Raw genomic sequence first — 109,631 nt, forward strand, 5'->3', positions numbered from 1 at the left:
GAAGGATCGCAAGTGATCCAGGCTTGGCGGGACGATACTAACCATTCAACTTTTCCGATAATCTCGGTCGATTTTATCGCAATTATCCGATTGTCACGCAATCGCTATTACGGCTCTCAACAGACCTTTCCAGGTCGCCCATCTTCTGGAGAGCATCATGATTGAACTGCGTACTTTCGATAGCCTAGGCGCGGCCAACCACGGCTGGCTCGATGCCCATCACCACTTTTCGTTCGCCGATTATCACGATCCTGCGCGCACCAACTGGGGACGCCTGCGGGTCTGGAATGACGACACCATCGCCGCGCAAAAAGGATTTCCGCCGCACTCGCACCGGGACATGGAGATCATCACCTACGTCCGCACCGGCGCGATCACGCACCGCGACAGCCTGGGCAACACCGGGCGGACCGAAGCCGGTGACGTTCAGGTCATGAGCGCCGGGACAGGGGTCCAGCACTCCGAATACAATCTGGAGGACGAGGACACGACCCTGTTCCAGATCTGGATCATCCCGGACCAGCGCGGCGGTGAGCCGAACTGGGGAGCACGCCCTTTTCCCAAGGGCGATCGCAACGGCCGGTTCGTCACCCTCGCCAGCGGAATGGCCGGTGACGACGATGCGCTGCCGATCAACGCCGATGCCCGCGTCCTTGGGGCGACGGTCAAGGCTGGGGATACGGTGACGTACCAGACCGAAGCATCGCGTCATGCCTATCTGGTCGCGGCGAAGGGTCGGATCCGGGTGGATGATGTTGAAGCCAATGCGCGAGACGGTCTGGCGATCACCGGCCTCTCCGCCATTTCGGTGACCGCGCTTGAAGATGCCGAACTTGTGTTGGTAGACGCCGCCTGAACCGAGCGCTGCCGAAATATGCTGTGATCTAAACAAAGGAACGATGAAATGACCGGACGGATTGCCCACCCCAAGATCGAAAAGCTGATCATCGATCGCTGGAGCCCCCGCGCGTTCGATGGCAGCGACATCCCGCAGGATGATCTGGATGCCATTCTGGAAGCCGCCGGGTGGGCGCCGTCCGCCTATAACGTCCAGCCCTGGACGTTCCTCTACGCCCGGAAGGGTGACGCCAACTGGGACCTGTTCCTGGATCAGCTGGTGGACTTCAACAAGGGCTGGGCAAAGGAAGCGTCGGCGCTGGTGTTCGTCGTGTCCGACAAGTTCATGCGCTCCGACAAGGGCAATTCGGACAATCACAGCCACAGCTTCGATTCGGGCGCAGCCTGGGCCTTGGCCGCGCTGCAGGCACAGGCCCTTGGCTATCACACCCATGGGATGACCGGCCTGAAGTTCGGTGAAGCCGAAACGGCCCTGGGCATTCCCGACGACTATCGCCTGGAAGCCGCTTTCGTGATCGGCAAGCAGGGCGACAAGGCTTCCCTGCCTGACTTCCTTCAGGAACGCGAAGTCGCTGCCGGTCGCAAGCCGCTGGGCGAGTTCGCCAAGGCTGGCAAGTTCGCCTGAGCAACCAGAAACGAGGTATGGCGGCCCGGCAGTTCCCCAAAGGAACTGTCGGGTTTCCGTTTCCGATGCGTCCGCGCTTGCGATTGGTGACTGCCGCGGTCCTACAAACCCGAAATTCCGGCCTCGTCGCGATCGGGAAATTGCGCCATAGGGCGCCCGATTCCGTAAGACATGAGGACGGACAGGTTTGCCGCAGGTTTCCCGGATAGCGACGCTGCACGGTCACTGGCGAACGCACGCCATGGGCCATCTGGGCTGGGCGCGCGGTGCTTTGGGGGCAGGACTGGGAATCGCCTTTGCGGGGATACTCACTCTCCTTTCGCTCAAGCTGCTGCCGCCGGGCGGGGCGACGGGATTGCCCTTTCTGGTGGCCCCGCTCGGCGCATCCGCCGTTCTGGTTTTCTGCGTTCCCGCCAGTCCCCTGGCGCAGCCCTGGTCGGTGATCGGCGGCGATCTTCTTTCGGCGGCGGTCGGCCTGGCCTTTGGGCACCTGACGGGTGATCCCTGGATCGCGGGGAGCCTTGCCGTGGGCGGCGCGATCGCGGTCATGTCGCTTGCGCGCTGTTTGCATCCGCCTGGCGGCGCCTGCGCGCTCCTCTGCGCGCTGGGTGCTACCGGGGATGTGCCCTGGAGTTGGGTCTGGATGGCGCCGATCGCCGTCAATGTCCTGCTGCTGTGCGCCTTTGGCTGGCTGTACAATAACCTTACCGGCCATCCATGGCCGCACCGGCCCCCTCGCGTGCCTCCGGCGCCAGTTGTTCAGGATCAGCCCCGCTATACGCGCGAAGACATCGCCGCCGTGCTGGACGAGTGGAACGAGGTTCTCGACGTCGACATCGATGATCTGGACGCCTTCGTTCAGGCGCTCTTGCGTCGTGGCGAACGGGGCGGTGAGCGGGTCCGCTGACCTTGCAAGCGGGGGCGGTGACGACTAGGTCGGCCTGATGGCGCTGGCATGGTGCCCTCTGGATCAACGGCAGCAGGAACCCTTTCGCGATGAGCGCACTTGCCCCCGAACTCGTCCTTTCCGGTGGAACCATACATACGCCGAACGGACCCGTGGTCGCCGATGTCGCCGTGCGCGCGGGCAAGATCATCGGCGTCGGGTCCTATCCCGATGCCGCAAAGCGCGTTGACTGCACCGGTCTGGACGTGCTGCCGGGCGTGATCGACAGCCAGGTGCACTTTCGCGAACCGGGTCTGGAGCACAAGGAAGACCTCGAAACCGGAAGCCGCGCGGCAGTCATGGGCGGTATCACCGCCGTGTTCGAAATGCCCAACACCAACCCGAATACCGACACTGTCGATCGGGTGACCGACAAACTGAACCGCGCCCATCATCGCATGCACTGCGACCATGCGTTCTATGTGGGGGCGACGGCGGCCAACGCAGTCGAGCTTGCCGAACTGGAACGGATGCCTGGAACGGCCGGGGTCAAGATTTTCATGGGCGCGTCAACCGGCAGCCTGTTGGTGGCCGAAGACGAACAGCTTGCCCGGGTACTGGCCCACGGACGTCGGCGAGTGGCGATTCATGCCGAAGACGAAGAGCGGATGAACGCCCGCAAGGATTTCCGCGTCGAAGGCGATCCGTCCAGCCATCCGGTGTGGCGTGATGACGAAAGCGCTCTCATGGCGACCAAGCGCATCCTTCGCCTTGCCCGCGAAGCCCGTCGTCCGATTCACATCCTCCACATCACCACGCCTGCGGAACTCGAACTGATATCCCAGCATCGCGACATCGCGACGTGCGAGGTGACGCCGCAGCACCTGACGCTCGCTGGAGAGGACGCCTATCCCCGCATCGGCACGTTCGCGCAGATGAATCCGCCGATCCGCTCCGCTGCCCATCGCGATGGCCTGTGGCAGTGGTTGCGCGCCGGTGTGCCCGACGTTCTGGGGTCCGATCACGCGCCGCATACGCGCGAAGAAAAGGCCAAGCCTTACCCCGCCAGCCCTTCCGGCATGCCGGGCGTGCAGACGCTGTTGCCGTTGATGCTGGACCATGTGGCCAAGGGCAGGCTGACGCTGGAACGCTTGATCGACATGACGTCCAGCGGCGTGCAGCGCGTGTTCGGCCTGGTCGGCAAGGGCCGCATCGCCGCCGGATACGACGCGGATTTCACTGTCGTCGATCGCAAGGGGCGGTTCACCATCACCGAGGATTGGGTCGAAAGCCGCTGCGGCTGGTCGCCTTTCACAGGAATGGAACTGGAAGGCCGAGTCATCGGCACGATCGTCCGGGGCCATACAGCGATGTGGGAAGGTCAATTGGCGAACGAGGCGGTCGGTGAACCATTGCGTTTTGCCGGCGCGCTCTGATCGGAGAGGAAGGCGATCAAAATCGGCGTTCGGGCTCGTTTTGTCTCCGCTGAATATTCGGCTCGTCGCATAATTGAAATCTGACAAGCGCGTTGCGGTCTGTTCAGGTTGGTTGCCATAAAGATGAATGCATACAGCGGATGGAGTCGGATGGCTTTTCCGCCCTCAACTCGGAGGAGTAACGACATGCATTCATTTTTCAAAGCTTCGGCCATCGTTGCCGCCGCCGCCAGCCTGACCACCGCTCTCCCCGCGACCGCTGCGGTCGCGACCCATGCGCCCACCGCCTTCACCGCCCCCGGTGAGCAGGTCAACGACTACGGCCGCTATCATTATTCACGCGAAGACTATCGTCGCGGCTATGGCAACCGGTACGATCGCTATGACCGCTACGATCGCAGGGACCGTGGTGACTACCGCAACGCCCGCTCGTGGCGCGGCAATGACGGCCGTTACTACTGCCGTCGCTCGAATGGCACGACCGGACTGTTGATCGGCGGTGCCGCCGGTGCCCTCCTGGGCCGTGAAATCGACGGCGGGCGTGACCGCACTGCCGGTACGGTCCTCGGCGCGGCAGCAGGTGCTCTGCTCGGCCGGTCGGTCGATCGCGGCGGATCCTGCCGCTAACCCTCACGAACAACCGGTTTCCCTAAGCGAACGGCGACGCAAGGGGGAACCGTCCGGCTGACCGCTCCTTACGGACGGTACGCCAGGCGGAAGGGCGCCCGCGTTCTGCGGGCGCCCTTGAGCCGCATGTACTTCATCAACTTTCACCACCAATACTTCCCGAAATGGCACGCGCCCGAACACATGGCTGGCCCTTCGGCGCGTTTTCGCGTTTCCTGAAAACACAGTCGATGTCTTTGGCTGTTCGAAGGAACGTGCAATGAAAACCCCCGCCCGCTTCGTCATGATCGGTCTCGCCGGTACTCTTCTGCTCGCAGGCTGCGGCAAGAGTGAAAAGCAGCCCACACCCGGGGAAACGGATCCCGCTTTGACGGGGGCGCTGGGCGATCAGATAATGGTCGACCCGAACAAGGCCGGAGGGCAGGGATCGGCGGTTGCACCGGAAGGACGACAGATCACGTTGCCTCCCCAGGATGTGACACCAGAGGCGATTGCGGCGGCCAAAAAGCAGGCAGCAGCAGCGGTAGGGGGAAGTTTGAAGCGGGCGCCTAACCCTTCGCAAGGGAAAGCCAATCCGTTGGCTCAAAATGCAGCAACCGCGGCGCAGATAGCCCAAGGAGCAAAGGCCGCAAGTGCCGATTGCGCGGCCAAAGTCCAATATTCAAATATCTGGGCAGCCAAACTTCCGCCAGAACTCCCTGTCTATCCGCGCGGCGCGGTGCAGGAGGCGGCAGGCGTTGCAAGCCAGGATTGTGCGTTGCGCGTGGTCAACTTCGCTACGCCGGTCGGCATCGATGATGTGATGAGCTTCTACTACACCAAGGTCGCCGGAGCCGGATACAGCACGCAGCATAAGGTCGATGGAAATGACCATATCCTCGGCGGCAAAAAAGATGGCAAAGCCTATGTCGTCTATGCTCGCAAGCAGGCAAACGGACTGACGGAGGTCGATCTTGTCGCAAGCGGCACATAGGCGGTCCGGAGATTAGCGCGCCTTATGTAAGGCCGACCCCAATGACGGCGCGGGGCTGATCCATCTCTCCTGACGCGACAGGGTACGCACAATAATCAGCGGCGTAGTAGCCAGTTGGTCGATGATTGCCGGATAGGCCCACCCCGCCCATTGGTGCCGCGTGGCTCGGGCCAATCGTGGGGCGGTTCCAATTGACGATGCCAGCACGGACGTTGGCCCAGAAACGATTGTATTCCTGAGGCGACCCGCCGACGAGAGAGGCGGCAAGTCCAAATCGCGTAGCGTTGGCTTCGGCGATTGCCTGATCGAAGTCGGACACGCGAATCACCTGCAGCACGGGGCCGAACAATTCCACGTCCGGGCGATCCTTCATCGCGGTCACATCGATAATTGCCGGGCTGAGAAAGGGCAGCGCGTCGTGAAGGCGCACCAAGTGCTTGATCGCCCTGCCACCATGACTGAGCAGATACAGGAAACTTTCAGTCAGGCCGTCCGCCGCAGCATTATCGATCACCGGTCCCATGAACGGAGTTGGTTCATCGAAGGGCCCACCGACGATCACCCGATCAGCCAACGCCTTCACCTCGGCCATCACAGCATCGTACATCGTGTCGCGCACGATCAATCGTCGAGTGGCGGTACAGCGTTGGCCGGCCGTGGCAAAAGCCGATTGCACGATGATGGCGGCGGCATCGGTCAGCTTGGGGGTGTCCCAAACGACCATCGGATTGTTGCCGCCCATCTCCAGGGCGACCATCTTGTCCGGACGCGCGGCGAGACGTCTGTTGATCGAAATGCCGGTATTGGCGGAGCCGGTGAAAAGCACCGCATCAACGCCATCGTGCGCCACCAGCGCTGCCCCCTCAGCCGGTCCGCCGACAGCGCACTGCACTACCGCCGCCGAGATTCCGGCTCGATGAAAGCAGCGCGTCAGCATGTCAGCCGTAGCAGGCGCGCGTTCGCTTGGTTTGAAAATGACAGCGTTCCCGGCAATCAACGCCGGGACGATATGCGCGTTGGGCAAATGCGCCGGGTAGTTATAAGGCCCAAGCACAAGCACAACGCCGTGCGGTTTGTGGCGCACAGCCATCGCCCCTTGCAGCGCCGAATCAAGCTTACGCTGGCTTGTCCGTTCTGCGTAAGAACGGATCGACACTTCCACCTTGGCAATGACGCTGTCTACTTCGGCGCGCGCTTCCCACAATGGCTTGCCCACTTCCCGCGCAATCGTGGCAACAAGTTTTTCCGCGTCTTTTCGTACTTCGTTGGCGAACCGCCGGAGCAGCTCCATTCGTGTAGACAGAGGCTGGGCAGCCCACGACGGCCAAGCCCGTCTGGCCCGCGCGACAATATCCTCGATATCGGCGACCGGACCACGCCAGAGTTCCTTGCCGGTTGCGGGCTCATAAGAGACAATTTCGACCCTGCTCGACCGCTCGTCAGCCGCGACGAACCTGGCAGGTCCGCTGGCTGGCGGGATATGGGTGGCGTCAGCGCCTTCCATCGCGTTCAAGGTTCCGTTCGCATTGCAACTCTCAGAAGAAACTGTCCTTGCACAAGTATCCCTAAGAGTAGCCTAACGTCGAGGTGGGGATCATGCTCCCACCCTTGGACTATCCGGGCAATGTGGGGCGGCACCAAGCGCGACGCCCAGCGAGCGGATGTCAGCTATTTTGCGGTACAAAGCCGACCAATCGTCATGGTCCGCAATCGCACCCCAGATGCGCTCAACTTCTTCGATAAGCAGGTCTGGTGGTGACGGGGCTTGCCAGAAAGGATCGCTGCAATCTGCGACCGACGTGTAGGTCGCCAGCATTGCCCCAAACTCGCTCCCGTCTTTGTGGTTTGCACAACGACGCTCGAAGAAGAAACGGTCAGGGCCAATCTCCTGGTCCACCATCGTCTTTTCCGCAAGCTGGATCAGTTTTGTGTCCGCTTCGAGCCCTTGTGACAGGATGCCAAGCCTCCAGGTAAAGCGTCGGCACATCGCCTGGCCATATAGCGACCCAAAGCGGTCTAGCGCGGCCACGAGCGGGGCGGTTTCGGCCAGCATTCGTAGTGACGATGCAAGCTGTCCACAATTCCACAACACCGCTTCGGGTTGCCGCCCGAAGGAATAGAGGCCCTGATGATCGAAATAGGCGGCGGTGAATCGCGGGTCCCATTTTGGCAACCATCGCCATGGTCCGTAATCGAAGCTTTCGCCCGAAATATTCATGTTATCGGTATTGAGCACGCCGTGAACGAAACCGGCGACCATCCAGGAAGCCGCCAAGTCTGCCATCCGTTCGACAACTTGATGCAGTAACATGACTGCGGGCTCGTCTCGCCCAGGGGCGTCATCGGGGAGCAGGTTGCCGGGATAATTCTCCAGGCAATAATCGACGAGAGCTGCCATGTGCTCACGCTCTTCAAGAGCATACAGGCGTTGAAAGGTTCCTATCCGGATATGGCCGTGCGAGAGGCGAACCATGACCGCTGATCGCGTGGGGGATGGCTCATCACCGCGCCACAGCGATTCTCCGGTTTCGATGACTGAAAATGTCTTGCTGGTGTTGACGCCCAACGCTTCGAGCATCTCGGTGGCAAGAATTTCACGCACCGCGCCTTTCAGCGTCAATCGACCATCACCGCTACGGCTCCAAGGCGTCTGCCCGGATCCTTTGGTGCCCAGATCCAGCAAACGCCCATTGACGTCCCGCATCTGCGCATACAGAAATCCGCGGCCATCGCCCAGTTCTGGATTGTAGGTGCGGAACTGATGCCCGTGATAGCGTAAAGCCAGTGGCTGCGGCAGATTGCCAGGAAGCGGTTCAAACTGACCGAAGTGATTGATCCACTGGACATCATCCAGATGATGCAATCCTACCGTCGCCGCAGCGCGATCGTTGCGCCAGCGAATGATGTGATCCGGAAACCCCGCCGCCTGCACTGGATCGCCGATCCACGAAGCAATTGCCTCGATGCGCGGGTCGGGCCGATAGGAGCCAGCTTGCGGTTCGTTATTCATCAAGCGATAGTGGGGCTGGCAGGTCCGCCGATCAAGGCAAGTCAATTTCTTTGTTTTCCGCCGTTTTAAGGGTAGCTGCCCCAGCATGAAGGTATTCGAAGATCGCTTCTGGTCCAGCAAGGACGGACTGAAGCTGCATTTCCGTGACTATGGCGCTTCACGCCCGGACGACGCTTCGGTCCCGGTGATCTGCTTGCACGGCCTGACGCGCAATGCCCGGGATTTTGATTTTCTGGCCCCTTTGCTCGCTCGGTCACGCCGGGTGATATGTCCGGACCTACGCGGGCGGGGCGATAGCGAATATGCCCGCGATTCCTCCACCTATACCCCCACGCAATACTGCGAAGATATCGTTGCGCTGCTGGATCAGGAGGGGATCGATCGCTTCGTCGCCATCGGCACGTCCTTGGGCGGGCTGATGATAATGGGCTTGGCGACGGTGATGGCCGATCGGATCGCGGGCGCTGTCATAAACGATGTGGGTCCATGGCTAGAGCCTGCAGGGCTCGCGCGTATCAAGGAATATGTTGGCCAGGGGCGGTCTTTCCCCACATGGGTTCATGCCGCTCGCGGACTTGAGGATGTTCAGGGACATGCGCATCCGGGGCACACTTTGGATTTCTGGATCGGTCGGGCGAAGCGCCTCATGACCATCTCGGGAAGCGGGCGTGTGGTATTCGATTACGATATGAAGATCGCCGAACCCTTTCTTGCTCTCGACGTTGATGATCAGATTGACCTGTGGCCAGCATGGGAGGCTCTCAACACCGTGCCGCTGACAGTCTTGCGCGGCGAGTTGTCGGACCTGCTGTCGGAGGAAACGCTGGTCGAAATGGTGCGCCGGATCTCAAGCACCGAGACGGTAACGCTTGCGGATGTCGGGCACGCCCCGACACTGGACGAACCGGAGGCGGTCGCTGCTATCGAGCGGCTGCTGGCCCGCGTGCGCTGACCGGCACGTTGCGGTTTCTCCATCTTCATTCCAGCTTTTCGGCTGGCGGCAAGGAATTGCGCGCAGTTCGGCTGATGAACGTCTTTGGCCCAGCGATCACGCATACCGTCGTTTCCGCTCAGCCCGATGCCTACGGCGCAAGAGTGGCGCTCGAATCAACGATCAACGTCGAATTCACTGCAGATTTTCCTGCGCTTCAAGGCCGACCCACCCCTCTCAGGCTATGGCGCATTGCGAGGGCGATGCGCCACTTCGATCTTATACTTTCGTATAATTGGGGTGCGCTTGATGCTGTTTTCGCCCATCGGCTTTACGCGACCGTTCTTGGTCTGCCTCCTCTCATCCACCACGAGGATGGTTTCAACGAGGACGAGGCAAACGGTCTCAAGACGTCTCGTAACGTCTTTCGCCGAATGGCGCTGACCAGCACAAAAGGTCTTGTGGTGCCGTCTCGCCGGTTGGCAACGATCGCGTTGAAGACATGGCGCCAGCCCCCGACCAAGGTCCATCTGATCGGCAACGGTATCGATACCGAGGCCTATCACCAGCGGCCACCGGTTGACGCCTTGCCCGGCCTTATCAAAGCGCCGGGTGACAAATGGGTCGGAACCCTGGCCGGCCTGCGTGCCGTAAAGAACTTGCCGAGGCTGGTGCGAGCATTTGCAGCGCTTCCTTCGGACTGGCGCTTGGTCATATTGGGAGAAGGGCCAGACCGGTCGGCGATCGAAGCGGAAGCACTTCGATGCGGCATTGCGGATCGTGTCCATCTGCCCGGCTTTGTGCGTGACCCGTCCCGTGCTATCGGCCTGTTCGATCTTTTTGCCTTGTCGTCCGACAGCGAGCAGTTTCCGATCTCCGTCGTTGAAGCGATGGCGACAGGTCTGGCCATCGCTTCACCTGCAGTTGGCGACGTCGCGGACATGGTAGCGATCGAGAACCGAAGCTATGTGACGCCGCCGGGGGACGAGGCTGCACTCGCGTGGGCTATAGCCGAACTGGCTCGTGATCCCGCACTTCGCGAGAGGATCGGCATTGCCAATCGCACTCGTGCGCAAGCAGAATACGACGAGGAAACGATGATTCGATCCTATCGAAAGATTTATGGCGAAGCGATGGGCATCGGGTTTCTCGCGTAAAACCGTGTTCAGCCCCGCTTCACGGCGGGACGCCCACTGATATCCCCGTTGAAAAGCCCCATGCATTCGCTAAACAGCGCCGCATCCGTCCCGATTTTCCGCAGAAAGCGCCCCATCTTGGCTCTGCCTCCCGACACAAATCCGCGCACCGCCGCACAGAACGAAGTCTTCATGCGTGAGGTGGATGACGCCGTCCGGCAGGATCAGATGGAAAGCTTCATGGCCCGCTATGGCAAGCTGGTCATTGGCCTGATCGTTATCGCTCTGCTCGCATTCGGAGGCTGGATCTACTGGGACCACCGGCAGACCAAGGAGCGTGAAGAGCGAGCCGAGGCTTATGTGCAAGCGCTGGATAGTCTTCAAGCGGACAATCTCGATGCGGCCAAGGCCAAACTCACGCCCATCGCGGCCGCCGGATCATCCGATGCCAACGTGACATCGGCCAGACTTCTGCTTGCGGGCATAGCGCTGCGGCAAGAGCGCAAGGCTGATGCATTGAAGCTCTACGACCAAGTCGCCGCCGATACCGGCGCGCCGCAGCCGATGCGCGATCTGGCATTGGTACGAGGGGTCGCCGCCAATTTCGATGCGATGAAACCGCAGGACGTCGTTGATCGTCTCAAGCCTTTGGCAGCACCCGGAAATGCGTGGTTCGGCGTCGCGGGTGAACTGGTTGGCATGGCTTACCTGAAGCAGGACAAGCCAGACCAAGCCGGCCCGTTGTTCGCTGCTATCGCCAAGGATGAGAACATCGACGAGGGACTTCGCAGTCGCGCCCGTCAGCTAGCCGCCGTGTTGGGCGTGGATGCGGTCGAAGATGTCGTGGATGACAAAGGCCAGCCTCTGGGCAAACCAGTCGCGAGTACGGCAAATCAGAATGCCGACGCTTCGGAATGAGCATACCTGTTGAGGATAGTCGCATGAACGCAGTTGCTCGCAAAACCAGCCCCGAAGGCACCCTGCGCGCCCGGAAAGTAGTGCCGCTGATCGCACTCGCCCTGGTTATGGGATTGTCGGGTTGCAAGTTGTTTGGCGGAAAAGGCCCGGCCAAAACACCAACCGTCGGCAATCGCGTACCGATCCTCTCTCGGATCGAAAGCGGCGCGAAGACTGATCCGACGCTTGGCGCGGTATCCGTCATCTTGCCTCCGGCGGAGGTGAATGCGACCTGGGCGCAGGGGGGCGGAACGCCTAGCAAGGCGTACGGCCATCTTGCCCTTGCGGACAATCCGACCCGAGCATGGTCAGTTGAGATCGCGGGGTCCACCAATCGCCGCCGTTTGGCCGCCTCCCCGGTGATCGGAGACGGCAAGCTGTTCGTGATGGACACGAACGGAATGGTCCATGCTTTTGATGCGCAAAGCGGCGCGGCTGTTTGGACAAAAGGCTTTGCCGTTGACGGCAAGAACGAAAGTTCGGTCTTTGGCGGCGGCGTTACATTCGATGCGGATCGCGTTTATGTGACGACCGGCCTTGGGGAAGTCGCTGCACTGAACGCTCGCGACGGCACGCCAGTTTGGACAAAGAAGCCAGCAGGCCCGCTTCGTGGTTCTCCGACGGTTGCCTTCAATTCCGTGTTCGTGATGACACAGGATAACCAGATCGTGGCTCTCAACGCTGCGGACGGAGCATCCATCTGGAACGAATCGGCTTCGCTGACTCAATCCGGCGTCTTTGGTGTGGCTGCCCCAGCGGCAGGCCAAGGCACGGTCATCGCCGGATATTCCTCAGGCGAACTGGTCGCCTATCGCTATGAAAATGGCCGTCAGCTGTGGTCTGACGCATTGGCACGCACGTCGATCTCGACAGAGGTTGGCAGCCTTACTGACGTGGACGCAGATCCGATTATCGATCGGGGCCGGGTCTACGCGTTGGGTCAGGGCGGGCGTATGGCCGCTTACGAACTGGTGACAGGTCAGCGAATCTGGGAACTCAACCTGGCTGGCATATCCACCCCCGCCGTGGCGGGAGACTGGGTCTTCACCTTGGACGACCATGCCGAGATTCTGGCAATAGCTCGATCGACCGGCAAAGTCCGCTGGCTCACCCAACTTGCGCGCTATGACAATCCTAAGAAACGGAAAGGTCCGATTTTCTGGGTTGGGCCGGTGCTGGCTGGTGGCAAGCTTTGGATTGGTAACTCTGACGGCATGGTTGCCACGGTCGATCCGGCCAGCGGTACGATGGCGCAGTTTACCGAGTTGAAGGCGCCGCTTTCTCTGGCGCCTGTCGTGGCCAATCAAACGCTATATATCCTCGACGACTCAGGCCGCATCACTGCCTATCGCTGATCCTTGGTTGCGCCCGGCTCAAAAGGGGAGGGGCGCAACTGGCGATTGGGTTTGTGCGCTCTTAACCAATTGCGGGTAGGCGATCGGTCATGACCACTGCGCGCCCTTCGATTGTCCAACGACCGGCCAGCGATGTTTCGGCCGGCGTAGGCTTATCCGGCGTCGTCGCTCTGGCGGTGTGGCTTGTCATCTGCCGGAATTGGGCGAGTGTCGCTGATCTTCTGTCGATGCCGGGGCCGCGTGCGCCGTTGAGTGGGCCTTATGCGGCGGTGCTGACTCTGCTGATTACCGGCGGAGTGATGACGTGTTGGTCGGTGTTTGTTGATAAAGTGCATGCGCGGCCATCTACTGGGATAGACTGGTCGCGGCGGAGGGCGTTGTCGCACACGCTGGACTATTCGATCACGAAACTGGCCGGGTTGTGGGTGACGTGGGCTTTAATAGCCTGTTTTTATTGCATTTTTAGATGGTATTGGGACGGGCAATACGTTTTTGCGATGCAAGTGCTGGGGGCGGCGGCGGTTCCTTTGTTCGTGCTGTCCGTACCTTATGTGCTGTGGCTCGACCGGGTGATGATCGAGCCGCGTGACGCGTCATGGCACTTCGGTGTATTGGTGACCGGACGAGAAGGCTGGAACCCGGCCGACGTCAGGAAGCATTGGCGCGCGTGGGCGATCAAGGGGTTCTTCGGCGCCTTCATGATCTCCATCCTGCCCGGCGGTTTCAGCCGCATCGTGGAGGCGGATTTCGGCGCCATCGCGCATGATCCCGTGCAACTGGGGTCGCTGCTGATCGAGGGGCTGTTCCTGATCGACGTCCAGATCGGCACCGTGGGATACCTGTTCACGTTCCGCCCGCTCGACGCGCATATCCGCAGCGGCAATCCGTTTCTGGCGGGCTGGGTGGCGGCGCTGATCTGCTATCCGCCGTTCGTCTGGGGAACGATGGGACGGGCGGACGTTCTGGGCTATGAAGTCCACACCGGCGGCTGGGCGTACTGGCTGGCCGGGCACGCCTGGCTGCTGTGGGGCTGGGCCGCGATGATGGTGGTGCTGACCGCCATCTACGCCTGGGCGACGTTTGCGTTCGGGCTGCGCTTTTCCAATCTCACCTATCGCGGCGTGCTGACGAACGGTCCGTATCGGTTCACCCGGCACCCGGCGTACCTGTCGAAGAACCTGTTCTGGTGGACGTCCACGCTGCCGTTCCTGGTCACCAATGCCTCGATCACCGACGCGGTGCGCAACACGGTGCTGCTCGCGGTGGTGAGCGGCGTCTATTACTGGCGCGCGCGTACCGAGGAAGCGCACCTGCTGAGCGAGGACGCGAAGTATCGCGAATACTATGCCTGGATGGCCGAAAATGCGCTGATTACCCGCAGCTTCACGCGCCTTGGCGAGAAGTTGCGCCCGCGCGGCGGTGTGGCCCAACCCGCGGACTGATCAGAGCGCTTCGCTGCCGATCGTTTCATGGGCCGTGACCTGACGGTCGGTAAGGCCGAGCGCGGCGCGCTGCTCGATCCAGCGCTTCATGTGCGGCTGGGCGAAATGGGCCTCGAGAGCGGCGCGGTCGGTCCAGGATTCGACCACCCGGAACAGGCCTGGTTCTAACAAATCTTCCGCGTAGCAGTACGACAGGCAGCCCGGTTCGGCGCGCGAGTGCATGATCACCTCGGCCATCGCCACGCGCGCAGCGTCCAGCGACGGCAGCGGCATGCGAAATTCGCCAGTGACGACGATCACGTCAGAACGTCTTCACCGCGTAGATCCGCGACAGATCGCCGCCCCATTCGCCATTGTAGAGGTCGAGCAGCTTCTGCGCCGGGACTTTGCCCGATGCCACGATCTCCGCCAGCGGTTCGAGGAAGCCGGTTTCGTTTTCACCGCTGGAGTTGAGCCTGCCACGCGCGGCGAGGCCGGAGCGCGAAATCTCGACCACCTGCGCGGCGATGTCCCGCAAGGTGCCGCCCCCCGGAATCGGCGCATCGAGGCCTAGTTTCGGAGCGGCCGAGCGCAGCGTTTCGCGCCCTTCCATGTCCCAGTCCTTGACCAGATCCCACGCCGCATCGAGCGCGCCTTGATCGTACAGCAAGCCGACCCAGAACGCCGGGAGAGCACAGATACGGCTCCAGGGGCCGCCGTCCGCGCCGCGCATTTCGAGGAAGGATTTGAGGCGCACTTCCGGGAAGGCGGTGGACAGGTGGTCCTGCCAGTCCGAAAGCCGCGGCCGCTCGCCCGGAAGGACGGACAGTTCGCCTTTCAGGAAATCACGGAACGACAGTCCGGCGGCATCGATGTACTTCCCGTCGCGGAAGACGAAGTACATCGGCACGTCCAGCATGTACTGGACGTAGCGTTCGTAGCCGAAGCCATCCTCGAACACGAAAGGCAGCATGCCGGTGCGCTGCGGATCGGTGTCCGACCAGATATGGCTGCGATAGGAAAGGTAGCCGTTGGGCTTGCCCTCGGTGAAGGGGGAGTTCGCGAACAGCGCCGTCGCCAAGGGCTGCAGGGCAAGGCTGGTGCGGAACTTCTTCACCATGTCCGCCTCGCTCGAATAGTCGAGGTTCACCTGAATCGTACAAGTGCGCAGCATCATGTCGAGGCCCATCGTGCCGACGCGCGGCATGTGGCGCAGCATGATGGCATAACGGCCCTTGGGCATGATCGGCAGGACGTCCCGCGTCTTGTCGGGCCACATGCCGAGGCCGAGATAGGACTTGCCGATGCGTTCGCCGATGGCCTTGACCTGAGCGAGGTGGCGCCCGGTTTCGGCGCACGTTTCGTGCAGGTCTTCCAGCGGCGCGCCGGACAGTTCAAGCTGGCCCGCAGGCTCGAGGCTGACGTTGCCGTCGGCCCCTTTCATCGCGATGACGTTGCCGCCTTCGATGATGGGTTCCCAGCCAAACTCGGTCAGGTTCATCAGCAGGTCGCGGATGCCGCCGTTTTCCTCGTACGAAGGGGCGTGGTGATCGGCCCTGTCGTAGACGAATTTCTCGTGCTCGGTACCGATCCGCCACGCCTCACGCGGCTTTTCGCCCGCTGCCATCGGCGCGGCCAGTTGATCCAGGTTTTCGATCACCGGATCTTCGCGATCCGATACCTCACGAGTGCTCATGGCGGCGGAATTAGTGCGCGACCGGGGCGGACGCTAGAACTTTTTGTACCGCGCGGTTCAAGAACTGGATTTTGACCAGTCGCCCGCCATCGCCATCCACAGTCCGGTGGCGGAAATGCAGGCGGTTTCGGCCCTCAGAATACGCGGCCCAAGGGTGATGGCGCGTGCCTGGGGGTGAGCGCGAACGAGCGCGCGCTCGTCTTCATCGAACCCGCCTTCCGGGCCGACCAGCAAGGCGGCTGGGCCGGTCTGCGCGGCAAAAGCAGCTGCTGCCGGTTCGCCGCCCTGCTCGTCCGCGAAGAACAGCGTGCGGTCAGCCGGCCAGTCGCGCAGCAGGGTCTGCAGTTTCTGCACCGGTTCGATTCGCGGCAGGGCGGTGCGGGCGCATTGTTCGGCGGCTTCGGTGACGATGGTCGCCGCGCGCTCGGGATTGAGCTTGTCCGCCACGCAGCGGTGAGTGACGATCGGCTGGATCACGGCCACGCCAAGCTCGGTCGCCTTTTCGAGAACGAGATCGAAATTGGGTTTCTTGAGCAGGGCGGTGCACAGTACAAAGTCGGGCACGTCTTCACGCTCGCGCATATGGCGGGTCACGGTGAGCGTTACGTCGCGCTTGCCAGCGGCGATCACTTCGCAGGCCCACTCCCCGGTGGCATCGTCGCACAGGATCACCGCATCGCCGATCGCGACGCGCATCACTTTGCCAAGGTAATGCCCCTGCGGCCCGTCCAGCGTGACCTCGGTGTTTGGCGCCAATGGACCGGGCACGAAAAGACGCGGGGCGGAGCGGGGCGGCCAGGCGGGGGTGGCGGGCATTATCGAGACATATCCTTGCTGACGGACCGCCTTTTCGCGTGCCCGCGTGGCCGATGCAATGCCTGTCGCATACGTTGTGTTCACCAGGCACGTTCACGCATGACAGACGCGGCGGGAGCGACTATTCAGCGTGGCGTGAACCAATCTTCGCTCGTTCCTGACAGCCAGTTGAGTGGCATCATGGCGCTGCTGCCGCCGCGCCTGCGCGACTATGCCATGCTGGCGCGTTTCGACCGGCCGATCGGGTGGTGGCTGCTGTTCTGGCCCTGCGCGTGGGGCGTGATGCTGGCGGGCGGCGAAGAGCGCTGGCCGCTGGTGCTGTGGATGCTCGTCGGCTCGATTGCGATGCGCGGCGCCGGGTGCGTCTACAACGACATCGTCGATGCCGATCTGGATCGCCGGGTGGAACGCACGGCGCTGCGTCCCGTCGCCAGTCGTCGCGTAAGTCGGCGCTCGGCGTGGTCGTGGTTGCTGGTCTTGTGCCTCGTCGGCCTGCTGGTGTTGTTGCAGTTGCGGTTCGAAGCTCAACTGGTGGCGCTCGGCAGCCTGGCGCTGGTGGCCGCCTATCCGTTCATGAAGCGGATTACCTGGTGGCCGCAGGCGTGGCTGGGGCTTGTGTTCACTTGGGGCGCGCTGGTCGGCTGGATCGAGATTCGCGGGGATCAGCTGGGCGCCCTGGCGGCGCTCTATGCGGGATCGATCGCATGGTGCATCGGCTACGACACGATCTACGCGCTGCAGGACCGGGAAGATGACGCGCTTGTCGGCATTCGGTCCTCGGCCTTGCGGCTGGGATCGCATGTCCGGGCGGGGGTCGGCGGATTCTATGCGTTCGCGCTGGCGATGTGGGGGCTGGCGTTCTGGCTGGTGCGGCCCGATTGGGTCGCGCTGATCGCGCTGGGGCCGATGGCGCTTCACTTGGGCTTTCAGGTGCTGACGCTGGACGCGGATGACGGCGGCAATGCGCTCGCCCGGTTCCGCGCCAATCGCGACGCGGGGCTGGTCATGGCGCTGGCGTGCTGGGTCGTGGGGAATGCCGGCATCGTCTGAGGTGCGACGCTTGGCTATTGCGCGGCCAGCAGTTCCTCGGCCGCGCCCAGATCGACGCTGACGAGGCGCGATATTCCCTTTTCCACCATCGTCACGCCGAACAGGCGGTGCATGCGGCTCATGGTGACGGCGTTGTGAGTGACCACCAGATAGCGAGTCTCCGTCTCGCGGGTCATGGCTTCGAGCAGATCGCAGAACCGCTCAATATTGGCGTCGTCCAGCGGGGCGTCCACTTCGTCCAGCACGCAGATCGGGGCCGGATTGGTCAGGAACAGCCCGAAAATAAGGGCCACCGCCGTCAGCGCCTGTTCGCCGCCCGATAGCAGCGTCAGTGACTGAAGCCGTTTGCCCGGCGGCTGCGCGTAGATTTCGAGGCCCGCCTCCAGCGGATCGTCCGAATCGACCAGCGCCAGATGCGCCTGGCCACCCTGGAACAGCTGCTGGAACAGGCGGCGAAAATGGCCGTCCACCGCTTCGAACGCGGCGCGCAGGCGCTCTCTTCCTTCGCGATTGAGGTTGCCGATCGAGCCGCGCAGGCGGTTGACCGCCTCGATAAGGTCCGCCTTTTCCGTGGCGCTGACGCCCAGCTGGCCCTCGGCCTGTGCCAGCTCTTCTGCCGCGACGAGGTTTACCGGGCCGATGCGATCGCGTTCGGCAATGAGGTTGTCCATCGCTGCCGATTCGGTGGGAGTCGTGCCGACGCTGGCGGAGGCGAAGGCGAATCGTTCCGGCAGGACGGGCGGGGGGCACTGGAAGCGATCGCCCGAATGGCGCGCCATCTCCACCCGCCGCGCGTCCTCATTCTCGGCGCGGGCCACTGCTCCCGCTCGTGCCTCCCGCGCGGCGGCAAGGGTTTCCTGCGCTGCGGAAAGCGCGGCGTCCGATTCCTCTGCCCGAGCGGCGGCGGCGTTCACCGCCTCGTCCGCTTTTCGAAGTTCGTTGCCAAGGCGCGCGCGGACGGTTTCCGCCTCGTCGATCTGGCGCGCCAGGGCAGGGGGTTTGGCGGCAACGATGGCGCGTTCGGTTTCGATCTCCTCAACCCGCCCCGCCATCTGCGACAGGCGGACGGAGGCATCGCCCGAGCGTGCCTGCCAGCTCCTGATGTCGGCGCGCTGGGCGATCGTGCGCTCGCGGGCGACCGCCAACCCCTGATCGTGAGACGCAAGCGTCGCCATCGCCGCCTGCAAGGCAACCCGCGCGTCGGTATTATGCCCGCGCGCCTTGTCCACGTCGGCCCGGCCGCTACCCGGATCGGGCAAGGCACTCAACCGCTCGGTGGCCTTTTGCAAATCACCCTGAGCCTGTTCGCGCTGACCGGTCAATTCGGCAAGCGCGGCATCCAGCTCGTCGCGACGGGCGCGTTGGCGGTTGCGCGCGTCCTCTGCCTTGTCCACGGCGCGAAGGGCAGCGCGCTCCGCTTCGGCGGCAGTGGCGATAGCCCGCTCGGCCGCCACCAGACGGGTCGCGAGCGCGCTCAATTCCGCCTGCACATCGTCTTTCCGGGTCTGCGCCCTAGCGACCGCATCGCGCAAGGGTGGCAGCCGCAATGCCAGATCGGCGAACCGGTTCTCCGCTTCCAGCCGCGCCGCCTCGGCAGCGCCTTCACCGCGCGCAACGAAGCCGTCCCAACGCCGCAGCACGCCGTCCCGAGTCACCAGCCATTCGCCCGGTGCCAGCACGCGACCGTCGTCCGCTTCGACGACGTGGACCAGCGCCAGGCGAGCGGCGAGCTGTGGCGGGCATTCCAGCACATGCGCAGCCAAGGTGTCGGCCACGGTGGACGGAGCAGGCGCGCCGGTCCAGTAGCGGCCATCGGCCCCGGCAATTGCGCCCAAACGCGCCTTGGCATCGCGCCCCAGAACGGCGGCAAGCGCGCGTTCGTATCCCGGCGCGGCCCGCACCGCGTCGATAGCCTCGGGCAGACCATGAGCCGCCTTGGCGCCTTTGGTCCGTGCTTCCCGATCCCGCAGCAGGGCGGCATGTTCGCGATCCACCCCGGTCAGGTCGGCCCGCGCGGTCGCCAGTTCGGAGGCGACGGTGTCCCGCTCCCCCTGCAGCGCCGATTTTTTGGCCTGCATGTCATCCAGCCCGCGCCGGCTCTCGCTCAGGCGAATGGTCGCGATCTCGACTTCGGATCGGGCGGCGTCGATCGCCGTGTCGAGGTCCTGGGCGAGAGCCAGAGCGGCGATCTGCTGGCTGATCCGGGCGGCCTCCGCCTCCAGTCTGGCGGCGCGGTCACGGGCCTGGGCGACTTCCGCTTCGGCGATCCGCCACTCGGCCTCCACCCCGGCCTGCCGGGCCGTCGCCTGCGCCAGATCGAGTTCAGCCCTGCGTGATGCCTGCTCGGACGCATCGACCTGATTGGCAAGGCGGGGACGAGCGGCTTCGTCGGCTGCCAGCTGTCGTTCGCCGTCAGCCAGATCGCGTTCGAGCCGGGTCAACGCTTCTGCCGCATCGCGCGTCAGCCGATCGGCGTCGCGGCGATCCTCGTCCAGGCGAGTGCGCTGGCGGTCAAGATCGGCCAGGCGCTGCTCCGCCGCTTCCAGCTGGCTCGTCAACGTCGCCATCCGGTGACCCTGCGCATTCGCATCGTCGCGCCGGTCCGCCAGTTGTTCTCTTGCGCTCGCCAGTGTCTGCGCCGCCTGGGCCTGTTGATTCTGGGCCTCGCTTGTCAGACGCTGGGCAATCGCGACGCGCTGCTCCGCCGCTTCGGCCTGCTTGCGCGCACTGTCCGCCGCCGCTGCCGCATCGCGCCAGCGGGCGAAGACGACCCGCGCCTCGGCCAGCCGGATCTGGTCGGACAGGACGGTGTAGCGTTCCGCCGCGCGGGCCTGCCGGCGCAAGGTGACGACCTGCTTGTCGAGGCTGGCCATGATATCATCCAGCCGGGCAAGGTTCAGTTCGGTGGCGCGAAGGCGCTGTTCTGCGTCCTTGCGGCGGACGTGAAGCCCCGCGATCCCCGCCGCCTCTTCCAGCATCGCGCGGCGTTCGGCGGGTTTGGCGGCAATCACTGCGGCGATGCGGCCCTGGCTGACAAGGGCGGGGCTGTGCGCGCCGGTGGCGGCATCGGCGAAGATCAGCGCCACGTCGCGCGCGCGGACGTCACGGCCATTGATGCGATAGGCGCTACCCGCGCCGCGCTCGATCCGGCGGACGACCTCAAGATCCTCGCGCGATCCGTCCGGGCGGACGGCGGTTTCCGCTTTCAGGATGACTTCGGCGAAAGCGCGTGGGGGGCGCCGGTCGGTGCCGGCAAAGATCACGTCCTCCATCCCGCCGCCGCGCATGGATTTGGGCGAACTTTCGCCCATCACCCAGCGGATGGCTTCCAGAAGGTTGGACTTGCCGCAACCGTTGGGGCCGACCACGCCGGTCAGCCCCGGTTCGATCCGCAGTTCAGCCGGCTCTACAAAGCTCTTGAATCCACTGAGCTTCAGCCGGTGTATGCGCATCGGGTCAGAATATCAGCGCGCGCCGGCCTGTTGCAGCTTGGGCTCGACATCCTTCCACGCGCCCGACCCGATCGAATTGCCGTTGATCATGAAGCTGGGCGTGCCGGTGATGTTGTATTCCTCGGACGCTTTCTGCGTCTGGTCGGCCAACGCCTTGGCCTTCGCCGTATCGGCAAGGCAGGCGTTGGCCTGATCCTTGGCGATCCCGCGCGAGGCGAAGAAATCGACCATGCCGGAAATCTGGGCGATGGCGGCGATCTGCTTTTCCTTGGGCAGGGATTCAATCGCGGCCAGCTTGTCCTGTCCTACAGCCTGGATGTTCTGGAACATCGTCGGTTGCCAGGCCCAGAATTGCTCGCTCAGGGGGATGACCGCCTCGGTTGCGCCGCACGTCGTCAGCAACGATGCCGGAACGTCGAACGGGTTGAGCATGAAGTACCGCAGTTCGTAGCTGACCCGACCGCTGGCGACGTAATCGTCCCGCAGCTTCGGGAAGCCTTCCTTCGCGAAATCCGCGCAGTGCGAGCAGCTGAGCGCGCCGTATTCCACCAGCTTGATCGGCGCTTCCGGGTTGCCCATGCGATAGCCGCCTTCGGCGGTCTTCTCAATCATGTCAGACCAGGATTTGCCTGCCGGGGCTGCGATCTTGCCGATCGGGGTGGCGGACGTAGCAGCCCCCGTGGGCGCTGCCGCGTCATCCTTTTTGCCGCAAGCGGCCAGACCAAGCGCCAGCGGCATGGCGACGATGCCAAGGGCGGCAAGACGAAAACGGATCATCAGGCAAATCCTTTGAGAATGATGGTGATGGCTAGCGCATGAAACGGCCGAAGACAAAGCGCTTGCGCGGCCAGTCTCCACAGCGAAGTCAGTCTCCACAGCGAAGTCAGCCTCCACAGTGAAGGCAGTCTCCACAGCGAAGGCGCGAGGTCGGGAGCGTGCCGGCTCAGATGTTGCCGGCGCGTTCCTTGGCCAGGGTTTCGGTTATGGCCTTGGACACGCCATCCCAGTCGTGCGCGTCAATCGCCTTACCGTTGACGGCGAAGCTGGGCGTGCCCTGGAAGCCGAACCCTTGCGCATCGACCTGTTGCGCTTTCAGCATATCGAGCATGGGCTTGCTGGCGAGGCAGGCATCGGCCTGGGCGCGGCTGATGCCCCAGCTTTCCATCTTGGGGTAGAAGCCCAGATCGTTGGCGATGGCGCGCTTGCGATCGATGTCAGGCCCTTGATACCAGCGGCGCTGCTGGTCCTGGCCGATTTTCTCGATCTTGCCGAGCCAGACACTCTGCGACGCGAAGAACGCGTTGTGCCTCACGAAGAACCGCTTCGGATCGCCGCAGTTGGCCAGCAGCGCCACCGTCAGATCGACCGGGTTACGCAGCAGGTTGGTGATCGTCACCGAAACCTGCCCCTTGGCCACCAGGGTCAGCCGCAGGGCAGGGTCGGACTCCTTGTGGAATTCCGCGCAATGGGGGCAGGTATAGCTGACGTATTCGGTCAGCTTCACCTGAGCGTTGGGGTTGCCGAAGCGATGGCTGCCGTTCGCGGTGACGGCGGTATCGCTCGTCCAGTTCCGGGTTGCCGGGGGAGTGGCGGGTTTCTTGGACGGGGCGGCGGCCACGCTCACTGCGGCGCAGACGGCGATTGCTGCCACGCGCGCGACGGTGTTTCGGATGGTAGAGGATGTGAAGAAACGCATCACTGGTCTTCCTGATTCTTGGCCTCGATACTGCGGGCCAGCGACTCAAGCACGGCTCGAAGCTCCGGGTCCCCGATATCCCTTAGCGATTCACCCAGTTCGAAGGGAACCGGTTTCAGCGAGGGCGGCGCGGCGCGCGGTTGTGCGGGGGGCGGGGATTTAACCTCTCCCTGCCGGATTTTGACGCGAGCGACGGCGTTGTACCCGAAGAAGCGGTTTACCCGATCGATGATTTCGGGGATCACGTGCTGGATCATCGGCGCATGAGCGGCGACGACGACGAGTTGCAGGATGCCCTCGCTCTTTTCACCGGGCGGGAAGCGGATCGATTCGGGCGAGCACACGCGTGCATGGCGCGGCCCGACGATTTCCGGCCAGCGCGACACCACGCTGGACTGCACGAAGCCAAAGCGACGAAAGGCGGTGCGGCCCACTTCGGGCATCAGTTCAGAGATCGGACGCACGCCGCTGCCGCGCGGGCGTTCGAACACTTTGGCCCCAACGCCCTTGCCGGTGCCCCCTTTTCCGCCACCGGACCTGGACGGCTTGCCGGATTGCCCGGTTTTATCAGATTGTTTGGGTGGGTCCCGTTCCATTGTCGGGCCTCCAATGCCATAGCACGCGGATGGACGCCAGTTCGGATACCGCCGGAATCGAGGCGGCCGCGCAAGATCTGCTCCGCTGGTATGATGCCCATGCCCGCGATCTGCCCTGGCGGGCACGGCCGGGTGCGCCAGCCACGGACCCTTATCGCGTGTGGCTGTCCGAAGTCATGCTGCAGCAGACGACGGTCGCCACGGTCAAATCGTACTTTGCCGCGTTCACCGCCCGCTGGCCGACCGTCGAGGCGCTGGCCGCCGCGCCGGAGGGCGATGTCATGGCCGCCTGGGCGGGGCTGGGCTATTACGCCCGCGCCCGCAACCTGCTGGCCTGCGCTCGTGAAGTGGCGGGACGTGGCGGCGCATTTCCCGATAGCGAAGACGCATTGCGCGCGCTGCCGGGGCTGGGGGCCTACACCGCCGCCGCCGTCGCCGCGATCGCGTTCGGACGCCGGGCGGTCGTCGTCGACGCCAATGTCGAGCGCGTCATCTCTCGCCTGTTCCAAATCGAAGAGCCGCTTCCGGGTGCCCGCATCGCGATCCGGGCCAGCGCTGACCGTATCACACCGGACCGGCGAGCAGGGGATTTCGCGCAGGCGATGATGGACCTTGGCGCGACGATCTGCACCCCCAAGGCCCCCCGCTGCCTGCTGTGCCCGCTGTCCCGCCACTGCATCGCCAGGGCAAAGGGGGAGCCGGAGCGCTTGCCGGTCAAGGCGGCGAAGAAGGCCAAGGGCACACGTCAGGGAACCGCCTTCTGGATCGAGCGAGCGAGCGGCGACCAAGCCGAGGTGTGGCTGGTGCGTCGCCCCGGCAAAGGCATGCTGGGCGGAATGCGCGCGCTCCCCGACGATGGCTGGGCCGCCCGTCAGGATGGATCGGGCGAGGCGCCATTGCCGGGGCCATGGGATCTGGCCGGCAAAGTGGACCATGTGTTCAGCCACTTCGCTCTCGAACTGAAACTCGCGGTTTATCGCGGCTCGGCGATACCCGTGCTGGACAGCGATAATGGGGAGTGGTGGCCCGTGGATCGCATCGAGGAGGCCGGATTGCCGACTTTGTTTGCAAAGGCCGCCCGCCTGGCGCTCGCAACCCGACAGGAGCTGGCATGACCGAACACCTGCGCGCGGACCTTGATCGCCGTGCCTTTCTGAGCATGGCCGCCGCCGCTGGGATCGGCGCGGCGATGTGGCCAAGGATCGCCTGGGCTGCGGCCCAGCCGGAACTGATCCCGAACGTCCGCGCGGTCGTTGAGCGGTGGGTCGGCCCCGGCAAGTTACCCGGCATGATCGCCTCGCTGGGCCTGCCGGGCCGCGATCCCAACTATGTCGCGCGCGGGACGGAGGGCTTCAACGATCCCGATGTCATCACGCCCGACAGCCTGTTTCGCATCTATTCGATGACAAAACCAGTCACGGCGATGGCGGCGATGCAGCTGATCGCGCAGGGGCGGATGCAGCTTGACCAGCCGGTGTCCGACGTTCTGCCCCGGTTCCGGGATCTCTCGGTGCAGGATACCTATGACGGTTCGATCACCGCGCTGCACCCGTCACCGCGCCCGATTACCATGCGCCACGTGATGACGCATACGTCCGGCATCGGCTATTCCATCGTCCAGACCGGCCCGATCAAGAAGCTGATGCAGGACAAAGGTCTGGTGCCCGGACAGGTCAGCCGACTGATCCCGGTGGGGCTGGACTGGGGCACCCCGGTTCAGGGGCTGGATCGCTTTGCCGATCGCCTTGCCGATGTGCCGCTGGTGGCCGATCCGGGCACGCGGTGGAGCTATTCGATGGGTCTGGACCTGATGGGCCGCGTGATCGAGGTAGTGACCGGCAAACCGTTCGACCGCTATCTGCAGGAAACGATTTTTGGCCCTGCAGGAATGACCAGCACCTGGTTTCAGGTTCCTGCGTCAGAGGCCCATCGGCTGACGACGAACTACGCCGCCATCGGCTCTATCCTGGCGCCGATCGATGAAGGGGCGAATTCCATTTATCTCGACAAGCCCGCCTTCCCGTTCGGCGGGGCTGGGCTTGTCAGTTCACCCCGCGATTACGACCGTTTCCTTCGGATGCTGGCGCAGAAGGGTACGATCGACGGGGTTCGGGTGCTGGACGAAAGCGCGGTGCGCATCGGCACGTCGGACCTGCTCCCGCCCGGCGTCACCATGCCCGCGATGTTCGGCGGCCCTTCCGGTTTCGGCGCGGGCGGGCGCGTCGGTCGCGGGGCAGAGGCGGGAATCTATGGCTGGTCCGGCGCGGCGGGCACGGTGGGCATGGTCGACATGATCCATGGTCTGCGCTCGCAGATATTCGTGCAGTTCATGCCGCCCAATGCCCTTGACCTGCTGCCCGAATTTCAGAAGGCGCTGAAAGCGGACGTGCTTTCGATCCTGGAGAACCGCTGACGTGCTGCTTGTGACAGATACCCCCATCGCGTTTGCCGGATCGCGGATCGATCGCGCCGATCATATTCGCGGCGACGCCGATGCCATCGCCGCGCTGATGACGGCCACGGCGCGATTGCTGAAGCTGGACGGCCTCGATCCGGTGATGACTGCCGATGGTGCTCTCGATTGGGGCAATCTTGGCGAAGCCGCGCCGGATGCAGAGCTGGTCTTTTTGGGTATCGACGAAGGGCAACGTGGCTGTTTCGCGCAAGTCCCGCACGTCGATCCCGGAGCCAGCCCGCATGCCGGTCCGGCCAGCTGGAACGCGATGTCGATCCTGGAAGCGGGCGAACTGGCGGCCTATGGCGGCGCCCGCGCGCTGGTCGGCTGGCATGCGCGGCACCGCTTCTGCGCGGTTTGCGGCGGACCGACCGTGCTGGCCAAGGGCGGCTGGCAGCGGTCCTGCACCCGCTGCGGGGCCGACCACTTCCCGCGCGTCGATCCGGTGACGATCATGACCGTGGAGCATGAGGGACGCCTGCTGCTCGGCCGTCAGCCACGTTTTCCGGCGGGCCGCTACTCGGCGCTGGCCGGGTTCGTCGAGCCGGGCGAGACGATCGAGGAAGCCGTGGCGCGCGAAGTGTTCGAGGAAGCGGGCGTGCGTGTGCGGGACGTGGCCTACGTCGCCAGCCAGCCATGGCCGTTCCCGTCATCGATCATGATCGGCTGCCACGCCTTCGCGGACGACGGTTCGATCACGATCGACGTGACCGAACTGGAAGACGCGCGCTGGTTCAGCCGGGAGGAAGTTGTCCAGGCCATGGACGCCAACGACCGCGGTGAACACGGCCGCGCCTTTATCGCGCCGCCGAAATATGCAGTAGCGCATGCATTGCTGCGGCATTGGGTCAATTCGGCTGTATAGGCGGACGAATCCGCGCGGTCAGACCAGCCCCAGCTTCATCAGTTCGCGCGCCAGCTTCGGAGGCATGATGTCGCCTGCGTTCTCGCCCTCCGCCAGATCGCGGGGGGCGTCCTCGTCCTTGAGGTAGCGCCAGCCCTGGTGCGCGCGCTTGGGTTTGGTGACGACGGGGATCAGCCGGGGTTCGAGCCGGATGTGCCAGCGCCCGTCGGATTCGCGCTGCTCGAAGCCGATGATGGGCGAACGCCCGATCAGCGCATGCTCGAAGATCCAGTAGAGCGACCCGCCGACCATTTCCGCATGCCGGGTGGGCAGATACCGGGTGGTCATCAGCGCCTCGCCGGTAGCCGCATGGCTTTCCAGCCAGTCGCGAAGGTCGGCGGGGCTGGTGGCGGAATAGGCGATCTTGGTCATGTTGAGCGGCATGACCGGGAGATAGTGCTTCGGTGAGCGCGGTGAAAGGCGTCAGCCCATCAGGCCAGCCCTGTCAGCACCGCCAGGCCGAGGAACGTGAAAAAGCCCATTGTGTCGGTCGCGGTGGTCACGAAGACGGCGGAGGATACCGCAGGGTCGACGTTGAACCGGTCCAGCGTCACCGGCACGAGGATACCCATCAGTCCGGCCACCAGGTTGTTGATCAGCATGGCGGAGGCGATCACCGCGCCCAGCAGCGGGTTGCTGAACAGGATCGCGGTGCCGGTTCCGATCAGGATTCCCAATGCCGTGCCGTTCGCCAGCGCGATGCGGAATTCGCGCCAGATCATCCGCACGGTGTTCGAATCGGTCAGCTGGTTGGTCGCGATCGCGCGCACCACCACCGCCAGCGTCTGCGTGCCCGCGTTGCCGCCCATGCCGGAGACAATCGGCATCAACACCGCCAGCAGCGCGAAGCGGGCGATCGCGCCCTGGAACAGGCCGACCACGGACGATGCGATCATCGCCGTGCCAAGATTTACTACCAGCCAGGTCAGGCGGGCGCGCACGGTCAGCAGGATCGGCTCGTTGATATCGCCGTCGCCCGCACCGGACAGAAGCAGGGCGTCCTCGCCCGCTTCCTCGGAGATGATGTGCACGATGTCGTCCACCGTGACCTGACCGATCAGGCGGCCCGACGTATCGACCACCGCCGCCGAGATCAGCGCGTATTTCTGGAAGCGCAGCGCGACTTCCTCCTGGTCCATGTCGGCCGGGATCAGCGTCTGGTCACGGGCCATCACGTCGTACAGCGGGATATTGCGCGGGCAGCGCAGGATCCACGACAGCGCGCAGGTGCCCACCGGGCGGTGCATCGGATCGACGCAGAACACTTCCCAGAACTCGGTGGGAAGATCGGGGTGTTCGCGCAGATAATCGATGAGGTCGCCTACCGTCATCGTGTCGGGCACCGCGACATGGTCGCGGCTCATCAGACGACCGGCGGATTCTTCCGGGTAGGACAGCGCCGACTCGATGGCCGCGCGGTCTTCCGGCTCCATCTCGGCAAGGACGGCCTGCTGGTCCGCCTCGTCGAGGTCTTCCAGCATGGCGACGGCATCGTCGGTATCCAGATCGCCCGCGATGTCGGCCACGACGTCGGCGGGCAGCGCCTCCATCAGGGTCTCGCGGACCCAGTCGTTCATCTCGGCGATGACTTCCGAACCCATGAGGTCGCGGATGGAGCGCGCGAGCGTCAGGCGTTCGCGTTCGTCGACCAGTTCGAAAAGGTCGGCGATGTCGGCCGGGTGCAGCGGTTCGACCAGATCGTAGACACAGTCGGAATCCTCGGCATCGAGGGCTTCCTTGACCTTGCGTACGAACTCGGGCTTGAGGCGGTTGTCCTCGTCCAGCGAACCGGTATCGGCCACGGCTTCAGGTGCGTCGGCCACGGCGTTCTCGTCCGTTTCGCCGCGCAGGTCGTCCTTGAGATCCGCATCGCTCATAAGGGCCGGTCTACGCAGCTATTTCGCAATTGCAACAGGGGTGGGGCGATGGCTTGCCATGGAATGGTGGATCGGGCGGACGCAGGTCTGGTGCACTCCCGACGCTGCCGGGGTGACATTACCGTTGCAGCCTTTATATCGAGCGCCAAGCCGACCGGGGCCCGATCGTTCATATCCGGGCGCCGGCTTAATGGAGACAGGCAATGGCTGACGAATTCCTCACTCTCACGCTCGACACCGGCAACGGCGAAGGCGGCGACGTCAAGATCAAGCTGCGCCCCGATCTGGCCCCCGGCCACGTCGAGCGGATCAAGGAACTGACCGGCGAGGGTTTTTACGATGGCGTGAAGTTCCATCGCGTGATTCCCGGCTTCATGGCGCAGGGCGGCTGCCCCAACGGCACCGGCATGGGCGGTTCGGACAAGCCCGACCTTCAGGCTGAGTTCAATGCCGAGCCGCATAAGCGCGGCGTCTGCTCGATGGCGCGCACCAGCTATCCGCACTCGGCGAACAGCCAGTTCTTCATCTGCTTTGACGATGCGTCGTTCCTCGACAAGCAGTACACCGTATGGGGCCAGGTCGTCGAAGGCATGGACCATGTGGACGCGCTGCCCAAGGGCGAGCCGCCGCGCGAGCCGGGCAAGATCGTCAAGGCGACCATCAGCGAAGGCTGATCGTCATCCGACGTGACGAAAACGAGGGCGGCCTTTGCGGGTCGCCCTTTTTCGTGGGTCCATCTTGCTTTCGCTACGCCCTTGCGCTCGCTAAAGGCAGCTGATGAACCTGGAACTGGACATCGAACAGCCGTGGGATGCCTCGGTGGACTGGGCGGATCTTGCTGAGCGCGCGCTGGAGGCGCTGGCGGAGGTCGCTCCCGAACTTGATAATCCGCGCCTCATTGCCAGCGTGCTGTTCACCAGCGACGCCGAAGTCCACGTCCTTAATCGAGAATGGCGCGCCAAGGACAAGCCGACCAACGTGCTGTCCTTCCCGATGCTGGATCGCGAGGATCTGCTCGATCTGGACGAGGATGGACCGCCGGAAATGCTGGGCGATCTCGCCCTTGCGTGCGAGACCTGCACGCGGGAGGCCGCTGAAAAGGGCGTGTCGGTGGAAGACCACGCCACACACCTGATCATGCACGGTTTGCTCCATCTGGCCGGCCACGATCACGAAATCGGAGAGGCCGAAGCCGTGGCGATGGAGGCCCTGGAAACAAAGGCTCTTGCGAAGCTCGGCATTCCCGACCCATATGGGGACCGAATTTAGGCAGCAGGGATAGTACCACACGATGGCCGACAATGGCCGCCACACCGAACAGGGTTCGGGAGAAGGCGACAGTAGCGGCACGCTTTGGCGTGCTTTTCGTCGACTGTTCCAGGGGGAGGGCGATCAGTCGCTCCGGGCGCAGATCGAGGAAGTCATCAACGATCACGAAGGCGACGGCGATGGCGAAAGCGCATCGAAGGGCGACCTTTCCCCGATTGAGCGGCAGATGCTGCGCAATCTCCTCCATTTCAGCGAGCACGATGCCGATGACGTGGCGATCCCGCGCAGCGAGATCATCGCCATTCCCGCGTCCGCCAGCTGGGCCGAAGTGGTCGAGGCCTTCGCCGAGCACGGGCACAGCCGCATGCCGGTCTACGGCGAAACGCTGGATGAAGTGCGGGGCATGATCCACATCAAGGACGTGTTTCCGTTGCTCGCGCGGGGCACTCCCCCGCCGGAGGACTGGACCACGCTGATGCGCCAGCCGCTCTACGTGCCGCAATCGCGCGGCGCGCTGGACGTTCTGGCGGACATGCGTGCCCAACGCATTCATCTGGCTGTCGTGATCGATGAATACACCGGCACCGATGGCATCATCACGATCGAGGATTTGGTCGAGGAGATCGTCGGCAATATCGAGGATGAGCATGACGATGCGCCCGAGGAATTGCTGATTGCCATCGATGAAGGTATGTGGGAGGCCGACGCCCGCGTGGAACTGGACGAAGTGGCCCGGCGGATCGACCCCCGGCTGGCCGAGGTCGAGGAAGCGGTGGACACGCTGGGCGGCCTTGCCTTCGTGCTGGCCGAACAGGTTCCGCAGGTCGGCACTATCCTTCAGCACGACAGCGGCTGGCGGATCGAGGTGACGGACGGCAACGAACGCCACGTCACCCGGCTCCGCCTGCATCCGCCGGTGGAAGCGGTGGAGCAAGAGCCAGTTTAACCCCGGGTTGCCGATTGCGCGCGGCAGCCCACTACGAGTGAAAAGACACGATATTGCCGGTACGCCGTCTTCCCCCCCTGCGCGCGCTCGAAGCGTTCGTGCGTGTCGTTCGCCTCGGTTCCGCCAAGGCGGCGGCGAACGAGCTTGCGCTCAGCCCCTCGGCCCTGTCGCGCCGGGTCGCCGCGCTTGAGGATTTTACCGGCAAGCGGCTGTTCACGCGCCAGCATCAGGCGATGAAGCTGACCGAGGAAGGGCAGGCGTTCTACAATGCGATCGGCCCCAAGCTGGAAGAACTGGCCGAAGCGGTGGAAGCGCAGATCGATCGCGGGCAGGTGCTGCGTCTGCACCTTGGCGTGCCCTCCCTCTTCGGCGGCCAGCGCTTGTTCCCGCGCCTTCCCGAACTGCGCAAGCTACATCCGCGCCTGCATATCGACATCGATACCGGCGCGCATCTGGAAGACCGCGTGGGCGATTCGCTCGACGCCGCGATCATCCTCGCCAAAGAACCGGACCCGCAGTTTTACCGCGTGCAGCTGGACCACAACAAGGTCTTTGCGATCACCTCCGCCGACCTGGCCGCCGAGCTTGGCTCAAAACCGGACAAGGAGAAACTCACTCGCCAGACGTTCCTGATCCATCAGGACTTGCCCGAAAGCCTGGAGGCGTGGAAATACGCCATCGACCTGCCGGACCTGGACCCCGCATCGGTGGACCGCTTCGATTCCGGCCAGTTGGTGCTGGAAGCCGCCGCGCAGGGGCTGGGCATCGCCATCATGCACGACGACCACTTCCGCCGGTCCCACGACCCGAGACTGGCCCGGCTCTACGACATCGACGTCGAAAGTCCCTACCGCTATTGGTTCGTGTGTCGGCCCAAGTCCCTGGAATCCCGCCCGGTGCGCATCTTCCACGAATGGCTGCTGCAAGCCGCCCTTTGATGAGGGGAGTGACCGTCGATCGAGCGGTCGCACTTGGACCTTCGAAGCGTCCCCACGACGGTAAAATGTCCTAATGAGCGAGCGCTTCCATATCATCACGGGCGGTCCCGGCTCTGGCAAAAGCAGCGTGATCGACGCGTTGGCGGCTGAGGGCTTCCAGCGCATGCCCGAAGCAGGCCGCGCGATCATCCAGTATCAGGTTGAAATGGGCGGCAATGCGGTGCCTTGGGGTGATCGAAGCGCGTTTGCCGATCATATGATGGCTTGGGAATTGCGATCCTATCAGGACGCGGCGCGGTTACCCGGTCCGGTCTTTTTTGATCGCGGGGTTCCCGATGTTATCGGTTACCTGCGGCTATGCGGATTGCCGGTGCCCGATTACATTATACGGGCCGCCCAACTGCGACGCTACAACAAGCGCATCTTTGTCGCCCCGCACTGGCCCGCGATCTTTGTGCAGGATACCGAGCGCAGGCAGACGATCGAGGAAGCGGAGGCGACGTATCGCGCCATGATGGAAACCTACGCAGGGCTTGGTTATGAGCCTGTTGAGCTACCCCTCGCATCCGTATCGGAGCGTGTCACGTTCATTCAAGAGCGCATCATCTAGGTCTTCATCGCGGCGTGGGGCTTCCAAGCCCTGGCTCTATGATGTTGGCGGCCAGCAGCAAGGTGTGTCATTTTTCCTTTCACCTGAGGCGGATATGCGGGATGACGCCGTTCACGTCAGGACAGGGGAAATCGATATGCGCACCATCCTAGCCGCCGTCAGCGTGGCTCTCACCGCCATCAGTTTGCCCGCTCTTGCGGCCGAGCCGGCGCAGACTCCTGCCGCTCGGGCATCTGACCCCGCGCGGTTGATGGCAGCGCGGCAGACGGTGGATTACGTGTTCCCGACCGGCACCTATGCGCGGATGATGAACGAAACGATGGACAAGATGATGGATTCCATCCTTGATTCCACCATGCGCCTGCCGGTCAAGGATCTGGCGGGGATCAGCGGCGTCGATACGGACACCTTGGGCACCGCCTCGCTGGCCGAGATCATGGAAATCTACGATCCGGCCTACGAGGAGCGGATGCGGGTTTCGACGCGCACGATGATGGCCGAAATGTCGACGCTGATGACCGAGTTCGAACCTGAGATCCGGGATGGTCTGGCGCGGGCTTATGCCTCGCGCTTCGATGCCCGGCAGCTTGGCGAACTCAACACCTTCTTCGCAACGCCAACCGGCAAGGCCTATGCAGCCGATGCCTACGTCCTCATGACGGCGCCCGAGGTGCTTGAAAAAATGCAGGCGTTCATGCCCAAGCTGATGCAGGGTATGCCTGCGATCGTCGAAAAGGTGAAGGCGTCCACCGCGACACTGCCGAAGCCACGCGGCTATACCGAGCTATCGGACGCCGAAAAGACGAAACTGGCCAAAATCCTCGGCATTTCGCGCAAGGAGCTGGACCAGAGTGAAGCAGCCAAAGCGCAGGCCGCCGTCGAGGAGTGACCAGATCGCCGGCGCGCTATGAAGGCGCGCCGGCGGTAGGAGCCTATGCGTTAGGGCCTTCGTACGCCTCGACGATGCGGCCCACGATCGGGTGGCGCACCACGTCGGCGGCGGTGAAGCGGGTGACGGCGATGCCTTCCACGCCTTCCAGCCGGTTCACGGCATCGGCAAGCCCGCTCATCCGCTCACCGCCGGGAATGTCGATCTGGCGGGGGTCGCCGCAAATCACCATCCGGCTGTTCTGGCCAAAACGGGTGAGGAACATCTTCATCTGTTCACGAGTGGTGTTCTGCGCTTCGTCGAGGATGACGAAAGCATCCGCCAGCGTCCGGCCACGCATGAAAGCGATGGGCGCAATCTCGATCTCCCCGCTGGCAAGGCGGCGTTCCACCTGTTCGGGAGGCATGCAATCGTACAGCGCATCGTACAGCGGGCGCAGGTACGGATCGACCTTGTCCTTCATGTCGCCGGGCAGGAAGCCGAGCTTCTCCCCCGCTTCGACAGCCGGGCGCGAAAGGATCAGCCGCTGCACGGAACCGGTCATCAACTGGCTGACGGCCTGGGCCACCGCGACGTAGGTCTTGCCGGTGCCCGCCGGACCTAGCGCGAATATCACGTCGGTACGGGCGAGCGCGCGCATATAGTCGATCTGCGTGGCGGAGCGCGGCACGATCGTCTTCTTGCGCGTACGGATCATGATCGGCGGATCGCCGCCAGCATCGCCGGAGATGATGCCTTCGAGAGTGGGTTCGGATGACATGGTGATAAGCGATTCTATGGCACCGGCATCGAGGTCCTGCCCCATTTCCAGCCGGTGGTACATTCCCTTGAGTGTGTCGCGAGCGCGGGCAACCGAATCGTCAGGCCCTTCGATCAGGACTTTGTTGCCGCGTGCGGAGACATAGACGCCAAGCCGGTTTTCCAGCTGTACAAGGTTGGCATCGAACTGGCCAAACACGGCCCCCAGCAGCGTCTGCTCGTCGAATTCTATTTCGACACGCGCCCGGCGGTGAGCTTCGGGGCGGAACTGCGCCGGATCAACGGCACGTGCTGCTTTGCGGGCCATGCGCTCCTTTCGAACATATCATTTCGTTCTATCGTGAAGATGGCTCCACACGCCTCGTCGCACAAGGAGCGCGACCGCGCATTTTTCACGTTTCGTGGTGGATAATCGCCCGGTTCGGCGCGAAGCCCGGCAATGAAGCGGAAACTGTCGCAGGGGTGCGACACTTATGACCGCACGCTGCATGCAATGTTCGCAAGTCATTCAGGCGGTTGTGTGCAGTTTCATACCAGAAGGCCGCCCTTGAGGGCCTCGCTACATGAAGGAGAATGATAGAATGAGAAAATTCTTCATAGCCGCTATCGCTGCCAGTGTCGCGCTTCCCACGCTGACCGTGCCGACGATGGCTTCGGCCCAGAGCGCCCGCGAAGTCCGCGAAAGTGCCCGTGATGTCCGCCGCGACCAGCGCGACGTACGTCAGGCCCAGCGTTATGGCGACCGCCATGATGTTCGCGAGGCCCGCCGCGATCTGCGCGACTCTCGCCGCGAATTGCGCGAGGACTGGCGCGACTATCGCCGCAGCAACCGCGATGCGTTCCGCCGTCCGGCCTATGTCGGGCCTCGCGGGTATGCTTATCGTCCGGTAGCAGCCGGCCATCGTTTCGACCGCGCATACTACGGCGATCGTTACTGGGTGCGTGACTATGCCCGCTATCGCCTGCCCGCCCCGCGCGCTGGCCATCGCTGGGTTCGTTATGGCAACGACGTGGTGATGGTGAACATGCGTACCGGTCGGGTGGTGAACTCGTACAACAGCTTCTTCTGGTAAGCTGAACGACTAAGCTTCCTGATTAAACGACACGGCCCCGGAGCAAGAACTTCCGGGGCCGTTTCCGTATGGGAGCCGCGCGCTACGCTGCCAACGCGGTCAGGGGAACGGCAGCCAGGCTGTTCGGCCCGCCGCTGGTGATCTGCACCCGCACGATCTGGCCGATCTCCGCCTCGCCAAAGAAGTGGACCGATTGCAGCCAGGGCGACTTGCCCAGCCACTGGCCGGGGCGCTTGCCTTTGCGTTCGACGAGGACGTCACAGACTTTGCCTTCGCTGGCGGCATTGAACGCGTGCTGGTGGCGGTTGAGGGCGGCCTGCAGGCGTTGCAAACGATCCGTCATCACGTCTTCAGGCACATGATCCGCCATGGTCGCCGCCGGGGTCCCGGGGCGCGGGCTGTACTTGAAGCTAAAGCACTGCGAATAGCCGACGGCATCGACCAGCTTGACCGTGTCTTCGAACTCGGCCTCGGTCTCGCCCGGGAAGCCGACGATGAAATCTCCTGACAGCGCGATGTCCGGCCGCATCGCGCGCACCCGATCCAGTATCCGCAGATAGCTTTCGACCGTGTGGCTGCGGTTCATTGCCTTGAGCACCCGGTCGTTCCCGGCCTGCACCGGCAGGTGCAGGAACGGCATCAGCTTATCGATGCTGCCATGCGCATCGATCAGGGCCTGCGTCATGTCGTTCGGGTGGCTGGTGGTGTAGCGGATGCGGGCGAGGTCGGGGATCGCGGCAAGCTCGCCGATCAGGCCTTCCAGCCCGACCGTGTGGCCCACCGCGTTCTCTCCGGTCCAAGCGTTGACGTTCTGGCCCAGCAGCGTGATCTCGCGAGCGCCGCTTTCGACCAGTCGATGCGCCTCGTCCACCAGCGCGGCGTGGGGGCGCGAAACTTCGGCACCACGGGTATAGGGCACGACGCAATAGGTGCAGAACTTGTCGCACCCTTCCTGCACCGTCAGAAACGCCGTGGGGCCGGAGCGGCGACGGCGGGGCAGGGCGTCGAACTTGGTTTCCGCCGGCATGTCCGTATCGGTCACGCTGCGGCCCTCGCTGGCGGCGTGGATCATCGCAGGCAGGCGGTGATAGGCCTGCGGGCCGACGACGACCTTCACCGACGGCGCGCGTGCCATGATTTCCTCGCCCTCTGCCTGGGCGACGCATCCGGCCACCGCGATCAGCGGGCTGGTGCCATCGTCACGCTTCAGTCGGCCAATGTCGGAATAGACCTTTTCCGCCGCCTTTTCACGAATGTGGCAGGTGTTGAGCACGACCAGATCGGCGTCCTGCCCTTCGGCGGCAGGAGCTATGCCCTGCTCGGCCAGCAGCTCGGCCATGCGATCACCGTCATAGACGTTCATCTGGCAGCCGAAGCTCTTGACCCGGTAGGTCTTCGGGGAAGTGATAGACATGGTCGGCCCGTTAGCCGAAATCTCACGGATTTGACAGGGGTCGCGACGATGCGTGCAAGACGGGGCGTGCAATAGGATGAGGTAGGAAACTTCCCATTGCCCGCTTTCCCCGCTAATCGCGCGGGCATGAGCAACACGCAGACCCTGTACGCCGCCTTTACCGGCCATCTTTCCACCGCGCTCGATGCGCTGGAAGCAGCGGGTACATTACCTGCCGGTCTGAAGCGCGCGGCGATCACGGTGGAGCCGCCGCGTGATGCCTCGCACGGCGATCTGTCCACCAACGCGGCGATGGTCTTGTCCAAGCCCGCGGGGATGAAGCCGCGCGATCTGGCCCAGGCGCTGATCGCTGAACTGTCCAAGCTCGATTCGGTGACCTCCGCCGAAATCGCTGGTCCTGGCTTCATCAACTTGCGTCTGTCGAGCGCGGCGTGGCTGGCGGAACTGCGCACGATCGCGGATCTGGGCGCCGATTACGGCCGCTCGACGATGGGTGGCGGCGCGGTCGTCAACATCGAATACGTGTCCGCCAACCCGACCGGGCCGATGCACATGGGGCACTGCCGGGGCGCGGTGGTGGGCGATGCGCTGGCCACGCTGCTGCAATTTGCCGGGCACAAGGTCATCAAGGAATACTACGTCAACGATGCGGGCGCTCAGGTGCAGGTGCTCGCCCGCTCGGCGCATGTCCGCTATCGTGAGGCGCTGGGCCACGAAGTCGGTGCCATTCCCGAGGGGCTTTATCCGGGCGAGTACCTAATCCCCGTGGGCCAGCAACTCGCTGCCGAATTCGGTGACCGATATGCCGACGCGCCCGAGGCTGAATGGCTGGCGCTGTTCCGCGAAAAGGCTGTCGCCGCCATGCTGGTGATGATCAAGGACGACCTTGCGCTGCTGGGTATCCATCACGACCTGTTCAGTTCCGAAGCGGAATTGCAGGCATCCGGCAAGCCGGACGAAGCCGAAGCATGGCTGCGGTCTAAGGGCCTGGTGTACGACGGCGTGCTGGAAGCGCCCAAGGGCAAGACGCTGGAAGACTGGGAAGCGGTGGAACTGCCACTTTTCCGCTCCACCCAGTTTGGCGACGATCAGGATCGCCCGATCAAGAAGTCGGACGGCACCTGGACCTATTTCGGGGCCGACCTTGCCTATCATTTCCAGAAGGCACAGGGCGCCGACGCGCTGGTGGACATCTGGGGCGCGGACCACGCGGGCACCGTCAAGCGCATCAAGGCCGCTGTCGCCGCGTTGACCAGCAAGGACGGCACTGGCGAAGCGACGCCGTTCGAAGTCAAGCTGGTCCAGATGGTTCAGCTGCTGCGCAACGGCGAGCCGGTGAAGATGTCCAAGCGGTCGGGCAATTTCGTCACCTTGGCCGAAGTCGTGACCGAAGTGGGCAAGGACGTGGTGCGTTTCACTATGCTGACCCGCAAACCCGAAGCGCAGATGGACTTCGACTTCGCCAAAGTGGTGGAAGCATCGAAGGACAACCCGGTGTTTTACGTCCAATACGCCAATGCCCGCGTCCATTCGACCCTGCGCAAGGGACTGGCGGAAGGCGGCTTCACCCCGTCCGGCGACCATGTCGAGCTGCTGGGCGAGGAAGAACTGGAACTGGTCAAACTGGCCGCGCAATTCCCGCGCATCATCGAAGCTGCCGCCGCCGCGCGCGAACCGCACCGCATCGCCTTTTTCCTGGGTGACCTTGCTGCCGCGTTCCACGGATACTGGAATCTGGGCAACGAGCGTGTCGAAAAGCGGTTTGTTAACGCAGCTGATGCTAACCTTACATCGGCGCGGCTTTTCCTTGCCGCGCAGATGGGGCAGATTGTCCGCAATGGCCTTGCGCTGCTGGGCGTAGAGGCGGTGGAGGAAATGTAGTTTATGGCTGGCGCTGACGAAGGCTATTTCCCTCGGCCGGAAAACAGAAATCCGGTTTTCGGTTCCGGCACTCGGGACGATCCCTTTTTCGAGCAGCCTGGCCGCGTCGATAGCGGGCAACTGCCGCTGGGCGAGGAGGAGGTACGCCTCCCCTGGCTTGAAGGCGACGATGATGATTTCGAGGAAGAAAAAGGCGGGATCAACCAAGGCCTGGTGTTGGGCGCCCTCGGGGTGGTCGCGCTCGCCCTGATCGCAGCGGCCGTATTCTGGGTCGTGAATAGCCGCCCCGAACAGACGCTGGTGGCGGACGGTGGCGTAATCGCAGCGCCCAAGGAACCGTATAAGGTCAGGCCCGACAATCCGGGCGGCGAAGTCGTCGCCGGAACCGGAGACACCAGCTTCGCCGTGGCGGAAGGCCAGTCCCGCAGCCCGCAGATGGGCGGCCGGACGACGGCAGACGGCCCCGCTGCAGCCCCCACGACCGCGCCGGCATCGGCCTCGGTGCAGGCAACCCCATCACCGGCGCCAGCAGGCGGCGTCGGCGTTCAGGTCGGCGCCTACGCCTCGCGTGAGCAGGCCGAAGCGGGCTGGAATACGCTGAAATCACAGCACGAACCCTTGGGCGCCATCAGCCACCGCATCGTGCAGGGACAAGCCGATATCGGCACCGTCTATCGCCTGCAGGCCGTAGTTGGGGACATAGCTGCAGCGCGTGCGCTGTGCAGCGGCATGAAGGCCGCCGGCATGAGCTGCCAGATCAAGAATTGATGGTAGGAACAGGCGGGTGACCATGGCAGGACGCACGGGGGCACGAACCGGACGTCCGATTGTGGCGGGTAGCGACTCTCCTTTTAATGAGCCGAGACATTTGAAAATACGTTCATAACCACAACACCAGCGACGATCAGCCCCATTCCGATCACCGCAGCAGCGTCAAGCTTTTGCCCCTGAAGCACCCAAGCAGCGGCTGAAATAAGCACGATGCCGACACCCGACCAAATGGCATAGGCCACTCCGGTCGGGATGGTTCGGAGGGTTAGCGATAGGAAGTAGAACGCAATGCCGTAGCCGATGAGGGAGACGGCTGTCCAAGGCAGGCGAGTGAAGCCGTTTGACTGCTTCATCGCTGTAGTGGCGCACACTTCCGCGACGATCGCGATTGCGAGCATGACATATTTCATGCGCAGTCCAGTAGCATGGCGACTCCGCCAGCATAAGGTGACTCCGCTTCTCCGTGCAACGTCTGCTCCGAGGTGAAAGCGGACATTGTCCGAGAACTTGAAGCAGGGCAACTAGGCGGAATGAAGCATCCAGAAGCCCCATTCGTTGTCGAGGTCACCTCAGATGACGAGATACTCTGCCGAGTGCCCAGGCAAGCGGAGAAATCCGGGTCTCTAAAGCAGTTTCCTCATGGACCAGTTGATAGATGCCGCGCTGGGCATACTCCCATTGCCTCAGAAGAAGACCCTAATCATACCCACCGGGGTCAGCCCTGGCCGGCCCCGGTGTGCTCCTCAAACGTCGAGGTTGGCGACGTTCAGGGCGTTTTCCTGGATGAAGTCGCGGCGGGGTTCGACGATGTCGCCCATCAGGCGGGTGAAGATCTCGTCGGTGACGTCGGCGTCCTCGACCTTTACCTGCAGCAGGATGCGGTTGTCCGGGTCGAGCGTGGTTTCCCACAACTGATCGGCGTTCATTTCACCCAGGCCCTTGTAGCGCGCGATGGACAGGCCCTTGCGGCCGGCTGCTAGCACCAGTTCCAGCAACTGGCTGGGGCGGGTGATCGCTTCGTCCGCCTTGTTCAGACGTACAGGTGCGGCCTCGGTCGTGTCGTCTTCACCGGCATCGACGGTTTCTGGCTCGCTGGTTTCGGCTGCGGCGGTGGCGCGCACGAAGCGGGCGCTGCCGGAATAGACGTCGGCATGTTCGGCGGTAAGGCGGGCCAGCTTGCGCGCTTCGGCACTGGTAAGGAACGCCGCTTCGATCTTGTGATGATCGGTCACTCCGCGCCACAAGCGCTCAATCTCTACATTGCCTTCGTCGGTGAGCGCCGCGCTCCAGCGCGCTTCGGTATCACCGCGCTGCAGCCATGCGGCGGTTTCTGCCAGCGCGGTGCGGCGGGCTGCTGGCTCGATCTCGGGTTCCAGCGCGCCGGACAGGGCCAGCGCCTCGATCAGCACCGGATCGTAGCGGCGCGGGACAAAGGCCATCAGGTTGCGCATACGGATGGCATGTTCGACCAGGCTGACGAGGTCCGGCCCGGAGCGCGCGCCGCCCGACGTTTCGAGCACGCGCCCGGATATGCCCGCTTCCACCAGATAGCGATCCAGCGCCGCGCCGTCTTTCAGGTAAACCTCTGACCGGCCCTTGGCGACCTTGTACAGCGGCGGCTGGGCGATGAAGAGGTGCCCGGCGCGGATGATGTCGGGCATCTGGCGATGGAAGAACGTCAGCAGCAGGGTGCGGATGTGCGCGCCGTCGACGTCGGCGTCGGTCATGATGACGATCTTGTGATAGCGCAGCTTGTCGAGGTTGAAATCGTCGCGGATGCCGGTGCCCATCGCCTGGATCAGCGTGCCGACTTCCTTGGACGAGATGATGCGATCGAACCGCGCGCGCTCGACGTTCAGGATCTTGCCCTTGAGCGGCAGGATAGCCTGCGTCTTGCGATCGCGGCCCTGCTTGGCGGAGCCGCCTGCCGAGTCACCCTCGACCAGGAACAGTTCGCACTTCGACGGATCGCGTTCCTGGCAGTCGGCCAGCTTGCCGGGCAGGCTGGCGATGTCCATGGCGCCCTTGCGGCGAGTGAGTTCTCGGGCACGCTTGGCAGCTTCGCGAGCGGCGGCGGCATCGATGATCTTCTGGACGATCGACTTGGCGTGCGCGGGGTTTTCTTCCAGCCACTCGGTCATGCGGTCAGCCATCAAGCTTTCCAGCGGCTGGCGCACTTCGGAGCTGACCAGTTTGTCCTTGGTCTGTGACGAGAACTTGGGATCCGGCAGCTTGACCGAGACGATCGCAGTCAGCCCTTCGCGCATATCGTCGCCGGTCAGCGTCACCTTTTCCTTGCGGAGCAGGCCGGACTTGTCGGCGTAGCCGTTGAGCGTGCGGGTCAACGCCGCGCGGAATGCGGCCAAGTGCGTGCCGCCGTCACGCTGCGGGATGTTGTTGGTGAAGCACAGGACGTTCTCGTAATACGAATCGTTCCATTCCAGCGCCACGTCGATGCCGACCCCGTCCCGCTCGGACGAAATGGCGATCGGTTCCGCGAGCAGCGCGGTCTTGTTGCGATCGAGGTACTTCACGAAGGCCGCGATGCCGCCTTCGTAGAACAGATCGTGCTCCTTCACTTCCTCGTGCCGCTTGTCACGCAAGAGGATGCGTACGCCGGAATTGAGGAAGGCGAGTTCGCGGTACCGGTGCTCCAGCTTATCGAAGTCGAACTCGGTGACGTTCTTGAACGTGTCGGTCGAGGCCAGGAAGGTGACGCGCGTGCCTTTCTTGAACCCGTCATCGTCCGGGTTCTGTTCCACCTTGGGGGCGGGGCCCTTGACCTCAAGCGGCGCCACGGCATCGCCGAGCGCGAACTTCATCCAGTGTTCCTTGCCTTCACGCCAGATGGTGAGTTCCAGCCATTCCGACAACGCGTTGACCACCGATACGCCGACGCCGTGCAAACCGCCCGACACCTTGTAGGCGTTGTCGTCACTCGTATTCTCGAACTTACCGCCCGCGTGCAGCTGGGTCATGATGACTTCGGCGGCGGAAACACCCTCTTCGGCGTGGATGCCGGTGGGGATTCCGCGACCGTTGTCCTCCACCGATACCGAGCCGTCGGGATTCAGTTCGATGAGGACCAGGTCGCAATGCCCGGCCAGCGCCTCGTCGATGGCGTTGTCCGATACTTCGAACACCATGTGGTGCAGGCCAGACCCATCGTCGGTATCGCCAATGTACATGCCGGGACGTTTGCGGACGGCGTCGAGACCTTTCAGGACCTTGATCGAGTCCGCGCCATAGGCGTTCTGGTTCTTGCCGCTGTCGGGGCGTGTTTCATCGGTGCTAGACATGGCGAGCGTATAGGGTTTGCGCGCCCCAAACCCAAGCGAAACCCGCATGCTCCCGCCGCTTTTCCACAAGGTCGACCCCCAGCTTGCGACCGCTGTTCGACAATCGGCCAGGGAGTGTGAAGCAGCGCGCAGTTGCCGGACTCGGCTTGCCCCGCTGACAGGTCGCATGATCGGATCCCGCGTCTCCAACGGGGGCTTATTAGCGCTTGGCGCATTGGCTCGTGGTACCAAGGCAGAGCGAGATATTGTTTGATTACTGCACAACAGGCCCACCTGTGGGGCATGAAGGCCGCTCGAGAAGGCATCCCGATAACGTCCAATCCCTATCGTAACTCCATTGCCCGCGCCGCCTGGGCAGACGGCCATCGCCAGGACATCTTCACCAGGAGCATGCGTCGCCCGATCTGGAAGCTGGAATAGACCCGGAAGGGATGATGCCCTGTTGAAACGCAAAAGGGCGGCTTTTCAGCCGCCCTTCTCGTGGGTGTCGGTCTACCAGCCCGATGGCAGGGCCAGGCACATGGCCTTGCCGATATGGGCGCCTGAAATCAGGCCAGGGTAAGCGCGAAGGCCAGGGCGCTGGCGCCCAGGGCTGCGGCAAAACCGAACGTCCGGTGGACGATGGTCATTTGGTATGCTCCTGCAAACATTCTTGTCGTTTTATCGCAAGCAAGCCTCGTTTCATCGAGCCATGTTGCAGAGCGGCAAATAGGGCTGATCAAAAATTACGCAAACTCGATTCACTCAAGTCAAGTTGCATATTTTGCAACAGTCTATGCCTAACGATTCCCATGGGGTCTGTCGAAATCGCGGAAATCTGCCGATTTGACGGTGCGAATTGATTTCGATAGTTTGCAACCGGTCGCAAACATGACCTTGATGTGACTGTTCGGTCACGCGGCAAAGAGGTCGAGTGACCAAAAATTGAGCGCGAAAATCGAAAGATCATGCTGCAAATGCGAAATAGGCTTTTTGCGATCGTTTCGGCAAACAACTCTTGATCGCCCATAATATGGCTTTGACGCCCCGCGGGGGTGGACAGAAAACGCGCGCGAGACTAGTGGCTCGCCATGACGAACCAGTCCTCAGAATCCATCCTGATCGTTGATTTCGGCAGCCAAGTGACGCAGCTTATCGCCCGTCGCGTGCGCGAAGCCGGTGTCTATTCCGAGATCGCTCCGTTCAATGCCGCTGAAGAAGCCTTCAAGCGGATGAACCCGGTCGGCGTTATCCTTTCAGGATCGCCCGCGTCGGTGATCGATGCAAATGGCCCGCGCATCCCTGACGTCATTTTAGACAGCGGCCGTCCAATGCTCGGCATTTGCTATGGCCAGCAGTCGCTGATGCATCAGCTTGGCGGCGAAGTCCTGTCGGGCGATTCGGGTGAGTTCGGGCGCGCCTTTATCGAGATCGAAGACGAATGCGCCTTATTCAATGGCCTGTGGAAGGTCGGGGAAACGCATCAAGTCTGGATGAGCCATGGCGACAAGGTGACCAGCCTTGCTCCCGGCTTCCGCCCGGTGGCGTCCAGCCCCGGCGCGCCGTTCGCCGTCATCGCCAACGATGAGAAGCGCATCTACGCGATGCAGTTCCACCCCGAGGTCGTGCACACGCCCGACGGTGGCAAGCTGCTGAAGAACTTCGTGCGCCACGTCTGCGGCCTGTCCGGCGATTGGACGATGGCTGAGTTCCGCAAGACGAAGGTCGCCGAAATCCGTGAGCAGGTCGGTGACCAGCGCGTGATCTGCGGGCTGTCCGGCGGTGTCGATTCGGCGGTGGCGGCGGTTCTGATCCATGAAGCGATCGGCGATCAGCTTACGTGCGTGTTCGTCGATCACGGCCTGATGCGCATGGGCGAGGCGGAGCAGGTAGTGTCGCTGTTCCGTGGCCACTATCACATTCCGCTGGTCCACGTTGACGCCTCGACCCTGTTCCTCAAGGGCCTGGAAGGCGTCACCGATCCGGAAGCCAAGCGCAAGTTCATCGGCAAGACCTTCATCGACGTTTTCGAGGACGAGGCCAAGAAGATCGGCGGTGCGCAATTCCTGGCCCAAGGGACGCTCTACCCCGACGTGATCGAATCGGTCAGCTTCACCGGTGGCCCGTCAGTGACGATCAAGAGCCATCACAACGTCGGCGGCCTGCCCGAACGCATGGACATGAAGCTGGTCGAGCCGCTGCGCGAATTGTTCAAGGACGAAGTGCGCGAACTGGGACGCGAACTGGGCCTGCCCGACATTTTCGTCGGCCGCCATCCGTTTCCCGGACCCGGCCTCGCCATCCGCATTCCTGGCGAAGTCAGTCGCGACCGCTGCGACATTCTGCGCAAGGCGGACGCGATCTATTTGGAAGAAATCCGCAACGCCGGGCTTTACGATGCCATTTGGCAAGCTTTCGCCGTGCTGCTGCCGGTCAAGACCGTAGGCGTCATGGGGGACAGCCGGACGTACGATTCCGTCTGCGGTCTGCGCGCGGTAACTTCGACCGACGGCATGACGGCGGACATCTACCCCTTCGACGCCGCGTTCCTGAGCCGGGTGGCGACCCGCATCATCAACGAGGTCAAGGGCATCAACCGCGTCGTCTACGACTATACGAGCAAGCCGCCCGGCACGATCGAGTGGGAATAATTTCTTCGCCGCCGATCACCGCCGAATCTACGATATTCTCCGACGTAACCCTCTGAAAATTAAATAATTTCCTATCACCATCTATCGCGGTCGATCACTGGGCAAGCGTTCCGGTTTGCAGACTGGATGACGGTAGGTGGAAGTATTGCACAACGCGATTTTCGCAAATACCGTCACGGCAATTGAGGTCGTGACGGTACTTTTTTCGCCGTAAGCATTTGTAATGTTTATGGAATGACCCTCGGCGACCTCTGAAATATGCCTGACGGTATTTTTTGCTCGGAGGCCCTCGTGCTCACAGACACTGCTATTCGATCGCTCAAACCAAAAGAAAAGCCGTACAAGGTGACGGACAGGGATGGGATGTACGTCCTAGTGACTGTAAAGGGCGGAATCTCCTTCCGCTTAGACTACCGATTAAACGGGAGGCGCGAGACTCTTACTCTCGGGAAGTACGGCCCAGATGGGCTTTCATTGGCAAGGGCGCGCGAGAAATGCATAGATGCTCGACGCCTTGTTGCTGAGGGCCAGTCCCCTGCGATCGAGAAGCAACGAGAGAAGCGACGCATCAAGGAAGCCAAGAGCTTTGGCGAGTTTGGCGAAAAGTGGCTCACGGCGGCTCCCATGGCTGATAGCACTAGAGCCATGCGCCGTTCGATCTGGGAGCGGGAACTGCTCCCTGTATGGCGCAACCGCCTGCTGACTGAGATCAGCCCGAACGACCTGCGCGCTCACTGCGGCAAGATCGTCGATCGAGGCGCCCCCGCTACGGCTATCCACGTTCGAGACATCCTGAAGCAGATTTACGGATTTGCGATTCTGCACGGTGAAAAGGTCGCGAACCCCGCTGACGAGGTGGGTCCAGCTTCGATCGCAACCTTCGTTCCGAAGGATCGCTCGCTGTCGCCGAGTGAGATCCGCGTGATGCTCAAGCAATTAGAGCACGTTCCGACGCTGCCGACGATCCGGCTAGGCATGCGGCTGTTTTTGATGACGATGGTCCGCAAGAGTGAGTTGCAGGATGCGGTCTGGGATGAGGTCGATTTCGAAAACGCCGTATGGACGATCCCGAAGGAACGCATGAAGCGGTCCAAGGCCCACAACGTCTATCTGTCGACCCAGGTGCTCGACATCATGGTCGCGTTGAAGACCTGCGCCGGGAACTCAAAGTACCTGCTGCCGTCGCGGTACGACGCCGACGCGCCGATGTCGCGCGCAACTTTTAACCGCGTGACGTATTCGGTCGTTGAGAGGGCGAAGAGCGAGGGGCTTCCGCTCGATCCGTTTACCGTGCACGACTTACGACGCACGGGGTTCACGCTCCTCAATGAGCTGGGATTCAACCGCGACTGGATCGAGAAGTGCCTGGCGCATGAGGATGGCCGGTCATCTCGCGGCGTCTATAACAAGGCGGAGTACGAGCATCAGCGCCGCCATATGATGCAGGAATGGTCGAACCTTATCGAAGCGTGGATAGCGGGCCAGAAGTACACCCCCACGCTCATGCCCAAGGCGATGGGCATGCTCGAACTCGATCCTACTGTTTGACGGGCTTCGCGCGACGCAAGCGAACATCAGGTGTCGGCGCGAGTTTGATGGCCTTGGCGCGGGATGCTGCGCGTCGCGTGTCAAGCCATTGCTCTACCTCGCCGAGATCCCAGACCACGCATCGAGAAGTGAGATAGAAGCGCTGAGGGAACTCACCGCGCTGCTCCATCTCGAAAATGGTGCTGTCGGCCAGAGGTACGATTTCGCGAAGCTGCTGCCGACGAATTGTCCGCCGCGACACGGCAGCGGCAGTGTTCATGCCCATTCAAACCTCCACGTTTCGTGACACGTGGCGACAGAAGGCGATAGATGGCCGGGACGGAACCCCCTGACCATGATGGGGCGGCAATTTCGCATATTCGGCGGCAAATAGGCGGCTGCTCGAGTCATGCCATGGAGCGCGATATGGCTTCGCGCTCCATGTTCCTCGTCGAGGCTCAGCGTTTTATGTAAGCCAACATATCCGCGTTCAGTTCGGCGGCGTGGATGGTGAGCATACCGTGCGGATAGCCCGGATACACCTTCAGCTCGCCATGGCTGAGCAACTTTACCGAAAGCTCTGCCGCGTCCGCGATCGGTACCACCCGATCGTCATCGCCATGCATGACGAGAACCGGCGCCTCGATCCGCTTCAGATCTTCGGTGAAATCGGTCTCGGAGAAGACCGCGATACAGTCGTAGTGCTGCTTGGCCGCACCCTCCATGCCCTGGCGCCACCAGTTGCGAACAATCGCCTCGACCTTGTTCGCGCCGGGACGATTGAAGCCGTAGAAGGGCCCGCTCGCCACATCGAGGTAGAACTGTGCGCGGTTGGCGGCGAGCGCGCGGCGGAAGCCATCGAATACGCCGATCGGCAGACCGCCGGGGTTGGCCTCCGATTGCAACATCACCGGCGGGATCGCTGCCACGATGATCGCCTTTGCGACCCGGCCCGGCTTCGCCCGTGCCACATATCGCGCGGTTTCACCGCCGCCAGTCGAGTGACGGATATGGATCGCATCCTTGAGATCGAGATGATCGGTCAGAGCGGCAACGTCCGCGGCATAGGTGTCCATATTGGCGCCGAGATCGGTCTGCGACGAGCGACCATGGCCTCTGCGGTCGTGCGCGATGACGCGGAATCCCTTCTCGAGGAAGAATAGCATCTGAGCGTCCCACTCGTCCGAGCTGAGCGGCCAGCCATGGTGGAAGACGATAGGCTGGGCGTCGCGCGGCCCCCAATCCTTGTAAAAGATGACGGTGCCATCGGCGACGGTGATCGTGTTCATGGGTCTATTCCTTCGGCTTCTGGGATGTTGAAGATGGGGCAGCTCGGCAGGGTCAGGCCTGTCGCGCCACAATGAACTGGAAGGCACGGTGCGCCGCGACGGCACTCGCCTGAACGCCGGTGAGGATCATCCGAAACTCTTCAGGCGTCATGCGGAGCAAGTGCGGCGCGACGGCGATCGCGAGCGGACCAAGCCTGCGCATACGCTGGGCCACGGTCGAGAGCGGGCGCGACGACCAGACCGGCGATGCGGTAAGGGGAAAGGCCAAAGCGCTCATGGCCGACGTTCCGTGCTCAGCAACACCGGTAAAGCGCCGACAAGAGCGACCCCAAGCAAGATCACCGCGATCATGCCGTCGCCGGTTGCGTCCGCGACCATCGGAAAAAGCAACAGGCCGACCGCGAATAGTAAGTTGATCGCGAAAAGCTGGCGGATGCCCTTACGGCCATCCGTCTTCGTCCGCCATGGATCGACAAGTTCGCGAACCCTCGCGAGTGTGGAAGCGGCAAGATCGGCCGCAAGCGCTCGATCGTGCTCCAGGATGTTCATGCCGTCGCCGTGAATGCGGCGAAGCACTGCATAACGCCGGAGAGCTTCAAGGCGCTCATTCGCTAGTCCCCGCACGGGTTCAATACCGAACATCTTGTGGAGTATCGGATCCAGCTTCCGTTTCGGCCGCACCGAGCTTAGCTTTTCGTTGCGGGATAGGAACACGACTTGTTTTTCAAGCTGCGCCAGCTCCGCCGGCGTTGCACGGGTCGGCGCGATGGTGGCGCCCAAGCCATATTCCAAATCTAGATACGCCACAGTCGGCCTCCTTCGCGAACCTGATCGCGAGGGGCGATCTCGTTCTTGTTGAAAGGAATTTGGCGCAGGCTCGGGGAGGCCACTAGACAGCGAGATTGCGTTCCGGTGTCTCTGAAAATGGAACACCCAGCGAGCCTACATTGCCGATCGAGGGCTCGTACTGGCGCTGAAGGCAAAACGAACGACGACGGACCCGATGCCGAGACATTGCCGGCGTCGGGTACGTCGCTGGTAGATCGGCAGGCGCCTGAAGGTGGCGATCATTAACAGGAAAAAGCGGTCGGGGACGTGCGGCTCGCAGGAGCGCGCGCGGAACCGCCGACCGCCTAGTTGGGCGTTATTCCGCCATGCGGAGGAAGGGCGTGTAGAAGGTCACGTCATAACCCTCGACAGACGCGCGCAGCGCCGGATCGGCGTGGGTCCACACATCGGCCCGCATGTCGCCGATCGCGAGCATCGCGGCAACATTGTCGCCCATGTTGTGGAGATGCTCGAGTCGTCCTTCCGCGCTGGTGAACTCCTCGTAGAAAACCGCCTCGGATCCATCGTCGTTCACGAAGATGTCGAGGCGGACGGTGTTCGTATCCTTCTCGCGCGTCAGCCGGATCATGTCCTCGGCGATGCCCTTGAACGCGTCGCCTTTGCCGGGGTGAATGGCAAAGCGAACCACGGCCTGGAAGCGGTTCATGCCTGAACTCCTTCCTGGCTCTCCTTCAGGGTCGGGAAGTCGGTATATCCCGCTTCTGGCCCCTCCGGCTGATGTCCGAAAAAGACTTTATGGTCGGCCGTGTTAAGCGGCGCATCCAACACTATCCGTTCGATGAAATCCGGGTTAGCGAGGATGTGTGCGCCATAGGATTCAAGGTCGGCGAGCCCTGAGGCGATATCCTTCCCGATGTCCTCGCGGGGCCGCGCAGAGCGGTTGAGAATGATCGCCTGATGCCAGATCCTGCGGAAGTCGTGCAGGATGTCATCTTCGCCGTGATGGTTGATGTGAATGTATCCGAGGCCGAGCTTGTCCAGCTCGCCGACCAGATAGCGGAACAGGTCCGGGCCTTCCGGGCCCACGTCGAGGCCAAAGCCGGTGAAACCCGGCGAGAGCCGGATGCCGGTCCGCTCGGGGCCGATTTCGGTGATGATCGCCTGCGCGACCTCGATCGCGAAGCGGGCGCGGTTCTCGATCGATCCGCCATATCGGTCGGTGCGCTGGTTTGCACTCGCCGCAAGGAACTGGTGGACCAGATAGGCGATGCCGTGGATCTCGACGCCATCGGCGCCGGACTCGATCGCCTTGCGCGCCGAATAGGCATAATCCTTGACCGTCGCTGCCACCTCATCGGTAGTGAGGGCGCGAGGGACCGGGATGTCTTTCATGCCGTCCAACGTGTAGATCTGCTCACTCGGCGCGATCGCGGACGGGGCGACGCCCTGCCGATGGTGCGGCGTGTTGTCGGGATGCGACATGCGGCCCGCGTGCATGAGCTGGTAAAAGACGTGACCGCCCTTCGCGTGGATCGCGTCATTGACCTCGCGCCAGCCAGCGACATGGGCATCGGTGTAGATGCCAGGCGTCAGGGGGTAGCCCTGCCCATCGTCGGACGGTTGCGTTCCCTCGGTGATGGTAAGGCCGACGCTTGCCCGCTGCCCGTAATATTCGGCCGCCAGCGGGCCGGGCGTGCCGTCTTCGTTCGCACGAGCGCGGGTCATCGGCGCCATCACGAAGCGGTTCTGCAGCTCGATCTTCCCGAGCGTAAAGGGTGAATGGATATCGGTCATTGGGCGGCTCCGTCATGCTGTTGTCGTGAGTGAACCAAAGGCTCAGCGTCTCCTCCAAGGGAGGGAGGGGTCTGGGTGTGCCGCGCCGCAGCTACGATCACGGCACACCGGCCCTGGGTGCGACCCGAAGGGCCAGAAGCCCGCGCAGATGACCTAGCCGTCTGCGCGGGCTCCTTCAGAAGGGTAGAGCGCCGTCGATCTTCACGAGATCATGGGCGATGAGCGGACCGCCGGGGGACTGAAACAGGCGGCTGCCATGCTCGACATCGCCCAGGTCGAGACCGAAGAAACCGAGCTGATCGATCAGATCCGCTACCTCTGCCTTCGCGCCCTCGTCATCGCCTGCGTAGAAGAGCACCCGCCGTCCGCCATCGGCATCGGGGGCCTTCTCCAGATTCATGAAATAATGGTGGTTGAACGCCTTTACCACGCGGGCGCCGGGTGCCCACTCTTGGACAATCGAAGTAGATGCCCGGCCGGCGATGTCGATCGGCGGCAGCGGCGGCTTTTGCATGTTGTTGTTGGTGTCGATCAGGATGCGGCCGTTCCAGTCGAGCCCGGCAAGCGCGCCCTGCACCTTGGGCCAGTTCACAGACACGAATACGATGTCCTTGGCGGCCGCTTCCTCACGGGTGCCGGCAGTGATGGACGGACCAGCTTTCTCGACCAGCTCGGTGAGTGTTTCCGGGCCACGGCTGTTGGCGATGGTTGCGGCGATACCCTTGGCGCCGAGCCGCTTAGCGATGGCGCCGCCGATCATTCCGGTGCCAATGATTCCGATGGAAGGCATGTGTCGTCTCCAATTCATTTGCGACAGGGGGGCAGCCAGGACCGGGGGCGGGCCCTGGCTGCGGGTGTGGCTGAGTCGGGGGAAACCTAGCGACGGGGAGGTCGTTGGGTTCAGCCGCGATAGATCGGGGTCGAGCCGGACGAGCGCTGGCGATTGCCGAGCGAGAAAAGCTGTTCCTTAAGCATCTGAATGTTGCGCTCGCCCGTCACCAGCCCTTCGGCCGATGCGTGGACCGAGTAATATCCAAGGTGCAGGTCGTGGGGGGAGGGAATGGCCGAGCCGAGCACGAAGGTCGCGCCGTCCGGACCGCCATGGAGCGCGATCGTGCCATCGTCTTCGGAGAAGATGAGCAACTCGCCGTTGGAGGCCGAAGCGGGGCCGGTAAGGCTGCCCTTGGACAGCGCGAGCCAGCCGACGGTGTGGCGAGCGGGCGGGGTGTAGTCCCAGCGCTGGCCGGGTGCGAGGGTGACGAGCAGGTAGTTGACGCCTGCCGGAGCCCTGACGGGGCTGGTGACGCCGCCATGCGTGCCGACGATGACATAGGCCGGCCCGACCTGGTGCATGTCGGACGCCTCGACATATTGACTGTCAACCGAAGCAAGCTCCAGCTCGGCCGGCAGCGACAACCAGAGCTGGAAGCCGTGGATGCTGTCGGACTTGCCGGACGACAGTTCCTTGCCGTGCCACACGCCGCCGCCAGCGCGCATCCATTCAACGCCGCCATAGCCGATATAGCCCGAGCCGGCCTCGGGATCGTCGAAATGCACGTCGCCGCGCGTGAAGACGGTGACGGTGCCAATCCCGGAGTGCGGGTGCATCCCGCCTGCGGCCGCAAATTCGCTCATGACGCCGCCGAAGCTGTCGAGGAAGACGAACGGCTTGAGCTGTTCGCCGAGATCGCTCGGGCTCATGAGGCGGAACACCTCGCCGTGGCCCCGGCCACGGGTGCGGTAGATGACATCGCGGCCAGCGGCGGCGGGGGTGGCGGTGCTCTTTGCGGCGCGGGTGATGCTGATGGTGGACACAAGTTTTCTCCTTCGGGGAGCCGCTGTCGGCTACCCGTCACGATGTTGCGGTGAGGATCGCGATGGGGCGGTTAGGCCACTTCGCTACGGGCGGCCGTCTCGGCGCGTGCCGCCATGAGGGCCTTGGACCACCAGACCAGCTCGTCGAGCGCGGTCGTCGCGGACGGGATCAGATTCTGTTCGATCGTCTCGATCGGCTGATTGCCGGCGGCCGGGAAGATCGTGAAGAAGTCGCGGCCGCCGATGTGGACGGCCGCATGGGTCGAGACCATGTGCATCTCGATGCCGATCAGGCGCAGATGCTCGATGGCGCGGGCAGCGCCGACACCGCCATAGCCGATCGCAGTGAAGGGCTTGTGGCTCCACTCCTTGTAGGCGTGGTCGAGCGCGTTCTTGAGCGCGCCGGTGAGCGAGTGGTTATATTCGGCGACGACGAAGATGAAGCCATCGAAGCGAGCAAGCGTCTCCTGCCAACGGACCGCTTGCTGGCTCTGGCTCGGGACCCAAGCGCTCGACGCAACCTCGTCGAAGAAAGGCAGGTTGAAGTCGCGCAGGTCGAGCAGCTCCACGTCCAGATCCTCGCGGTCCTGAGCCTGCTTGAGCATCCATTGGGCGGGCACGTCGGCGAAGCGCGCGGCGCGCGTCGAACCGATGATGAGGGCGATCTTGGGCTTGGCGGTGGTCGACATAGGATTTTCCTTCGCTTCGTGGGGAGAGTGCCGGGGCAATCTCAGTCTTGCTGAAGCCAATCTGGCGCAGCCAAAGGGCCTCCACTAGCCAGCCAGATTGTTCTGCGGGGTCGCATTTCGAGGAACACTTCGTTGCGGTGGCGGGCGTCTGAACGAAGCAAAGCCGGGCGCACCGTTTGGTGTGCCCGGCTTGAAGCGCCGTTCGGGGGAGCTAATTACTAGGCGGTGGCGAGCCGGCCGGTGGGAATGCGGCGGTTGCTCAGATACTCGTCCAAGCTGTACGCGCCGGCGCCGAAACCGGCGATCTGGAGCAGGCCACCCGTCATCATCACGTTCTTGAAGAAGTGGACGAAGGTGTTCTGGTCGGCGAGATTGCTGTGGAAATAGAAGGCCGTGACCATCGAGAAGACGGCGAGCAGGGAGGCGACCGGGCGAACTTTGTAGCCGGCGACCAGCAGAGCACCACCGACGATTTCGAGCGTCACCGCGCCGAGAAACGAAAGTGGCGGAAGAGGCAGGCCGACCGCTTTTATCATGGCGACAGTCGCGCCGTAGGTCGTGGCCTTGCCGAGACCAAATAGAATGAACGGAAGACCGATCAGAAGCCGACCGGCGAACGGGGCGTAACGAGCGTTATTCATGGGACATCTCCAGTGTTGCAGCAGGATGACGGGCCATCCGCTTGGGTTGGAAATGATCCAATCCAGCGCTCGCCACTAGACATCGAAGATGCTACCCGGTGTCGCGGATTAAGGAACACCCGGCGATGGAAAGTGTACCGTTACCGCCGGCGGGGAGTAGGGCGTGGAAATTGAGGATCTAAGGATGTTCGTCGAGGTAGCCGACGCCGGCGGGATCAACTCCGCGGCGCGCCGGCTCGGGCTGGCAAAATCCATCGTGAGCCGTCGGCTGCTACGGCTAGAACAGGAGTTGGGTGCCGAGCTTCTCGCCCGCACGACGCGCGGCGCGGTCCTGACCGAAGCGGGTATCGCGTTCCGCGATCAGGCGGCGGACATCTGCTCCAAGATCGACGCGGCGCGCGAGGAAATGTCGCCCAACGGCGACATCCGAGGCTTGCTCCGGATCGCGGGGCCGGCGTCCGTCGGCACGTTCTTCGCGCCGGCCCTGGCCGACTTTGCGCGCAGGCATCCTGCGCTCAATGTTCACACCCGTTTCTCTGACCAATATGTCGACCTCGCTGCCGAAGGCTTCGATTGCGCGATCCGCGTCGGCTACATGCCGGATTCCAATCTCATCGCCCGCAAGATCGGCTCGCTGCCGATGCGGCTCTATGCGAGCCCTGAATATATCGCGGAGCATGGCGCGCCCGAATATCCCGGCGATATTTTGAAGCACTCGGCTGTAACGGCCGGCACCGCCAGTTGGGTGTTCAGCGATGGCGACCAGAGTTTTACGGTGCATCCGCAGGGACGCTTTAAGGCGGACAACGCGTATGTCCTCGCCGAAGCGGCTGCAGCCGGCCTCGGTGTCATGGCGATGGGTGAGATGATCGCCGGTCCTTATGTCGACGCGGGCAAGCTCGTACCCATCATGACGGGATTCACGCTGCCCGACGTCGGCATATTCGTCGTGCGGCCGCCAAGCCAGCACGTACCTCGGAAGGTTCGGGTACTGATCGATCTCCTGACGGAGAAGTTTTCCGGCGTCCGTTGCTGAGCGGACGCCGCGAGCCCGGCCTTCTCAATCAAAGTCGGTCGAGCTGCTCAAATCAAGCCATTTCGCCAATTCGGCGAGCCTAGCGCGGTCAGATGCCTCGATCGCGCCTACAGCGTCCGTTCCGAGCGGCAATCGTAGGGGCGGTTCGTCCATCGCAGCCAACTTCATGATCGCGGCAGCGCCCTTGCGGGGGTCGCCCGGCTGCTTGCCGTCATAGGCTCGCTGCATACGGGCCGTATTGCCGACAACGGCGTCATACTCCGGGCGGCCTTCGTCGATCCGCGTCGACGCCCCGGCAAAGTCCGTGCGAAACCCGCCTGGCTCGACGATCGTCACGCGCACGCCGATCAGCGCCATCTCTTTCGCGAGCGCTTCAGAGAAGCCCTCCACGCCCCATTTCGCGGCGGAATATGGCGCACGACCAGGTGCGCCAAGTCGGCCGCCGACCGACGAGAATTGGATGATGTGGCCCCGGGCCTGCTTGCGCATCACCGGTATGGCGGCCTTGGTCACGATGATCGTGCCGAACAGATTGGTCTCGATCTGCTGACGAAACGCGCGGAGCGGTGTGTCTTCGACCGACCCGACATCGCCATAGCCGGCGTTGTTGACCAGGATATCGAGTCCGCCGAACTGATCGACGGCCAAGGCAATGGCAGCTTCCGCCTGAGCCTCATCCGTTACGTCGAGAGGGACGGTCACGAGGGCGCCGGGGCGGCCTTCGCCGATTCCCTGCAGCGATGCCGGATCTCGCGTGGTCGCGACAAGGTTGTGGCCGGCGTCCAGCACGGTTTCGGCCAGCGCGCGGCCGAAGCCCCGTGAGCTGCCTGTGATGAGCCAGGTGTTCTTACGCATAGACAATCCTAAGGTAGGCGCCGTCCCACGCGGGTCGGACGCTATTGGTTTCGAATGTAGGCGGCGCGGCGCTGCGCTAATTCAGCAGCCGGTTTTCGCGCAGCCGGGAGACAGCCAGATCGACGAACGCGCGAACCTTGGCTGGGGCGTGACGACCTTCCGGGTAGAGGACATGGATGGGGAGCGGAGGCTCCTCAAAGTCCGCCAAAACGATCTGAAGATCGCCAGCGATGAGCGCCGGGCCGATTTGATAATGAACGACCCGAGTCAGCCCCCAGCCTTCAGTCGCAGTGGCGATCGCGGCCTCGTTGGTGTTGCATTGAAGGGTCGCGTCGATCGTCACCCGCTGGTCGCCTGCAAATCGCCATTCGGGCGACGCCCAAGCGCTGGTTGAGGCTGCAACGCGGTGACCTTTCAGGTCTGCGGGCGTGGAAGGGACCCCATGTTTCTCGAAATAGGCGGGCGAGCCGCAGATCACCCGTCGCACCGAACCGACCTTGATCGCAGTGAAGCCGGAATCCGGTAGGTGCCCGATGCGGACCGCCACATCGACCCCTTCCTCAACGATGTTGACGGGGCGGTCGACGAAAAACGTCCTGCCGCTCATCGTGGGATAGGTATCGAGATATTCAGTCATGACCGGGAGCACATACATTTGGCCGAACATCGCCGACGCGGTGACGGCGAGCGTGCCTGCGGGCGTCGCATAGGAACCGCCTGCGGCGGCCTCGGCCTCGGCAATATCGGCGAGGATACGCCGGCAGTCGTCGAAGTAGCGTGTGCCAGCCTCGGTCATCTTTACCGATCGGGTGGTGCGGACGAACAGGCGTGCGCCGATCAGCTCCTCGAGCGATGCCACGGCGCGGGTCACGGCCGGCGCGCTCATGTGCATGAGACGCGCCGTTTCAGCGAAGCTCTCCGTTTCTGCGACCTTCGCGAAGATCCGCATCGCCTGCCATCGATCCATCCGTAACCTCTTCTCGCACTGTATCTCAGATCATCCGCATCAGGGTCGCCGCATCATCGGCCAGTCCTTCCCGCAGAATGTGACCGTAATAATCGGAATCCTGACCGTTCAACCGCAGCCTGTCGAGCAGTCCTGCAAAGGTAGGCGGAATGGACCGCAGTAAAGGGAACGGAGCCGATTGGGGCGGGAGCGTCATCGCAGCACTAGCCATGACCGTTCGCCTTCCTATCGGAAGCATGAGCTGCCGCGATGCCTTCTATTTCCCGACAAGCCTCGTCATCGAAGCCGGCACGGATCGCGCGTGCTCGGACGTCGCGGTAGTCGTTGCTCTGGACGGCAAGGGCCAGCTCAAGGGCTCTGGCACCGCGCACATCGAAGCTCCGCCCGGCGCGCGCGGCGTCGATCTCCGCCCCGCACATGCCGATCCGTGCGGCCGCGTCGTCCTGCTGGCGGATCAGGGCGGGAGCGCCCCGATCCCCTACCAGGGCCATCTCGATCGACAGGCGCGTTCGCGGGTCGAGCTTAGAGATTTGCATGGTCAAATCCTCGGGGTTGGTGCGCCCGATGGCGCGGCCGGCTAAAAGCCGAAATCGCTGAGACCGGGATGGTCGTCGGGGCGCCGGCCGAGCGGCCAGCGGAACTTGCGATCTTCCTCGCGGATCGGATGCTCGTTGATGCTGGCGTGGCGGTGCGCCATCAGGCCGTCTTCGGCGAACTCCCAATTCTCGTTGCCATACGCACGGAACCACTGGCCGCTGTCGTCGCGATACTCATAGGCATAGCGGACAGCGATCCGATTGCCGGTGAAGGCCCACAGCTCCTTGATGAGCCGGTATTCCAGCTCCTTGTTCCACTTGCGGGTAAGAAACGCCTGCGCTTCCTCGCGGTTGGTCGCAAACTCCGCACGGTTACGCCAGCGCGTATCGACGGTGTAGGCGAGCGCGACCTTGGCCGGATCGCGGCTGTTCCAGCCATCCTCGGCCAGGCGCACCTTCTCGATTGCGCTCTCACGGGTGAAGGGGGGAAGGGGCGGACGGCTCATGCGGATCTCCTGTGACGTGATGGCGAGGAAAGGGGTGGGCGGGCGGCCGGGGAGGGGCTGTTGGCCGCCCGCCGCTACGTCAGGCTGCCAGGCGATCGACCCGGGGGAAGTCGATCTCGGTGCCAAGCGCCTCGTTGACGTAGTTGGTGAAGGTGTTGAGCGCGACATGCGCGATGATTTCGAGAATTTCGGCGTCGGAGTAGCCGGCGGCACGGACCTTCTCGACCTCGGCCGGGGCGACCGAACCGCGTGCAGCGGTGAGCGCCTGGGCAAAGGCGACGGCTACGGCGGCCTTGGGATCGCTCGATGTGCCGGCACGGGCGGCAGCGATTTCGGCGTCGTCGAGCTTGGCGAAGCGCGCGCCGGTGTAGGTGTGGGCCGACAGGCAATAATCGCAGCCATTCGCTTGCGCCATCGTCAGCGCCAGACGCTCGCGCGTCGCGACGGACAGCTTGCCCTTCCCTAGTGCCCCCTGGAGCCCGGCGAGGGCATTGAGCGCGACCGGGCTTGTGGAGACGAGCCGGAAGATATTGGGCACGGTGCCGAGCTGCTTCTGGATAGCTTCGAGGATCGGGCGCGATGCCTCGGGAGCGTCGTCGATCGTGGCGGGGGTGGGGATTACGGACATGGTATTCAACTCCTTGTGGGCTTGCACCGTGCAAGCCTGATGAGAGGAAGATGGCGGGTCACGGGGCGCGACTGAATGTCGAAAAGCCGGAAGGGATTGTTCCACTTGATGGAGGCAAAAGCCCGTCTCGGCGGCGGTTCACAGCTCCAGTTGGATGCGGTCCTCGTCGGCCGATTCCTGTTCGGCGGGCACCGCACTGCAGATCAGCACCTCATCATCCGCAAGGCTCACGCCGGGCTGGCGGATGTGGGTGACGGCACCGCGCAGGAGCTTGGTCTTGCAGGTTCCACAGGTGCCTTCGCGGCAGCTAAATTCGGGTGACAGTCCCCGCGCCTCGGCAAGATCCAGAAGCGTTCCGGATGCCGGCGTCCAGCGCCCCTCCTTGGCCGACGCCATGAAGGCGACGGGCACCGTCTTCGTGGAGGCTGGCCGCATTGGCGCTTGAGCGGACGCCGCGACGTCGGGCGTGCGGACCAGGGAGGACGGCCCGAAGGCTTCCGCATGGATGCGCGCGTCAGCGATATTCAGCGTGCGCAGGCCGTCATAGAGCGCCTGGGTGAAGGCTGCGGGGCCGCACAGATAGAAATCATAGTCGTTGAACGGTAGGAAGCGGGTGAGCAAGGGCATGTCGATCCGGCCTGCGGCCTCGTAATCGGTGCCTTCAGCGGCATCCGTGGGGTCGCTGAGCACCCGGATGACCTTCACGGCGCTGAAGGAGTTTTCGACCAGCGTCGCCAGCTCAGAGCCGAATGGGCGCTCCGCCTTCGTTCGGGCAGCGTTGAACAGATAGGTGGGGCGCACCCGCTGTTTGCGGACGCCCTCATAGACGACGTGGCGCAGCATCGCGAGCATGGGCGTGATGCCGACACCGCCCGCCAACAGGACAGCGGGGCGCGTCTCGCGCGCGTCGATCGTGAAGTCGCCGGCGGGCGCACGCGCCTCGATCACATCTCCGACGCGGATGCTATCATGAAGATGGCTCGAGACCGCGCCCTCGCGCTTGATGCTGAGGCGATAGACTCCATCGGAGGGGGCGGCGGACAGCGTGTAGTTCCGGATGACGGGCTTGTCGTCGCCGGGCAGCGTCACGCGGATCGGGAGATGCTGGCCCGCCTGGTGGGGCAGCAGTCCGGCACCGTCGTCGGGCTGGAGGTGAAAGGAACGGATCGAGCTGCTCTCGTCGACGATCTTCGTCACCTTGAGCGGACGCCAGCGGGTCGAAAGCTCGGCCGCGCGAAGACGGTTGGCGGCCTCGTCCCAATCGCCGGTCATCAGCGAACTCGGCGACAATGGCTCCTCCTGCATAGCCCAGCGCAAAGCGAGCGCGCCACGTCTGCGCACGATTGTCTGCGCGGTGAACGTCCAGAGTCGCTCCGTGCCCTGAAAGGCGGCGATTTCGGGGCTGTCGAAGATGACTTCGGCGGTGCCGGTCATCTGGAGCACGTCGCCGCTCGCATAATCGATGAACAGCAATCCGGCTTTGCCGTTGAGGAGGATGTTGCCGAGGGTGTTGAAGAACAGGTTGCCGTCGAAGTCGGGAATGGTGAGCGTGCCCTCGTCGGCGATACGGACGAATCCGGCCTTGCCGCCGCGATGGGAGACATCGACCTGCCGACGATCGTCGCGATCGGCGTAGGAGGCCACAAAGAAGCTGTCCGCGCCTGCGATCATGGCCCGGGCCGCGGCGTCGAGCGCGCTCAGGGCCTCGACGTCGCCGGCGTGGGGCGTGCCCGGATCGCGGGCGTAGCTGAAATCGCGAAGCTGGATGTAGCGCGGGCAGTTGCCGAAACTCTGGTCGACATCGATCCGGAAACCGTGTGCCGCCTCGCCGACCACTCCGTTCATACGGTTCCTTCGGCGCGTGTGCATCTCGATGCCGAGCAGTCCGACAGGCTTGCGCGGTGCAAGCCCTGAGGCGGCGGGATCGGTCGGGTCCGCAGTGGCGTCGACCTGAAGCGTGGTCGCGTCGGGAGAGGTGATGAACCCGGAGCGTCCTTCCAAAAACGTCGCCCAGGGCGCGCCGGCCTCGTCGACGCTGCCGAGCACGATGAAAGGGAGCTTCGCGTAAAACTCGCGATGCTGATCGGGCATATAGTCGCGGATCACCCGCTGACCGACCGACGCCATGCGCTCTGCGACGCCGACCTTCTCCTGAATGAAGCGCTCGCCTTGATGCCAGACGGGGAGCTTGGTGAAGTTCGACGTCATCGTTCTCGTGCCTCTGCTGGGGTCTGGCGGGCGCACCATGGTGGAGCGCCCGCTGTCGGCGGCATGGTTATGCCGCCAAGCCGACTGGGGTCTTCACGAAGGGCACGAAGCCCGGCAGCCCTTCGACGCGGCGAAGGAAGGCGTTCACGTTCGGGTAGCTGGAAAGACCGACATTGCCCTCCGGCGCCCGTGCGACATAGCTGTAGATGGCGATGTCGGCGATTGTGGGCTGCGAACCGACCAGCCAGTCAGCGCCCTCCAGATGGGCTTCGAGACGGCTGAGCAGGGTATGAGCGCGGCCGATCACTTCGTCCGCGTCGAACTTGGCGCCGAACACCGTGATGAGCCGGGCTGCAGCCGGGCCATAGGCAACCTCGCCGGCAGCGACCGACAACCAGCGCTGGACGGAGGCTGCGCCGCGCGGATCTTCGGGCAGCCAGTCTGCGCGACTAGCCTTCTTGGCGAGGTAGACGAGGATCGCGTTTGAGTCCGCGACCACTACGCCGTCATCTTCCAGCACCGGCACCTGGCCGAACGGATTGAGGGCGAGAAATTCGGGCTGCTTGTGTGCGCCAGCCTTGAGATCGACTTCGACCAGCTCGTGGGCGACGTTGAGGAGAGACGCAGCCAGCACGGCGCGGTGCGAGTGGCCCGACAGGGGATGATGATGAAGCTTCATGGCGAAATCCTATGTGATGGTCGGGTCCATTCCCGATCCGCAGCGCCATTGTGCTTCGATACCGGACCGGCGAGAATGACCCGTATCGGCACTTCATTATTCCGGTCAGTGTAATGGTGAGCGCCAACTGCCCCCGTCAGTCAGGTCGCGGCGTCAGCGGTCGGTGTTCCTTAAATGGGTACATCGGGTCGCGAATCCGGAGGCTAGCGGCAGACGCATGTCTAGGTGAGCTTGCCCGCACATCTTTGACGCTCGCAAGACCACTGGAGAACACTATGACGATCGGGATCATTGGAGCCGGCAACATCGGCAGCACTATCGCAATGCGGCTTGGAGCGAAGGGCGTTCCGGCGACGATCGCCAACAGCCGCGGCCCAGAAACACTCGCCGATCTTATTGCGAAAGCCGGACCATCCGTCACCGCTGGCACCCGTGAGGAGGCGGCATCCAAGGATATCGTATTTGTTGCCGTGAAGTGGCTGCGGCTCCAAGACGCGCTTGCTGGCCTCGACTGGAACGGCCGTGTCCTCATCGACGCCAACAATCCGATCGTCACGATGGACGTCCTCATGATCGACGTGGCTGGCCGTGCCACTACCTCAGTCGTGCAGGATTGGGCGCCGGGCGCACGCGTGGTAAAAGCCTTCAACCACCTCGCCGCACCGGTACTGGCGAAAGACCCCCAAGCCGAAGGTGGCCGCCGCGTGTTGTTCTACGCGGGTGACGACGCGGAGGCCAAGGCGAAGGTGGCCGACCTAATCGACCACCTCGGCTTTTTCGGGCTCGATCTCGGCGAGGTCGAAATTGGAAGTCGCCTGTTCCAGACGCCCGATGGACCACTCATCAGTCACGATCTGGTCAAGATTTGCTGAGGCACACCCGCTGCGTCTCATATCACAGGCGGTGACTGCTTCTCCCTAAGCTTTGAGCGACAGCCTCCGCGGCGTCGCGGGTGACACCGAACTAGCGCGTGACCCTCCACGGTGGCGGCTCCACAGATGGCGAACTCTACGATGCCAGATTTATCCCTAGATTTGCGATACCTCCGCTACGCTCTGGTATCCGCTGAGTTAGGCAGTTTCCGAAGGGCGGCGGCGGCGCTTGGCGTACCCCAGTCGACGGTCAGCCGGCGGGTGGCGCAGCTCGAACACCGCCTGCAGTTCGCAATCTTCGAGCGGGATTCCCGAGGTGTTCGACTGACTGCAGCCGGAACCAATTTCTTGAACGAGGCGGCAGCGGGGGTCGATCAACTCGCCCACGCCGTCAACGCGGCGCGATCCGCGCACCGCGGGGACCGTGGTGAAATTCACATCGGGATTCTCGCCTCCCTCAGCGTCGGCTTCCTGCAACTTCTCCTGAAAGAGTTTCGCGAGAAGCATCCGCTCGTTCGAATCCAATTGCACGAGGGCTCGCCGCAATCGAACGTACACCGCCTCACGACGGGTGCTCTGGATGTTTGCTTCGTCACAGGGGAGCCAACACTCCCGGGCTATCAGGCCGAAGCTCTATGGGGCGAGCGGGTCAATGTGGTACTCCCGACCGACCATGAGCTTGCAGAGCGCGCCTCAATCTCATGGGACGATCTACGGCGAGAGGCCTTTATAGTCAGCCAGACTGGCGCAGGCCCGGAAATCCACGACTATCTGACGCGGCGACTTTCGGGCCTTGGTTCGCGCGTGAATGTAACGACCCACGACGTCGGCCGTGAAAGTCTGCTTGGCCTCGTGGCGATCGGCTACGGCCTGACTCTGGTCAGCACCTCCTCTACCGGGAGTGACGTGCAAGGGATTACCTTCCGGTCGATCGCCGGCGATGATGATGTTCTTGCGTCGAGCGCCGTATGGTCATCGGAAAATAAGAATCCGGCGCTCAAGAGGCTGCTGACGCTCGCGAGGAATGTAGCGCATAGATGCTCGTCGTGCGGATCATGGTTGGCGCCGACAGCGGAAACCCGAGTGCGCAAAGCCGAATAACTCATCGCTGGGCATGATACCTGCGCCCTGTCAGTGCCGAGGTTATCCGCCGGAACGCTCCCGGCGCGAGCGGGCAAACTCGCGATCGGTGGCCATGAAGCGCTCCAGCATCGGAGCGATAAGGCGGGAGGGATCGGAGATCGCCTGACCGGATTGCGAAGCGAGCAATTCGGCATAGACGGTGAGGTCGCGATGCAAGCCGGCGGGAAGGTCGATAGTCAATTTTACCGGCTTCTCGTCCTCGATCGCGCTCAGCTTCAGTTTGCCCATCATGAATCTCCATAGGGTTCAAGCACGAGGTCGCGGGTGACGATCAGGCGGACCGGAAATCCGGGGCGGATCGTCAGCGTGGGTGCGACATTGAGCTGCCGCCGGACAATCTGCTGACCGGCATCGTTGAAGGTGTCTTGGCCGCCATTTCGCAGCGCGCGCAGCAGACGATCATCGTCGTTTACGGCCAACTCGGATCCAACGCTGAGCAGCGTCGAAAGGCCTGCTGCTTTCGCGAGGTCCCACCAATGGAAATTCACGCCGTCCTGCAGACCGGCGAAGCCTTCAGCGTCCGCGCCTGGTGCCCGCTCGAGAACGATCGACCGTCCATTTGGAAAGAGGAGCCGATTCCACACGAGCAGGACTCGGGTTTGCCCGAACTGGACGCTGTTGTCGTACTGACCGATGACGCGCGTGCCTTGCGGGACCAGCAGGATGCGACCTGTCGGGCTGTCATAGATGTTCTCTGTGACCTGTGCGGTAATCTGGGCCGGCAGATCCGAACGGATGCCGGTGATGAGAGCTGCCGATATGACCGCACCGGCTTGGAGGATGTTTCGGGAAGTCGGCGACGTCAGCCGCTCGGCCGACACCGTGCGACGCTCGGGCGCAGCGTTGAGAAATGCGGACTGGCGGTCTTGCGCCGTCGGCGTTGTGCCCGTCTGCGATGCTGCCGCTACGCCACCCGGCTCCGCCAAAGTGGGCAATGAGGGGGGCGATGTGGTTCCACCGGCGTCTGATGTCGCGAACAACCCGGCGGTTCGCGCGGATTCGACCTCCTGGATGCGCCTCTGCCGCTCGGGGCTGACCTGCTTCGTCGCGGCGCCGGGACTGACTGCCATGCCGGGAGGTTGGACGGCCTGACCGCGCTCCTGGGCGCTCAGGATCGGTTTACCGAGATCGCCGGGCAGCGGCGGACCGAGTTTGGGGACCGCGCCATAATCGCGGGGAAGCGAGGCGACCCCATCGGCCGTAGGGCGATTTTCAGTTGAGTAGAGTTCCTCGGGAGCGTGAACCGAGCGGTTCGCCTGCAGGGCGTAGATCAGGGCGCCGCCGATGCCGAGGCTGGCGACTAGCCCCATTGTCGCCAGCACCTTGCGCGATAGTCGGGTGACGCGAGGTGATTCAGCGCGCAGGCGCATCGCTGCGGGATTGACGGGTTCGCCCGTCAGGGCCTCGCCCTCATCGTCAGGCGCCGTGTCGTTGGAAATTGCTGTGTCGCTCACTTTGCAGGCTTCCCATCGGTTCGGACGATCTGCACCCGCTGCTGTCGGTGCGCGGACCCGAACCGCAGCTCGGCGGCGGCAAACAGGCGATCAACAATCATGTGATGTCCGCGGACACGGTAGTTGACCAGTTCGGAGGATTTCCCATCGGCGCCGACGACAAAGAGAGGCGGCATTTCGCCTTGGGCGATTCCCGTCGGAAACTCGATAAAGACCTGCCTCCCATCGTCGAACGCGCGCGTCGGCCGCCAAGGCGGGCGGTCGCCCTCGATGGCATAACGGAAGTTGATGTTTTCAAGATCGACCCCGGTCGCAACCGTTGGCGATGCAGCCGCTGCCGCGCTTTGGCTGCGAAGGGCGAAGAGCTGGTCTTGCGGATACTGCCATGAGACCGACGCCATGTAGGTCCGCTCGGTCGAGCGCAGCTCCATGTGATAGGTACGAGCGCTGGTGTTGATGACGAGATTGGTCGTGAGGTCGGCCCGGGTCGGCTTCACGAGGATGTGGACCTGCTGTAGTGCGCCTGTCCCGCTCATGGTGTCGCCGATGATCCATCGAACGGTGTCGCCAGCGGCGACGGGGCCTGCACCGACGAGCTGCTCGCCCGGCTGAAGCGCGATGTCGGTGATCTGCCCGATCGCGGTGTAGACTTGGTAGAGCGCACCGGGGGTAAAGGGATAGACCTGCATCGAGTTGATGAAGCCGTCCCGTACAGGCTGCATGCGCGCTGCGGCATTCGCGAGATTAACCCTGGCAGCGGGATCCGACGGCTCCGGAGGGCGCGCACCGCTCTCGACGGGTTTTAGCTGCCCCGGAAGCGGCAAGGGCTTGGGCACCTCGACAACCGTAACCGGCGCGGGCGGTTCGGCGACGACAGCCGCCGGGATTGCGGCATCGTATGAAATCTTCGGGGGCGGCGTGGTGGAGGCGCATCCGGCGAGGACACCTGGCGCGATGATCGCGACTATGCGTGCGCAGGGCGATACGGAAATGTGGGAAGCCGGTAATCCGGCTTTACGGAAAGTCGGCTTCATTGTCCTAGCTCCCGAGACCAATTGATGGCGTTGACGTAGATTCCGAGGGGGTTATTTCGTAGCGTGTCGGCGTCGCGAGGAACCTGCACGACGATCGTGAGGATCGCGCACTGCGAGGAGAATGCGCGCCTTGGTGACGCGGCCGAGATAGTTGCCGACGGTCGGCCGCCAGCCTGCCTCGACCATGTCGAGTCCGGTCGCGCGTGCGAGCCGATCGGCTTGGGCGAGACGGTGGTCCAGCCCGTGCTGGGAGACGCCATGGCCTCCATAGGGGTTGGGCCTCTCGTAGAGCGCGTTGACGCCGTAGCTCACGCAGTGCGCGAGGAGCGCATTGCGATCAAAGTCGTCGAGCTGGTCCAGCCAGTCCCAACGAGCGTCCTCATCCGCCGGGATCGTGTCGCCCCAAAGCTCATGCCGCTGCTCGACCTCGCGGGCGACAGGGCTATCGCCGAGGGCGTCGTCCTGAGCGGGGAAGAAGACGTGCCGGACGGATGCCTCCAGCGCGCCGCCATAGGACCGATGGTCGAAGGTGTCGGCGACGAGCTTGTGGAGGAGCGCCGTCAGGGCAACGCGCGGGCTGTTGGCGACGGCGTTGCGCAGGGCGAGCGTGCGGTGCGCAGTGAGTTCGCCTAGCAGGCGGTCGGGGAGCGGCTTGATGCCATCCTGCTCCTCGATGGCCTCGACAGGCTCCCCGCCGATCGCGATGACGGTCCGCTGCACGACGGGCATGTCCGCCTCATCGTCGCCCTGATCGCCGACATGCCGGTCGGTCTCCTGCGGCTCGATCGGGGCCTCGTCGACCGGGCGAACATAGCCGCGCTCGATGTCGAGGTTGCCCTCATGGTCGATGCTGATGAAGACGCCGGCGCGGGCCACCTCTTCGGGCTCGTAGCGGGACGGCCGGCTCTCGAAGGCCGCCAGCGCGTTCTCGATCTCGCCCAGGCGCGCATCGATCTCGTCGGGCAACTCATCGACGCCGTCATATTGGGCCTCGATCTGCTCATATTCGCCCTTCAGCCCAGCGATCGTCGCTTCTTCCTCGGCGGTGAGGTCGGTCGGCTCGCCGGCGAGTTCGCGCAGGCCGTAGGTCGCATCATAGGGGAAGCTGACGCCCACCTCGATCCATTTCCAGCCCTCGGACGCGATGCCGTTCGCGACCTCGTGGAGCTTCTCGGTCACGAGCAGATCGAGGAGGCCCGGATCCTGCAGCCAACCGCCATCGTCATCCTCGAACAGGTCGCGCAGAACGTGACCCCCAGCCTCCTGATAGGCCTCGACGCCGACGAAGAGGGCGCGCTTGTCCTAGGCGCGGACGGCGGTCTCGGTCAGCATGCGACGGATCTGATAGGGCTGCTTGTTCCAACCATCCTTGATCGCGTCCCAGACCTGTTCCTGCCGCGCGTGGTCGTCCGACACGGTGAAGGCCATCACATGCTCGAGCTGCATGCCGTCCTCGGCGTAGATTTCGAGCAGCGCGGGGGAGACGGCGGCCAGGCGCAGGCGCTGCTTCACGATAGCGACGGACACGAAGAAGGCTGCGGCGATCTCCTCTTCGCTAATGCCCTTGGCGCGCATGTCCTGGAAGGCGCGATACTGGTCGAGGGGATGAAGGCCGGCGCGCTCGACATTCTCGGAGAGCGAAATCTCCTCGGCGCTGATGCTGTCATCGCGCTCGCGCACGACGCAGGGAATGGGCGCGATCTTGGCGAGGCGCTTCTGTTTGACCAGCAGTTCGAGGGCGCGAAACCGGCGTCCGCCTGCGGGAACCTCGAACATGCCAGTCTCGACGCCGTCGGCATCGACAACGGGGATGACACTGAGGCTCTGGATGAGGCCGCGCCGCGCGATCGACGCTGCCAGCTCCTCGACCGAGACGCCGGCCTTGATGCGCCGGACGTTCGACTGGCTGAGGATGAGCTTGTTGAAGGGGATGTCGCGCGAGGAGGCGAGCGTGATCTTCTGTACCGCAGTAGCCATGGTAGGTCTCCGCGACGGGCGCCGAGAGCCTCTCTCTCTCTCGACTTAAACCCGTCACGAAGACCCCCTCAATCCCCTAACTCTCTATCGGCGGCGGGGACCGCCGGGCCGAGGCCGCGAGAGGATTTTCCGCGCATCCCGGAGATAGTCGCGCCAGGTCACTTCCCGGCTTTGCGAGATGGTCGCGCCGTTGCTGAATCCTACGGCGATCAGGCCGGGGCGCGCCTTGAGCGTCCCGCTGGCCAGGGCATCGACATAGAGGCGCTGCGCGAGCGCCTTTTCCTCGTCCGTGTAGGGTTCTTCTTCATGGTGATCGCATTCTCCAATGGGTTTTAACCGACCCTCGGAGAGCGACGCGCCCCCCAAGGGGCTGCGCCGGCTAACTCCGATCTGGAGCGCGGGACCCCGATCCGGATCGGGGTTGGCGGTCGTGAAACGCCGCCATGCGAAGCTCACGGGAGATAGGCCGACGTGGCGCCCGTTCAAGGGCGCGGCGTAGAGCCGGAAATACGCAAAGGCGTAATCCCGGCTCTGTGGCTATCAGGCGACACGATCGAGGAGCCGTTTCGCCTTGCTCTCAAGATCGAGCCGGGCATCCTGATTGGTCTTGTCGCGGGCTATCGCGGTGATGCCCTGGACGAAATCGAAGACGCTTTCGGGTGGGCGGCCCTCCTCGGCCAGGACGGTCTCGATGATGCGGCCGGTTTCGGCCTTGGAGAAACCACGGCCGCGCAGGAAGTCGCCGCGTTCCTCGTCGTTGCGGGCGACGATTCGCTCCCGCGCAGCCCGGATGCCGTTGACGAAGGGCAGTGGCGATGAGTTCGCGAAGTTGAGCAACGCCGGTGCCGCCTCATGGGCGAAGCGTGACACTGCATATTTGGAGTGGCGGATCGAGATTTCCTCGAAGTCCTCGACGCCCCAGAGATTCCGGTTCTGGCAGACGGCGCGGAGATAGAAGCTCGCCATGCCGAGGGTCTTCGCCCCGACCTCCGAGTTCCAGCAGTAGAAGCCGCGGAAGTAGAGATCGGGCGATCCATCGGGCAGGCGGCCCGCCTCGATGGGATTGAGATCGTCGACGAGGAACAGGAAAACGTCGCGATCGGAGGCGTAGAGCGTGGTGGTGTCCTTGGTGATGTCGACCCGGGGATTGTAGACGCCGGTCGACCAGTCGAGCACGCCGGGCACCTTCCAGCGGGTGTCGCCCGTGCCGTTGCCCGCGATGCGTTGGACGGCATCGACCAGCTCGTGATCGAAGATGCGGCCATAATCGGGGCCGGTGACGGCGCGTAGCTCAAGCCGTCCCTCCTCGGTTTCGAGCGTCTTGATCTGCTCGGCACGGTGGGAGGTCAGTCCATATTGGAGGTTTATTGCAGCAAGCGGCGCGGGAAGCTGGCGCAGGTAGGCGGCCGGCGCGCCGACCAGGCTGGCGAGCTGGCCGAAGCTCCAATGGGTCGGCGCGACGGGTCGATCGGCGCCGGGCAGAATGAGGGCCAGGCGTTCGGCGTTCGATCGGTCGGCCTCGACGCGGACTGCGGCGGTTTCGAGGACGCGGGTATGGCTCCGCTCGGACCGGCTGCGCACGGCGTGGCCGAGGGCATCGAGCGAGAGGAAGCGTTCATCGTCGGGGCGGGAGAACCACTCCGACGAAACCCGGCCGTTCCGTTCGCCGCGCGAGACATCGACTTTGTATCCGCCGCTCACATCACGGCGCGCGTCTAGGGTCTGGGTCGTCATGGCACTGGTCTTTCGCGACGGGCGCCGGGAGCCTCTCTCCCAGCCCTTAACCCGTCACGGCCATCGGCTCGGCACTCTTACTCTCTGGGGGCGTTGCGGGGTCTCCCCGCAGAAGGGGTCGGCCGAGACGTCCGGCTCGGCCACAGGGGAAGGCCATCCCCTCAAATGCGCGTTTCCGTGAACTCGCAAAGGCACAATTGAGAGTTTCCCCGCAAAGCCGGCAATGCGGTTTTCAGGCTTCCAGCAAAATCGTGCGCCGCTCACGGTCGTCGTCGCCACCCGCGACCGCCTTCGACGCGTTCGCGGAGAAGCTGACCCAGCGGACGGCGGCCGAATGTGCAGGCGGCGATGACCCGATCGTAACTGCGACGGCCCGCACGGCAGGCGATCGTCTTTCGCCGAACATACTCGAAGACGTCATCCCGCCAACGTCTGAACTATTCTGTCACGTCTGACGCCTGATAGTTTTCGGCCGCTTTCCGATGCTGTTAACGCCCATCTCCCGATGTGTTATGCGGTGGCAGTTTGCGCAAAGACAGGAAAGGTCTTCCAGCCGGGTTCGGGTATCGGTCTGCGCCTATGACAGGGGCCACTTATGGTGGACCTCGATGACCGCTTCGCCATTCGGTCCAAGCGTCTCGCTTGGGATAAGGCCACATCGCTCGCACGCTAGCTTGCCATTTCTTTCGATGAAGTCAGACTTTTTCCGCGCAGCGAGTCCACTTGCGCGCTCGCGTCGGAGATGTGCCACCTTTTTCTCGTCACCCTCCGCCCACGAGCGATCGTTGTCGCTTGGCGGGATGCTGGTCTCACCCTCGCCAGATGGCCCATTCTCGTCGTCGCGCCCATCGAGGCCCTGTCCGACGAGAGCCTCGGTCGCGGATAGCCGTAAGGCTAACTCGGGTAATTCGACGCTCACATCAAAACGGAGCTGCTTTGTCGAATTACCTTGGTTTGGGGTCGCACCCTTAGCCCGCCCAAAGGCTCTCGCGGATCGTCGGATGAGACGCTTGACCTCGTCAAGCGGGAGATTTTCGAAGTCCTCGGCGGTGGCTAGCACGACCTCGGCCCCTGAGGCGTGCGCGCGACGGCTGTCCAGCAAAACACGCGAGATCACGCGCGCCTGTGGGCTTAGGCGATCTATGATCGCATCGAACGCAGCGGAATACTCTGGGTTACGCTCTGGGCGTCCGCCTGTTGCGCCGCCGCGGCTATGCAAGGTGACCCGACGGTCGGCAAGTTCGACTGTGGCGGCGATGAGGCCGCCATTGGGATGCCGCAATTGGTAGGTCATGAAGACGGTCTCGGATCCGCCGCTGCGGCGCGAAAACATGGTGCGGCCCGCCTACGCGGAATGTTCTTTATTTGTTCTAGCGTCCATGATATTCCTTGTGTGGTCCGGCATATTGAGGCAAAGATCGAAGCGCCGCGGAAAGCCGCGGATCGCCGCGGAGGTCTGATTGGGCAAGGATGGTCGTGACGCCGAGCGGGTGACCACCACGCTCAGTCGCCGACAAAAGGCCGAGCTTGATCGGCTCGCCGAGGCTGAGGGCGTCAAAGTGGCGTGGCTCGTCCGACGAGCGGTGGAGCAATATCTTGAGCAGAAGGCCGGCGGCCCGATGCTCCCCTTGGATTAGGAGAAGCGAGGATGCGCAGCGCTGAACTCTTCGCTGGATGTGGCGGGCTGGCGATGGGAACGTCCCTCGCGGGCTTTCGTCACGAGCTGATGGCGGAGTTCGACCATGACGCGGTCGAGACTGTGCGTCACAATCGCTCAAACGGCGTCGAGCATGTCGCGCATTGGCCGATGGAGCGACTCGATGTCCGTGACATCGACTGGTTTGCGCACCCCGGCCTCGACCTGATCTCCGGGGGGCCGCCGTGCCAGCCGTTCGGTATTGGCGGCAAGAAGATGGGGCAATCGGACGCGCGCGACATGTGGCCGGAGGCCATCCGAGCGGTACGCGAAGGCCATCCCCGAGCGTTCATGTTCGAGAATGTGCGTAACCTCGCCGGGCCGCGCTTCCGTCCTTACCTCGAGTGGATCGTCGCGCATCTTGAGCGCCCCTCGATCACACGCCGCCCTGGCGAATCGCTGGTCGATCACACGATCCGCCTACGATCGAGCGATAGCGCGCCAGAATATCGCACCTGTTGGCAGGTCGTGAACGCAGCCGATCTTGGAGCCGCGCAGATTCGCCACCGCGTGATCATCTTCGGGATCCGGGTGGATGTGGGGGAGGCGCCTGTTCCAATGCCCCCAACGCATTCCCGCGATCGCCTGTTATGGGAGCAATATGTCACCGGGACCTATTGGGATCGGCATGGCTTGAAGCGGCGCGCCAATCCAACGCGGCGGGATGACGCGCGTCGCGTCGCCATGTTGCGAGCGGCAGGCGTGGAGCCGAAAGGCGCGCCTTGGACGACCGTGCGCGACGCTTTGTTAGATCTGGGTGAACCCAATGGCGAGAGGGACCATGTCGCGCAGCACGGCGCGCGGGTCTATCCCGGGCATACAGGCAGCCCACTGGATCTACCGGCGAAGGCGCTCAAGGCGGGCGATCACGGCGTTCCTGGCGGAGAGAACATGATGGTTCGCGACGATGGGTCGGTGCGCTATTTTACCAAGCGCGAGGCGGCGCGTCTGGTCGGACTGCCTGACACGTTCTCCTTTCCTCGCTCGTGGAGTGAAAGCATGCGGCAGATGGGAAACGCGGTGCCGGTCCAACTGGCGCTTGCGGCGGGAAGGAACGTCATCGCCCATCTCGGCTTGCCAAGAGCGCTGGCGCCACGGCGCCGTGCGGCTTAGCTAGAAGCTTAATGAAAGCGGCGGTGTGATTCGGCCTTCCGCTCTTCACCGGAGCGGGAGAAACGATGGCATTGTCACCCGATCGCGCGGCGATCAAAGCGCTAAATGAAGCGCTGGAAGCGGTCCTCGCGGCAGCCGGTGAGACGCCACCGCAAGCTGTGGTCAAACGCATCCGTGAAGGGCTCGCGGCGCACGCTGACGCGGTCGAGACCGCCCGCTCATCGAGCGACCCTATCCGGATGCCCAAGGGGACGTTCGATCCGTCCGATCCCAAGGTTGTTGGTCGGATGGTCTCGCTCGCCTTGCTGGCGCAGCCCCTGATCCGCTTGGCCGACATCCGGCCATCCTATGGCTCGGGGGTATACGCGATATATTACACCGGGGATCATCCGCTTTACGCGGGGATTACCGGTTCCGAGACTCCGATCTATGTCGGCAAGGCCGATCCCGCCAAAGATGACGCCAGCACCACGCGCGAGCAGGGCGCGAAGCTCACCGCGCGTTTGCTGGAGCATGCTGGGACAATCGCCACGGCAGCGGGATACGCCGACCAGCTTCCGGAGGGGCTAAGTCCGATCCGCCTAGAGGATTTCGTTTCCCGCCGACTGGTTTGCGCGACGAACGCGCAGCTGGTGGCGGAGAAGCATCTGATCCGCACCTTCTGGCCCGTATGGAACGCCGAGACCAAGGCTTGCTGGGGCATGAGCAAGCATGGGGACGCGGCGAAGACCCGCGCGAACAAGCGCTCGCCTTGGGACGTCGTACATCCCGGCCGACAATGGGCGCTTGACGCTAGCCTCGTGAACTCCATCGAGCCTGACGAGATCGCGACTAGAATCACTGCCACTTTGGACCGGGTTCCGGCGCGTCGCGATCATGCCGAGCTGCTTGAGGAGATGCTGCGCGGCTTCCGTCAGGATGGTGACGCTGAGCTCGACGAGACGTCGGCGCCGATGGCCGAAGCGACTGGCCCCACTGAGGGCGAGGCGGGCGGTCCAGACGACGCGTGAGACGCTTCCACCGCTTCGAACCTTTGTATTGGGGCCGCATATAGCCCGGCGGAAATCCAAGGAGCGGCGAAAATCCGCTTTAACCCGATCCGAGGTTATGCGCCGGGTGAAGGGCGCGGATACCGCGCCCGAACGGCTCGTACGCTCAGCGCTTCACGCTCAGGGCCACCGCTTCCGGCTACACGCGCGGGATCTGCCCGGCCGTCCCGACATCGTCTTTCGCGGCGATCGGCTCGCGATTTTTGTCCATGGCTGCTTTTGGCACCGCCACCCCGGCTGTCCGCATTGCCGGATGCCCAAGTCGCGCGTCGACTTCTGGAAGGAGAAGTTTGCCGCGAACGTCGCGCGCGACGCCGCGGTCGCCACCCGCCTCATCGCCGACGGTTGGCGGGTCGCGACGATCTGGGAATGCGAGGCGCGCGACGCGGCGCGACTCGGCGCCTTTGTCGAGGAGGTCACGCGACTACGCGATCGCTCAGGTGAGAAGCCTGGCGATCGCGACGAAGGGCCGCCTTGATAGCTCGAAACTGTCGATCCACCTCGTCTCGGCGCCGAACGTCCGGCGCGCTTGTTCGACAACTAAGGGCGAAGCGCCGGCCGTGTCTCGCCATAGCGGATGGCGCACCGCGATGACGCGCCGGCCCCCGGGATGATCGACCGCGATCGCGGGCAGCGAGCCGTTCGCGATCAGGTTGATCCTGGCGCTGCTATGGGCGACCCGACTCAGCGCCTCCTCAGCGACCGCACGCCAGTCGGCCAGTTCGGGCGCGCTAAAATCGCCATCTCCGCCAATTTGCGCGCTGGGATCGAGAAATGCGCGCGCATAGGAGATGCCCAGCCGCCAGTCCAACAGGCCGTGATAGTTGCGGTTGCCGTAGCGCTGCAGGCACTCATAGCAGGCCTGATCGCAGCTCGCGCGGTGCGCCGCTCCAAGGAAGTCCCGCATTGGCCATGCCTCTTCGTTGCTAACGATGTCGCGCAAAAGGTCGAGCGCCCAAGGGCGATTGGCGGGCAGTGACAAGTGCCGCGACAGCCCTGACCCGTTGACGAGCGTGTCGGCGATTTGAATCACCGGCCATTCGCGATCGGCGACGCGCGTGACGCGCGGCGGCAGAATCTCGAACTCGCCCGGGTCGACGTCGAGGTCGAGCGCTGCGCGATCGACCAACAGGAACGCCATCGTCAGCGCCGCCGCGCGAATGGCGGTCTCCATCTCGAAGATCGTGCTGTCGGCCAAGGGCACGATCAACCGAAGCTCATGCCGCCTAATCATCCGCAGCAGACCCGTCAGCACCGCGGTTGGGCCAGCGTAGGCCTGTGGTCGATCATCATCGTGACCCTGCTGGGCGCCATGAGGATATGGCGGTCAACCGCGCGATGGGCTTGCCGCGGCGTGTGATGCCGATCGTATCGCCCGTTTCGATCCGGTCGACCAATTCGCTTAGACGGGCTTTGGCATACGTCAGACTGATCGACTCCATCTCATGCTCCTGGCAATGGCGCTCGCGGCGATCGACCGGAAAGCTCATGCTCGCGTTTCTCGAGAATCTTCTGTAGAGCGATGAAGGTAGTTTTTCGATCTTCGCTGCGAAGCGAACTGCGTTCGGGCACGGCGCCATGGAGGCGGTTGACAGCGATAGATGGCGAAGCCTCGCAAAAAAATTTCTTCAGGAAAATCGTTTGAAATCAAAAGCGTAGATTTTTGACGGTTTGTGTGTCGGGCACGAACTCGAAGAAGGCAAAATCTTCTATGTATATCAATGATTTATCTATCATTGAGGCAATCGAGTGGGAATAAGCGCCGCATAGCAAGCTTCCATTGGCATTAGATGGCAGCGGTTTGTCCGCCATTTAATGCCAATCAGGAGCTTTATCGGGTTTGCCTCTTTTCCAACGGATGTAGCTCGGGACTCGGCGAGTGTATTGCCGTCTCGCACCGGGAAGCAGGCTGTCGCGACACATGCCGGTATACGGCCAAGCACCGCGGCAGCGACGCGATGAATAAGCGAACATCGACAAACCGGACCGCATTCTGCTCGGCAAGCATCCCGATGCTCGATTGAATCGTGTCAAAGGCAGGTAGTCCTCACCCGTGGAGCGGGGCGGCCGGTGTCGAGCGCCAGTTCTGACGATCGCACCCGCGGATATTCATCGCCGCCGCCAAGGCCAGCCGGTCACGCCTGCTGCCCACAGCGGCAGCCAGATCAGCACCGGCTGAAGCATCAGGCGCGGAATGTGGTAGCCCAGACCCAGGCCATGATCGGGCCGGGCCATGTCGATCAGCATATGCTGAAAGTTCGCGGGCCATACGCACAGCGCATAAGCCGCCAAGCCCCATGCGGCCACCTTGCGCAGGCCAAGCGAGAACGGCTGCAACAGACCCGCTGCCCCGGCCAATTCCGCAACGCCCGTCAGCATCACCGTGGTCGCCGGGAATGGCACCCATTCCGGCACGATTTCAACGAATGGGTGCGGTTTTGCCAGATGCAGGATCCCCGCTGCGGCATAGATCACCGCCAGCGCGGTTCGGGTGAGGGTGCGGCGGTTGATGCTCATGGGACATCATGGGCGGGGATGACTGCCCTGCGAAGGGACATTCGTGCGCGCCACTAACAAAAAAGACGGCCGACAGCCATTGCTGCCGACCGTCTGTCGCGACCCGTCCGCTCAGTTCGTTGAGCTGACCTTGCGATACGGTACGAAGTCCTGAAGACCCACGAAGCCGTTCCACATGAAGCCCGGCGAACGATCCCGCAGCTGAACCGTATCGAGGTTGCACAACTGCGATGTCGAAAGGCGAGTCACCAGAATGTCATTGTCGTCCAACTGGTCCGCGTTCGTCGGCCGGTTGACGTACAGGGTTGAGCCCACCCTGTAGACGATCGCGGTCTTGTCGATCACGGTCGAGTTGTGGGTTTGTGAGTAAGGGATGCAGTTGACTGGCTTGCCGGCTTCGCGTCCTGCCAGCATTTTGGAAAGCTTCTGCTCCCCGGTCATGCTGGTTCGGGCATCGACGGTTGGGACGGCAAGCAGCGAAGCACCGACAGCGAGTGTCGCCGCGATCGCAAACTTCTTCATCGTGTTCGTCCTTTTCAACGCGCCCCGCGTTATCGCTTGTATGGCACGAGTCGCCTTAACTGATGCTGACCCTTGCCCTCCGGTCCATCAAGCTGTGCCGCCCACCGTCAGCCCATCAATCAGAAGCGAAGGCTGGCCGACGCCAGCAGGCACGCTTTGCCCGCCTTTGCCGCAGACGCCGACGCCCCGATCCAACTCCATGTCATTGCCGATGGCTTTGACGCGGGTCAGCACGGACGGGCCATCGCCGATCAGCGTCGCGCCCTTGATCGGAGCGCCCAGCTTGCCGTTTTCGACCATGTAGGCCTCGGTGCAGGAGAACACGAACTTGCCGGATACGATGTCCACTTGGCCACCGCCAAAGTTCTTGGCGAAGATGCCTTTCTTCATGCCCGCGAGCATTTCGGCCGGATCGTCGTTCCCGCCCTTCATGAACGTGTTGGTCATGCGCACTTGCGGAGCGTGGGCGTAGTTTTCGCGGCGACCGTTGCCTGTGGGATCGACACCCATCAGGCGGGCATTCAGGCGATCCTGCATGTAGCCCTTGAGGATGCCGTCCTCGATCAGCACCGTTTCGCGGGTCGGCGTGCCTTCGTCGTCGATGGTCAGCGATCCGCGACGGCCGGGAATGGAGCCATCGTCCACGATCGTCACGCCGGGGGCGGCAACCCGCTCGCCAATGCGGCCCGAAAAGGCCGAGGTGCCCTTGCGGTTGAAATCGCCTTCCAGTCCGTGGCCGATCGCCTCATGCAGCAGGACGCCGGGCCAACCGGCGCCGCACAGTACTGGGAATTCGCCTGCGGGTGCATCTATGCTTTCCAGATTGGTGAGCGCCTGCGCCAGCGCGGTGTCGATCGCCTCGTTCCAGTTTTCCGGCCTGAACAGATCGTCGTAGAGGTAGCGCCCGCCCATGCCGAACGATCCGGTTTCACGCCGACCGTTGCTTTCGGCGACGATCGAGACGTTCAGGCGGACCAGCGGCCTGATATCGGTTGCGATGTAGCCATCCGGGCGAACGATCTCGACTACCGACCATGACCCTGAGAGGCTGGCGCTGACTTGCGACACGCGCGGATCGCGGGCGCGGGCGGCGGCGTCGATCGTTTCGAGCAGTCGAACCTTTTCCGCAAAGTCCACAAGATCGAGCGGGGAGACATCAGTGTAGAGCTTGGCGTTGGTCTTGACTGGTGGGGCCGATCGCACGCCGGTTGCGGGATCGAGCAACTGCAGGGTCTCACCGGCGCGGCGAATGGCTGCGGGTGAAATGTCGTTGGCATGGGCAAAGCCGGTCATCTCACCGGAAATGCCGCGAAGCCCGAACCCGGCATCGCGCGAATAGTCCGCCGTCTTGAGGCGGCCATCGTCGAACCCGAACGCCTCGCTTGCGACGAACTGCATGAACAGTTCTCCGTCGTCGCAGGATTTCAGGGTTTCCGCAGCAAGCGCCTGCGCCTCTTCAGGCGATAGCTGGCTATAGAGGAGCGATCTGGGGTCCGTCATGGTCATGCCGCCGATATAGGGCGCATGACCGCTGGCGCAAAGGCCGTATCAGGCGGCCTGTTGATCCGCCGGTCCGCCCTTCAGTACGAAGCGACGGTCGCAGTACCCGCATTCGACGAAACCCTTTTCGTCGATTTCGAGCCAGACGCGGGGATGGCCTAGCGCCGCACCGGCGCGGATGTCGGTCGCGCCGTCGCAGGAGACGCGGTGGGAATCGGTGAAGACGGTTTCGGGCGAGTTCATGGAATGGCCGATTACCAAGGGCATGACGGAATTTCCAGCCGCCAAATGACGGCGGCCATGATTCGCTACGTTGCGCCCTTTACGCGCGCGCCGAGGAAGCCCAAATGCTCCACCATGAGCATTTCTTCCGCCACCGCCACAGATTCCACCCCCGCGATCTCCATCCGCGATCTGGTGAAGCGATACGCCCCTGCTGGACTGGGCGAAGGGAAACTCGCCTTGAAAGGCGTTTCCTTCGATGTTCCCGAAGGCGAGATTTTCGGGCTGCTGGGCCCGAACGGTGCGGGAAAATCCACCCTGATCAATATCCTTGCCGGCATGGTGATGAAGACGTCCGGCTCGGCGGAGATCTGGGGTTTCGATATTGATCGCGACACCCGCAACGCCAAGCGGTCTATCGGCATCGTCCCGCAGGAAATCGTGTTCGATCCCTTCTTTACCCCGTTTGAAGTGCTGGAGATACAGGCCGGTCTCTATGGCATCGCCAAGACATTGCGCCGCTCGGAAGAACTACTGCGTGCTGTCCATCTGGCCGACAAACGCGACGCCTATGCCCGCACGCTATCGGGCGGAATGAAGCGCCGCCTACTTATCGCCAAGGCGTTGGTCCATCAGCCCCCGGTGCTGATTCTGGACGAGCCGACGGCGGGCGTGGACGTGGAACTGCGCCGCCAGCTTTGGGAACTCGTCACCGAACTCAACCGCGAAGGCGCGACCGTGGTGCTGACGACGCACTACCTCGAAGAAGCCGAGGAGCTGTGCGACCGGATCGCGATCATCAATCACGGCGAACTGATCACCAACAAGCCCACGCGCGAACTTGTCGGCATGGCGCGGGAGAAAATCATCGTTCTGACGCTCGATCGGGACGTCACGTCGTTGCCGACGCACCCCGGCTTCGTAAAATGCGTGAAGACCGGCGACCGCGCGATCGAGATCACGTACGACAAGGATCACAGCAATGCAGGCGAAATCCTGGCGGCGATGCAGGCGCAGGGTTTCTCGATCATCGACGTGACGACGCGCGAAGCCGATCTGGAAGACGTCTTCGTCACCCTTACGACGGAAGCGCGGTCGAAATCCTGATCGTCAGGAAATTGCAAGCCTGACAGCGCAAACAGTTGCAGGCCGAACAATCGGGCGGCTAGGTGGCGTCATGGAAACGCCATCTCCCTCTGCCGACCCCATTGCCACTCATGAATATGACGTCGTGGTCGTCGGTTCGGGCGCGGCGGGGCTGACGGCGGCCCTTGCGCTGGCCGATAACGTGAAAGTGGCGGTCCTCGCCAAGGGAGGCCTCGCCACCGGGTCCACCGCGTGGGCGCAAGGCGGCATCGCGGCGGTGCTCGACGCAGGCGATACCTTCGAAGAGCATGTGCGCGACACGATGATCGCCGGCGCTGGCCTCAACCGCCGCGAGACGGTGGAATTCGTGATCGAGCGTGCGCCCCACGCCATCGATCGGCTGACTGAACTGGGCGTTCCGTTCAACACCGAAGGCAACGCGCTCCACCTGACGCGCGAAGGGGGCCACTCGCATCGCCGCATCGTTCATGTGGCGGACGCGACCGGCTGGGCGGTGCAGCAGGCTCTGCTCTCGGCGGCGGAAGCCCATCCCAATATCACCCTATTCCCGGGGCGCTCGTGCATTGACCTGATCACCGGGCGGCACGAAATGCGCTATTCGGGGTCCGGCCGGGTCTGGGGCGTCTACGCGCTGGATGAGGAAACCGGACAGGTGGAGGCGTTCACCGGCCGCGCCACCGTGCTGGCCACCGGCGGGGCCGGTCGCGTGTACCAGTTCAGCACTGCCCCGCGCGGCGCGACGGGTGACGGAATCGCCATGGCCTGGCGTGCGGGCGCGCGAGTCTCCAACATGGAGATGATGCAGTTCCATCCGACCTGCCTCTACAATCTCGAGGTCAAGAACTTCCTCATCACCGAAGCCGTGCGAGGAGAGGGCGGGCACTTGATCAACCCGCGTACCGGTAAGCGGTTCATGACGTTCTACGATCCCGAGCGGCTGGAACTGGCCCCGCGCGACGTGGTGGCGCGCGCCATCGATGCGGAGATCAAGCGCTTCGGGCTCGACTACGTCCACCTCGACATCAGCCACCAGCCCCCGGAATTCGTGCGGGAGCATTTCCCGAACATCCACGAAAAGCTGCTGGGCCTCGGCATCGACATGACCAAGGAGCCGATCCCGGTCGTCCCTGCGCAGCACTATACCTGCGGCGGCGTCCTGATTGACCTCAAGGGCCGTACCGATCTGCCGGGGCTTTATGCGGCGGGGGAGTGTACGGAAAGCGGGCTGCATGGCGCGAACCGTCTGGCGTCCAACTCCCTGCTGGAATGCTTCGTCTTTGGCGAAGCGGCAGCGGCCGACATCCGTTCGCAGTGGGAGGGCTTCGCCGCGCCGCCTCCCGTCCGTTCATGGGATGCCAGCCGGGTGACCGACTCCGATGAGGAGGTGGTCATCAAGCAGAACTGGACGGAAATCCGCCGGTTCATGTGGAACTACGTCGGCATTGTACGCACGACCAAGCGGCTCGAACGCGCCCATCACCGCATCCAGATGCTGAATGGCGAGATCGAGGAATACTATCGCCATTTCCGCGTCTCGACCGATCTGATCGAGTTGCGCAATCTGCTACAGAGCGCGGAACTGATCGTCACCAGCGCCCTGAAACGCCACGAAAGCCGAGGGTTGCATTACAACCTCGACTTCCCCGGTATCGATGCCGAACCCGTCGACACCGTATTGGTGCCCTGAAACGGGCAGCCGGGTCCTAGAACCCGATATTCAGGACCCGCCCAAGGAAGATCAGCACGATCGCGCCGATGACCGACGCCAGGCAACCGGCCCGGCTGAAATCGCCGCGCCCGCGGCTGGTCACAAGGCCCGCGACCAAAGAGCCTGCGACACCCAGCAGGATGGTCGCGATCCAGCCCATCGATACGGAGCCGGGATAGAAGAAACGTGCCAGCACGCCGATGAGAAGGCCGCTGATGATGGCACTGATGATGTTCAACATGGCTTGCGCATATCCCCTTCAACGGACACCCCGTCCGCCACGCGCTATTAATGAATGAGGGACGGCGCGGTTGCGTGGGAGGAGGAGAATAGCAGATCGGCTGCGGATGATGGTGGAATTGGGCCCGATGTCGTGGGTGTCACACGGACGCAAATTATGTGGAAAAATAGCGTCCTGAACCCGCATATATCTTCTTGCATTGGCGAGGGGCCAAGATTCTCCGCGCGTCGCACGCCCTCGCTGGCTGACCTGCTGGACACAAAATTCACAGCGGCTAGTCTTGAACCTTTCGTAGGAAAGGGCACTATAGGTTGTGTCGCGTCGTTACGGAGGCACCAACACCTAGGGAAATGCGGTCTTCCGCTGAATGCCTTGGGCGATGGGGCTGCGCTTCCGTTGACTGCGTGCTGGCAAATTTGGCGACTATTTCGTTCTCCCTTTGTACTGTTTTGAGTTACGCTCCGGCATTGTGTCCTCGCGATTCGAAAACAGGCGGGCAGGTGGCGGAACGATCCAGAAGCCGGTTCGACACTGTGATTTTGTTTTCGGGGGCACCGATGGATTTCAGAAGCGGAAGTGACGGTCAGGTGTCTGATTCAGATAATGCGGGAATGAGCGGCGCCGGTTCGGCACAAGCGGAGATTGAAGGATTGTTCCCTTCCGCCGACACCGCACCCCGCAAGCAAAAGGAGGCGGGCATCAGCCCGGCAGTCGCCATGGACAAAACCGATAGCGCCTCGGCGGAACTGGTTGCAGAGCCAAAGAAAAAGGCGGCACCGGTCGATTCCAAGACGATCAATGCCCGTCGCTTCACGATTGTTACGGACACGTCTCGCGATGCCTTGTTGACCGACTTTGGCAAGGAGACGCTGGACGACCGCTATCTCCTGCCGGGTGAGAAATACCAGGATCTGTTCGCTCGCGTGGCCGATGCCTACGCCGACGATCAGGAGCATGCCCAGCGCCTGTACGATTACATCTCGCGCCTGTGGTTCATGCCCGCGACGCCGGTTCTTTCGAATGGCGGCACCGGGCGCGGATTGCCGATTTCGTGCTACCTGAACTCGGTGGATGACAGTCTTGAAGGCATCGTCGCCACTTGGAACGAGAACGTGTGGCTGGCCTCGCGCGGCGGTGGCATCGGTACCTACTGGGGCGCAGTGCGCGGCATTGGCGAGCCAGTTGGCCTCAACGGCAAGACCAGCGGCATCATTCCGTTCGTCCGCGTCATGGATTCGCTGACGCTGGCGATCAGCCAGGGTTCGCTGCGCCGCGGTTCGGCCGCCTGCTATCTCGATGTTTCGCACCCCGAGATCGAGGAGTTCCTGGAAATCCGCAAGCCTTCGGGTGACTTCAACCGCAAGGCGCTCAACCTGCACCATGGCGTGCTGCTCACCGACGAGTTCATGGAAGCGGTGCGCGACGGCACCGAGTTCAAGCTGCGCAGCCCCAAGGACGGTTCCGTTCGAGGCATCGTGGACGCGCGTTCGCTGTTCCAGAAGCTGGTCGAAGTGCGCCTCGCCACCGGCGAACCCTACATCGTGTTTTCCGACACCGTGAACCGCATGATGCCTAAGCATCATCGCGACCTCGGCCTCAAGGTGTCGACGTCGAACCTGTGCTCCGAAATCACTCTTCCAACCGGGCGTGACCACCTCGGCAACGATCGTACGGCTGTCTGCTGCCTCTCCTCGCTCAACCTCGAAACCTGGGAAGAGTGGAAGGGTGACAAGCGCTTTGTGGAAGACGTTCTGCGCTTCCTCGACAACGTGCTGCAGGACTACATCGATCGCGCCCCGAACGAGATGGCCCGCGCAAAGTACTCCGCAGAGCGCGAACGCTCGGTCGGCATGGGCGTCATGGGCTTCCACTCATATCTGCAAAAGCGCGGCATCGGCTTTGAAAGCGCGATGGCCAAGGCGCTGAACCTGCAGATGTTCCAGTACATCAACCAGAAGGCCAACGAGGCATCGATGATGCTGGCCAAGGAGCGCGGCCCTTGTCCCGACGCTGCCGATCAGGGCGTGATGGAACGCTTCAGCTGCAAGATGGCGATCGCGCCCACGGCGTCGATCTCGATCATCTGCGGTGGAACGTCAGCTTGCATCGAGCCGATCCCAGCCAACATCTATACCCACAAGACGCTGTCAGGCAGCTTTGTGGTGAAGAATCCCTACCTCCAGAAGCTGCTCGCCACCAAGAGCAAGGATTCCAACAACGTCTGGAATTCGATCTTGGAACATGGTGGTTCGGTTCAGCACCTGGACTTCCTGTCGATCGACGAAAAGGCCGTCTACAAGACCAGCTTCGAGATCGACCAGCGCTGGCTGCTGGAATTCGCGGCTGATCGCACGCCTTACATTGACCAGGCGCAGTCGTTGAATTTGTTCATCCCCGCCGACGTCGATAAGTGGGATCTGATGATGCTGCACTTTCAAGCGTGGGAGCGGGGCATCAAATCGCTCTATTATCTCCGCTCCAAGTCGGTTCAACGCGCAGGGTTTGCGGGCGGCGTCGAAGCGGACAATACTAACGAACTGGCAAAGTTCGAACTGGCCGCCAGCACGACCGATTATGACGAGTGCCTTGCCTGCCAGTAAGCACGCCGACGAGTTCCACCGAGAGCGGCCTTCCGGGAAACCGGGAGGCCGTTTTCGATTGGACTGGAGTTTCGCTTTGCGTCTCGATTGTGCCAAATAAAAACCCCGGCCTCCCGCAAAGGTGGCCGGGGTTCCAGCTGGCCGTCGGCAATCGCCAACGACCTCCTAGCTCGATGGATCAGTTGGCGCCGGCGCCCATCGGCACGGGTGTTCCTTCCTTGAGATAGACGCGGTTGTCATCGATCTTATCTACGTTCTCGATGGCAATGTAGTGATGCTCGCCATCGGCACTGTCGGTACGGGTCAGCTTGATCTGATCGTCCTTCACGTCGTCAACGGTACCAACGTGTTGGCCGGTGCTGGTGGCGACTTCCATGTGCTCACGAATGCGGAGTTTCTCAAACATCGACAGTCTCCAAAATTCTCGGGGGATGTGCCGATGTAACCGCTGGCCGTGGCGCTTCGTTCCTTCGTTCGTCCTCCGCCCGCAACACTTCGCAGCGCTGCTGACATTAATCCGTCATGGCTCAGCCCCAAGCCCGAACGAAGCATCGCCACGTGTCGCCAGAATCACGGTTTCGCCATCGATCCCGCCGACCATTGTAGTCGACACGAAACTGGGCTGCTTGCCGCTCGCGTGCTCGGCGAGAAGCAGTTCGTCGCCATCCAAGCCTTCCACGGTGCCGACAATATTGCCCGCGTCGTCCACCACCTTCATGCCCTTGTGGATGGCGCCGAACGGCGTTTGCCAGCCTTCTTCGCTGTCAGGTGTTGGCGTGACCATGTGTTCCTCCATTGCGGGTCCGCAGGCAAGCCGCCCGCATCAGCAGGAACAATGCACCGCCGAAGGGGACGGTTCCGATGATTGAATGGCCCTCCTGACCACGCCGCCATAATCCTTAGGCGGCAGGCCGCGAAGGCTCGGGAGTTATACCGCGTGCTTGGCGCCGAAACGACCGTGTTTGCGAAAGCGGACCATCCAACGGTCAAGGAAAAGCCCGATAGGCCGTGGGGTGACCCCCAGTTCGGCCATGCCCGGTGCCGAACCGCTGGCGACGCTACCCGCCTTCAGCAGCTTGAACTGATCCGAACTGATCGGAGCGCCGGGCAACCACCCTGTGGCGCTGGCGATGAGGCCCGACACCGAATCAGGCAATTCGATGAACCCGCGTGACCGACCTTGCGCCGCTGCGATCCGCTCATTGAGCGACAGCATCGTAATGACTTCGGGACCGGCAAGTTCATATGTCTTCCCGCCGTGCAGTTCGGGCGCGGCAACCGCTTTGGCGATTGCCTCAGCCACGTCATCGACGAAGATGGGCTGCAACTTCGCTTGCGGGCCGAATACGGGAAGGGCAGGAAACCGGGAAATCAGTTCGGCAAACATCATGACAAGCTTGTCGTCTGGGCCGAACAGCAGCGAAGGCCGAACGATCGTTGCCGTTGGGAATGCGGCCAGCACCGCCTGCTCGCCCTCGGCCTTGGTGCGCGCATAATCCACGTCCGAGGCTGCATCAGCTCCGATCGCGGATACATGCAGGAACGCGCTCGCCCCAGCCTCCGCAGCAGCAGCGGCCACCTGGCCGGCGCCCTTGCCCTGAAGTGCGTCGAGATTACCGGCGAATGCGCCTACGAGGTTGATGACGACATCCGACCCAGCCAGCGCCGCGGCCAGGGAGGCGCGGCGCAGTACGTCGACGGACACGAACTGAACCTGGCCCAGATTCCCCAGCGTCTTGATGGCAAACGCCTTCTTGGGATGGCGGCTGGCGATCCGCAGGCGACCGCCGCGAGACAGCAACTCCTGGGCCAAGTGCCGCCCGACGAAGCCGCTCCCGCCAAGGATGGTCACGATCTTGCCGTTGAACGAATTGGGTACGTCGGTCACGGGGCTGGAACTCATGGTAAGTGTCGATCCTTCCGTCGCCGCGCGGCACCAAATCCCGCGCTGCAGCACTTGATTTGCCCCTGCCACAAGGCCGTGGATGGGGCAACCGGGCATTCCGCCAATCGCTGCCGTGGCAACGCTTCGCTAACAAGACGAAAAAGAACGCAGTTCGTTGCGGCGATGTGGTGTTGACAACCATTCAACCGCTGCGTAGAGGCGCCCTCCTACCCAGCAAGGAAGGCACCTCGCCCCCTTGCTACCGTGCCCAGATGGCGGAATTGGTAGACGCACCAGCTTCAGGTGCTGGCGCTCGCAAGGGCGTGGAGGTTCGAGTCCTCTTCTGGGCACCATTTGTTCTTCCGGGGACGTCCGGGAACGTCCGAAAAATGGCTGATTTCAGCCGTTTTTTGTGCTAAGATCGTCCGGTCAAATCCGGGCTGATCCGGCACCAATCGGGAACAAATATGGTATCCTGCATGGTATCGAAGGCCCCTTATGGACGGGCCGATGCCATGGGAAAACTCTTCGCGACGACCGTTACGAGCGCCAGGCCAAGGGAGCGCGAATACAAGCTCACCGACGGCGCCGGCCTCTATCTCCTCGTCAAGCCGAACGGCCGCAAGCTTTGGCGGCTGAACTACGCCTATCTCGGCAAGCAGCGCACGCTTTCCTTCGGCGCCTGGCCCGACGTCGGCCTCGCCGACGCGCGCGAGCGGCGCGACGAGGCGCGCAAGCTGATCGCCGCCGGCCTCGATCCCTCGCACGAAGCGAAGCTTGCCGAAGCGCGCGCGATGCTGTCCGAGGAAAATAGCTTCAAGCTGGTCGCCGAGGAATGGGTCGCCAAGCAGGAGCGCGAGGGCATGTCGGAGGTCACGCTCAGCAAGATCCGCTGGCTGCTCGCCAAGGCCTATCCCAGGATCGGCAGCCGTCCGGTAGCCAAGATCACCCCGCAGGAAGCGCTGGCCGTGCTCCGCGCGATCGAGGCCACCGGTCGCTACGAAAGCGCGCGCCGGATGCGCAGCGTCCTCGGTCGCGTGTTCCGCTACGCCATCGCCACCACGCGCGCCGAAATGGATCCATCCCGCGATTTGCGCGGCGCGCTGACCGTTCCCAAGGCCAAGCATCTCGCCGCCATCACCACGCCCAAGGGCGCGGGCGAACTGATGCGCGCCATCGAGGGGTACACCGGCCACGCCATTACCCTGTTTGGGCTCAGGCTGTCGGCCCATCTGTTCGTGCGACCGGGCGAATTGCGCCAGGCCGAGTGGAGCGAATTCGACTTTGACCGCTCGGTCTGGAATATCCCCGAGCAGAAGATGAAGATGCGTCGGCCGCACCGTGTGCCGCTGTCCACGCAGGTCATCGCGCTCTTCGAACAGCTCTGGGAACTGACGGGCACGGGACGATATTGCTTTCCCTCTTTCCGCTCGCCGCTTCGCCCGATGTCCGAGAATACGGTCAACGCCGCCCTTCGAGCGCTCGGTTTCAGCCAGGAGGAGATGACGGCGCACGGCTTCCGGGCGATGGCGGCGACGCTGCTCAACGAAACGGGCAAGTTCACCCCCGACGCCATCGAGCGCCAGCTCGCCCATATGGAGACCAACGCCATAAGGCGCGCCTACACGCGCGGCGAATATTGGGACGAGCGCGTGCGCATGATGCAGTACTGGTCGGATCAGCTCGACGAGATGCGCGACGGCGCGAGGGTCTTGAAGCCCAACTTCCGACGCGCCTGAGGCTCCCGGCCTAGTGGTCACGATAGCTCCTCTCCGTCACTTCGGCGATCGACCGGAAGACAGCGCACGAACCCTGTGTGAGCGGATCATGGGCCTGCACATGCGCTTGCGCCCATTCCAGCCACTCGGCGGCAGGCCTGCCGCCAATTTCCAATGAAGAATCCGGGATCGCGGCGCGCAGCGCCATGAGGAAATCCCGCGCCAGTTCAGCGTCGCGCCATCTGCCGGCCTGCTCGAGGAAGCATCGGAAGCGGTCGCGGTCGAGCTTGAGCTCCTGCGCCAGGATTTGGCGGCGCCGTTGCTCGGTCTCCCGCAGTCGCTGCCGCTCCTCTGCCTCTTCGCGCGCAGCCGCCATCATCGGGAATGCCGCAAGCAGGGTGGTGAGTATGTCGCCCAACCTGTCCTCGATCATGCCCTTGCGGCCGTCCTGCCAGGCGCGGGGCAAGTCGCCGGGCAACCAGCGCTTGATCTCGAAGACCAGCACATCCGTCTCGACCAGTTCTCGCCGGTATTGCTTGCCGGAGCCATGCCACCGTCTCTCTTCGAGAGTAAGGAGTTGGCGCACTTCCTTGAGCCGGGGCCTGAGTTGAAACGCGATCTCGTCCTGTCCGCACCGCGCAACGGGACCATGCCGGTCTGTCTCGGCGACCACGATCTTCTCTGCTTCCAAGGCTTTGAACAGGGTGTCCAATATCCTGAGACGACGCCGTTCGATCGGCGTGAAAGGCGCGGCCTGGACCGGCCGGCTGGGCCAGATATCATAGACCAGCCGGCCCCTGGCGATTGCCTCCCTTCGATTTGCAAGCCAGCCGGCAACGATGGGGTGCGGATCCGAAAGCCGATCGGCCACGCGCACCGCTTTGCCATTCTGGCGGGCCGCTGCAAGAGGGTCGTGCGCAGTTGACGACGCACCACCATCGGGGTGGGGGGTAATTTCTATCTTCTCGTCCATGCCGACTTTTGCGGGCGGCAAGGCCGGCACGTCGGTCTCCTTTCCGGCCGCGACCTTGTTCCAGTGCCCGGGCCGAGGACGCGGAATATCGAAACGGTCGCAGAGTTTGGCGAGGCTCTGATCCGAGATACCAAAGCGCCTTGCGAGGTGGCAGAGAGGTTCGGCCCAGACCAGGGCATGAAGTTCGGTGCGGGACAACAATGCATGGACCAGCGGGGTGGTGGGCATATCCATCGGACAGTCTTTCACTCCAAAGCCACATGCATGAGGACGCCGGAAGCTGCCGATCCGCCGCCCAAAACCGTTTCGCCATCAGTCCATGACGCTCGGATTCAGAAATACCCGACAAGAAAAATTCATCGGCAATGACGCTGCTCGATTTGAAGGATATTATGCCTGTTCAGAGCCTTAAATCGCCTTGTCGCGCAGCACCGGGCTTGCGTCTTGAAAGACCTGCGATAAGCTCAAGGCGCGCCATCGATGCATGGTGCCGAGGCGTGAGAACCTCGTGCGAGATGAAATGGATCCGCCATCGTGCGGCCGGGTGGCCGACGCGCATGTCCAAGCCGTTCGCGGCCAAAGGCGTTGGCGCATGTGCTCGTGCATGTTCTCAACACCCGGCTTTCGCCGGCATCGCCTCGCCAGACGCGAGGAGATGCGATCGATGCGATCCACAGCCGGGATCGGCGCACTGCGCCACAAGCCATGCGGCCTGCACTAGGAGCGGCCCGTTTGCCGATCGACGAAGGCGAGCCGCTGCCGCCGGCGCATGATCGCGTGACATCGATGGAGCCGACCATCGATGAATTGTACCGAAGTGAAAGGCCACGGCTCCTGCGCTTCCTCGATCGTCGCGCTCCTGACGACCGCGCCGAGGAGATCGTCCAGCAGGTCTTCACCCGGCTCGTTGCCCGCGCGCAGACCGATGCCGTCGCGATCCATTCGCCCGGAGCCTATCTGCGCGAGGCCGCGCACAATCTCCTGCGCGATCACGCCCGCACCGCTGCCCGCAATCACCAGTCGCAGCATGTGCCGATCGACGATGTCGAAATTGGCAGCGGGGATCCTGTCGCCGCGCTTGAGGCGCGCGACCGTCTTGCCCGTATCGAACAGGCCGTCCTGCGCCTCAAGCCGCTGACCCGCCAAATATTTCTCGCTTGCCGCCTTGATGGCTATAGTTACGCCGAAATCGCGGAACAGACGGGATTGAGCGTGCGAGGCGTGGAAAAGCAGATGAGCCGGGCCATCAAGCAACTTGGGCGACACCTCAGCGATCATGGCTGACAAAGTTCGTGCCATTCCGCGCGCTATCCGGGATGCCGCCGGGGACTGGCTGGCGCGTCGGCAGGAACCCGCCCGACCCGATGTCGAGCGGGCCTTCGCCGTCTGGATGGATGCCGATCCGCGCCATCGGATCGCCTATGAGCAGGCGGAGCACAATTGGCAGGATAGCCGATTGCTGGCCGACAGCGACGTCGGTCGCACGCGAAAGCTGGTTCGCGCGCCATTCCTGATGCGGCACAGCACCCATGTTGCGGCTGCCAGCCTTGGCGTCGTCGTCCTGCTCGGGATCGGCGGTGTCGGCTTGCTGCGCTATGGATCCCCCCTCGAACTGGTTTCTCCGGCGCAAGCCGCGACCTACGAAACCGCGCTGGGCGAAATCAGGACCATATCGCTGGCGGACGGATCCCAGCTCACGCTCGACACCGCCACGCGCGTGCGTGTCACCCTTTCCGCGAGTGAGCGGAAGGTCTCGCTGGAACGAGGCCGCGCGCGCTTTCGCGTTGCCCCGGACGGCAAGCGCCCCTTCACCGTTACGATTCCCGGCGGCACTGTCGTTGCGCGAAGCACGCTGTTCGATGTCAGCGTGGAAAGGGGAAGTCCTGTGGTGGCGGTGATCAAGGGGCGGGTCGATCTCACCACCACAAGTGATGCAGCCTCCCATCCAGCCCGAACGCTTGCCGCAGGGCAGACCGCAGACTTGGGCAATGCCGACACGCCCCGTCCTACGTTGCCGGCCGAAACCCAATGGGTGTCCGGCATGCTGGCGCTGGACAGCGGTCCGCTCGGCGAGGCCGTCGCCGCCATCAACCGCTACAACCGCATCCAGATACGTCTTGCCGAGCCTGAGCTGGCCCGCTTGTCGGTTACCGGCGCGTTCCAGGTGCGCAATCCGGACGCGTTCGCCCGGGCCGTGGCGGCGACATTCGGGCTCGGTATCGACCGAACCGATCCGGGCGTGATCCTTCTTCGCCGCGCGCCGTAGGACATTTTGACCCTTCGCTGAAAAATCTGTCGTGGGTTTTCAGAACCCGGCGTCTCCCCGCCAACCAGCCACGACGTGGCCAGGGGGGAGACACAGGGTAATGGTTCGATTTGACGCAAGATATCTGTTCAACAGCATTGCTGCCGTGGCGCTGGTGGCGGGCCCTTCGGTCGCGCGAAGCCAGGACGTAAAGCGCCATTCCTTTGAAGTGCCGGCGCAAGATCTAGGCACGTCGCTTCAGGCGCTGGCACTTCAATCCGGCATCACCGTGCTGGTCGACAGCAAGATCGTGGCGGGCAAGCAGGCCCCGGCGCTTCACGGTTCCTACACCGTCGAGGAAGCGCTGCGCATCCTGCTCGACCAATCCGGGCTGGCCTACACGTCTGTCGATGGCGGCTTTGCCGTACGGCAGGCCCGCACAAGCCGTGACGACAGTTCGACAAATGACCGGCAGGATATCATCGTCACGGGAAGCCGGCTGCGCGGTGCCGCGATTGCTTCGCCAGTGGTACGGATCGGTCAGGAAGAGATCCGCGATTCCGGCCAGGCTGGGTTGGGCGACGTTGTCCGCCGTATCCCGCAAAGCTTTGGAGGCGGACAGAACCCCGGCATCGGCATGAATGTCCCCGACGCCAGTGGCGTCGACGTTGGCGGCGGATCATCCATCAATCTGCGTGGTCTTGGGAGCGATGCGACGCTCACGCTGCTCAATGGTCGCCGTCTCGCCTATACTGCAGTTCGGCAGAGCGTCGATGTATCGGGGATCCCGATTTCCGCTGTCGATCGCATCGAGGTCGTACCGGACGGCGCCTCGGCGATCTACGGCTCGGACGCGGTGGCCGGCGTCGCCAACATCATCCTGCGCCGGGACTATGACGGCCTCGAAACCAGTGCCCGCTTGGCGGGAACCACGGACGGAGGCGATTTCCAGCAGCAATATGGCGCGCTGGCCGGGCGCACATGGGCATCGGGCGGGCTGTTCGCAGCCTATGAATATGGCAGCAACAGCGCGATCCGCGCGAGCCAGCGGTCCTTTGCCGCGACACGCTCGCCGGGGCTCGATCTGTACCCGGCACTGCGCCATCACATCGTCGTTGCCAGCGGACATCAGGACCTGGGAAGCGGCCTGACCTTCTCGATCGACGGGCTCTACAATATCCGTTGGAGCGACCTGACATTTCCGACGGTGGCAGGTGGCGATCTCGACGAAGGCAAGGCGACCTTCTCCTCGGTCGACAAGTCCTTCGGCGTCGCGCCGACCCTTACGCTCGATCTGTCTGGCGGTTGGCAGATTGCGCTTGGTGGAACCTATGGCAGGGAGCGGGTCGACTATCATCAGGTCGAATGCGCCCTGACGGTGTGCAGCGATTCCGGCCCCAGTTATTATCGCAACACAGCCAAATCGGTCGAGATCAATGCCAATGGCGACCTCTTCCGCCTGCCCGGCGGGACCGCCAAGATCGCCATTGGCGGCGGCTATCGTGACATTGGCTTCGAGCGGTTCGTTGGGACCGGGAGCGCGGTCAATACCGTCGCGTCTCAGGACAATCTGTTCGCTTTCGGGGAATTGAGTCTCCCCCTCGTCGGCCCGGACCAGCACCTGCCGCTCATGACCAAGATCGATGCGAGTGCCGCCCTGCGCTATGAGCGTTACCCCGGCATCGGCGACGTCGCCACGCCCAAGCTCGGTCTGTCATGGGCGATGACGCCTGATATCAGCCTCAAGGGAAGCTGGGGAAAATCCTTCCGCGCGCCAACGCTCTATCAGCAATATCAGCCGCGCGCGGTCTACCTGTTTCCTCCCGCAGCGTTGGGTGTGACGGGGACGTCGGCAAGCGAGGGAGCCATTCTCATCCTCGGTGGCAATCCCGATCTCAAGCCGGAAAAGGCGACGACCTGGTCGACCACGCTTGCCCTGCATCCGCGCGCACTGCCGGGCGCGAGCCTTGAGGTCAGCTATTTCAGCGTACGCTATCGCGACCGGATCGTATCGCCGATCACCTTGCTGGCCCAGGCCTTGAGCAATCCCATCTACGCCGACCAGATCATCCTTAACCCGAGCGCAACTCAACAGGCGGCCGCCATCGCCAGTGCGGGCACCTTCCTCAACATCACCGGCGTGCCCTATGATCCGGCCAACGTCGTCGCGATTGTCGACAATGCCAATCTCAATGCCGGGCGCCAGCGCGCGAGGGGCTTCGATGTGCTGGCGAGCTACAATGCCGCAATTGCGCCAGACCAGCGACTGCGCCTGTCGCTCGACATCGCCTATCTCGAAAGCGACCAGCAACTCAGCGCTGGTCAGCCCACCTATGACCTTGCCGGCACCATCTTCAATCCGCCCCATTGGCGCGGACAGGCTGCGGTCGCATGGACTGGCGGCAATCTCACTCTGGCGGCCAACGGCAATTACACCGGCGGTGTCAGTGACACCCGCTCGACACCGGCCGTGCGCATCGGTTCGATGACCACGCTCGATCTCACCGCGCGCTACAGGGTCGAGCCCGGTGCACCGCTCGGCGGCCTCGAGTTCAGCCTGTCGGTCCAGAACCTCTTCAACGACAAGCCCGACCCGATCGCGACGTCGATACCCTACGATACGCCTTACGACTCGACCAATTATTCTCCGGTCGGCCGGATGATCGCCTTTGGGATCACCCGGCAATGGTGAGCGCCAATATCAGGGGCTGCCTCGGCCTTGTGGTCTTGTGCCTGCTGTTTCCCGCCACGGCGTGGGCGAACTGCGAAGAGGTGCTGCCCGCGCATGAAGCATCGAGTATCGTGAAACGCGACCTTACGGCAGCGGACCTCATCCAGCTGCGCGAGATCGGCGATCCCGATTCCACGGTCTTCAATGGCCCAAGCCCGTTCGCGGTCTCGCCGGACAGCAGTCGTATCGCTTATATAATCAACCGCGCGGATCTCGCGACGAATAGCTATTGCCGCGCACTGGTCGTCAGCGGACTGACGGGCGTCGGCCCACCCGATATTGTCGATCGGGGCGGCGAACTCATCAAGATCATGGACGTGCAGCGCGGCTTTTACCTGCCGAGCGGCGCCACGCGCACCATTGTTCCGTCCTGGGCGCCCGATGGGCGCAGGCTAGCCTATCTGCGGCGCGACAATGGCGTGACGCAGGCATGGGTGGCACAGGCGGACGGAAGCGGTGCGCGTGCGGTCACGCGTTCGAACATCGATGTCGAAGCCGTGGCCTGGAGCAAGGATGGATCACGGCTACTCTACGGCACGCGAAAAGGCGCGGCGGCCGTGCAGGCGGAACTGGATCGCGAAGGCCAGTCGGGGTGGCTGTACGACCGCCGCGTCTCGCCGGAGATTTCCGCGCGGCCGCTCACCCCGGCCACCGAGGCGCTGGACGTCAGCGCCGTCGATTTGCGTACCGGCGCGATCATGCCGGCAGATGCCGCAGAGCAAGCGGCAGTCGAACGCGCCGCGCCCGCCGATATGCCGGTGGATCCGGAAGCCATCAGTGATGACGGCCGCAAAGCGCACCTCAAGCGTCCGGACAGTTCGCCGCTGACGCCCGCGAGGCTCGTCGTCACGAACGGCGACAGCAGTCGGCGCTGCGATGCCGAGGCTTGTGCAGGCGGAATCGTCTCCCTCTGGTGGCAAGGCGCATCGGTACTCATTCTGCGCCGGGAAGGTTGGGCCAAGGAAGCGATGGCGCTCTATCGCTGGCGACCCGGCGCTGCCCGTCCCACCGCGTTGTTGCGCACGACCGACGTGCTGCACGGCTGCATGATGGCTGGTGCCGAACTGGTCTGTACCCGCGAAGACAGCAGCACGCCTCGCAAGGTGGTTGCCATCAACACTGCGAACGGCAGGGTGCGCACCATTTTCGAACCTAATCCCGAATTTTACGGCATTCGCCTGGGTTCCGTCACTCGGCTCCGATGGCGGAACGATCTTGGCCTGGAAGCATGGGGTGACCTGGTCCTGCCGCCGGGGCACAAGCCCGGAGAGAAACTGCCGATGGTCGTCGTACAATATCATAGCGACGGCTTTCTGCGCGGTGGCACCGGCGACGATTATCCGATCTTCCTGCTCGCCCAGCGCGGCATTGCCGTCCTCAGTACCGAGCGGCCCAATTTCTTCGCGGCGGCCTTTCCCCAGCTCAAGACCTGGTATGAGATCAATGCCGCCAACCAGAAGGACTGGGGTGAACGCCGCAGTCTCCTCTCCTCGGTCCTCACCGGCGTGGGCATGGCAGTTGAACGTGGCGACATCGATCCGGCGCGCGTAGGCATCACGGGCCTGAGTGACGGCGCTTCAACCGTTGCCTTCGCCTTGATCAACTCAAAAGCCTTCGCAGCCGCGGCGCTCAGTACCTGCTGCATGGAACCCAACACAACGGCCACCTATGGCGGCATCGCCTGGGCAGAGTGGCTGCGCGGGATGGGCTATCCGCCCGCTACCCGGGACCATCCAGGCTTCTGGCGCGACATGTCGCTGGCCCGTAATGCTGCCCGGATCGATACGCCGCTGCTCATGCAACTCGCCGACAATGAGTACCGGCTGGCGCTCGAAGCCTTCGGCGCCCTTCACGAGCAGAACAAGCCGGTGGAGATGTATGTCTATCCCGACGAATTCCACGTGAAATGGCAGCCGGTCCACCGGCGCGCCGTCTATGAGCGTAACCTGGACTGGTTCTCCTTCTGGCTTCAGGGACGGGAGGATTCGGATGCCGCAAAGATCGCGCAATATCGCCGATGGCGCGCCATGCGATCCGGTGCGCAGCCCTCACCTGAGCCGGTTCCAGTCCGCTAGCTTGCTGATATCCGTCCGACCTAGCGAGGGCAGAAAATCGCATGGGCATCCGTTTCTGAGGGAAATCATATGACTGCGCCCGACCATAGATGGTCATTCCACGACCGGCGCGTAAATGGCTACTTTTAATGGAACGCGTCATTCCCGTTCCGTTGAGCGGTCGGAGACCAATACTCCCCTCTTGCGGGCATTCGCCAAACAATCGGTCGACCCCGAAAGCCGCCGTTCGCTAACTCATCATTGGAGCACAGCCAGTGGCAAACAAACTGCAAGCTTTTTCCACGCTCAACCTACGCTGGATCGAGCGAGCTGGTTGATTACGATATTAGATGAGACCTCCAGCAATAAAGCGCTTTTGTTCATATCTATGGTCCTCGCGACTACCGGATCCTGAAAAACCCTCGAGCACGCTTGACATCGATGTGCATACATATTTTCCCATTGAATGCTGGGCTCCAACTGCTCCAAGCGCATCAGAAGCCGTTCCGGGCCAAATTCACGTATCATAAGCTTGGTCAGATCGGCCTCTGCAGCCTCCGCCATAACTTCAAAGTCGATAGAGTCCGCACCGATCCTCCCTGCTTGAAGTTCAGCGATGCCTCGAACTCCCAACCCGCAACACAGGGTGATTCGGCCATCTGACTGGATCGTATGCGTGGAGAAAAGGCTATCGCAGCCCTGCCTTCTTGAAATGTTTTCCCTATTTACTAACGTGTCAGGTGGATACTCGAAGACCATATTGTGGTCTAGCGGCATCCATGGACTTTCAAAAAGCGATACTCTATCCTTCCGGTCCGCAACTGCGGATTGGAATGCCTCATCCTTTTGAAGAGCAGTCGCGCTCAACGTCGATTGCGCCTTCTTCTCGATCATGATCGACGGATCCAATCCGTGATCCAACGACGCTCCTATCGCGCTATAAAGGTGGTTCAGGGGAACGAACTTGACGTGCTCATCACCCGTACTGAAGTTGATTTCTACAAGCCCCGCTTTCTTGAGCTCGGAGACCGTACGCTCGGCAAGCTTGCCGGTCTTCCCCCACCACCCATTGGACACTAGTCGTGACGTAAGACCCGCATTGGTTGCGGCGGCAATGCCGGCCAACAGATCCGACTTCCTTAACGTCGCCTCTCCTCCGGTGAATACCACTACTGAAAAGCCTTGGCGGGCTGCCACTTCTACTGCTTCGAGAATGGAGCCTAGGCTTAGCCGTTCTCGAACATGAGGACTGCTTTGGGTGCCGCAGTCATCGCACTGAGCCGTGCACTGCCTTGTAGGCATCACGGAGAGGGTGCTTGGCTGATAGAGAAGCCGCGTCATGGCTTGGTGACGGCATTCGCGAAGCTTCTGATATCACCGATGGGATGATTGCGCGACCGACCGGAAAAAACATACTCTGCGTGCACAACTGCGAGAGCTGTAACCACTGCGAGCGAATCTACCGCGACCACGGGGTTTGCGATGACCAATGAGTCGGGAACCGGGTCAGGCCCGTGAGGATCCCACTTAGGGGGGTCATAGCCGGGCAGCACGCCGTCCTTTTCCCATTTACGGATTATCTCTTCCACTTCTGGGCTGATCTGCCGCTTTCTCCATTCTTCAATTTCGTCTTGCAGGTCAGGAGGAGCGTTGTCGCGTACAACGTCAATCACCTGCGTTCGGGCTTGAGACGGAGAAATGTCGCCGTACTGGCACGCTGCGGCGATACGCGTTAGATTGTCCACGCAGGCAGGGTTGCTTATAACAGAGAGAAGAAGACGGTTCGCGTCCGATAAGTTATCAGAGCCTTGTTCAGCCGGTATGCCTAGCGTTGTTTTGATCATAGTGATTGGTTGGTCTATAAACGCGGCCTTTGCCTCATTCGACGTCCCCAATTTGTCGATAAGATCGAGTAGCTTTTCCCGTTGATCGTTATCCATATGACTGCCCCCCAAACGGCTCACCAATAAGATAGGTAGTAACATACTTACCTTGAGCAGAGCAAAGTCAACCTGCCGAGACCTCAAGTCGCCGATCAGGGTGGCTATGACCGCTTCCGGCGGAACCCGTCGCTACAACCGTCTAGTGAGAATGGCGGCTTCGTCCCAAAACGCGCCGGCAGCGGTCGACCAATCCAAGTCATCTATAGAATGACGCGCGAACGACTGGCTTGCCAAGAACCCGCCATTCAGTCGGGACCTGAGCTGTCTGGTTGCCAGTGGCTCGGCGACGACCCATACATTCATCCTGCGATGGTGCATCGAAAAGGGGGAACGTGGGGAATGACGGAAATGCTCGGTCGGCTGCGCGGCGGCGACCTCTACGCCGTCCTATCGCTCGCGACGAACGAGGAGCTCGAGCCACTGGTGAAGATCATCACCGCGAAGCTCACGAACTTTCTGGAGGTCAAAGACGAATACAAACGCCATCACCCTAACCATCGAAGGTATCATGCCCTGATCGGCGACGAGCTGCGGCTCTACGGCGGCAACTCGCTGATGAACCTCGGTCGTGGTGGCGAGGGACCATCCTACGATGAGATCGTGGCCGATGTCTGCTGGAAGCTGAGTGTTCCTTACGAGAAGGGTCGGACTGTTGAGAACGAGGCGAATCTTCTCGACATCTTTTTGGAGCAGCGATGGCGCTCGCTCGATCCGGCGGAGCGGGACCTGCTCGCTGGTGCTGCTCGAGAGGCCGCTCTCGGAAAGACCTCCGAGAAGGCATCGTATGCACGGAGTGGGGCGGCCGCTCTCGCGACCACCCTATTTACCGGCCCTGGTTTGGCAGTCCTCGGCATCAGCTTGCTGGACCCAAGCTACAAGGTGACCGTGCCGTGCGCCCTTCACGTCGCGTTCCTTCGCCGCAAGTTCCTCGAGGAAGGGCGAGCGGGCGCGGACGAGGCGAAACGACCGTCTACAGGGGAGATTGGCGTGGCACCGGTCGATAAGCCCGACGAAGCCTCCACAACCTCGCTCGAGCTGCACGACGACGCGGGCGTGCGACTGCTTACGATGCGCGACGTTCCCGACATATACGGTCGACCATGGAGCAGAATAGGCGACGCGGAAGACGCCGGCGTCAGTCGGCTCAATTCCCTCGTGCAGGCGGTCCCGGCTTTGGGGACCGCTGCGGAGATCGCGGGCGCTACGGGGACGCGATACATGGAAGTCGTCTGCAATGGCGAGCTCATGAAGGCCGCGAAGGGTGGCGGGTACCGCGCGATGTCGAGGAGCGGGATGAAAATTACGGAGCACGCAAACCTGTTCGATGCCGACAAGCTGTCCTTGGTCGCCAACGCGTCCGCGCTGATGAACGTGGCGTCCGTAGCTCTGGCGCAGAAGCATTTGGCTGAAATCAGCGAGAAACTCTCGGCACTGAAGAAGGAAGTCGACGGAGTGGCCGACTTCCAGGTCGCCGGGCGGAAGGCGATCCTGACGAGCTCCATTCGCTACTTCGAGCAGATCGCCCCCGCCGTGCTAGCCGGCGAGCACTCGGGCGGCGTAGCCTCCCGGATTGAAGACTGCGAAGCGAAGCTCTTGGAGGTTCAGGACCATCTGGCGCACGACTTTGCCAAGGCGAGCCGAGAATTGCAGGACCTGAAGGACGGGAGCTGGTTCAGCTCGTCCGAATTCGTGGACGCGATTGAGAGACACCAACGCCAGCTCAACGATCTGTCGGAACAGCAGATACTGTGCGTCAGGGCTCGCGCGCTAGGTTGGCAGCTACTGTGTGAGTTTCCGGACGGAGAGATCACGAAGAAGCGCCGCCGCGATGACATCGTGGCCTCGCTTAACGAGCTGACGGAGTCGGGTGACCGACTTCGCCGGATGGATGCAGCCCTTCGCGAGAAGCTAAGGAAAGCCTCGTCGCTGTGGTCGGCGAGCGCGATGAACAGTCGCAAGCTGGGTATCATGCAAACCGGCGACGAGTTCCTCACAAAACTGGCCGAGGAGGGCGGCCGGATTATGGCCGGAATAAAAGAGAGCGAGGAAGCGCGGTCAGCGTTGCAGCGTCCTTTCAGGATGAGGTTGATGATCGAGGAAGGTAGAGTCGCAGCGGTCCAGCCGCTAGAGGAGGCCGCGCCGGCCTGACCAGCTCTTGACGGGGGACGGTCAGGTTCTGAATGAAAAGCTTCCCTATAACTAAACGGCCATGAACGGCAGCAAAGTCCCAGACCCAGGCGATCAGGACAGCGATGAATGGCTAAGCGTTAGGTCCGCATTCAAGAAGACGCCTAACCGTCGAAGAGGGTCGCGGTCCTCACATTTGCGCCGCTGCCCAGGCTTCGGCGTCGACCAATTCCATGATCCGTACGAAGCGCAGATCGCGGACCGGGCCGGGCGTTGTCAGCGCCTGCGTGAGCTTGGCTTCGTCAACAAGACCGAAGTTGGCCAGGTGCCCGCCGAGCAGCATGTCGCGGATAGCCTGCCGCTGCCGGTCGAAAATCGTCGCGGCGAAGCCGGTGGGCGTGCCCTTCGATCGGCGCGCAATGATTTCTTGTGGGAGTTCGGGCGCGAAGGCGCGGCGCGCGGTTGCCCGATCCCGTCCCGGTGCGAGCCAGTGCCAGCTCGGAACACGCAGGCACGCCTCCACCACGGGCTGCGAGACCAGCGGTGAAATCGCCTCCTGCGGCGCCTGGGCATTTATCGCCTCCACCAGATTCTGCGCCGGGGCGAGCAGGGCGACGTGGCTCGCACGGCCGGGCAGGACACCATCCGGCGGCACGAACCAGGCGTGCGCGACAGTCTCGGCGACGATCGATCGTGCCGCATCAGAGAGAAACGCGACCGCCGGCCGCTGGCGCGGGGCTGGCGAGCGCAACCAGGCGCGATGCACCGCGCGCCAAGCCAGTGCCCAAGTCCCGGTCTGGCCCAGGTCGCCGAGTGCCCGCGCGGCGCTCCAAAATCGCTTGTCCAGACCGCCGGTGGCGAGGCAGTCGGCGAGGATCGAGACGGTGCGCGAAGCGAAGAAGACATTGTCGCCGCCGCCGCCATCGAGGAGGATATCGGCTCCGCATCGCTCTGCGGTTTCGGCCGCGACCGCGTCCTGCGCCTGCGTGAAGCAGCGATGCACCGGATAAGGCATATGTGCCGCACCCGAGCGGTGGACATCGATGCGGTCTGCGTCGAAAGTCCGCGTCAGCAGTTCGATGCCCACAGACCGGGCGACCATCTCGGCATAGCGCCTCTCGTCACTTGCGGCGTCATCGCCGGCGAGGTTGAGGCCGATCACCTCGGTGCCTGCCGCTTTAAGGCTAGTGGCCACGATCGCCGAATCTAGGCCCCCGGAAAGCAGCAGGACGGCTCGATCATGGCCGGCAGCGCGGGCGCGCGCGGCAAGATGCACCGCGTTGCGCACGGCGCGAGCCGCTTCCCCGGGATCGTCGATCATCCGGTCTCGGGCGACGAAGGCCCAGGGCGACCACAATGTTTCGCATTCTACCCCGTTCGCCGAGACGAGCAGGCGATCGCCGCCGCACAGTTCCTCCACGCCGTCGAGGCAGGTCTCGCTGCGCCGCCATTCGGGATAGGCGATGTGACGCGCAAGGGCGCCGCGATCGACGCTTAAGCGGCATCCGAGTTCCCGCAGCAGGGCGAGATCGGACACGACCAGGAGCACGCCGCCGACCCGGACATGGTAACATCCCAAATCGCCCATCGGTGCGCGTACGACCGCCATGCCCCTGTCTTCGGTCGTGAAGGCTACATAGCTGCCCCAGTAGCGTTCGATCAGCGTCTCGCTCCGCGACCGGGCGATCGCCGTCCAGGCCGCATCGTCAAGCGCGGTTTCCGGCCTTGTGCTGCCGCGATCGAACAGCTCGCCGACTATCGCATGGCTGACAGCTTGTGTGATCCCGTGCCGGTGGTCGCTCCACAGCATGAAGCGGTCGGTTGCGATCAGCGGCACGAGCGATGCCGCAGCCTTGCGCGCGCTATCGATCCGCCCCGGAGGAAGCGGCTCGGCGGTGGTCGCGATCAGCGCGAGAAAGCGTCGCCCCGTCATAAGACCAGGATCGGGGTGAAGGTCCGCACCATGTCGATGCGGTCGTTGACGAGCCGGTCCTCATGCTGAACCCAGCAATGGGCGGAGAATGGTCCGAGTTGCACTCCCAGCACGACATCGGGCCGTATTCCCTTCGCGATCATTCGCGATGCCACCGCGATGGAGTTCGCAAGGCAGAGGTCGATCTGGCTGGCAAGGTGCGCCGCCGAAACGAACCCGGCCATGATCCGTTCTACCTGTCCTACCGGCAGGGCACGGGATGTCGGCAAGCGCGATTTGCGGGTCGACAGCCAGGAAAGGGTCCGGCCGAGACCTGCCATCTTCAATCGTGCGCGCGTGGCGGCAAGGCAGCAGAGAGCGCTGGTCGTCCCCGCGAAGGCAGGCAGCGGAAGGTCGAGATCGAGGATACTTGTCTGCGGCATGACGATCGGGGGGCAGGCGGCTGGTGCCGGCGAAGCCGCCGACGCCATCAGCACGCCGCGCGCCAGCAGTCCCCGGACGTGCGCATCGTCTGGCGGTGGGGTCGCGCCATCCGCCAGCGCCCGGAAGCTGTGCTCGGCGCTTCGCGACAGGCAGAAATACCGGTCTGCCTCAATATCGAGAAAGATGACCCGGTCGCCGACGCGGCAGAAGGAGATGCCATTGCGAAGGGTGAAGCCCATGATCGAACGCCCAGGATCGCAGCCCAGATCGGCGCGCGATCCCATGGGACCGCGCGCCGACGCCGTCAGTCGTCGGCAATGCCGAAGAGCTGCTGGCCGTTCTTGGCATCGATGACCAGGCCGGCGCCGCCCTTGGTTTCGATGCTTGCGGTGCCGAGGTCGATCACTTCGTCTTCACGTTCCATGATGCACTCCTTCGTCCTGCTGCGAAATGCAGCCATGGCAGACTATGGAGGGCGGCTGGCTATCCGAACTTTATACGGATTCTATATCGATTTTGTTTGGCAGGGCGGCGGGCGTCAGTCCGCGCGGTAGACGGCCCGCACGATGTCGGCGGCAGCGCGGCGGCGGCGGCGATGATAGCTGCGGCACAGGGTTTTCAGGTGCTTGCGTTCGGCGGTCCTGACGGCCTGCCACAGCGCCTGCAGTTCAGCGTGTGTGCCTTCGAGCACATGCTCTTCGACGGTCCTGACGGCATGAAGGCGGGCGTTGAGCCGGTCGAGCGCAAGCGCATGCTCACGATTGGCGGAATGGCGGGCAACGGCCAGAAACGTCGCCGCAGTCCGGTCGGCCAATGCCGCGTCGTCCGCGAGGTCGCCAAAGAGTGGAAGTTCGGCTGGGCGTCGCCATGCGTTGATGGAAAGCAGGACGAGTTCGGCCGACCAATCGTAGAGATCCGCAAGGCCCGGTTCATCGAGCGCAGGGACATGGAAGCCGCCGGCGGTACGCGTCTCCACAAGACCCTCGCCGGTCAGCCTGTGGAGCGCGTCGCGCACAGGCGTGACGCTCGCGGCGAGCGGCGCGGCCAGCACCGCCGGGTCGAGCCGGTCGCCCGGCCGGAATTCGCGGCTCATGATCCGGAGGCGCAGCGCCTGATGGACCCGTTCGGCGGTCGCCCCGGCATTCACCGCGCGTCTCGCTGTTCCTGCGCATAGGCATCCACCAGCAGCTGCTGGTCGGGCCGCAGCGCATCGACGGCGCCAAGCGGCTGGTCCGCGCGACCGCCCAGCAGCACCGAAGGGCATTGCCCCTCGAAATTGCCGAGATTGGGCCGATGCTGGCGATAGCCGACCAGCGCCGCCAGATCGGACGGGAACGCGCGCGCGACCTCGGGCGGATAGGCGAGCCATTGGTTTTCATAGGGCTTGAGCCAGCCCAGTGCATAGCCGATCACGATCCCGCGTCGCACCTCCCGCGTGCGGTTTGCGCCCGCGCCGTGGAGCGTCGAGCCGAGGAACATAAGCGCCGCGCCGGGAGCCATCTCGGCGGCGAGAGGCGCGCCATCCGGCTCGGCCAGTGCGTTCGGGCCATGGCTTTCCGGCCAGACACGCGTGGCGCCGTTTTCCTCCGTAAAATCGGTCAGCGGCCACATCACATTGACGAGATATTCGATCTCGCCGATCGGCCCACGCCACATGTCCTGGTCGCGATGCGGCAGTTGCGCCGATGCGCCGGGATGGACTGCGATCGCCTGGGTCGTATTGAGCTGGATGCACTCGCACCAGGGCGCGAGCACGGCCTCGACGATACGGAGAATGCGCGGGTGCTGGACCAGCGCCGCGGCACCGGCCGCGCGCCTGAGCAGGCGGCCGAACCGCTTGGTGGTGCTGCCGTAGAAACCACCCTGGCCGAACGGCGTCGCCGCGAAATCACCCGCCAGTTCATCGTCGAGCGAGTGGAGCTGCGCGGGCGGCAGCGCATCGGGAAGGATGCACCAGCCATGGTCGAGAAGGTCGCGCGCGCTGCGGGCGATCTCGTCGTCGATCCTGTCGATCATTGTCCTTCTCCTTCTCTCAAGCCGCGATACGCTGGCTGTCCCGGATGGCCGGTGCCGCCTGGATGCCCGCCGCGGCGAGCAGGCCGGGCGTGTCGGGGGCGATGTCGATGCGCAGTGCGGCCAGCATCGCGCCATCAACGACTTGCGGCAGTCCGAGCGGACGGCAGCGCCAGCCGAAGGCGAGGATCTGCTGGAACCAGCCCATTTCGGCGATCGCGCTGTAGCCGGTGATGCCGTGGTCCAGCGCGTGATCGACGAGTGCGGTCACCAGCGTGTCGCGCACCGCACGGCGCTCGGCCGCGCGCAGCCGGCGATCGAGGCAGAAGCGGGTGATCTCGAAAATGCCCGCGGCGCGCGGCGGCGCGCCCTCGCAAAGGCCCGGATAAAGGCTGTCGAGTATATGGGGGCGCATGGTCGGCAGCAGGCGCGCCGAGCCCAGATGCGACCCGTCGGGTTCGGCAAGGATCAGATAGGTGGCATTGAGATCGTCGAACTGGTCGACTTCATAGCGACCGTCGAGGACCGGGACGTCCCATTTGAGCAGGTCGACGAAGACCGACTTGCGCGCGGCGAACATCGCGCGCAGCGCCGCGTCCGACGCGGACGGCGGGGCGGATTGCAGGATATGCAGCATGGCTCTTGCTCCCTTGGCCGTGATCGGTCGAGGGTGGGCGAGATGCTGGTCGCAGCGCTATGCCCGAAAAGGGGCATAGCGACGGCGGAAGATATCCGAGAAGGTCAGGGTTCCGTCGAACAGCGTCCGGATCACCAGCAATGTCCGCTTGTTCACGCCGTAGCGCTCGCAGGCCTGCTTGATATGCCGGGCCACTGTCTCTTCGCTGATCCCCAGGATGCGGCTGATCTCCCAGTCGCCCTTGCCGCGCGCAACCCACAGGACGCAGTCGCGCTGCCGGTCGGTCAGTGCCGGCCCCGGACGCGGCAAGAGCCCGCCGCGTCCCATCCACAATCGGCGCGCCGCTTCGAACGCGAAATTGCCAGCGAGCTGCGCCATCGGCAGCATGACGTGCGGCAGCGGCCGGCCCGCTTCGCTCGCAAAGGAGCAGGAACCGCGCGCTTCGCCAGGAACATGGGCCGGAACGGTGAAGCCGTCGCCGATACCCTGGGCGCGGCCGAGTGCCAGGATCCGATGGTCGCCCGGCGTCAGCGGGATCATCGCCGCCATCTGCGACCAGGGAAAGCCGATGCTGGTGACATGGCTGGCGCGATGCACCGGGTCGCTCACGCCCAGGGCGTTCTCGTCATAATAGTCCGCCCAACGCCGCGGATAATTATGCAGCCGGATCGCCGCGTCACCCGCCGTGGCTACATCGACATGATGGCTGAGCGCGAAATACTGGAAGCCCAGCTCCCCGCTGATGGCGGCCATGGCCGCCGCAAGCTCGTCCGCGTTGCCGACCGTTTCGACGATGCGCGCAAGCTGCATCGCCATGCCCGAATAAGGCATCTGGTCCTGTCGCGACCGTCGGCGGGGTCTCGTGCTGCCCGGATCCCGGCGGTCGCCCTTTCTTGGTCCTATGGGCCAGGCGGCGGGGCCTCAAGCCGTCGCCGGGCGACTCCTGTCATTGAAGTGTCATATCATGTTGGGCAGGCGCGCAGAAGTTGTCTTGTGCGATGCAGCATCCATGCCCCCGCGCCGTTCGCGGGTTTCGGCCCGTGACGTTGAAGCAGGCGTGGCGCGAGAGAAACGCTTATGCCCGGCTGCGCGGTATCGATCGCACCGGGCTCATGTGGGAGTGGTTGCGTCGCGATCCTGATTACATAGCCTGGCATGCCCGGGCGAGCAGCGTTACCCGCGGCAGCCCGGATCCGCGCGCGTGGGGGCTGCACTTTCGCTGAAGATCCGGCCCGGTCGGCACCCGAGGCGCGGATCATCTGGCATGCCGATCTCGATCCTGGAACGCTGCGCGTCAGCGCCTTCCCTGCCGATCCCTGTGACCCCGGCAGCCTCCCACTGGAGCGGATCGAGCCCTGGCTCACGGTCGCGATCGATACTGCGGGGTGCGAACATGCGGTGCTCTCCGACGGTTGGCATCATATCCGGCTCGACATCGAGGAAGGCCGGCTGGCCGGCGAAGCGGCGGTCATGCTGCACTTTCGGCTGCACGGGTTTGCTTCTGCCGAAGCCCGTCTACTGCCGCTGCGCCGCCTGATCGATCTGTGTCGGCACGGGCGCTTCGCCCGGTCGCTGTTCCCGTGCGATCCCCGCATCGAACGCGGTATCGCGATGCTGCGCGTCCACGATGCGCTGGGCGACGGCGCAAGCCAGCGCGAAATCGGCATGGTGCTGTTCGGCACCGAGCGGGTCGCTGCGGACTGGACCGATCGCTCGGACTCGCTGCGCTCGCGGGTCCGCCGGCTGGTCCGCGACGCCCGCGGCATGGCGCGCGGCGGATACCGGCACTTGATGCGCGGCGGACGGTGATGTGGGGCGGTGGTTGGATGTTGGCGAGGACGGTTCAGACGGGCGCCTCGCGCCCTGGGCTGCGCCCTTCGGCGCGACCGCGCTCTATGGCTCCGGCATCAGATGCGTTGGCGCTCTGACGCCTCGCCACCGAGTCCCGGCGGGGCCGGGTCTCGGCCTGGCGGTAACGATCGCTGGCGCGGCTACAGCGATCGCCAGTGTCGTGGAGATCGTCAGGTCATGCCGCACGGCGGGTGGAAGCGTGCCGTCGGCGGATTTTACCCGGTAACGAGTGGATGCTCCGCCTGCCAGCGCTCGAACATGGCCGCGAGATTCGCCACGATGCCAACCTCGCGTTGAGCGATGTCGATACTCCGCAGATGCAACCGATCCGTACTTCCGTTGACCAGATAATCCGTAGCGAAAGGACCCGATCCAAGACCCAGATGGTGGGGATAGAGGAGATTAGGGTCGGGGCAGGCTTGCTACCTTGCCGATACCGGATGATTGCGCATAACGATTTTGCTATGATCTAGTGTGTTTGGCTGCGGTGGGATCGATTCAGAAAAATGGGCTTCAGCAACTATTTGACCGGTTCGTCCACATCGCCCCCCTCTAACCTTCCTGAAGCAATTTCGAAGCTGCAGGATACATCGATCCTTTTTGTGGGCTATTGGCAGCGCAGGGACTTTCAGCGGGCGGGCAGCATCTCCGAAGAAGCCATGATCCACCTCGATTTCGTTTCTAACGAGCTGCTTCGCGAAAGGGTCGAGCGTGTTGGACGGGGGCTTTTTGCAGACTCAGCGTTTGAGGCGCGCCTAGGCGTGCGGATCGGCGCGGGAATGACAGGTCTCGCGCTCGGCGACCAAATTGCCATGTGCCAGGCGGGGCCGGGCAATGGCCGCTTGCCCAATAATGCGGGGCGTCCGGTTGATCTGACGCTGGATCGCCTGCTGAACAAGATCAAGCACCGCAATCCGCGTCTTATCAATTTCCGCATTGACGCGGGACGGCATATCTTCCTCATTTGTCCCGAACATACGGCCGGCGGGGCCGAAGGCATCTATGAATTCGACGTGGAGGATTTCTGCCGCCTCTGCGCTGGGGCCGCACAAAGCCTTTAGGGTATGCCACCATCCAAAGCGGCGTAGGTGCCGAGACCTGCAGGCCAAGGCACATTTATGGCAGAGCGGATCGGAATCCGGCGGGCGGATCGACGTCGAACCGCCAAGACATGAGTTCGCAATATTCCTCAAGATTGGCGAGCAGGTCCTCGCCGGCCTCGGCCCGCGTTGCCAGCTCGATCAGGAGGATCGCATTCAAGAAGTTCTCCTTCTTTTCGATTCGCAGATGCTCGAGATCGGGCCAAACGCTATCGTTATCGAAATATGGCAGGCAGGCCGCCAAAATTTGGCTCCCTCGATCGGTGCGGCGGTCGCGCGCCGCGAGCGCGCTGAAGGACGCGACGATATCGGCAAGCTGAAGCCCGGGTTCGGCCGCTGACGAACCGAATGCCACCGGTTTTGCTAGGTTGAACGTCATCGCGGCGTCGCGTCCACGAAACTTGAGGCGGGCAATCTCACTGCGCCCGACGAAGCCATCGAAGAAGTCGCGGTAAGCAGCGAGCGGCTTCGATTCATCGAATGTGACGTCAAGCGCGCCGAAGCGTTCCCCCATAGTGCAGAGCACCGACTTGGCCGAGCTGAAGCTCAAGTCGAGAACCCATTGAATGCGCCCGGTCTCGTCGGCGAGGCTCGCGAGCTCGGCTTCAATCTCCGGTCGGCAGGCGACGATGAACCGCTCGATCGTGGCAATCGCGCCTTCAGATCCGCCTGCTCCCCCTTGGGCAAAATAGGTTTGAGGCTCACCGCCGCGGCGGCGCAGCATCTCCTCAAAGCGGCTGGCCAGCTTGGCGCTCGTCGTCTCGCCGTGGGTAAGATGGGCCCACAGCACGTTCGCGACGTGGAGATGGAAGCCTCGCTCATAGAGGAATAGGCTGTTTCGCGCGAGGACGGGCTCGAACACATATTCAAAGAATTTGGCTGCAAGGCTGAACAGCTTGTCGTTGACCGCGACCACAGCGCGTTCGCCGAGCTCGTCGAGCAGCCAGGTTATCAAGGACAGCGCGTCGGGCCGGCGATAGAGGATTCGCCCTTTCAGCTCGCTTCCGATGAGACCGAATCGGGTGCGCAGAGCCACGACGAGCGCCTCCGCCTCGGTAGGTTCAATCGCCACGGCCGCGTAGCCGAAATAGGGCTGGTCGAGATGCAGGAGATTGTCGCCAGTAAATCCGGCGTCATCGCAGAATATCTTGGTGGTCATGGCGCTGAGATAGATACTGCGTCCCGTCTCACAAGGCAGTCGTCGCGTTCAGGGTGCGTGTGACAACCACCGCCATCATTGCCAGGAAATGCCCATTCGGGCCAGTTGATGGTGCGACATGACAAAGTTGAGACCGACGGCTCGTGCCGGATGCGACAGCGCCAGAATATTCGCCATCACATTCTGCCGTTCACGGCCGGGACGTTCTCCGTACTGAAAGTCGCGCACGAATCGCATGACGAAGCCGCCAAGGACATCGGCTGCCTGGATGCCAAGCGTCTTCGCGCTACTGGCAAAGGCGAGTTCGGCATGCTCGCTGAGGGCGTAGTCGGCGTTCGGCACCGGCGGCAGAACGCCATTGACCGACAACTGCTCCATCACCGCCTTAGCATCGCGCAGGATGTCACAGTAGAGCATGTGCTCATCATGGACGAGGCGCACGCCGGTGACGGCCGCAGCCATTATGTCGGGATCGGCCGGGGCACGGAAACCGATGCGGTTTTATCCCATGGCTCCATCGTGAAAATAGAGCCGATCCGGCCCGAGGTTCGGGAGGTCGATCGCACCATCGCCCGTGTCGCCGCCGCCAATGACGGGCGCTACGACATCGACGCCCAGGCGCGCCGGCGGCAGTGGCTGCTCCAGGCACAGCAGGCAACCAACCAGTTGCTCGCGCTCACGGCCAAGCAGCAGTTCCAGATCCAGAACCTGATGGCAGCCCAATATCGCGCCGAGGCCACGGAAGCGGCCCGCCGCGCGCAGGCCGAGGCCGAAGGGCGCGCCGCCACGAAGAAGTTCCTCGGTACCGGCAGCGCCTATAGGACACGTCGCCTACCGGGGCGCCATGGGTGCGGCGGGCTGCGTCCCCGGTCTGGGCTACCCGGATGCCGGTCACGCTGCGGCTGGCCTGATAGGGATCATAGCCGGACATGCTCTGCCCCGTCTGAGGGCCGCTTGCCGGGGCCTGTGCAACGAGGCGGAACCCGGTCGCGGTCTGTACCCACTGCGGTCCAGTTGCCGGTGCCTGAGCGGGCGCAGAGGGAGCCTGAGCGGCAGGGCTGGGAAGGCCATTGAACCCGAACGAGCTATTGGCTGTCTGACCCGGTGCCAGCGTCGTGGCGTCGGGAACGTCGGGGGTATTGGCAAAGGCTTCCG

The 109,631-nt window shown here is 63.2% G+C and carries 112 protein-coding genes, 1 tRNA gene and 2 pseudogenes (2 of these 115 only partly in view); 50 read left to right on the forward strand and 65 right to left on the reverse strand.

The genetic code is table 11. From position 1 onward, the window contains the following. Window positions 1–45: the 5' end (the start) of a LysR family transcriptional regulator gene (locus ACZ1JM_RS14985; RefSeq protein ID WP_465133170.1), read on the reverse strand. The gene continues 870 nt to the left of window position 1, outside the view; only the first 45 of its 915 coding nucleotides appear in the window; the start codon lies at window positions 43–45; its stop codon lies beyond the left edge, outside the window. 112 nt (window positions 46–157) lie between these two features. On the opposite strand from ACZ1JM_RS14985, the gene ACZ1JM_RS14990 reads away from it, so the two are divergent. From ACZ1JM_RS14990 to ACZ1JM_RS15015, 6 genes are all read left to right on the forward strand, one after another. After that, window positions 158–856, forward strand: a complete 699-nt coding sequence (locus ACZ1JM_RS14990) for a pirin family protein (protein ID WP_465133171.1) — start codon at window positions 158–160, stop codon at window positions 854–856. A gap of 48 nt (window positions 857–904) precedes the next feature. Then, a complete protein-coding gene (locus tag ACZ1JM_RS14995; RefSeq protein ID WP_465133172.1) occupies window positions 905–1,483 on the forward strand; it encodes a nitroreductase family protein in 579 nt (192 codons plus the stop codon). Window positions 1,484–1,670: 187 nt separating this feature from the next. Next, a complete protein-coding gene (locus ACZ1JM_RS15000; RefSeq protein WP_465133173.1) occupies window positions 1,671–2,390 on the forward strand; it encodes an HPP family protein in 720 nt (239 codons plus the stop codon). Window positions 2,391–2,479: 89 nt separating this feature from the next. Next, window positions 2,480–3,805, forward strand: a complete 1,326-nt coding sequence (locus tag ACZ1JM_RS15005; RefSeq protein WP_465133174.1) for a dihydroorotase — start codon at window positions 2,480–2,482, stop codon at window positions 3,803–3,805. A gap of 186 nt (window positions 3,806–3,991) precedes the next feature. Then, window positions 3,992–4,432, forward strand: a complete 441-nt coding sequence (locus ACZ1JM_RS15010; protein WP_465133175.1) for a glycine zipper 2TM domain-containing protein — start codon at window positions 3,992–3,994, stop codon at window positions 4,430–4,432. Between the two features lie 259 nt (window positions 4,433–4,691). Continuing rightward, on the forward strand, window positions 4,692–5,405 hold the full coding sequence (locus ACZ1JM_RS15015; protein ID WP_465133176.1) for a hypothetical protein: 714 nt from the start codon (window positions 4,692–4,694) through the stop codon (window positions 5,403–5,405). Window positions 5,406–5,427: 22 nt separating this feature from the next. Here the strand turns inward: ACZ1JM_RS15015 and ACZ1JM_RS15020 are convergent, their stop codons facing one another. Together ACZ1JM_RS15020 and ACZ1JM_RS15025 are read right to left on the reverse strand one after the other, a co-directional pair. Continuing rightward, entirely contained in the window at window positions 5,428–6,909 is a 1,482-nt protein-coding gene (locus ACZ1JM_RS15020) for a succinylglutamate-semialdehyde dehydrogenase (RefSeq protein WP_465133177.1), read from the reverse strand. 90 nt (window positions 6,910–6,999) lie between these two features. Then, the gene (locus tag ACZ1JM_RS15025; protein WP_465133178.1) at window positions 7,000–8,415 is read right to left on the reverse strand and encodes a protein adenylyltransferase SelO; all 1,416 of its coding nucleotides are present in this window, start codon (window positions 8,413–8,415) and stop codon (window positions 7,000–7,002) included. A gap of 85 nt (window positions 8,416–8,500) precedes the next feature. Between ACZ1JM_RS15025 and ACZ1JM_RS15030 the strand changes: the two genes are divergently transcribed. The 5 genes from ACZ1JM_RS15030 (at window position 8,501) to ACZ1JM_RS15050 (ending at window position 14,236) form a co-directional block, all read left to right on the forward strand. Then, window positions 8,501–9,367 (forward strand): alpha/beta fold hydrolase, encoded by an 867-nt coding sequence (locus tag ACZ1JM_RS15030; RefSeq protein WP_465133179.1) that lies wholly within the window; start codon window positions 8,501–8,503, stop codon window positions 9,365–9,367. 8 nt (window positions 9,368–9,375) lie between these two features. Continuing rightward, on the forward strand, window positions 9,376–10,503 hold the full coding sequence (locus ACZ1JM_RS15035) for a glycosyltransferase family 4 protein (RefSeq protein ID WP_465133180.1): 1,128 nt from the start codon (window positions 9,376–9,378) through the stop codon (window positions 10,501–10,503). Between the two features lie 117 nt (window positions 10,504–10,620). After that, window positions 10,621–11,400 carry a tetratricopeptide repeat protein gene (locus ACZ1JM_RS15040; protein ID WP_465133181.1) on the forward strand — a complete coding sequence of 260 codons (780 nt, stop codon included), beginning with the start codon at window positions 10,621–10,623 and terminating at the stop codon, window positions 11,398–11,400. A 23-nt stretch (window positions 11,401–11,423) separates the two neighbouring features. Next, window positions 11,424–12,794, forward strand: a complete 1,371-nt coding sequence (locus ACZ1JM_RS15045) for an outer membrane protein assembly factor BamB family protein (protein WP_465133182.1) — start codon at window positions 11,424–11,426, stop codon at window positions 12,792–12,794. An 89-nt stretch (window positions 12,795–12,883) separates the two neighbouring features. Next, window positions 12,884–14,236 carry a methyltransferase family protein gene (locus tag ACZ1JM_RS15050; RefSeq protein ID WP_465133183.1) on the forward strand — a complete coding sequence of 451 codons (1,353 nt, stop codon included), beginning with the start codon at window positions 12,884–12,886 and terminating at the stop codon, window positions 14,234–14,236. On the opposite strand, the gene ACZ1JM_RS15055 is transcribed toward ACZ1JM_RS15050, so the two are convergent. Genes ACZ1JM_RS15055 through ACZ1JM_RS15065 form a run of 3 tightly spaced genes read right to left on the reverse strand, consistent with a single transcriptional unit; the run spans window position 14,237 to window position 16,727 of the window. Continuing rightward, window positions 14,237–14,536: a putative quinol monooxygenase gene (locus ACZ1JM_RS15055; protein ID WP_465133184.1), complete on the reverse strand. Its 300-nt coding sequence runs from the start codon at window positions 14,534–14,536 to the stop codon at window positions 14,237–14,239. It lies immediately after the preceding gene. A gap of 1 nt (window position 14,537) precedes the next feature. Next, entirely contained in the window at window positions 14,538–15,911 is a 1,374-nt protein-coding gene (locus tag ACZ1JM_RS15060; protein ID WP_465133185.1) for a glutamate--cysteine ligase, read from the reverse strand. A gap of 57 nt (window positions 15,912–15,968) precedes the next feature. Next, a complete protein-coding gene (locus ACZ1JM_RS15065; RefSeq protein ID WP_465133186.1) occupies window positions 15,969–16,727 on the reverse strand; it encodes a 16S rRNA (uracil(1498)-N(3))-methyltransferase in 759 nt (252 codons plus the stop codon). 99 nt (window positions 16,728–16,826) lie between these two features. Between ACZ1JM_RS15065 and ubiA the strand changes: the two genes are divergently transcribed. Continuing rightward, window positions 16,827–17,777, forward strand: coding sequence for a 4-hydroxybenzoate octaprenyltransferase (ubiA, locus tag ACZ1JM_RS15070; protein ID WP_465133187.1), 951 nt, complete (start codon window positions 16,827–16,829; stop codon window positions 17,775–17,777). Window positions 17,778–17,791: 14 nt separating this feature from the next. On the opposite strand, the gene ACZ1JM_RS15075 is transcribed toward ubiA, so the two are convergent. The 4 genes from ACZ1JM_RS15075 to ACZ1JM_RS15090 form a co-directional block, all read right to left on the reverse strand. After that, entirely contained in the window at window positions 17,792–21,229 is a 3,438-nt protein-coding gene (locus ACZ1JM_RS15075; RefSeq protein ID WP_465133188.1) for a chromosome segregation SMC family protein, read from the reverse strand. 12 nt (window positions 21,230–21,241) lie between these two features. After that, on the reverse strand, window positions 21,242–22,006 hold the full coding sequence (locus ACZ1JM_RS15080) for a DsbA family protein (protein WP_465133189.1): 765 nt from the start codon (window positions 22,004–22,006) through the stop codon (window positions 21,242–21,244). 166 nt (window positions 22,007–22,172) lie between these two features. Then, the gene (locus tag ACZ1JM_RS15085; protein WP_465133190.1) at window positions 22,173–22,925 is read right to left on the reverse strand and encodes a thioredoxin domain-containing protein; all 753 of its coding nucleotides are present in this window, start codon (window positions 22,923–22,925) and stop codon (window positions 22,173–22,175) included. Further along, window positions 22,925–23,521: a DUF721 domain-containing protein gene (locus tag ACZ1JM_RS15090; protein ID WP_465133191.1), complete on the reverse strand. Its 597-nt coding sequence runs from the start codon at window positions 23,519–23,521 to the stop codon at window positions 22,925–22,927. Before ACZ1JM_RS15090 ends, ACZ1JM_RS15085 begins: the two co-directional genes overlap by 1 nt. A 29-nt stretch (window positions 23,522–23,550) precedes the next feature. On the opposite strand from ACZ1JM_RS15090, the gene ACZ1JM_RS15095 reads away from it, so the two are divergent. The 3 genes from ACZ1JM_RS15095 to nudC are packed head-to-tail and all read left to right on the forward strand — an operon-like array spanning window position 23,551 to window position 26,841. Continuing rightward, the gene (locus ACZ1JM_RS15095) at window positions 23,551–24,636 is read left to right on the forward strand and encodes an A/G-specific adenine glycosylase (protein WP_465133192.1); all 1,086 of its coding nucleotides are present in this window, start codon (window positions 23,551–23,553) and stop codon (window positions 24,634–24,636) included. Beyond that, on the forward strand, window positions 24,633–25,934 hold the full coding sequence (locus ACZ1JM_RS15100) for a serine hydrolase domain-containing protein (RefSeq protein ID WP_465133193.1): 1,302 nt from the start codon (window positions 24,633–24,635) through the stop codon (window positions 25,932–25,934). Before ACZ1JM_RS15095 ends, ACZ1JM_RS15100 begins: the two co-directional genes overlap by 4 nt. A 1-nt stretch (window position 25,935) precedes the next feature. Further along, window positions 25,936–26,841: an NAD(+) diphosphatase gene (gene nudC / locus ACZ1JM_RS15105; protein WP_465133194.1), complete on the forward strand. Its 906-nt coding sequence runs from the start codon at window positions 25,936–25,938 to the stop codon at window positions 26,839–26,841. Between the two features lie 18 nt (window positions 26,842–26,859). Here nudC and ACZ1JM_RS15110 read toward each other — a convergent pair whose 3' ends face one another. Both ACZ1JM_RS15110 and mgtE read right to left on the reverse strand, forming a co-directional pair. Beyond that, entirely contained in the window at window positions 26,860–27,264 is a 405-nt protein-coding gene (locus tag ACZ1JM_RS15110) for a DUF1489 family protein (RefSeq protein WP_465133195.1), read from the reverse strand. Between the two features lie 47 nt (window positions 27,265–27,311). Further along, the gene (gene mgtE / locus ACZ1JM_RS15115; RefSeq protein ID WP_465133196.1) at window positions 27,312–28,757 is read right to left on the reverse strand and encodes a magnesium transporter; all 1,446 of its coding nucleotides are present in this window, start codon (window positions 28,755–28,757) and stop codon (window positions 27,312–27,314) included. A 203-nt stretch (window positions 28,758–28,960) separates the two neighbouring features. On the opposite strand from mgtE, the gene ACZ1JM_RS15120 reads away from it, so the two are divergent. The 6 genes from ACZ1JM_RS15120 to ACZ1JM_RS15145 all read left to right on the forward strand — a co-directional run bounded on the left by ACZ1JM_RS15120 (window position 28,961) and on the right by ACZ1JM_RS15145 (window position 33,409). Next, a complete protein-coding gene (locus ACZ1JM_RS15120; protein ID WP_465133197.1) occupies window positions 28,961–29,431 on the forward strand; it encodes a peptidylprolyl isomerase in 471 nt (156 codons plus the stop codon). 103 nt (window positions 29,432–29,534) lie between these two features. Then, window positions 29,535–30,026 carry an rRNA maturation RNase YbeY gene (ybeY, locus tag ACZ1JM_RS15125; RefSeq protein ID WP_465133198.1) on the forward strand — a complete coding sequence of 164 codons (492 nt, stop codon included), beginning with the start codon at window positions 29,535–29,537 and terminating at the stop codon, window positions 30,024–30,026. Window positions 30,027–30,048: 22 nt separating this feature from the next. Beyond that, window positions 30,049–30,972 carry a hemolysin family protein gene (locus tag ACZ1JM_RS15130; protein ID WP_465133199.1) on the forward strand — a complete coding sequence of 308 codons (924 nt, stop codon included), beginning with the start codon at window positions 30,049–30,051 and terminating at the stop codon, window positions 30,970–30,972. Window positions 30,973–31,025: 53 nt separating this feature from the next. Beyond that, on the forward strand, window positions 31,026–31,910 hold the full coding sequence (locus tag ACZ1JM_RS15135) for a LysR substrate-binding domain-containing protein (RefSeq protein WP_465133200.1): 885 nt from the start codon (window positions 31,026–31,028) through the stop codon (window positions 31,908–31,910). 73 nt (window positions 31,911–31,983) lie between these two features. Further along, the gene (locus ACZ1JM_RS15140; protein ID WP_465133201.1) at window positions 31,984–32,520 is read left to right on the forward strand and encodes an AAA family ATPase; all 537 of its coding nucleotides are present in this window, start codon (window positions 31,984–31,986) and stop codon (window positions 32,518–32,520) included. Between the two features lie 136 nt (window positions 32,521–32,656). Further along, the gene (locus ACZ1JM_RS15145) at window positions 32,657–33,409 is read left to right on the forward strand and encodes a DUF2059 domain-containing protein (protein WP_465133202.1); all 753 of its coding nucleotides are present in this window, start codon (window positions 32,657–32,659) and stop codon (window positions 33,407–33,409) included. A gap of 43 nt (window positions 33,410–33,452) precedes the next feature. On the opposite strand, the gene ACZ1JM_RS15150 is transcribed toward ACZ1JM_RS15145, so the two are convergent. Continuing rightward, the gene (locus ACZ1JM_RS15150; RefSeq protein WP_465133203.1) at window positions 33,453–34,475 is read right to left on the reverse strand and encodes a PhoH family protein; all 1,023 of its coding nucleotides are present in this window, start codon (window positions 34,473–34,475) and stop codon (window positions 33,453–33,455) included. Between the two features lie 274 nt (window positions 34,476–34,749). On the opposite strand from ACZ1JM_RS15150, the gene ACZ1JM_RS15155 reads away from it, so the two are divergent. Beyond that, a complete protein-coding gene (locus ACZ1JM_RS15155) occupies window positions 34,750–35,241 on the forward strand; it encodes an RcnB family protein (protein WP_465133204.1) in 492 nt (163 codons plus the stop codon). Between the two features lie 82 nt (window positions 35,242–35,323). Here the strand turns inward: ACZ1JM_RS15155 and miaB are convergent, their stop codons facing one another. Further along, a complete protein-coding gene (miaB, locus tag ACZ1JM_RS15160) occupies window positions 35,324–36,655 on the reverse strand; it encodes a tRNA (N6-isopentenyl adenosine(37)-C2)-methylthiotransferase MiaB (protein WP_465133205.1) in 1,332 nt (443 codons plus the stop codon). 126 nt (window positions 36,656–36,781) lie between these two features. On the opposite strand from miaB, the gene argS reads away from it, so the two are divergent. Together argS and ACZ1JM_RS15170 are read left to right on the forward strand one after the other, a co-directional pair. Beyond that, the gene (gene argS / locus ACZ1JM_RS15165; protein ID WP_465133206.1) at window positions 36,782–38,536 is read left to right on the forward strand and encodes an arginine--tRNA ligase; all 1,755 of its coding nucleotides are present in this window, start codon (window positions 36,782–36,784) and stop codon (window positions 38,534–38,536) included. Window positions 38,537–38,539: 3 nt separating this feature from the next. Further along, complete coding sequence (locus ACZ1JM_RS15170; RefSeq protein ID WP_465133207.1) at window positions 38,540–39,304, forward strand: SPOR domain-containing protein; 765 nt, start codon at window positions 38,540–38,542, stop codon at window positions 39,302–39,304. 83 nt (window positions 39,305–39,387) lie between these two features. Here ACZ1JM_RS15170 and ACZ1JM_RS15175 read toward each other — a convergent pair whose 3' ends face one another. Together ACZ1JM_RS15175 and gyrB are read right to left on the reverse strand one after the other, a co-directional pair. After that, on the reverse strand, window positions 39,388–39,717 hold the full coding sequence (locus ACZ1JM_RS15175; RefSeq protein ID WP_465133208.1) for a DMT family transporter: 330 nt from the start codon (window positions 39,715–39,717) through the stop codon (window positions 39,388–39,390). 333 nt (window positions 39,718–40,050) lie between these two features. Continuing rightward, window positions 40,051–42,606 (reverse strand): DNA topoisomerase (ATP-hydrolyzing) subunit B, encoded by a 2,556-nt coding sequence (gene gyrB / locus ACZ1JM_RS15180; protein ID WP_465133209.1) that lies wholly within the window; start codon window positions 42,604–42,606, stop codon window positions 40,051–40,053. A gap of 282 nt (window positions 42,607–42,888) precedes the next feature. Between gyrB and ACZ1JM_RS15185 the strand changes: the two genes are divergently transcribed. The 3 genes from ACZ1JM_RS15185 (at window position 42,889) to ACZ1JM_RS15195 (ending at window position 46,784) form a co-directional block, all read left to right on the forward strand. Next, on the forward strand, window positions 42,889–43,026 hold the full coding sequence (locus ACZ1JM_RS15185) for a hypothetical protein (RefSeq protein WP_465133210.1): 138 nt from the start codon (window positions 42,889–42,891) through the stop codon (window positions 43,024–43,026). A 650-nt stretch (window positions 43,027–43,676) separates the two neighbouring features. Beyond that, window positions 43,677–45,236: a glutamine-hydrolyzing GMP synthase gene (gene guaA, locus ACZ1JM_RS15190; protein WP_465133211.1), complete on the forward strand. Its 1,560-nt coding sequence runs from the start codon at window positions 43,677–43,679 to the stop codon at window positions 45,234–45,236. Between the two features lie 258 nt (window positions 45,237–45,494). Beyond that, on the forward strand, window positions 45,495–46,784 hold the full coding sequence (locus ACZ1JM_RS15195) for a tyrosine-type recombinase/integrase (protein WP_465133212.1): 1,290 nt from the start codon (window positions 45,495–45,497) through the stop codon (window positions 46,782–46,784). On the opposite strand, the gene ACZ1JM_RS15200 is transcribed toward ACZ1JM_RS15195, so the two are convergent. From ACZ1JM_RS15200 to ACZ1JM_RS15245, 10 genes are all read right to left on the reverse strand, one after another. After that, window positions 46,774–47,049: a helix-turn-helix transcriptional regulator gene (locus ACZ1JM_RS15200; protein ID WP_465133213.1), complete on the reverse strand. Its 276-nt coding sequence runs from the start codon at window positions 47,047–47,049 to the stop codon at window positions 46,774–46,776. The two genes, ACZ1JM_RS15195 and ACZ1JM_RS15200, sit on opposite strands and share 11 nt — an antisense overlap. Before the next feature lie 172 nt (window positions 47,050–47,221). Then, complete coding sequence (locus ACZ1JM_RS15205) at window positions 47,222–48,052, reverse strand: alpha/beta fold hydrolase (protein WP_465133214.1); 831 nt, start codon at window positions 48,050–48,052, stop codon at window positions 47,222–47,224. Between the two features lie 52 nt (window positions 48,053–48,104). After that, entirely contained in the window at window positions 48,105–48,329 is a 225-nt protein-coding gene (locus tag ACZ1JM_RS15210; protein ID WP_465133215.1) for a hypothetical protein, read from the reverse strand. Next, window positions 48,326–48,859, reverse strand: coding sequence for a hypothetical protein (locus ACZ1JM_RS15215; protein ID WP_465133216.1), 534 nt, complete (start codon window positions 48,857–48,859; stop codon window positions 48,326–48,328). The genes ACZ1JM_RS15210 and ACZ1JM_RS15215 overlap by 4 nt, the downstream gene beginning before the upstream one ends. 337 nt (window positions 48,860–49,196) lie before the next feature. Then, a complete protein-coding gene (locus ACZ1JM_RS15220) occupies window positions 49,197–49,547 on the reverse strand; it encodes a putative quinol monooxygenase (RefSeq protein ID WP_465133217.1) in 351 nt (116 codons plus the stop codon). Continuing rightward, window positions 49,544–50,635 (reverse strand): alkene reductase, encoded by a 1,092-nt coding sequence (locus ACZ1JM_RS15225; RefSeq protein ID WP_465133218.1) that lies wholly within the window; start codon window positions 50,633–50,635, stop codon window positions 49,544–49,546. Before ACZ1JM_RS15225 ends, ACZ1JM_RS15220 begins: the two co-directional genes overlap by 4 nt. Before the next feature lie 175 nt (window positions 50,636–50,810). Further along, window positions 50,811–51,425 carry an NADPH-dependent F420 reductase gene (locus tag ACZ1JM_RS15230; RefSeq protein ID WP_465133219.1) on the reverse strand — a complete coding sequence of 205 codons (615 nt, stop codon included), beginning with the start codon at window positions 51,423–51,425 and terminating at the stop codon, window positions 50,811–50,813. A gap of 110 nt (window positions 51,426–51,535) precedes the next feature. Beyond that, window positions 51,536–52,450 carry a pirin family protein gene (locus ACZ1JM_RS15235; RefSeq protein ID WP_465133220.1) on the reverse strand — a complete coding sequence of 305 codons (915 nt, stop codon included), beginning with the start codon at window positions 52,448–52,450 and terminating at the stop codon, window positions 51,536–51,538. Window positions 52,451–52,521: 71 nt separating this feature from the next. Further along, window positions 52,522–53,139 carry an NADPH-dependent FMN reductase gene (locus ACZ1JM_RS15240; protein ID WP_465133221.1) on the reverse strand — a complete coding sequence of 206 codons (618 nt, stop codon included), beginning with the start codon at window positions 53,137–53,139 and terminating at the stop codon, window positions 52,522–52,524. A gap of 218 nt (window positions 53,140–53,357) precedes the next feature. Next, on the reverse strand, window positions 53,358–53,780 hold the full coding sequence (locus tag ACZ1JM_RS15245; RefSeq protein ID WP_465133222.1) for a DoxX family protein: 423 nt from the start codon (window positions 53,778–53,780) through the stop codon (window positions 53,358–53,360). Between the two features lie 163 nt (window positions 53,781–53,943). On the opposite strand from ACZ1JM_RS15245, the gene ACZ1JM_RS15250 reads away from it, so the two are divergent. Further along, entirely contained in the window at window positions 53,944–54,816 is an 873-nt protein-coding gene (locus tag ACZ1JM_RS15250) for a LysR family transcriptional regulator (protein WP_465133223.1), read from the forward strand. A 24-nt stretch (window positions 54,817–54,840) separates the two neighbouring features. Here the strand turns inward: ACZ1JM_RS15250 and ACZ1JM_RS15255 are convergent, their stop codons facing one another. The 3 genes from ACZ1JM_RS15255 to ACZ1JM_RS15265 form a co-directional block, all read right to left on the reverse strand. Next, the gene (locus ACZ1JM_RS15255) at window positions 54,841–55,671 is read right to left on the reverse strand and encodes an oxidoreductase (protein ID WP_465133224.1); all 831 of its coding nucleotides are present in this window, start codon (window positions 55,669–55,671) and stop codon (window positions 54,841–54,843) included. Between the two features lie 76 nt (window positions 55,672–55,747). Beyond that, window positions 55,748–56,638, reverse strand: a complete 891-nt coding sequence (locus tag ACZ1JM_RS15260) for a LysR family transcriptional regulator (RefSeq protein ID WP_465133225.1) — start codon at window positions 56,636–56,638, stop codon at window positions 55,748–55,750. Window positions 56,639–56,663: 25 nt separating this feature from the next. Beyond that, window positions 56,664–56,849, reverse strand: a complete 186-nt coding sequence (locus ACZ1JM_RS15265; RefSeq protein WP_465133226.1) for a hypothetical protein — start codon at window positions 56,847–56,849, stop codon at window positions 56,664–56,666. On the opposite strand from ACZ1JM_RS15265, the gene ACZ1JM_RS15270 reads away from it, so the two are divergent. Beyond that, window positions 56,848–57,219 (forward strand): hypothetical protein, encoded by a 372-nt coding sequence (locus ACZ1JM_RS15270; RefSeq protein ID WP_465133227.1) that lies wholly within the window; start codon window positions 56,848–56,850, stop codon window positions 57,217–57,219. The genes ACZ1JM_RS15265 and ACZ1JM_RS15270 overlap by 2 nt on opposite strands. On the opposite strand, the gene ACZ1JM_RS15275 is transcribed toward ACZ1JM_RS15270, so the two are convergent. The 4 genes from ACZ1JM_RS15275 to ACZ1JM_RS15290 form a co-directional block, all read right to left on the reverse strand. Next, the gene (locus ACZ1JM_RS15275) at window positions 57,216–57,680 is read right to left on the reverse strand and encodes a nuclear transport factor 2 family protein (protein ID WP_157220967.1); all 465 of its coding nucleotides are present in this window, start codon (window positions 57,678–57,680) and stop codon (window positions 57,216–57,218) included. The two genes, ACZ1JM_RS15270 and ACZ1JM_RS15275, sit on opposite strands and share 4 nt — an antisense overlap. Before the next feature lie 79 nt (window positions 57,681–57,759). Continuing rightward, window positions 57,760–58,308, reverse strand: a complete 549-nt coding sequence (locus ACZ1JM_RS15280) for a carboxymuconolactone decarboxylase family protein (RefSeq protein WP_465133228.1) — start codon at window positions 58,306–58,308, stop codon at window positions 57,760–57,762. Window positions 58,309–58,446: 138 nt separating this feature from the next. After that, window positions 58,447–60,516: an FAD-binding oxidoreductase gene (locus ACZ1JM_RS15285; protein WP_465133229.1), complete on the reverse strand. Its 2,070-nt coding sequence runs from the start codon at window positions 60,514–60,516 to the stop codon at window positions 58,447–58,449. 67 nt (window positions 60,517–60,583) lie between these two features. Continuing rightward, a complete protein-coding gene (locus tag ACZ1JM_RS15290) occupies window positions 60,584–61,195 on the reverse strand; it encodes a glutathione S-transferase family protein (RefSeq protein WP_465133230.1) in 612 nt (203 codons plus the stop codon). Window positions 61,196–61,470: 275 nt separating this feature from the next. Here ACZ1JM_RS15290 and ACZ1JM_RS15295 point away from each other — a divergent pair, with 275 nt between their 5' ends. Further along, window positions 61,471–62,067: an NADPH-dependent F420 reductase gene (locus ACZ1JM_RS15295; protein WP_465133231.1), complete on the forward strand. Its 597-nt coding sequence runs from the start codon at window positions 61,471–61,473 to the stop codon at window positions 62,065–62,067. A 141-nt stretch (window positions 62,068–62,208) separates the two neighbouring features. Further along, window positions 62,209–63,168 (forward strand): LysR family transcriptional regulator, encoded by a 960-nt coding sequence (locus ACZ1JM_RS15300; RefSeq protein WP_465135091.1) that lies wholly within the window; start codon window positions 62,209–62,211, stop codon window positions 63,166–63,168. Between the two features lie 42 nt (window positions 63,169–63,210). Here ACZ1JM_RS15300 and ACZ1JM_RS15305 read toward each other — a convergent pair whose 3' ends face one another. The 3 genes from ACZ1JM_RS15305 to trbG all read right to left on the reverse strand — a co-directional run bounded on the left by ACZ1JM_RS15305 (window position 63,211) and on the right by trbG (window position 65,569). After that, entirely contained in the window at window positions 63,211–63,441 is a 231-nt protein-coding gene (locus tag ACZ1JM_RS15305) for a DUF2274 domain-containing protein (RefSeq protein WP_465133232.1), read from the reverse strand. Then, entirely contained in the window at window positions 63,438–64,580 is a 1,143-nt protein-coding gene (locus ACZ1JM_RS15310) for a TraB/TrbI/VirB10 family type IV secretion system protein (protein ID WP_465135092.1), read from the reverse strand. The genes ACZ1JM_RS15305 and ACZ1JM_RS15310 overlap by 4 nt, the downstream gene beginning before the upstream one ends. Window positions 64,581–64,660: 80 nt before the next feature. Then, window positions 64,661–65,569, reverse strand: coding sequence for a P-type conjugative transfer protein TrbG (gene trbG, locus ACZ1JM_RS15315; RefSeq protein WP_465135093.1), 909 nt, complete (start codon window positions 65,567–65,569; stop codon window positions 64,661–64,663). Here trbG and ACZ1JM_RS15320 point away from each other — a divergent pair. Continuing rightward, window positions 65,493–65,723: a hypothetical protein gene (locus ACZ1JM_RS15320; protein ID WP_465135132.1), complete on the forward strand. Its 231-nt coding sequence runs from the start codon at window positions 65,493–65,495 to the stop codon at window positions 65,721–65,723. The genes trbG and ACZ1JM_RS15320 overlap by 77 nt on opposite strands. On the opposite strand, the pseudogene ACZ1JM_RS15325 reads toward ACZ1JM_RS15320, so the two are convergent. The 5 genes and pseudogenes from ACZ1JM_RS15325 to ACZ1JM_RS15345 form a co-directional block, all read right to left on the reverse strand. After that, window positions 65,695–65,805: pseudogene (locus ACZ1JM_RS15325) on the reverse strand (VirB8/TrbF family protein); the annotation flags it as partial. The gene ACZ1JM_RS15320 and the pseudogene ACZ1JM_RS15325 sit on opposite strands and share 29 nt — an antisense overlap. Before the next feature lie 1,195 nt (window positions 65,806–67,000). Further along, window positions 67,001–67,675, reverse strand: coding sequence for a ParB/RepB/Spo0J family partition protein (locus ACZ1JM_RS15330; RefSeq protein WP_465133233.1), 675 nt, complete (start codon window positions 67,673–67,675; stop codon window positions 67,001–67,003). Between the two features lie 84 nt (window positions 67,676–67,759). Beyond that, window positions 67,760–68,161 (reverse strand): hypothetical protein, encoded by a 402-nt coding sequence (locus tag ACZ1JM_RS15335; protein WP_465133234.1) that lies wholly within the window; start codon window positions 68,159–68,161, stop codon window positions 67,760–67,762. A gap of 54 nt (window positions 68,162–68,215) precedes the next feature. Beyond that, window positions 68,216–69,409, reverse strand: coding sequence for a DUF932 domain-containing protein (locus tag ACZ1JM_RS15340; RefSeq protein WP_465133235.1), 1,194 nt, complete (start codon window positions 69,407–69,409; stop codon window positions 68,216–68,218). Window positions 69,410–69,641: 232 nt separating this feature from the next. Continuing rightward, a complete protein-coding gene (locus tag ACZ1JM_RS15345; RefSeq protein WP_465133236.1) occupies window positions 69,642–69,788 on the reverse strand; it encodes a hypothetical protein in 147 nt (48 codons plus the stop codon). Between the two features lie 1,081 nt (window positions 69,789–70,869). On the opposite strand from ACZ1JM_RS15345, the gene ACZ1JM_RS15350 reads away from it, so the two are divergent. The 4 genes from ACZ1JM_RS15350 (at window position 70,870) to ACZ1JM_RS15365 (ending at window position 73,745) form a co-directional block, all read left to right on the forward strand. Next, window positions 70,870–71,046 carry a ribbon-helix-helix domain-containing protein gene (locus tag ACZ1JM_RS15350; protein ID WP_465133237.1) on the forward strand — a complete coding sequence of 59 codons (177 nt, stop codon included), beginning with the start codon at window positions 70,870–70,872 and terminating at the stop codon, window positions 71,044–71,046. A gap of 11 nt (window positions 71,047–71,057) precedes the next feature. Further along, a complete protein-coding gene (locus tag ACZ1JM_RS15355) occupies window positions 71,058–72,218 on the forward strand; it encodes a DNA cytosine methyltransferase (RefSeq protein WP_465133238.1) in 1,161 nt (386 codons plus the stop codon). 65 nt (window positions 72,219–72,283) lie between these two features. Then, window positions 72,284–73,228, forward strand: coding sequence for an Eco29kI family restriction endonuclease (locus ACZ1JM_RS15360; RefSeq protein WP_465133239.1), 945 nt, complete (start codon window positions 72,284–72,286; stop codon window positions 73,226–73,228). A 97-nt stretch (window positions 73,229–73,325) separates the two neighbouring features. Beyond that, window positions 73,326–73,745, forward strand: a complete 420-nt coding sequence (locus ACZ1JM_RS15365) for a very short patch repair endonuclease (RefSeq protein ID WP_465133240.1) — start codon at window positions 73,326–73,328, stop codon at window positions 73,743–73,745. Here the strand turns inward: ACZ1JM_RS15365 and ACZ1JM_RS15370 are convergent. From ACZ1JM_RS15370 to ACZ1JM_RS15395, 6 genes are all read right to left on the reverse strand, one after another. Beyond that, window positions 73,704–74,477 carry a hypothetical protein gene (locus ACZ1JM_RS15370; protein ID WP_465133241.1) on the reverse strand — a complete coding sequence of 258 codons (774 nt, stop codon included), beginning with the start codon at window positions 74,475–74,477 and terminating at the stop codon, window positions 73,704–73,706. The genes ACZ1JM_RS15365 and ACZ1JM_RS15370 overlap by 42 nt on opposite strands. 79 nt (window positions 74,478–74,556) lie before the next feature. Continuing rightward, window positions 74,557–74,757, reverse strand: a complete 201-nt coding sequence (locus ACZ1JM_RS15375; RefSeq protein ID WP_465133242.1) for a type II toxin-antitoxin system Phd/YefM family antitoxin — start codon at window positions 74,755–74,757, stop codon at window positions 74,557–74,559. A 619-nt stretch (window positions 74,758–75,376) separates the two neighbouring features. Continuing rightward, the gene (locus tag ACZ1JM_RS15380; RefSeq protein WP_465133243.1) at window positions 75,377–75,784 is read right to left on the reverse strand and encodes a DoxX family protein; all 408 of its coding nucleotides are present in this window, start codon (window positions 75,782–75,784) and stop codon (window positions 75,377–75,379) included. A 111-nt stretch (window positions 75,785–75,895) separates the two neighbouring features. Further along, window positions 75,896–76,306, reverse strand: coding sequence for a hypothetical protein (locus ACZ1JM_RS15385; protein WP_465133244.1), 411 nt, complete (start codon window positions 76,304–76,306; stop codon window positions 75,896–75,898). An 87-nt stretch (window positions 76,307–76,393) separates the two neighbouring features. Further along, window positions 76,394–77,812 carry a metalloprotease TldD gene (tldD, locus tag ACZ1JM_RS15390; protein ID WP_465133245.1) on the reverse strand — a complete coding sequence of 473 codons (1,419 nt, stop codon included), beginning with the start codon at window positions 77,810–77,812 and terminating at the stop codon, window positions 76,394–76,396. Window positions 77,813–77,854: 42 nt separating this feature from the next. Then, window positions 77,855–78,049, reverse strand: coding sequence for a zinc-finger domain-containing protein (locus tag ACZ1JM_RS15395; protein WP_465135094.1), 195 nt, complete (start codon window positions 78,047–78,049; stop codon window positions 77,855–77,857). 114 nt (window positions 78,050–78,163) lie between these two features. Here ACZ1JM_RS15395 and ACZ1JM_RS15400 point away from each other — a divergent pair, with 114 nt between their 5' ends. Next, the gene (locus ACZ1JM_RS15400; protein ID WP_465133246.1) at window positions 78,164–79,135 is read left to right on the forward strand and encodes an ABC transporter ATP-binding protein; all 972 of its coding nucleotides are present in this window, start codon (window positions 78,164–78,166) and stop codon (window positions 79,133–79,135) included. 70 nt (window positions 79,136–79,205) lie between these two features. Beyond that, window positions 79,206–80,822: an L-aspartate oxidase gene (gene nadB / locus ACZ1JM_RS15405; protein WP_465133247.1), complete on the forward strand. Its 1,617-nt coding sequence runs from the start codon at window positions 79,206–79,208 to the stop codon at window positions 80,820–80,822. A 16-nt stretch (window positions 80,823–80,838) separates the two neighbouring features. On the opposite strand, the gene ACZ1JM_RS15410 is transcribed toward nadB, so the two are convergent. Then, the gene (locus ACZ1JM_RS15410; RefSeq protein ID WP_465133248.1) at window positions 80,839–81,084 is read right to left on the reverse strand and encodes a GlsB/YeaQ/YmgE family stress response membrane protein; all 246 of its coding nucleotides are present in this window, start codon (window positions 81,082–81,084) and stop codon (window positions 80,839–80,841) included. 716 nt (window positions 81,085–81,800) lie between these two features. Between ACZ1JM_RS15410 and ACZ1JM_RS15415 the strand changes: the two genes are divergently transcribed. Continuing rightward, window positions 81,801–83,684 carry a ribonucleoside-diphosphate reductase subunit alpha gene (locus ACZ1JM_RS15415; RefSeq protein WP_465135095.1) on the forward strand — a complete coding sequence of 628 codons (1,884 nt, stop codon included), beginning with the start codon at window positions 81,801–81,803 and terminating at the stop codon, window positions 83,682–83,684. Between the two features lie 178 nt (window positions 83,685–83,862). On the opposite strand, the gene ACZ1JM_RS15420 is transcribed toward ACZ1JM_RS15415, so the two are convergent. The 3 genes from ACZ1JM_RS15420 to ACZ1JM_RS15430 form a co-directional block, all read right to left on the reverse strand. Further along, on the reverse strand, window positions 83,863–84,090 hold the full coding sequence (locus ACZ1JM_RS15420) for a DUF2171 domain-containing protein (protein ID WP_465133249.1): 228 nt from the start codon (window positions 84,088–84,090) through the stop codon (window positions 83,863–83,865). Between the two features lie 114 nt (window positions 84,091–84,204). Continuing rightward, window positions 84,205–84,468 carry a DUF2171 domain-containing protein gene (locus tag ACZ1JM_RS15425; RefSeq protein WP_465133250.1) on the reverse strand — a complete coding sequence of 88 codons (264 nt, stop codon included), beginning with the start codon at window positions 84,466–84,468 and terminating at the stop codon, window positions 84,205–84,207. A 144-nt stretch (window positions 84,469–84,612) separates the two neighbouring features. Next, window positions 84,613–85,587, reverse strand: a complete 975-nt coding sequence (locus tag ACZ1JM_RS15430) for a complex I NDUFA9 subunit family protein (RefSeq protein WP_465133251.1) — start codon at window positions 85,585–85,587, stop codon at window positions 84,613–84,615. A 248-nt stretch (window positions 85,588–85,835) separates the two neighbouring features. On the opposite strand from ACZ1JM_RS15430, the gene ACZ1JM_RS15435 reads away from it, so the two are divergent. Beyond that, a tRNA-Leu gene (locus ACZ1JM_RS15435) sits at window positions 85,836–85,922 on the forward strand. A 162-nt stretch (window positions 85,923–86,084) separates the two neighbouring features. Further along, window positions 86,085–87,308, forward strand: a complete 1,224-nt coding sequence (locus ACZ1JM_RS15440) for a tyrosine-type recombinase/integrase (RefSeq protein ID WP_465133252.1) — start codon at window positions 86,085–86,087, stop codon at window positions 87,306–87,308. 10 nt (window positions 87,309–87,318) lie between these two features. On the opposite strand, the gene ACZ1JM_RS15445 is transcribed toward ACZ1JM_RS15440, so the two are convergent. Next, window positions 87,319–88,494, reverse strand: a complete 1,176-nt coding sequence (locus ACZ1JM_RS15445; RefSeq protein WP_465133253.1) for a hypothetical protein — start codon at window positions 88,492–88,494, stop codon at window positions 87,319–87,321. A 360-nt stretch (window positions 88,495–88,854) separates the two neighbouring features. On the opposite strand from ACZ1JM_RS15445, the gene ACZ1JM_RS15450 reads away from it, so the two are divergent. From ACZ1JM_RS15450 to ACZ1JM_RS15465, 4 genes are all read left to right on the forward strand, one after another. Continuing rightward, window positions 88,855–89,544, forward strand: a complete 690-nt coding sequence (locus tag ACZ1JM_RS15450) for an RNA polymerase sigma factor (protein WP_465133254.1) — start codon at window positions 88,855–88,857, stop codon at window positions 89,542–89,544. Further along, window positions 89,537–90,526, forward strand: coding sequence for a FecR family protein (locus ACZ1JM_RS15455; protein ID WP_465133255.1), 990 nt, complete (start codon window positions 89,537–89,539; stop codon window positions 90,524–90,526). Before ACZ1JM_RS15450 ends, ACZ1JM_RS15455 begins: the two co-directional genes overlap by 8 nt. A gap of 100 nt (window positions 90,527–90,626) precedes the next feature. Continuing rightward, window positions 90,627–93,197, forward strand: a complete 2,571-nt coding sequence (locus ACZ1JM_RS15460) for a TonB-dependent receptor domain-containing protein (RefSeq protein WP_465133256.1) — start codon at window positions 90,627–90,629, stop codon at window positions 93,195–93,197. Continuing rightward, window positions 93,191–95,311, forward strand: coding sequence for an Atxe2 family lasso peptide isopeptidase (locus ACZ1JM_RS15465; RefSeq protein WP_465133257.1), 2,121 nt, complete (start codon window positions 93,191–93,193; stop codon window positions 95,309–95,311). The genes ACZ1JM_RS15460 and ACZ1JM_RS15465 overlap by 7 nt, the downstream gene beginning before the upstream one ends. Window positions 95,312–95,596: 285 nt before the next feature. Here ACZ1JM_RS15465 and ACZ1JM_RS15470 read toward each other — a convergent pair whose 3' ends face one another. Both ACZ1JM_RS15470 and ACZ1JM_RS15475 read right to left on the reverse strand, forming a co-directional pair. After that, window positions 95,597–96,631 (reverse strand): radical SAM protein, encoded by a 1,035-nt coding sequence (locus tag ACZ1JM_RS15470; protein ID WP_465133258.1) that lies wholly within the window; start codon window positions 96,629–96,631, stop codon window positions 95,597–95,599. Further along, entirely contained in the window at window positions 96,628–97,230 is a 603-nt protein-coding gene (locus ACZ1JM_RS15475) for a hypothetical protein (protein ID WP_465133259.1), read from the reverse strand. Before ACZ1JM_RS15475 ends, ACZ1JM_RS15470 begins: the two co-directional genes overlap by 4 nt. Window positions 97,231–97,572: 342 nt before the next feature. On the opposite strand from ACZ1JM_RS15475, the gene ACZ1JM_RS15480 reads away from it, so the two are divergent. Then, window positions 97,573–99,381 carry a hypothetical protein gene (locus tag ACZ1JM_RS15480; protein WP_465133260.1) on the forward strand — a complete coding sequence of 603 codons (1,809 nt, stop codon included), beginning with the start codon at window positions 97,573–97,575 and terminating at the stop codon, window positions 99,379–99,381. Window positions 99,382–99,550: 169 nt separating this feature from the next. Here the strand turns inward: ACZ1JM_RS15480 and ACZ1JM_RS15485 are convergent, their stop codons facing one another. The 7 genes from ACZ1JM_RS15485 to ACZ1JM_RS15515 all read right to left on the reverse strand — a co-directional run bounded on the left by ACZ1JM_RS15485 (window position 99,551) and on the right by ACZ1JM_RS15515 (window position 105,176). Next, window positions 99,551–101,293: an asparagine synthase-related protein gene (locus tag ACZ1JM_RS15485; RefSeq protein WP_465133261.1), complete on the reverse strand. Its 1,743-nt coding sequence runs from the start codon at window positions 101,291–101,293 to the stop codon at window positions 99,551–99,553. Next, entirely contained in the window at window positions 101,290–102,000 is a 711-nt protein-coding gene (locus tag ACZ1JM_RS15490) for a lasso peptide biosynthesis B2 protein (RefSeq protein ID WP_465133262.1), read from the reverse strand. Before ACZ1JM_RS15490 ends, ACZ1JM_RS15485 begins: the two co-directional genes overlap by 4 nt. A 20-nt stretch (window positions 102,001–102,020) precedes the next feature. Continuing rightward, complete coding sequence (locus ACZ1JM_RS15495; RefSeq protein ID WP_129927693.1) at window positions 102,021–102,140, reverse strand: benenodin family lasso peptide; 120 nt, start codon at window positions 102,138–102,140, stop codon at window positions 102,021–102,023. Window positions 102,141–102,254: 114 nt separating this feature from the next. After that, complete coding sequence (locus ACZ1JM_RS15500; protein WP_465133263.1) at window positions 102,255–102,863, reverse strand: GntR family transcriptional regulator; 609 nt, start codon at window positions 102,861–102,863, stop codon at window positions 102,255–102,257. Next, complete coding sequence (locus ACZ1JM_RS15505) at window positions 102,860–103,732, reverse strand: phytanoyl-CoA dioxygenase family protein (RefSeq protein ID WP_465133264.1); 873 nt, start codon at window positions 103,730–103,732, stop codon at window positions 102,860–102,862. Before ACZ1JM_RS15505 ends, ACZ1JM_RS15500 begins: the two co-directional genes overlap by 4 nt. A 16-nt stretch (window positions 103,733–103,748) precedes the next feature. Next, complete coding sequence (locus ACZ1JM_RS15510) at window positions 103,749–104,366, reverse strand: acyl-homoserine-lactone synthase (RefSeq protein ID WP_465133265.1); 618 nt, start codon at window positions 104,364–104,366, stop codon at window positions 103,749–103,751. A 57-nt stretch (window positions 104,367–104,423) separates the two neighbouring features. Beyond that, window positions 104,424–105,176: a helix-turn-helix transcriptional regulator gene (locus tag ACZ1JM_RS15515; protein ID WP_465133266.1), complete on the reverse strand. Its 753-nt coding sequence runs from the start codon at window positions 105,174–105,176 to the stop codon at window positions 104,424–104,426. 188 nt (window positions 105,177–105,364) lie between these two features. Between ACZ1JM_RS15515 and ACZ1JM_RS15520 the strand changes: the two genes are divergently transcribed. The 3 genes from ACZ1JM_RS15520 (at window position 105,365) to ACZ1JM_RS15530 (ending at window position 107,278) form a co-directional block, all read left to right on the forward strand. After that, window positions 105,365–105,589, forward strand: coding sequence for a transcriptional regulator domain-containing protein (locus ACZ1JM_RS15520; RefSeq protein ID WP_465133267.1), 225 nt, complete (start codon window positions 105,365–105,367; stop codon window positions 105,587–105,589). Further along, window positions 105,522–106,175, forward strand: a complete 654-nt coding sequence (locus ACZ1JM_RS15525; RefSeq protein WP_465133268.1) for a DNA -binding domain-containing protein — start codon at window positions 105,522–105,524, stop codon at window positions 106,173–106,175. Before ACZ1JM_RS15520 ends, ACZ1JM_RS15525 begins: the two co-directional genes overlap by 68 nt. Window positions 106,176–106,723: 548 nt before the next feature. Beyond that, a complete protein-coding gene (locus ACZ1JM_RS15530) occupies window positions 106,724–107,278 on the forward strand; it encodes a hypothetical protein (protein WP_465133269.1) in 555 nt (184 codons plus the stop codon). 55 nt (window positions 107,279–107,333) lie between these two features. Here ACZ1JM_RS15530 and ACZ1JM_RS15535 read toward each other — a convergent pair whose 3' ends face one another. Together ACZ1JM_RS15535 and ACZ1JM_RS15540 are read right to left on the reverse strand one after the other, a co-directional pair. After that, window positions 107,334–108,476: a DUF3800 domain-containing protein gene (locus ACZ1JM_RS15535; protein WP_465133270.1), complete on the reverse strand. Its 1,143-nt coding sequence runs from the start codon at window positions 108,474–108,476 to the stop codon at window positions 107,334–107,336. 75 nt (window positions 108,477–108,551) lie between these two features. Beyond that, window positions 108,552–108,938: a hypothetical protein gene (locus tag ACZ1JM_RS15540; RefSeq protein WP_465133271.1), complete on the reverse strand. Its 387-nt coding sequence runs from the start codon at window positions 108,936–108,938 to the stop codon at window positions 108,552–108,554. Here ACZ1JM_RS15540 and ACZ1JM_RS15545 point away from each other — a divergent pair. Continuing rightward, window positions 108,903–109,043, forward strand: a pseudogene (locus tag ACZ1JM_RS15545) (hypothetical protein); the annotation flags it as partial. The gene ACZ1JM_RS15540 and the pseudogene ACZ1JM_RS15545 sit on opposite strands and share 36 nt — an antisense overlap. Here the strand turns inward: ACZ1JM_RS15545 and ACZ1JM_RS15550 are convergent. Both ACZ1JM_RS15550 and ACZ1JM_RS15555 read right to left on the reverse strand, forming a co-directional pair. Next, entirely contained in the window at window positions 108,978–109,199 is a 222-nt protein-coding gene (locus tag ACZ1JM_RS15550) for a hypothetical protein (protein WP_465135133.1), read from the reverse strand. The pseudogene ACZ1JM_RS15545 and the gene ACZ1JM_RS15550 sit on opposite strands and share 66 nt — an antisense overlap. Beyond that, a protein-coding gene (locus ACZ1JM_RS15555) for a hypothetical protein (protein ID WP_465135134.1) crosses the window boundary here: on the reverse strand, window positions 109,153–109,631 show its 3' portion. 412 nt of this gene lie beyond the right edge of the window; the window shows 479 of its 891 coding nt (coding positions 413–891); its start codon lies beyond the right edge, outside the window; it ends in the stop codon at window positions 109,153–109,155. The genes ACZ1JM_RS15550 and ACZ1JM_RS15555 overlap by 47 nt, the downstream gene beginning before the upstream one ends.

This window comes from Novosphingobium sp. BL-S-24 (genome assembly GCF_055521575.1).

What these genes read in the sequence shown, in the direction of transcription:
- ACZ1JM_RS15095 (WP_465133192.1), top strand. Translation starts at nt 23,551, where the DNA reads ATGGACGCCAGTTCGGATACCGCCGGAATCGAGGCGGCCGCGCAAGAT.
- ACZ1JM_RS15470 (WP_465133258.1), bottom strand. Translation starts at nt 96,631, where the DNA reads ATGACGCGGCTTCTCTATCAGCCAAGCACCCTCTCCGTGATGCCTACA.
- ACZ1JM_RS15195 (WP_465133212.1), top strand. Translation starts at nt 45,495, where the DNA reads ATGCCTGACGGTATTTTTTGCTCGGAGGCCCTCGTGCTCACAGACACT.
- ACZ1JM_RS15490 (WP_465133262.1), bottom strand. Translation starts at nt 102,000, where the DNA reads ATGGGATCGCGCGCCGATCTGGGCTGCGATCCTGGGCGTTCGATCATG.
- ACZ1JM_RS15535 (WP_465133270.1), bottom strand. Translation starts at nt 108,476, where the DNA reads ATGACCACCAAGATATTCTGCGATGACGCCGGATTTACTGGCGACAAT.
- ACZ1JM_RS15260 (WP_465133225.1), bottom strand. Translation starts at nt 56,638, where the DNA reads ATGGATCGATGGCAGGCGATGCGGATCTTCGCGAAGGTCGCAGAAACG.
- ACZ1JM_RS15030 (WP_465133179.1), top strand. Translation starts at nt 8,501, where the DNA reads ATGAAGGTATTCGAAGATCGCTTCTGGTCCAGCAAGGACGGACTGAAG.
- ACZ1JM_RS15275 (WP_157220967.1), bottom strand. Translation starts at nt 57,680, where the DNA reads ATGAGCCGTCCGCCCCTTCCCCCCTTCACCCGTGAGAGCGCAATCGAG.
- ACZ1JM_RS15255 (WP_465133224.1), bottom strand. Translation starts at nt 55,671, where the DNA reads ATGCGTAAGAACACCTGGCTCATCACAGGCAGCTCACGGGGCTTCGGC.
- ACZ1JM_RS15415 (WP_465135095.1), top strand. Translation starts at nt 81,801, where the DNA reads ATGGACAAAACCGATAGCGCCTCGGCGGAACTGGTTGCAGAGCCAAAG.
- ACZ1JM_RS15120 (WP_465133197.1), top strand. Translation starts at nt 28,961, where the DNA reads ATGGCTGACGAATTCCTCACTCTCACGCTCGACACCGGCAACGGCGAA.
- mgtE (WP_465133196.1), bottom strand. Translation starts at nt 28,757, where the DNA reads ATGAGCGATGCGGATCTCAAGGACGACCTGCGCGGCGAAACGGACGAG.
- ACZ1JM_RS15400 (WP_465133246.1), top strand. Translation starts at nt 78,164, where the DNA reads ATGAGCATTTCTTCCGCCACCGCCACAGATTCCACCCCCGCGATCTCC.
- ybeY (WP_465133198.1), top strand. Translation starts at nt 29,535, where the DNA reads ATGAACCTGGAACTGGACATCGAACAGCCGTGGGATGCCTCGGTGGAC.
- ACZ1JM_RS15290 (WP_465133230.1), bottom strand. Translation starts at nt 61,195, where the DNA reads ATGAAGCTTCATCATCATCCCCTGTCGGGCCACTCGCACCGCGCCGTG.
- ACZ1JM_RS15140 (WP_465133201.1), top strand. Translation starts at nt 31,984, where the DNA reads ATGAGCGAGCGCTTCCATATCATCACGGGCGGTCCCGGCTCTGGCAAA.
- ACZ1JM_RS15270 (WP_465133227.1), top strand. Translation starts at nt 56,848, where the DNA reads ATGACCGTTCGCCTTCCTATCGGAAGCATGAGCTGCCGCGATGCCTTC.
- ACZ1JM_RS15220 (WP_465133217.1), bottom strand. Translation starts at nt 49,547, where the DNA reads ATGAACCGCTTCCAGGCCGTGGTTCGCTTTGCCATTCACCCCGGCAAA.
- ACZ1JM_RS15530 (WP_465133269.1), top strand. Translation starts at nt 106,724, where the DNA reads ATGGGCTTCAGCAACTATTTGACCGGTTCGTCCACATCGCCCCCCTCT.
- ACZ1JM_RS15085 (WP_465133190.1), bottom strand. Translation starts at nt 22,925, where the DNA reads ATGCGTTTCTTCACATCCTCTACCATCCGAAACACCGTCGCGCGCGTG.
- ACZ1JM_RS15380 (WP_465133243.1), bottom strand. Translation starts at nt 75,784, where the DNA reads ATGAGCATCAACCGCCGCACCCTCACCCGAACCGCGCTGGCGGTGATC.
- ACZ1JM_RS15020 (WP_465133177.1), bottom strand. Translation starts at nt 6,909, where the DNA reads ATGGAAGGCGCTGACGCCACCCATATCCCGCCAGCCAGCGGACCTGCC.
- ACZ1JM_RS15360 (WP_465133239.1), top strand. Translation starts at nt 72,284, where the DNA reads ATGGCATTGTCACCCGATCGCGCGGCGATCAAAGCGCTAAATGAAGCG.
- ACZ1JM_RS15210 (WP_465133215.1), bottom strand. Translation starts at nt 48,329, where the DNA reads ATGAGCGCTTTGGCCTTTCCCCTTACCGCATCGCCGGTCTGGTCGTCG.
- ACZ1JM_RS15175 (WP_465133208.1), bottom strand. Translation starts at nt 39,717, where the DNA reads ATGAAATATGTCATGCTCGCAATCGCGATCGTCGCGGAAGTGTGCGCC.
- ACZ1JM_RS15015 (WP_465133176.1), top strand. Translation starts at nt 4,692, where the DNA reads ATGAAAACCCCCGCCCGCTTCGTCATGATCGGTCTCGCCGGTACTCTT.
- ACZ1JM_RS15065 (WP_465133186.1), bottom strand. Translation starts at nt 16,727, where the DNA reads ATGCCCGCCACCCCCGCCTGGCCGCCCCGCTCCGCCCCGCGTCTTTTC.
- guaA (WP_465133211.1), top strand. Translation starts at nt 43,677, where the DNA reads ATGACGAACCAGTCCTCAGAATCCATCCTGATCGTTGATTTCGGCAGC.
- ACZ1JM_RS15340 (WP_465133235.1), bottom strand. Translation starts at nt 69,409, where the DNA reads ATGACGACCCAGACCCTAGACGCGCGCCGTGATGTGAGCGGCGGATAC.
- ACZ1JM_RS15100 (WP_465133193.1), top strand. Translation starts at nt 24,633, where the DNA reads ATGACCGAACACCTGCGCGCGGACCTTGATCGCCGTGCCTTTCTGAGC.
- ACZ1JM_RS15310 (WP_465135092.1), bottom strand. Translation starts at nt 64,580, where the DNA reads ATGCGCCTGCGCGCTGAATCACCTCGCGTCACCCGACTATCGCGCAAG.
- ACZ1JM_RS15445 (WP_465133253.1), bottom strand. Translation starts at nt 88,494, where the DNA reads ATGGATATGCCCACCACCCCGCTGGTCCATGCATTGTTGTCCCGCACC.
- ACZ1JM_RS15200 (WP_465133213.1), bottom strand. Translation starts at nt 47,049, where the DNA reads ATGGGCATGAACACTGCCGCTGCCGTGTCGCGGCGGACAATTCGTCGG.
- ACZ1JM_RS15230 (WP_465133219.1), bottom strand. Translation starts at nt 51,425, where the DNA reads ATGCCTTCCATCGGAATCATTGGCACCGGAATGATCGGCGGCGCCATC.
- ACZ1JM_RS15375 (WP_465133242.1), bottom strand. Translation starts at nt 74,757, where the DNA reads ATGAGCTTTCCGGTCGATCGCCGCGAGCGCCATTGCCAGGAGCATGAG.
- ACZ1JM_RS15515 (WP_465133266.1), bottom strand. Translation starts at nt 105,176, where the DNA reads ATGCAGCTTGCGCGCATCGTCGAAACGGTCGGCAACGCGGACGAGCTT.
- ACZ1JM_RS15495 (WP_129927693.1), bottom strand. Translation starts at nt 102,140, where the DNA reads ATGGAACGTGAAGACGAAGTGATCGACCTCGGCACCGCAAGCATCGAA.
- ACZ1JM_RS15505 (WP_465133264.1), bottom strand. Translation starts at nt 103,732, where the DNA reads ATGATCGACAGGATCGACGACGAGATCGCCCGCAGCGCGCGCGACCTT.
- miaB (WP_465133205.1), bottom strand. Translation starts at nt 36,655, where the DNA reads ATGTCTATCACTTCCCCGAAGACCTACCGGGTCAAGAGCTTCGGCTGC.
- ACZ1JM_RS15385 (WP_465133244.1), bottom strand. Translation starts at nt 76,306, where the DNA reads ATGAAGAAGTTTGCGATCGCGGCGACACTCGCTGTCGGTGCTTCGCTG.
- ACZ1JM_RS15475 (WP_465133259.1), bottom strand. Translation starts at nt 97,230, where the DNA reads ATGGATAACGATCAACGGGAAAAGCTACTCGATCTTATCGACAAATTG.
- ACZ1JM_RS15540 (WP_465133271.1), bottom strand. Translation starts at nt 108,938, where the DNA reads ATGGCTGCGGCCGTCACCGGCGTGCGCCTCGTCCATGATGAGCACATG.
- ACZ1JM_RS15410 (WP_465133248.1), bottom strand. Translation starts at nt 81,084, where the DNA reads ATGTTGAACATCATCAGTGCCATCATCAGCGGCCTTCTCATCGGCGTG.
- ACZ1JM_RS15330 (WP_465133233.1), bottom strand. Translation starts at nt 67,675, where the DNA reads ATGGCTACTGCGGTACAGAAGATCACGCTCGCCTCCTCGCGCGACATC.
- nadB (WP_465133247.1), top strand. Translation starts at nt 79,206, where the DNA reads ATGGAAACGCCATCTCCCTCTGCCGACCCCATTGCCACTCATGAATAT.
- ACZ1JM_RS15305 (WP_465133232.1), bottom strand. Translation starts at nt 63,441, where the DNA reads ATGATGGGCAAACTGAAGCTGAGCGCGATCGAGGACGAGAAGCCGGTA.
- ACZ1JM_RS15510 (WP_465133265.1), bottom strand. Translation starts at nt 104,366, where the DNA reads ATGCTGCATATCCTGCAATCCGCCCCGCCGTCCGCGTCGGACGCGGCG.
- ACZ1JM_RS15240 (WP_465133221.1), bottom strand. Translation starts at nt 53,139, where the DNA reads ATGTCGACCACCGCCAAGCCCAAGATCGCCCTCATCATCGGTTCGACG.
- ACZ1JM_RS15420 (WP_465133249.1), bottom strand. Translation starts at nt 84,090, where the DNA reads ATGTTTGAGAAACTCCGCATTCGTGAGCACATGGAAGTCGCCACCAGC.
- ACZ1JM_RS15485 (WP_465133261.1), bottom strand. Translation starts at nt 101,293, where the DNA reads ATGACGGGGCGACGCTTTCTCGCGCTGATCGCGACCACCGCCGAGCCG.
- ACZ1JM_RS15365 (WP_465133240.1), top strand. Translation starts at nt 73,326, where the DNA reads ATGCGCCGGGTGAAGGGCGCGGATACCGCGCCCGAACGGCTCGTACGC.
- ACZ1JM_RS15110 (WP_465133195.1), bottom strand. Translation starts at nt 27,264, where the DNA reads ATGCCGCTCAACATGACCAAGATCGCCTATTCCGCCACCAGCCCCGCC.
- ACZ1JM_RS15245 (WP_465133222.1), bottom strand. Translation starts at nt 53,780, where the DNA reads ATGAATAACGCTCGTTACGCCCCGTTCGCCGGTCGGCTTCTGATCGGT.
- ACZ1JM_RS15075 (WP_465133188.1), bottom strand. Translation starts at nt 21,229, where the DNA reads ATGCGCATACACCGGCTGAAGCTCAGTGGATTCAAGAGCTTTGTAGAG.
- ACZ1JM_RS15455 (WP_465133255.1), top strand. Translation starts at nt 89,537, where the DNA reads ATGGCTGACAAAGTTCGTGCCATTCCGCGCGCTATCCGGGATGCCGCC.
- ACZ1JM_RS15425 (WP_465133250.1), bottom strand. Translation starts at nt 84,468, where the DNA reads ATGGTCACGCCAACACCTGACAGCGAAGAAGGCTGGCAAACGCCGTTC.
- ACZ1JM_RS15295 (WP_465133231.1), top strand. Translation starts at nt 61,471, where the DNA reads ATGACGATCGGGATCATTGGAGCCGGCAACATCGGCAGCACTATCGCA.
- tldD (WP_465133245.1), bottom strand. Translation starts at nt 77,812, where the DNA reads ATGACCATGACGGACCCCAGATCGCTCCTCTATAGCCAGCTATCGCCT.
- argS (WP_465133206.1), top strand. Translation starts at nt 36,782, where the DNA reads ATGAGCAACACGCAGACCCTGTACGCCGCCTTTACCGGCCATCTTTCC.
- ACZ1JM_RS15460 (WP_465133256.1), top strand. Translation starts at nt 90,627, where the DNA reads ATGGTTCGATTTGACGCAAGATATCTGTTCAACAGCATTGCTGCCGTG.
- ACZ1JM_RS15090 (WP_465133191.1), bottom strand. Translation starts at nt 23,521, where the DNA reads ATGGAACGGGACCCACCCAAACAATCTGATAAAACCGGGCAATCCGGC.
- ACZ1JM_RS15130 (WP_465133199.1), top strand. Translation starts at nt 30,049, where the DNA reads ATGGCCGACAATGGCCGCCACACCGAACAGGGTTCGGGAGAAGGCGAC.
- ACZ1JM_RS15225 (WP_465133218.1), bottom strand. Translation starts at nt 50,635, where the DNA reads ATGACCGATATCCATTCACCCTTTACGCTCGGGAAGATCGAGCTGCAG.
- ACZ1JM_RS15080 (WP_465133189.1), bottom strand. Translation starts at nt 22,006, where the DNA reads ATGATCCGTTTTCGTCTTGCCGCCCTTGGCATCGTCGCCATGCCGCTG.
- ACZ1JM_RS15430 (WP_465133251.1), bottom strand. Translation starts at nt 85,587, where the DNA reads ATGAGTTCCAGCCCCGTGACCGACGTACCCAATTCGTTCAACGGCAAG.
- ACZ1JM_RS15285 (WP_465133229.1), bottom strand. Translation starts at nt 60,516, where the DNA reads ATGACGTCGAACTTCACCAAGCTCCCCGTCTGGCATCAAGGCGAGCGC.
- ACZ1JM_RS15025 (WP_465133178.1), bottom strand. Translation starts at nt 8,415, where the DNA reads ATGAATAACGAACCGCAAGCTGGCTCCTATCGGCCCGACCCGCGCATC.
- ACZ1JM_RS15060 (WP_465133185.1), bottom strand. Translation starts at nt 15,911, where the DNA reads ATGAGCACTCGTGAGGTATCGGATCGCGAAGATCCGGTGATCGAAAAC.
- ACZ1JM_RS15185 (WP_465133210.1), top strand. Translation starts at nt 42,889, where the DNA reads ATGAAGGCCGCTCGAGAAGGCATCCCGATAACGTCCAATCCCTATCGT.
- ACZ1JM_RS15205 (WP_465133214.1), bottom strand. Translation starts at nt 48,052, where the DNA reads ATGAACACGATCACCGTCGCCGATGGCACCGTCATCTTTTACAAGGAT.
- ACZ1JM_RS15520 (WP_465133267.1), top strand. Translation starts at nt 105,365, where the DNA reads ATGCAGCATCCATGCCCCCGCGCCGTTCGCGGGTTTCGGCCCGTGACG.
- ACZ1JM_RS15050 (WP_465133183.1), top strand. Translation starts at nt 12,884, where the DNA reads ATGACCACTGCGCGCCCTTCGATTGTCCAACGACCGGCCAGCGATGTT.
- ACZ1JM_RS15480 (WP_465133260.1), top strand. Translation starts at nt 97,573, where the DNA reads ATGACGGAAATGCTCGGTCGGCTGCGCGGCGGCGACCTCTACGCCGTC.
- ACZ1JM_RS15355 (WP_465133238.1), top strand. Translation starts at nt 71,058, where the DNA reads ATGCGCAGCGCTGAACTCTTCGCTGGATGTGGCGGGCTGGCGATGGGA.
- ACZ1JM_RS14995 (WP_465133172.1), top strand. Translation starts at nt 905, where the DNA reads ATGACCGGACGGATTGCCCACCCCAAGATCGAAAAGCTGATCATCGAT.
- ACZ1JM_RS15005 (WP_465133174.1), top strand. Translation starts at nt 2,480, where the DNA reads ATGAGCGCACTTGCCCCCGAACTCGTCCTTTCCGGTGGAACCATACAT.
- ACZ1JM_RS15145 (WP_465133202.1), top strand. Translation starts at nt 32,657, where the DNA reads ATGCGCACCATCCTAGCCGCCGTCAGCGTGGCTCTCACCGCCATCAGT.
- ACZ1JM_RS15465 (WP_465133257.1), top strand. Translation starts at nt 93,191, where the DNA reads ATGGTGAGCGCCAATATCAGGGGCTGCCTCGGCCTTGTGGTCTTGTGC.
- ACZ1JM_RS15525 (WP_465133268.1), top strand. Translation starts at nt 105,522, where the DNA reads ATGCCCGGGCGAGCAGCGTTACCCGCGGCAGCCCGGATCCGCGCGCGT.
- ACZ1JM_RS14990 (WP_465133171.1), top strand. Translation starts at nt 158, where the DNA reads ATGATTGAACTGCGTACTTTCGATAGCCTAGGCGCGGCCAACCACGGC.
- ACZ1JM_RS15440 (WP_465133252.1), top strand. Translation starts at nt 86,085, where the DNA reads ATGGGAAAACTCTTCGCGACGACCGTTACGAGCGCCAGGCCAAGGGAG.
- ACZ1JM_RS15045 (WP_465133182.1), top strand. Translation starts at nt 11,424, where the DNA reads ATGAACGCAGTTGCTCGCAAAACCAGCCCCGAAGGCACCCTGCGCGCC.
- ACZ1JM_RS15265 (WP_465133226.1), bottom strand. Translation starts at nt 56,849, where the DNA reads ATGGCTAGTGCTGCGATGACGCTCCCGCCCCAATCGGCTCCGTTCCCT.
- ACZ1JM_RS15395 (WP_465135094.1), bottom strand. Translation starts at nt 78,049, where the DNA reads ATGAACTCGCCCGAAACCGTCTTCACCGATTCCCACCGCGTCTCCTGC.
- ubiA (WP_465133187.1), top strand. Translation starts at nt 16,827, where the DNA reads ATGACAGACGCGGCGGGAGCGACTATTCAGCGTGGCGTGAACCAATCT.
- ACZ1JM_RS15155 (WP_465133204.1), top strand. Translation starts at nt 34,750, where the DNA reads ATGAGAAAATTCTTCATAGCCGCTATCGCTGCCAGTGTCGCGCTTCCC.
- ACZ1JM_RS15300 (WP_465135091.1), top strand. Translation starts at nt 62,209, where the DNA reads ATGCCAGATTTATCCCTAGATTTGCGATACCTCCGCTACGCTCTGGTA.
- ACZ1JM_RS15010 (WP_465133175.1), top strand. Translation starts at nt 3,992, where the DNA reads ATGCATTCATTTTTCAAAGCTTCGGCCATCGTTGCCGCCGCCGCCAGC.
- gyrB (WP_465133209.1), bottom strand. Translation starts at nt 42,606, where the DNA reads ATGTCTAGCACCGATGAAACACGCCCCGACAGCGGCAAGAACCAGAAC.
- ACZ1JM_RS15150 (WP_465133203.1), bottom strand. Translation starts at nt 34,475, where the DNA reads ATGGCCCGCAAAGCAGCACGTGCCGTTGATCCGGCGCAGTTCCGCCCC.
- ACZ1JM_RS15280 (WP_465133228.1), bottom strand. Translation starts at nt 58,308, where the DNA reads ATGTCCGTAATCCCCACCCCCGCCACGATCGACGACGCTCCCGAGGCA.
- ACZ1JM_RS15170 (WP_465133207.1), top strand. Translation starts at nt 38,540, where the DNA reads ATGGCTGGCGCTGACGAAGGCTATTTCCCTCGGCCGGAAAACAGAAAT.